The organism is Agrobacterium sp. NPDC058088 (assembly GCF_042885035.1).
Classification (GTDB): Bacteria; Pseudomonadota; Alphaproteobacteria; order Rhizobiales; family Rhizobiaceae; genus Agrobacterium.
Genome location: NZ_JBHVSU010000011.1, coordinates 57,672 through 169,489, shown reverse-complemented (window position 1 = coordinate 169,489; position 111,818 = coordinate 57,672). Strand labels below are relative to the sequence as shown.

Below are 111,818 nucleotides of genomic sequence, written 5' to 3'. Positions count from 1 at the left end.
GATCGAGGGTGACGTCGTGGAAATGACGCCTGCCGATAAGAACCTGAAGATTCCGCAGATCGGCTGGAATACGCTGGAAATCCGCCACGCCCACCCCCTGTTCGATGGTATCAAGACCGGCGCGGACGGATTGCACGCCTATTTCGTGCATTCCTATCATCTGGCGGCCAAGCACCCGATGGATGTCATCGCCACCACAAATTACGGTGGCGCAATGACGGCTTTCGTCGGCCGCGACAATATGGCGGGTGCGCAATTCCACCCGGAAAAAAGCCAGACGCTCGGCCTTGCCCTGATTTCCAATTTCCTGCGCTGGAAGCCCTGACATGATACTTTTTCCCGCAATCGACCTTAAAGACGGCCAGTGCGTTCGCCTGAAACTCGGCGATATGGACCAGGCCACCGTCTATAATACCGACCCCGGCGCACAGGCGAAGGCCTTCGAAGATCAAGGCTTTGAATGGCTGCATGTCGTTGATCTCAACGGTGCGTTCGCCGGCCAGACGGTCAATGGCGCGGCGGTTGACGCCATTTTGAAAGCGACGAAAAACCCGGTGCAGCTGGGCGGCGGCATCCGCACGCTCGATCATATCGAGGCGTGGCTGAGCCGTGGGCTTGCCCGGGTCATTCTCGGCACCGTTGCGGTGCGCGATCCGGTTCTGGTCATTGAAGCCTGCAAGCGTTTTCCCGGACAGGTCGCCGTCGGCATCGATGCCAAGGGCGGCAAGGTTGCCGTTGAAGGCTGGGCGGAAGCCTCCGAACTCGGCGTGATCGAGCTTGCCAAACGTTTCGAAGGCGCCGGCGTCGCGGCCATCATCTATACCGATATCGATCGTGACGGCATTCTGGCCGGCATCAACTGGGCCTCAACGCTGGAACTGGCCGACGCCGTCACCATACCGGTCATCGCCTCCGGCGGTCTCGCCTCCATCGACGACATCAAGCGCATGTTGCAGCCGGATGCCGCAAAGCTAGAGGGAGCGATTTCAGGCCGCGCCCTTTACGATGGTCGCATCGATCCCGCCGAGGCGCTTAACCTCATCAGGGCCGCGAAGGAGGCACGTGTATGACCCTCAAAGCCCGCGTTATTCCCTGCCTCGATGTAAAAGATGGCCGCGTCGTCAAGGGCGTCAACTTCGTAGACCTCATCGACGCCGGCGACCCGGTCGAGGCGGCGAAGGCCTATGATGCGGCGGGAGCGGACGAACTCTGCTTCCTGGACATTACCGCCTCTTCGGATAATCGCGACACGATCTTCGATGTCGTTTCACGCACCGCCGATCATTGTTTCATGCCTCTGACCGTCGGTGGCGGGGTTCGCGCCGTCGCCGACATCCGCAAGCTGCTTCTGTGCGGGGCCGACAAGGTCTCGATCAATTCCGCAGCGGTCAAGGATCCCGACTTCGTGGCGCAGGCGGCCGACAAGTTCGGTAACCAGTGCATCGTCGTTTCCATCGACGCCAAGCGGGTCTCGAAGGATGGAGAAGAAGGCCGCTGGGAAATCTTCACCCATGGCGGACGCCAGCCGACGGGTATCGACGCCGTCGAATTCGCCATCAGGATGGTCGAACGCGGCGCCGGCGAATTGCTCGTCACATCGATGGACCGCGACGGCACAAAGAGCGGTTACGATATCGGCCTGACGCGCAGCATTGCCGATCAGGTTCGAGTCCCCGTTATCGCTTCGGGGGGCGTCGGCACACTGGACGATCTGGTGGCAGGAGTTCGTGATGGCCATGCGACTGCGGTGCTTGCAGCCTCCATCTTCCACTTCGGCACTTATTCGATCGGTGAAGCCAAGAACTACATGGCCGAGCATGGCATCGCCATGCGTCTCGACTGATTGCAGGATTTCCCCATGAGCGCATTTTCCCTTTCCGATCTGGAGCGTATCGTCGCAACGCGCGCCGCTGCCTCTCCTGATGAATCCTGGACGGCCAAGCTGGTTGCTGCCGGTCAGGAGCGCGCCGCCAAAAAACTCGGCGAAGAGGCCGTGGAAGCCGTTATCGCCGCCATCGCGAAAGACCGTGATGGGCTGAAAAACGAGGCCGCCGACCTGCTTTACCATCTGCTGGTGGTGCTGAAGATTGCCGAGATTCCCTTGAGTGACGTTTTTGCCGAACTGGAGCACCGCACAGGTCAGACCGGCCTTGCGGAAAAGGCGGCGAGGCCGACATCATGAAGATCGAGGCAGGCAGCGGGGAGAGAGGCATGCCAGGCACACTCGATCATTTCAGGCCGGATGAATACTCGCCATACCACTTCTTCAGTTCGGAAGAATGGTCGAAGTTTCGCGCCGATACGCCACTGACACTTTCCGCCGACGAGGTCAAACGGCTGCGTTCGCTTGATGATCCGATCGATCTGGATGAAGTGCGGCGCATCTATCTCTCGCTGTCGCGCCTGCTGTCCTCCCATGTGGAAGCCTCACAATTGTTATTCGAACAGCGCAACCGCTTCCTCAACATGGGAGATGTCAACAAGACTCCTTTCGTCATCGGCATTGCCGGTTCAGTGGCGGTTGGAAAATCGACGACGGCGCGTATTCTGAAAGAGCTTCTGGCCCGCTGGCCCTCCAGCCCCAAGGTCGATCTCATCACGACAGACGGGTTTCTTTATCCGAACGAGGTCCTGCGGCGGGAAAACCTGATGGAGCGCAAGGGCTTTCCCGAAAGCTATGATATCGGCGCGCTCCTGCGGTTTCTGTCGGCGATCAAGGCGGGCCAACCAAATGTGAAGGCGCCGCGTTATTCGCATTTGACCTATGACGTGCTGCCGAACGAATTCACTGTCATCGACCAGCCGGATATCCTCATCTTCGAAGGCATCAACGTACTGCAATCGCGCGACCTGCCCGCGGGTGGACGGATCGTGCCAATTGTTTCCGACTTCTTCGATTTCTCGATCTATATCGATGCCGACGAGGACTTCATTCACAACTGGTATGTGAACCGGTTCATGAACCTGCGGCAGACCGCCTTCCGCGACCCGAGTTCCTTCTTTAACCGTTATGCGTCGATCAGCGAAGAGGCAGCGCTCAGCATTGCCGAGGGCCTCTGGCAGAACATCAACCTGAAGAACCTGCGCCAGAATATTGTTCCAACGCGCCCGCGGGCGGATCTCATTCTGCGCAAAGGCAAGAACCATCTGATCGACACGGTTGCGCTTCGTAAGCTTTGAAAATCAAGGACCTTCGGATTAGTCGCCGGAGGGCTTGCCGCGCATCTTCTTGATATCCGAACGGCCGGACTTTGCCTTCAGACGACGCTCGACCGAGCCTTTTGTCGGCTTGGTGGCCTTGCGAACCGGTGGGGGCGGGGCTGCCGCCTCAAGGATCAACTCTTTCAGCCGTTCCCGCGCATCTTCGCGATTGCGCTCCTGGCTGCGAAACCGGCTGGCCTCGATCATCAGTACGCCTTCTTTCGACACACGTCTGCCACCGAGACGCAGCGCATTGGCCTTCACCCGGTCCGAAAGGGATGGCGAATTGGCGATGTCGAAAAACAGTTGAACCGCGGTCGAGACCTTGTTGACGTTCTGGCCGCCCGGCCCTCCGGCCAGAACGAATTGCTCCGTCAGCTCCCAGCCGGCGATGGTGATACGGTTGCTGATGTAAAGCGGGTCGCTGGCCATGATCTTTCTCCGCGCCGGTGATGCCACAGAACGCAAAAAATGAAAACAGCGGGGAAACGAAAGACTCCGGCAAAAAGAAACCCGGCACTCAGGCCGGGTTCCCCTCCTCCTCATAAACGAGGCTTCATTCATTCAGCCGCGAGCAAAAGGCCCGGCGCTGCGTCGCGAACCTTGCTGTCGACGTGGTCTTCGAACTTGGTGAAGTTCGTGACGAACATCGACACCAGCTTCTTCGCTTGCGCGTCATAAGCTGCGCCATCGGCCCAGGTGGAACGCGGATCGAGGATCGCGCTGTCCACACCATCAAGCGACTGAGGGACGGCGAAGCCGAAATTCGCATCGGTGCGGAACTGCGCGTTCTTCAAATCGCCCGTGAGAGCGGCGGTCAGAAGCGCGCGGGTGGCCTTGATGGGCATACGCTTGCCGATGCCGTAAGCGCCTCCGGTCCAGCCGGTGTTGACCAGCCAGCAATCCACACCGTGCTTGCCGATCAACTCACGCAGCAGGTTACCGTATTCGGCCGGATGGCGCGGCATGAAGGGGGCGCCGAAGCAGGTGGAGAATGTCGCTTCCGGCTCGGTCACGCCCTTTTCCGTACCGGCGACCTTGGCCGTATATCCGGAGAGGAAGTGGTACATGGCCTGCTCCGGTGTCAGCCGGGCAATCGGCGGCAGCACGCCGAAGGCGTCGGCCGTCAGCATGATGATCGTCTTCGGATGGCCGGCAATGCCGGTCTCCGATGCATTCGGAATGAAGTGCAACGGATAGGCGCTACGGGTATTTTCCGTCAGCGAGTTGTCGTTGAAATCAGGGACGCGGTTTTCGTCCAGTACGACGTTCTCGAGAACCGTGCCGAAACGGCGGGTCGCGGCGTAGATTTCCGGCTCGGCTTCGGCCGAAAGCTTGATCGCCTTGGCATAGCAGCCGCCTTCGAAATTGAAGATACCGTGTTCGCCCCAGCCATGTTCGTCATCGCCGATCAGCGTGCGCGACGGATCAGCCGACAGCGTGGTCTTTCCGGTGCCGGAAAGGCCAAAGAAAACGGCGGAATCACCCTGCGGACCGACATTGGCCGAGCAATGCATGGGCATCACGCCCTTTGCCGGCAGCAGGTAGTTCAGCACCGTGAAGACCGACTTCTTGTTTTCACCGGCATAGGAGGTGCCGCCGATCAGAACGAGGCCGTTGGTCAGATCGCAGGCGATGACGGTTTCCGAACGGACACCGTGACGGGCCGGATCGGCCTTGAAGCTCGGCAGGTTGATGATGGTGAGCTTCTGCTTGAAGCCTGCCAGTTTTTCCTGCTTCGGACGGATCAGCAGATTGCGGATGAACAGCGAATGCCAGGCAAGCTCGGTGACGACGCGCGTCGGCAGAGCGTTTTCCTCATCGGCGCCGCCGATCAGGTCCTGAACATAGAGCGTCTTTCCGGCGGCATGGGCCAGCATGTCCTTGTGCAGCAGCTCGAAGTTTTCCGGCGAGAGCGGCTTGTTATTGTCCCACCAGATGGTGTTCTCGGTGGAAGCGTCGCGGACGACGAATTTGTCCTTCGGAGAACGACCCGTGTGCTGGCCGGTGACGGCACGCAGCGCGCCATCGATGGTTAGCTCTGCTTCACCATTGCGGATAGCCTCTTCGTATAATTCGCTCTCGTTGAGGTTATAAAAGACGCGGGAGGCCTCGCCCAGTCCGAGTTCCGCAACTCCGTTGGCAGGATTATGAACCCCAAGCTCGTTCATGACGCGTTCCTTGTTGATGACGATAAGGCCGTTGAAATTTCCTCGGAAAATACGTGGCAGCTTTTGGAAACGCAAGAGTGCGACTTTAAAAAACTTAGTGATTTCAATATATTAATCGATTTAAAAGATTTTATTTCTTTTTAAATCGGTTGAAGACGCATTAAAATTCAGCTGCGGCGTCTTTACGAAATCTCCTCGCCCTGCCCTTGCGATTTTGGGGCGAGTTTTCCTTTGCCACAATTTGTTCCACCTTTATACTCATGAGAGTGGCTCGCGGCGCACAACCTGGCTGGGTGAATGTCGGGAGTTACGAGAAAATGACCATGGAGACCAACTACATGCAGACGATCGCGCTTGTCGACGATGACCGGAATATTCTGACTTCGGTATCGATCGCGCTCGAAGCCGAAGGCTACCGGGTCGAAACGTATACGGACGGCGCTTCCGCGCTTGACGGGTTGATCGCCCGTCCCCCGCAGCTCGCCATTTTCGATATCAAGATGCCCCGCATGGACGGTATGGAGCTTTTGCGGCGCCTTCGCCAGAAGTCGGATCTGCCGGTTATCTTCCTCACCTCCAAGGATGAAGAGATCGACGAATTGTTCGGCCTGAAGATGGGTGCAGACGACTTCATCACCAAGCCGTTCTCGCAACGCCTTCTGGTGGAACGCGTCAAAGCCATCCTGCGCCGCGCCAGCAGCCGCGAAGCGTCTGCCGCAACCGGCAACGTTCTGAAGCCGACTGCAGACCAACAGGCACGCACACTGGAGCGCGGGCAGCTTGCCATGGATCAGGAACGGCATACCTGCACCTGGAAGGGCGAGCCGGTAACGCTGACGGTGACCGAATTCCTCATCCTGCATTCGCTGGCACAACGTCCAGGTGTCGTGAAAAGCCGCGACGCCCTGATGGATGCGGCCTATGACGAGCAGGTCTATGTGGACGACCGCACCATCGACAGCCACATCAAGCGTCTTCGCAAGAAGTTCAAACTGGTCGATGGCGACTTCGATATGATTGAAACGCTTTATGGCGTAGGATATCGCTTCCGCGAAGCGGCCTGAACGAGCCGCGCCGCGCAGAAGGGACCGCCCGATATGGGGTGGTAAGGACTCGAATACGTGTTGAAGAAAACGCCGGAAACCGTCTCGGACAGTGACGATGCCGAAGAACGCGGCAGCGAACGCCGCCATCGTATCCATCCGCTGACAATCATCCGGCGCATTTTCGGCAATGCGGTGTTTTCCAGCCTCACGCGCCGCATCCTGTTCTTCAACGTCGCGGCGACGGTGGTTCTGGTCGGCGGCATTCTCTATCTCAACCAGTTCCGCGAGGGGCTGATCGACGCCCGCGTGGAAAGCCTGCTGACGCAAGGCGAAATCATCGCCGGCGCGGTTTCCGCTTCCGCCTCTGTCGATACCAACTCAATCACCATTAATCCGGAAAAGCTGCTGGAATTGCAGGCGGGACAGAGCATCACCCCTGCCCCTAATGATGAGGACCTGAGTTTCCCCATCAATCCGGAACGGGTGGCGCCGGTGCTGCGGCGGCTGATTTCGCCGACGCGTACCCGCGCACGGCTTTTCGATGCCGATGCCAACCTGCTGCTCGATTCCCGCCACCTTTATTCGCGCGGTCAGGTTCTGCGCTTCGACCTGCCACCGGTAACGCCGGAGACGCAGACCTGGGGCGACTGGTTCACCAGCATGTTTAACCGCATGCTGCAGCCGAGCAGCCTGCCGCAATACAAGGAAGCGCCCGGCGGTGACGGCTCGATCTATCCCGAAGTGATGAATGCATTGACCGGCGTGCGCGGCGCGGTCGTGCGTGTCACGGAAAAGGGCGAGCTGATCGTTTCGGTCGCCGTGCCGGTGCAACGCTTCCGGGCCGTGCTCGGCGTTCTGCTGCTTTCGACGCAAGCGGGCGATATCGACAAGATCGTGCATGCCGAGCGTCTCGCCATCATGCGGGTCTTCGGCATCGCGACGCTGGTCAACATCGTCCTGTCGCTGCTCCTTTCCTCGACCATCGCCACGCCGCTTCGGCGGCTTTCCGCCGCCGCAATCCGCGTACGCCGCGGGGCGAGAACACGCGAGGAAATACCGGATTTCTCGGCGCGCCAGGATGAGATCGGCAACCTCTCGATTGCGCTGCGTGAAATGACGACCGCGCTTTACGATCGTATCGACGCGATTGAAAGCTTCGCCGCCGATGTGAGCCATGAACTCAAGAACCCGCTGACCTCGCTGCGCAGCGCCGTGGAAACCCTGCCGCGCGCCAAGACCGAAGAGTCCAAACAGCGTCTGACCGAGATCATCTTCCACGATGTGCGCCGCCTCGACCGCCTGATCAGCGACATTTCGGATGCGTCGCGGCTCGATGCCGAACTGGCGCGCGCCGACGCCTCGCCGCTCGATCTTGATGTGCTGATGAAGGGTCTGGTGGAAATATCCCGCCAGATAAGCACCAAGAAAAAAAGCGTGACGATCGACTATGTTGTCGACCGGAAAGCGGGCGCAAAGACCTCCTTCGTGGTGAATGGCCACGATCTGCGTATCGGCCAGATCGTGACCAACCTCATCGAGAATGCACGCTCCTTCGTTGCCGAAGAAAGCGGCCGCATTACCGTGCGCCTTTCGCGTCACAAGGATCGTTGCATCGTGCAGGTGGAGGACAACGGGCCCGGCATTCAGGCCGAAGATATCGACCGGATTTTTGAGCGTTTCTACACCGATAGGCCGGCAAGCGAAGGTTTTGGACAGAATTCCGGCCTTGGCCTTTCCATCAGCCGCCAGATCGCGGAAGCCCATGGCGGCAGTTTGCGCGCAGAGAACGTGGTCGACAAATATGGCGTGATCTCAGGCGCGCGCTTCACCCTGTCGCTGCCCGCGGCCGAAACCCATGAACGCTGAACGCTTCAACCTGCATGCAACCGCCATCGTTGTTCAAAACACCGGCATCCTTTTCACCGGGCCGTCGGGAAGCGGCAAAAGCGAACTTGCCTTCAGCTTCCTGACGGAGGCGGAACGGTGCGGGTTGCCCGCCGCATTGATCGCGGACGATCAGATTTTCGTGTATCGCGAGGGCGAAACCATCATCGCCGAGCGGCCGGAAGCCATCGCCGGCCTGCTGGAATTGCGCGGCAGCGGCATTGTTTCGCTTAAAAGCATTGCGCGCGCGCCACTACATTTCGCCGTCACAACAGTTGTTTCGCCCGAAAATCCGAGACTTCCCGAAGATGACGAGATGTTGTCGCTGCCTTGCGGCGGGCAGCTTCCACTTCTGCGCATTCCGCTTTCAAGCCTTACGCCCTATGGAAAATTTGCTGCACTTGCTCAGAATCTTTTTAAAACGAATGTGAAGTGACCATGATTCGGGCGATTTTAGGCTTGCGATTCGCATTTTCCTCATCAAGATGAAATCCCACCGATGGACAGGATTGCCGCGTTGCGATAGTCGGCAATGAGAGTGCGTGTGCAAGGGAGCATTTCATGATCGGACTAGTGCTTGTCACCCATGGCAAGCTGGCTGAGGAGTTTCGTCATGCGTTGGAGCATGTCGTCGGTCCCCAGAAATTGATCGAGACGGTCTGTATCGGTCCCGAAGACGACATGGATCAGCGCCGGCAGGATATCATCGACGCCGTTGCACGCGCCAATGATGGCAATGGCGTCATCATCCTGACGGATATGTTTGGCGGCACGCCGTCCAATCTAGCGATTTCCGTCATGAATAATGGCAATGTCGAAGTTATTGCCGGGGTCAATCTTCCCATGCTGATCAAGCTTGCAGGCGTTCGCAGCGAGGATAATATGGACAAGGCCCTTCAGGATGCATCCGATGCCGGCCGCAAATATATCAACGTCGCCAGCCGCGTTTTAAGCGGCAAGTGAGAAGTTAGCCCATGTCGCCATTCTCCCGGGAACTACCGATCATCAATAAACGCGGTCTCCACGCCCGGGCCTCGGCGAAATTTGTGCAGATGGTCGAGGGGTTCGACGCGACGATCACGGTTTCCAAGGATGGCATGACCGTTGGCGGCACCTCCATCATGGGCCTGATGATGCTGGCGGCCAGCCCCGGCTGCAGTGTCTATGTCGAGGCAAGCGGCAATCAGGCGAAAGAAGCGCTCGAGGCGCTTGAGGCGCTGGTCGCCGACCGGTTCGGCGAAGAAGCCTGAGCAGACACCATATAAAGACATAAAGACTTCTTTATATCATCATTGCCAGATCGTCCGTGGCCTGCTAAACCGCTGCTACGTTTAAAAGCCGGGCCGCAAGGCACGGCGTTTCTGATCTGGAGAACTTCATGAGCCTTGAGAAGGACTACATCGTCGCCGATATCAACCTTGCCGCCTTCGGCCGCAAGGAGCTGGACATTGCCGAAACCGAAATGCCGGGCCTGATGTCCTGCCGCAAGGAATTCGGTGAGAGCAAGCCCCTGAAGGGGGCACGCATCACCGGCTCTCTTCACATGACGATCCAGACCGGCGTTCTCATCGAAACGCTGAAGGAACTGGGCGCGGAGGTTCGCTGGGCCTCCTGCAACATCTTCTCGACGCAGGACCATGCCGCGGCCGCCATTGCTGCAGCCGGCATTCCGGTCTTCGCCGTAAAGGGCGAAACCCTGACGGAATATTGGGAATATACCGACAAGATCTTCCAGTGGACCGACGGCGGTCTCTCCAACATGATCCTCGACGATGGCGGCGACGCCACCATGTACATCCTGCTCGGCGCACGCGCCGAAGCCGGTGAGGATGTTCTGTCCAACCCCGGTTCGGAAGAAGAGGAAATCCTCTTCGCGCAGATCAACAAGCGCCTCAAGGCTTCGCCCGGCTGGTTCACCAAGCAGCGCGACGCGCTGAAGGGTGTCACCGAAGAAACGACGACCGGTGTTCACCGTCTATACGATCTCAGCAAGAAGGGCCTGCTGCCTTTCCCGGCGATCAACGTCAATGACAGCGTCACCAAGTCGAAGTTCGACAACAAGTATGGCTGCAAGGAATCGCTCGTCGACGGCATTCGCCGCGCGACCGATGTGATGATGGCCGGCAAGGTTGCCGTGGTCTGCGGTTACGGCGATGTTGGCAAGGGTTCGGCCGCTTCGCTGCAGGGCGCTGGCGCCCGTGTGAAGGTCACCGAAATCGACCCGATCTGCGCACTTCAGGCCGCCATGGACGGTTTTGAGGTCGTTCGCCTGGAAGACGTCGTTTCTTCCGCTGACATCTTCATCACCACGACCGGCAACAAGGACGTAATCCGCATCGAGCATATGCGCGAGATGAAGGACATGGCGATCGTCGGCAATATCGGCCACTTCGACAACGAAATTCAGGTCGCATCGCTGCGTAACCTGAAGTGGACGAACATCAAGCCACAGGTCGACATGATCGAGTTTCCGAAGGGCAACCGCATCATCCTGCTGTCGGAAGGCCGCCTGCTGAACCTCGGCAACGCCACCGGTCACCCCTCCTTCGTCATGTCTGCGTCCTTCACCAACCAGGTGCTGGGCCAGATCGAACTTTTCACCAAGCAGGGCGAATACAAGAACGAAGTTTACGTGCTGCCGAAGCACCTCGACGAGAAGGTAGCGCGCCTCCATCTCGAGAAGCTTGGCGTACGCCTGACCGAACTTTCCGATCTCCAGGCAGATTATATCGGCATCTCGAAGGAAGGTCCGTTCAAGGCTGAACACTACAGATATTAATTTCATAGTTAATATCCACCGAAATTACACAATATCTAGATGCCGCGCGCTTGACAAAGCGTGCGGCATCTTTTTTGCGCGCTCCCTTTTCGCAGATTTATGAAGGCGGTATTGTCATCGGACTTGATTCGGACACGCCAAAGGGCGGCGCGGACGAAATGGGATGTCTTGTCGAAGATGCGGCACATAGGACGGAGACAGACCGGGGATGACGGTTCACAATTCAGCTCTGCGCAAGCAGACAGTTCAGCGCGTTGAAAACACGCATGCGGGCGTGGCATTGAGCGCGCAGGTGTTGGAGCGTTCCCGGCTGGCAATCCGTGCGATCCGGACCGGCTTTTCGCGGGCGCATATCCTGCTTGCCGGAACGGTTCTCACCGGCTCGACCACTGTTGCAATGGCTCAGGACGGCCTTGTAGCCAAGACCAGTGCCCGGCTGTTCTCGTCTGGAGAAACCATCACCTATTCGCTTTTCGTCGGCATGCTTTCGGCAACGCTGTTTTCCGTCGTCTGGCTGGTGCGCCAGCGCGGCAATATCGAGGCAGAAAGCAGTGAATACCGTCAGGCGCTTGCGCAATCCCATCACAAGATCGCAAAATACGAGGCGCTGATTTCCGACAAGAGCCGCCGCATCGTGATCTGGGACGGTGCTGACAAGCGCCCCGAATTTCTGGGGCAGCTGCCGGCCGAGACCGGTGTGCCGCAGGCCGACCAGGATTTTCTGGCATTCGGCCGCTGGCTGAAACCGGCATCCGCGAGCCAGCTTGAAAAATCCATCGAAAAACTGCGCAGCCACGCCCAGAGCTTCGACCTGACCATCGAGACGCAGCGCGGCGAAGTCATCGAAGTTCAGGGACGCGTTTCCGGCGGCAATGCCTTTGCGCGCTTCATCGCGCTCAACAATCTGCGCGCCGAACTCGCCGAATTGCAGGTGGAGCGTGAGCGTCTGCTTGCCTCCGTATCGACATTTCAGGAACTTCTCGACTCCATCGAGCAGCCGGTCTGGCGTCGCAATGGCGAAGGTGAACTCACCTGGGTCAACCACGCCTATGCCCATGCGGTGGATGCGCGCAATGCCGAGCAGGCTGTACAGGAGAAGCGCGAACTTCTGAACACCGTCACGCGACAGAAGATACGCGCGGCCGCAACACCGGAATCGCCCTATCATGATCGCATTTCGACAGTGGTTTCCGGTAACCGCAGCTTCTTCGACGTTGTCGATATCAAGACGGCGGGCGGTTCTGCGGGGATCGCCATCGATGCCACCGAAGCCGAAACCATCCGTGAGGAACTTAAGCGGGTTCTGAAAAGCCACGCCGAAACGCTCGATCATCTGGCGACGCCCGTCGCCATTTTCGATGGCCGGCAGCGGCTGCAATTCTACAATCAGGCCTTTGCCAGCCTGTGGGGTTTCGATCTGGTCTTCCTCGAATCAGGCCCTGACAATTCCGAGCTTCTGGACAGGCTGCGCAGTGCCGGAAAATTGCCCGAGCAGCTGAACTGGAAGAACTGGAAGGAGACGGCCCTTTCCGTCTACCGTTCGCTGGATACCAAGACCGATCTGTGGCACCTGCCCAACGGCCAGACCCTGCGGGTCATCGCCACCGCCCATCCGCAGGGTGGCGCGACCTGGGTTTTCGAGAACCTGACCGAGCAGGTCGACCTGCAGATGCGCTACAACACCCTGGTGAAGGTGCAGGGCGAAACCATCGACCATCTGGCCGAAGGTGTCGCCGTGTTCGGCGCAGACGGGCGCATTCGCCTGTCCAACCCGGCATTCCGCGCGCTCTGGGGCGTGACCGCCGAACAGGCGGAAACCGGCACGCATATTCGCGCCATCGAAACCGCCTGCGCGCCATCCTATGACGGGCCGGACGGCTGGCGCGCCTTCAGCCAGTTCATCACCAGCTTCGACGATGAACGGCCATCGCGGCAGGGAACGCTGGAACTGCTTTCCGGTCTCGTGCTTGATTATGCGATCATTCCGCTACCCGACGCTCAGACCATGCTGACCTTCGTCAACATGACCGACAGCGTGCGGGCGGAGCGGGCGCTCAAGGAAAAGAACGACGCGCTTCTGAAGGCAGACGAGCTGAAGAACGATTTCGTGCAGCATGTCTCCTACGAGCTGCGCTCGCCGCTGACCAATATCATCGGTTTCACCGATCTTCTGAAAACGCCCGGCATCGGCCAATTGACGGAACGGCAGGCGGAATATCTCGACCATATTTCCACGTCGTCTTCGGTTCTCCTGACCATCGTCAACGACATTCTCGATCTCGCGACCGTGGATGCCGGCATCATGCAGCTCAATTACTCGGATAATGATCTGAACGAGTTGCTCGACGACGTCTCCGTGCAGATCGCCGATCGGCTTCAGGAGAGCGGCATTTCGCTCGAGATCGTCGCACCCGCCCATCTGGGCAATCTGGTGGCTGACCACCAGCGACTGAAGCAGATTCTCATCAAGCTCCTGACCAATGCGATCAATTTCGCGCCGGAAGGCTCCTCTGTGCAGCTTTCCTGCCAACGCAGCGAGGGCGATTTCGTCTTCTCCGTTGCGGATAAGGGACCGGGCATTCCAGAAGACATGCTGAAGACGGTGTTCGACCGCTTTGCGACGCGTGGCAATGGCGGGCGGCGGACCGGTGCAGGGCTTGGCCTTTCTATCGTGGAAAGCTTCGTCAGCCTCCATCATGGAACCGTCAGCATCGACAGCCGACCCGGCAACGGCACCATCGTGACGTGCCGCATTCCATCCGGCACGCGGCCGCACTCCATCGCCGCAGAATGAGCGAAGACATCTTGCCGATCACCATTTCGCTGGCGGGGGAAAAGGACACCATAAGGCTTGGTGAAGACCTTGCTTTGGCCCTCAAACCCGGCGATTGTCTGGCATTGATCGGCGATCTCGGTGCCGGCAAATCAACGCTTGCCCGCGCTTTCATCCGGGCGATGGCGGATGAGCCTGATCTAGAGGTTCCAAGCCCCACCTTCACCATCATCCAGACCTATGCGACCCGTATTCCGGTCGCCCATCTCGATCTCTATCGGCTTTCGGATGTTTCGGAACTGGATGAACTCGGCATTGACGAGATGCTGGAAGACGGCATCTGCCTGATCGAGTGGCCGGACATCGCCGCCGAGGTTCTGCCGCCAGAGCAGACGATTACCCTGCGGCTGACGCATTCGGGTGAAGGTCGGGTGGCTACGATTGAGGCTCCCGCACGACAGAAAGCGCGGCTTGACCGTGTTTTCGCCATTCGTGAGTTCCTGGCAAGAAACGGCAGAGGCGATGCGACACGCCGTTTCCTGAGCGGCGATGCTTCCACACGCGCCTATGAAGCGATTTCCACCGATGGTCCAGAGCTTATTCTGATGGACTGGCGGCGTCCCATGAAGGGGGCAATCGTTGCGGATGGCAAGACCTATGCGGAAATCGTCCATCTTGCCCAGGATGCTCGCTTCTTCGTCGCGATCGGCGAATATCTGCGAAACAGCGGTTTCTGCGCGCCGGAGATTCTAGCCGCGGATATTGATCAGGGCATTCTCCTGTTGGAGGACCTTGGCAAAGAAGGCATTCTCCGGCCGGATGGCACACCGATTGATGAACGTTACCTGCAGAGCGTCGCCACGCTCGCCGCACTTCACCAGACACCGCGCCCCGCATCGTTGCCGATGCCCGATGGCAGCACCTATGAACTCCCTGCTTTCGACCGGCAGGCGATGAAGATCGAAGTCTCGCTGCTGGTGGAATGGTATCTGCCCCATAAACGCGGCGGACCGCTCACCGATGGCGAGAAACGGGATTTTTTCGCCATCTGGGACGACCTGATCGATGAACTCGCCGGCTGCGAAATGGGCCTTTTGCTGCGAGATTTCCATTCGCCGAACATTCTCTGGCAGGCGCAAAACAGCGGTATCGGCCAAGTCGGCCTGATTGATTATCAGGACGCGATGATCGGCCCTACGGCCTATGACCTTGCTTCCATCGTGCAGGATGCTCGGGTCACCATCTCCCCCGACTTACAGGCACGCCTGCTTTCGCATTATCTCGACAGCAGAAAAGCGACGTCCTCTTTCGATGAGACTACATTCCTCAAGGCTTTCGCGATCATGTCGGCGCAGCGCAACTGCAAACTTGCCGGCATCTGGGTGAGGTTGTTGGAACGGGACAAGAAACCCGGTTATATGAAACATATGCCGAGGACCTTCCGTTATCTGGCCGCTGCACTTTCCCATCCGCAGCTGGCACCGCTCAGAGAATGGTGTGTCCGCATGGGCATGGAATTTAACGACGAACACGGTTGACCACGATGACGATCAAAAACGCGATGGTGCTGGCCGCCGGGCTTGGCACGCGGATGCGCCCGATCACGGATACGATCCCGAAACCGCTTGTGAACATCGCTGGCAAGCCGATGATAGATTACGCGCTCGATGCCCTTGTCGAAGCCGGCGCCGAGAAGATCGTCGTCAATGTGCATCACCATGCCGAACAGATGATCGCCCATCTTGAACATCGCACCGATGCGGAAATTCTGATCTCGGATGAACGCGCCCAGCTGATGAATTCTGGCGGCGGGCTTGCAAAGGGGCTGAAGCTTCTGGAGCCCGGCCCGGTCTTCGTCATGAATGCCGATCTCTTCTGGATCGGTGAACAGTTGAACGCGGTGAGCAATCTGCGCAGGCTTGCGCAATTCTTCGATCCGCCCCTGATGGACATGGCGCTGCTCTGCGTCGACATGGATCGCACCACCGGCCACAACGGCAAGAGGGATTTCAACCTCTCCCAGGGCGGAGAATTATCGCGCTATCGCGATGGCGATTCTGATCCGGTGGTTTACGCCGGCGCCATCGCAATGGACTCCCGCCTGCTCGACGATGCACCAGGGGATGCCTTCAACCTCAATATCTATTTCGACCGCGCCATTGAAAAACACCGTCTTTTCGGGCTTTCGCTGGATGGTCACTGGATCACCGTGGGAACACCGGACGCGATTGACGATGCGGAAAGCATCATCAGGCAATTCAGGGAAAAACGTTTCGCATGACGCTCACCCACCACGCAAAGCGCGTCCTGACGATCGCTGCGGGAACACCGTTCCTAAAGACGCTCGCGGAAACGCTGTGTGACGGGCAGCTGACAGCCGGCTATAGATACGATCCAACGGATCCCCTTTCGCTTGCGAGCGTCACCATCTACGTCCCGACGCGGCGCTCCGCGCGCGTGCTGCGCTCCGAATTCGTGGATCTTCTGGGTGGTCGGTCTGCCATTCTGCCGCTGATCCGACCGCTGGGCGAAACGGATGACGATAGCGGTTTCTTCGAGATCGAAAACCCCGAGATCATGGATCTGGCGCCACCAATTTCCGGCACCGGCCGGCTGATCGAACTGGCGCGCCTCATCCTCGCCTGGCGCAACAGCCTGCCTGACGCCATCCGGGCGATCCATTCGGACTCGCCGCTCGTCGCCCCTGCCAGCCCCGCCGACGCCATCTGGCTGGCGCGTGCGCTCGGCGAGGTGATCGACGCCATGGATACCGAAGAAAAGGATTGGGAGGCGCTGCAGCATCTCGACACCGGCGATCACGCCCAATGGTGGCAGCTGACGGCAGACTTCCTGAAGATCGCCAGCGTTTTCTGGCCTGCGCGGCTAGCCGAACTCAACCGTTCCTCCGCCGGCCGGCATCGCAACGCCATCCTTCGGGCGGAGGCGAACCGGCTTGCCAACTTGCCAGATACGGGGCCGATCATCGTGGCAGGTTCCACGGGCTCCATTCCCGCCGCCGCTGATCTCATCGCCGCCGTTGCCGCGCTGCCGCAAGGCACCGTCGTGCTTCCGGGGCTCGATCTTGCCATGCCTGAAGAGCAATGGCAGGCGATCGCCGAGGACCCCACCGAACCTTCGAGCCGAACACATTCACAATACGGGCTTTACATGCTGTTGCAGAAGCTCGGCATGTTCCGGGAAGACGTGGTTCAGATCGGCGCCCTTGATCTTGATCTGGAAAAACGCGCGGCCGTGTTTTCGGCTGCACTCGCGCCCGCCAAGTCCACCAGCGACTGGAACCGATGGCGCGAAGACAGGGATCCCGGCTTTTTCGACGAAGCCTTTGCGGCGGCCACATTGATCGAGGCCGCAAATGAGCGAGAAGAGGCGACCGCCATCGCCGTGGCTCTGCGGCTGGCGCTGGAGGCCCCGGGTCCCGGGCGGCCGTCCCAGGCGGCGCTGATAACACCCGACCGCGGACTGGCGCGTCGCGTGGCGACGGAGTTGCAACGTTTTGGCATCGAAGCCGACGATTCGGCCGGTACGCCGCTTTCCGCTACGCCGCAGGCCGGGCTGACGCAACTGGCGCTGGAAGCCATCCTCAGGCCCGGAGACCCGGTACCGATCATTTCGCTTCTGAAGCATCCCCTGGCCCGCTTCGGGCTTTCCGGCGATGCTTTTGCCAAAGCCTCGAAAGCGCTTGAGCTGATCGCGCTGCGCGGCGGCCGCGTCGAAACCGAAATAGGCAATCTCGAAGTGGTTCTGGACGCGCAGCTTCTGGCCCAGCGTGACGACCGACATCCCCCTGCCTGGCGGGTGGCGCTGCCGGAGGGAAGCGTTGAAGCGGCCCGCGATCTGGCGCGGCGGATTGCCATTGCCACGGAGCCGCTCGGCTCAGCCTTCATCCGTCGTGACCGCTCCGGCCGCGCCTTCACCGATAAATTGCCGCTTTCCGATTGGGCTGCGCGCACGGGCCGCGTGATCGAGGCCATCTGTGCCGACGACAGCAATGATCTCGCCGCATTATGGTCCGGCGAAGCGGGAGACAAACTCTCCGGCCTCTTTGCGGAACTGATGGAGAACGGCGATATCCTCGATGCCGACGGGTCGCAATGGATCGATATTTTTGCGGCGCTGGTGGCAGGCGAATCGATCAAGCCGCGATCCATGCGCCATCCGCGCATCTTCATCTTCGGCGCGCTGGAGGCTCGACTGCAAAGCGTCGACACCGTCGTCATCGGCGGTCTCAATGAAGGGCTCTGGCCTGGCCAGACGGCGAACAATCCTTTTCTGTCCCGCACCATGAAGACCGCCATCGGGCTGGAGCCGCCGGAACGGCGCATCGGCCAGCTGGCGCATGATTTCGAGATGGCAAACGGTACAAGGCAGATTTTCTACACCCGGGCGCTGAGGCAGGGCTCCACCCCAGCCGTCGCCTCGCGCTGGCTGCAACGACTGCTGGCGCTGGGCGGCGAGAATTTTGCCGATCAACTGAGGAAACGCGGCGAGACCTATCGCCATTGGGCAAGCCTGATGGATGAAAGCATCGATCAGGAGACTGCCAAGCGCCCTGCCCCGAAACCACCTGCCAACCTGCAGCCCAAGAGCTATTCCTTCAGCGAAGTGGGGAGGTTGCGACGCGATCCCTATGCGATCTATGCCCGGCGCATCCTCAAGCTCGACCCGCTTGAACCGTTCAACCGCGACCCGAGCGCCGCCGATCGTGGTACGCTCTATCACAGGATTATCGAGCGCTATTCCCGCGAGAGCCATATTCCTGGCACACCTGCCTCACTGGAAGCCATGCAACGCATTCTCGACGACTGTTTCGACGCGGAAAACCTGCCTGCGCATGTGGATGTCATCTGGCGTCCGCGTTTTGCGGCGGTGGCTCGCGCCTTTATAGATTGGGAGAAGGAGCGACATCCTTCCATTCGCCGCAGCTTCTTCGAAGCACGGGCGGGCCAAGAAATCGCCGAGGCGGGCATCAGACTGACCGGCGTCGCTGACCGGATCGACATCAAGACCAGTGGCCAGGCAGACATCATCGACTACAAGACCGGTCTCGCACCTTCCGTCAATCAGGCGCGAGCGTTGCTTGACCCCCAGCTAGCGCTGGAAGCGGCGGCCCTGATGCGCGGCGCCTTTCGCGAAACAGGGTCTCCCACGCCTGACAATCTCATCTATGTGCGCCTGCGGCCGGGGGAGCGTTTTTTTGCCGATCAGGTAAATAACGAACATTCCAGCCGAAGCGGCAAAAGGCCGCCGAAATCGGCTATTGAGCTGGCGACGGAATCGATCGACCAGCTCGCCAAATTCGTCCGCTCCCTGCGCGAAGGTGAAAACGGTTTCGCCTCACGGCTGGTGCCAGAGGAGCAGCAATCCTATGGCGGGGAATATGACCACCTCGCCCGCGTTTCGGAATGGTCGACGGCGGAACCGGGAGACGGCGATGACGATTGATCCCTTCGATGCCGGCCCCGCCGCCGATACGCCTGAAAGCTGGATCGACTGGACAAGCGCCCGGCAGCGGCTTGCTTCCGATCCCGCAAGTTCGGCCTGGGTGTCTGCCAATGCCGGTTCCGGCAAGACCCATGTTCTAACCCAGCGTGTCATCCGCCTGCTTCTGGCCGGATGCCGGCCATCGGCAATCCTTTGCCTTACCTATACCAAGGCCGCAGCGTCTGAAATGTCGAGCCGCGTTTTCGACAGGCTCGCGGAATGGGCAACTTTGCCGGATTCCGACCTCAAGGACCGCATCACTACCATCGAAGGCAAAGTGCCCGATCGTATCAAGCTCGCCGAAGCGCGGCGGCTGTTTGCCAAGGCACTGGAAACGCCGGGCGGACTGAAAATCCAGACCATCCACGCTTTCTGCGAAGCCCTGCTGCACCAGTTCCCGCTGGAGGCCAACGTTGCCGGCCATTTTTCGGTTCTCGACGATCGCGCCGCCACTACACTTCTGGCCGAGGCACGCCGTTCGCTTCTGACGGCAGTTTCCACCGAAGGCGATACGGATTTGGCGCAGGCGCTCGCCTATGTGCTTGATCTCGCAGACGAAAGCGGGCTGGAAGCGTTGCTTTCCGCCATCATCGCCAATCGCAGCGCGCTTCGCACCTTTCTGCACGAGGCAAAACAGTCGGGCGGCCTCGATAGCCGTTTGCGGCAGGAAATGCAGATTGCTGCCGGGGAGACCGAGGAAACCGCGGCTGAAGCCTTCTGGCCCCTGCCCGGTCTTTCCGGGCTTGCGCTTGACACGTATCTCACGCTTGCCGATGAGGTGGGCGGATCGCGCGTCATCGAGGTCGCTTATGCTCTCAGGGAAGCAAAACGGCAGGCGGACCCGCTGCGGCGGATGGAATTCATCGAAGCCGCGCTGCTGACGGCCAAAGGTGAGAAGAAATCGGATGCCTATGTGATCAACAAGGGTATGCAAAAATCCGCGCCTGATCTCGTTGACGCACTGACGCTGGCGCGGGACCATGTCGTAGCCTGCCGCAATCGTTATCGTCTGGTGCGAATGCTGGCGGCAACAAAAAGCGCCCTCGTGCTGGCTGAGCGGTTGATCGGCGATTTCGAGGATCTGAAAAAGCAGCGCAGCCAGCTCGATTTCGAAGACCTGATCGAGCGCGCCGCCAACCTGCTCAACCGCGATACGGCGGGCGCATGGGTGCATTACAAGCTGGATCAGGGCATCGACCATATTCTGGTGGACGAAGCGCAGGATACCAGCCCGGTGCAATGGTCGATCATCCAGTCGCTGGCTGCGGATTTCTTCACCGGTGAAAGCGCCCGCATGGGGCGGCGGACGCTGTTTGCCGTGGGTGACGAAAAACAGTCGATCTATTCCTTCCAGGGCGCACGGCCGGAACGCTTCTCGCAAGAGCGGGACGAGACCAAAAGGCGTGTCGATCAAGTTGAGCAGGCCTTTCATCGCATCCGCCTGCCGCTCTCGTTCCGTTCCACGGAAGATGTGCTGGCCGCCGTCGATCAGGTCTTCTCGATCCCGCAAAATGCGAGCGGCCTCAGCGCCGATAATGAGCCAGTCGAACATCGCTCCAACCGCGCCGGCCATCCCGGCACCGTGGAAGTGTGGGACATGGTGGCGCCGGAAACCACTGAGGATGAAGAAGACTGGACGGCGCCCTTCGACGCACTGCGGGAAAGCGCGCCCGCGACCATCGTCGCGCGCCGCATCGCCGCGCGCATCGCCGATATGATCGGAAACGAAACCATCATCGAAAAGGGCGTGGAACGTGCTGTCGAGGCCGGCGATATTCTCGTGCTTGTCAGAAAACGCGCCGCCTTCGTCAACGCACTGACCCGCGAGTTGAAGCGACGCAAGAACATTCCCGTCGCCGGTGCCGACCGCCTCCGCCTGACCGATCACATTGCCGTACAGGACCTTCTGGCGCTTGGCAGGTTCGCGGTGCTGCCGGAAGATGATCTTTCGCTGGCGGCGCTGCTGAAAAGCCCGCTCTTCAAACTGACGGAAGACGATGTCTTCGAGATTGCCGCCACGCGATCCGAGACGGAGAGCGTGTGGCAAAGGCTGCAAGTCCTTTCGCAGGAAGATATCGGCCGCCTTTCCCTGGTAGCCGACAAGCTTGGGCATTTCATTTCACTTTCGAAAACGGCCACGGTGCATGATTTCTTCGCGGCGGTTCTGACCCTGCATGACGGGCGCAAAAAATTCCTCGGCCGGCTTGGCAACGAGGCGAGCGACGTTCTCGACGAGTTCCTTTCCTTTGCGCTGGACCACGAAAGAACCGGCCTGCCCGGCCTGCAGGCGTTTCTCTCCGTCCTGGAGACCGATTCGCCTGAAGTGAAGCGCGAGCAGGACAAGGATCGCGGCGAAGTGCGCATCATGACCGTGCACGCCTCCAAGGGCCTGGAAGCGCCGGTGGTTTTTGTCGTCGACGGCGGCTCGAAGGCCTTCAACCATAGCCATGTGCCCAAACTGCGCTTCGTGGAAGCCGATGCCGATGCCTTTCCGGTCTGGTTGCCCGGCAGCGGTTTTTCCAATCACCTCATTCGCTTAGACGAGGAACGTCTGAAGACGGCGGCAGAAGACGAATATCGTCGGTTGCTTTATGTGGCGATGACGCGCGCCGCCGATCATCTTGTTGTCTGCGGTTATCGTGGTCAGAAGGAAAATCTTGAATGCTGGCATGCCATCGTCAGGGCGGCGCTCGCGGATAATCAGGATCATTGCCAGCCGCAGCTATTCAGTGCCGATGGCGAGGAATGGCAGGGTCTTGTCTGGTGCAAGTCTGCAGCGCGCCCGATACCTGCCCCGCACAAGCCGGCGGAACCGCAACAGGAAGCAGACCACGCGCTTCCGCCCGGCTTTCTTGAACCCCTGCCTGCCTTGCCTTCGTTACCAAGACCACTCAGCCCTTCGGGCGCCGGGACGATCATTGATGACGGTGCAGACGATCTGGCCGTGCGTTCACCACTGTTCGGGGAAAAGACCGATGCTTCCAGCCTTGCCCTGCAGCGGGGCAGGCTGGTGCACCGCATGCTGCAGGCCCTGCCGGATTTTGCCGAGAGTGAGCGGGAAGAAGCGGCGAGGCGTTATGCCGAGCGAGCAGCGCGTTTCTGGCCCGCAGCCGAACGGGACCATTTGATACGGGCGGTTTTGCGGGTGCTGTCCGAACCGGCGGTGCAGCCGGCCTTTTCCGCCAACAGCCGTGCGGAAGTCTCGATCATGGGCACGATGACCCTCGGCCGGCAGCAATATGCCGTCTCCGGCCGCATCGACCGGCTGGCGGTGGCCGGTGACCGGGTCATTCTGGTCGATTACAAGACGAACCGCGTGCCACCCCGCGAAGCCCGTGAAATACCCTTCTCCCACACGGCGCAGCTTGCCATTTATCGTGAAATTCTGACACCGCTTTATCCTGGCAAGGAATTTGTCTGTGCGCTCATTTATACGGAAAATGCTGCCTTTATAACGGTTGGCGACGATGCGATGAGAGAGGCCCTTGCCGCAATAAAGACAAAGTGAGATACCGGGGCATTGAAATTCCGACGCGCCCGCATCACATCGATAGTGGAAAAGATTTACTGAAAGGAGAGCCAGATATGGCTACCGTAAAAGTCGACGCCGCCAACTTCCAGTCCGAAGTCCTTGAATCCTCCGAACCCGTCGTGGTGGATTTCTGGGCCGAATGGTGCGGTCCGTGCAAGATGATCGCGCCGAGCCTTGAGGAAATTTCCTCCGAGCTGGCCGGCAAGGTCAAGGTTGCAAAGCTGAATATCGACGAAAACCCGGAACTGGCCGCTCAGTTCGGCGTTCGCTCCATCCCGACGCTCGCCATTTTCAAGAGCGGTGAAGTGGCTGATATCAAGGTCGGCGCTGCTCCCAAGACAGCGCTTTCTGCCTGGATTTCCGGTGCTGCATAAGCAATATCAGTGGAATGAAAAAAGCCCGGCATCGCTGCCGGGCTTTTTTTATTGGGGAACCGTGCCGTTGAGGGCCAGTGCATTGCCGGCAAGATAAAGTGAACCGCCGATCAGGATGCGCGGCGCCGGTCCTTCAGGGTCGAAGCGGCGCGACAGCTCTTCCAGAGCATGTGTCAGAGACGATGTTGGCGCTGCAACGAGGCCCGCATCGAAGGCGGCATGGGCAAGTACCACAGGGTCGATCGCCGCATCGGTGCCACCGATCGGCACGGTGAAGACATATTCGGCGATATCGGCGAAGGCCTTGAAATAGCCCACCGGATCCTTGGTATTGATCATGCCTGCAATGATGAACAGGGGGCGTGCCGTCTTTTCCTCAAAGCCAGCCATGGCCTCGGCTATGACCTCGCCGGCACCGGGGTTGTGACCGCCATCTATCCAGATTTCCGCACCCCCCGGTGCGATTTCCGCTATTTTGCCGGTCAGGATACGCTGAAGACGGCCGGGCCATTCCACTGAGGTCATGGCCTTTTCAATCATCCGTTCCGTCACCTCGAAACCGGCTGCTTTCACAGCGCGGATCGCTGCGGCAGCATTGGCGAGCTGATGGCGGCCGGGAAGCCTTGGCAACGGCGCATCCGTCAGGCCGAATTCATCCTGATAGACCATGCGGCCGAATTCTTCGTGGGCGGAAAAATCCTGCCCGTAAACGGAGACCGGGCAACCAATACGTTCGGCCGTGGCGACGAGCGTGTCTAGCGCCGCGTCGTATTCCTGGTGGCCAATGACGACAGGCGAACCCTTTTTCATGATGCCAGCCTTTTCAGCGGCAATCAGTTCCACGCGGTCGCCGAGATAAGCCTGGTGATCAAGCGAGATTGGCATGATGACGGAAACCGCCGGGTTATTGATGACATTGGTCGCATCGAAACGGCCGCCCAAGCCAACCTCAACGACCGCAGCATCGGCGGGCTGTTCCGCAAAAAGCACGAACATAGCCGCAGTCAGGATTTCGAAAACCGTGATTGTCTGACCAGCATTGGCAGCTTCAATGCGGCGCAGCGCATCCGCAAATATCTCGTCTTTGACGTAACGGCCTTTATCGCCCGCTACGCCTATACGGTATCGTTCGTGCCAATTTACCAGATGCGGCGAGGTATGAACGTGGACGGAGAGTCCTGCAGCCTCGAGCAGGGCACGGCAAAAGGCAGTAACCGAACCCTTGCCATTGGTGCCCGCCACATGGATCACCGGCGGCATTCTATTTTGTGGATTGCCGAGTTTTTCGAGAAGACGAGAAATTCTGTCGAGTGAAAGATCAAACCCCTTGGGGTGGAGCTGCATCAGCTCTTCAATGATCTTTTCGGCCTCACCGATCGCGGGCTTCGTCATGTCTTCCGTTCGCCTTTCAGGCGTTTTGCTTGCCATTTGTCCGCCGCCCCAAAAATGAAATCAGGCAACGTATAGCATCATCCCGAAGGCAATTTATGCCTCCGGGCGACATATTTTTTTCCTCAGGCCGAAGCGGCCAGCGGGACGACAGCGTTTGCATTGTCGGCGGGCGCTTTGGTCATGATCTTGAGCAGATTGGCCAGCGTGTCCGGGATTTCGCGACGATCAATGACCATATCCACCATGCCGTGCTCCAGCAGGTATTCCGAGGTCTGGAAGCCTTCCGGCAGCTTTTCGCGAATGGTCTGCTCGATGACGCGCTTGCCGGCGAAGCAGATTTCCGCGCCCGGTTCGGCAATATGAACATCGCCCAGCATGGCGTAGGAGGCCGTGACACCGCCCGTGGTCGGGTTGGTCAGAACCACGATGTAAGGCATGCCAGCTTCCTTCAGCATGTTCACCGCAACGGTGGTGCGGGGCAGCTGCATCAGCGACAGAATGCCTTCCTGCATTCGAGCGCCACCGGAGGCCGGGAACATCACAAGCGGGCAGCGCTCGGAAATGGCGCGCTCGAAGGCCTTGACGATGGCTTCGCCGGCGGCGATGCCGAGCGAGCCGCCCATGAACTGGAATTCATGCACGACGGCGACGATCTTCAAGCCCTTCAGCAGGCCAACGCCGGCGAGGATGGTATCTTCCTGCTCGGTCTTTGCGCGGCTGTCGCGCAGGCGATCGGTATATTTCTTGGAATCGCGGAATTTCAGTGGGTCCTGCGCGACCTTCGGCTGCGGCAGAGCCTCATAGACGCCGCCATCGAAAAGATCGGCAAGACGAGCTTTTGCCGGCATCTTCATGTGATAACCGGACGCAGGGATGACCCACTTATTGTCCTCGAGATCCTTATGGAAGACCATTTCACCCGTTTCCGGGCACTTGATCCAAAGGTTTTCCGGAACCTCCGGGCGGCGGCCGAGCATGGAATTGATCCGCGGCCGAACGTAATTGGTGATCCAGTTCAACTGTCTACTCCTGACTGGGCCGCGCGCTTATTCCGCAGCGGCAAGGCGCGATGCACGCACGCCCGTTGAAAGTCCTTTTACCAGCGTCGTAACGGCCGGCACGGTATCTGCGGTTGCCTGTCCATCCTTGGTCAGGCTGCCGGCAATCTGGTTGACGATGGCCGAGCCCACCACCACACCATCTGCCACGGCACCGATCGCCTTCGCATGATCGGCCGTCTTGACACCGAAACCGACGCAGACCGGCAGTTCCGTATGCGCCTTGATACGACCGACAGCGCCAGAGATCAACGAGGGATCAGGAAGCGCTGAACCGGTGATACCGTTCATAGAGACGTAATACACGAAACCTGAGGTATTTTTAAGGACGGTCGGCAGGCGTTTGCCATCCGTGGTCGGCGTTGCAAGACGGATGAAATTGACGCCGCGCGCAAGCGCCGGAATGCAGAGCTCATCGTCCATTTCCGGCGGCAGGTCGACGACGATCAGACCATCGATACCGGCCGCGAGCGCTTCGTCCAGAAATGTTTCGACGCCATAGATATAGATCGGGTTATAATAACCCATCAGCACGATCGGCGTTGCATCGTCTTGCTTGCGGAATTCGCGGGCGAGATCGAGCGTGGTTTTCAGCGTCTGCCCGCCCTTCAGCGCGCGCTGGCCGGCCAGCTGGATGGCCGGGCCATCTGCCATCGGGTCGGAAAACGGCATGCCGAGTTCGATAACATCGGCGCCGGCTTCCGGCAGCGCCTTCATGATGCCGAGGGAGGTTTGGAAATCCGGGTCGCCGCCCATGAAATAGGTAATCAGGGCCGGGCGATTTTCCGCGCGCAGATCGGCGAAGCGCTTGTCCATACGTGCAGTCATGATCTTATACATCCATTCCAAGGAACTTGCTGACGGTGTGGACATCCTTGTCGCCGCGGCCGGAGAGATTCATCAGGATGATCTCATCCTTGCCCATCTTCGGCGCGCGCTTGATGACCTCGGCCAAAGCATGGCTCGGCTCAAGCGCAGGAATGATGCCTTCGAGGCGGGTCAGCATCTGGAAAGCATCCAGCGCCTCATGATCCATGATCGGCACATATTCCACGCGGCCGATATCGTTCAGCCAAGAATGTTCAGGACCGATACCGGGATAATCAAGGCCCGCGGAAATGGAATGGCCCTCCTTGATCTGGCCATCCGCATCCTGAAGCAAATAGGTGCGGTTGCCATGCAGAACGCCCGGCGAACCGGCAGTGATGGAAGCGCAATGCTCCTCCCCCGAAAGGCCCCTGCCGCCAGCCTCGACACCGACGATGCGAACGCTCTTGTCATCAAGGAAAGGATGGAAGATGCCGATGGCATTCGAGCCGCCGCCAACAGCCGCAATGACCATATCCGGCAGACGGCCTTCAGCCTCCAGCATCTGCGCCTTGGCTTCGTCACCGATGACAGCCTGAAAGTCGCGGACCATTTCCGGATAGGGATGCGGGCCAGCGGCCGTGCCGATCAGGTAATACGTGTCGTCAACATTGGTGACCCAGTCGCGCAGGGCCTCGTTCATGGCATCTTTCAGCGTGCCATGGCCGGCCGTGACCGGCTTTACCTCGGCGCCCAGAAGCTTCATGCGGAATACGTTCGGGGCCTGACGCGCGACGTCCGTCGCGCCCATGTAAACGACACATGGGAGGCCAAAGCGCGCCGCAACGGTTGCCGAGGCAACGCCGTGTTGGCCGGCACCGGTCTCTGCTATGATGCGGGTCTTGCCCATGCGCTTGGCAAGCAGGATCTGACCGAGGCAATTATTGATCTTGTGCGAGCCGGTGTGGTTCAGCTCTTCGCGCTTGAAATAGATCTTCGCGCCACCAAGTTCCGCCGTCAGGCGCTCAGCGAAATAAAGCGGGCTCGGGCGGCCGGTATAGTGTGCGCCGAGATGCTTGAGTTCCGCCTGAAAGGCGGGATCGGTCTTGGCCTTGTCCCATTCCGCCTGCAAATCCAGAATGAGCGGCATCAGCGTTTCGGCAACGAAGCGACCTCCGTAAATGCCAAAACGTCCGTCCTCATCAGGACCAGCGCGAAAAGAATTGGGTGTTGGCGCGTCGTTCACTTCAAGCTCCCTTTGGGCCTTTCGACCAATCATTCACCACATCAAAAAACGCATCTATCATGGACAAATCCTTGACGCCCGGCGCGCTTTCAACACCGGACGACAAATCTAGTCCGCTCGCCCGGGTCTCTGCCAGAGCCTCGGCGACATTGTCCTTGTTCAGCCCACCGGAAAGCATGTAATCTACACTTTCGTCAAGTGAGCGCAGGATCGTCCAGTCGAAAGAAACGCCGTTGCCGCCTGGAAGTTCGGAACCGGCAGGCGCTTTTGCATCCAGCAGAAAACGATCGGCTATTCCAATATAAGGATCGATTTTGGCAAGATCAGCGGCATCGCGAATGGAAATCGCCTTCATTACGGGCAGACCGTAAAGCGCCTTGATGTTCAGCAACCGGTCCGGGCTTTCGCTGCCATGCAGCTGCAAGATGTCAGGTTTCAGGAGATCAACGATTTCATCGAGATCATCATTATCGGCATCGACTGTAACGGCGACCACCTTGGCTGCGCCACGGGCGGCTTCGGCCAGCCTGCCGGCAAGATCCGGCTCGATATAGCGCGGGCTTTTTTCAAAGAAAATAAAACCGACATGGGACGCACCGCGCCTGATGGCACGCTCCAGCGTTTCCGGTGTCTTCAATCCGCAAATCTTGATATCCGGTTTCATACCCGCGACCTGACATGAAATGCGATAAGAGTCGAGCCAAATCGCATCCCTTTTTGATGGAATGTTTCACGTGAATCCAGATGGCGAGGCACGCCGCCAGTTTCAATCGAAATCGATGGCGTGAAGTTTGGAGCCATGGCGTTTCAGCCAGTCCTTGGCTTCATTGGTGTGCGGGCAGAGCTTTTCGCACAGCGCCCAGAACTTAGGGCCATGGTTCATTTCGCTCAGATGCGCGACCTCATGGGCTGCGAGATAATCGATGACGCTTTCCGGCGCCATGACGATGCGCCAGGAGAAACTCAAGTTTCCATCGTGGGAACAGGAGCCCCAGCGGCTGCGTGTATCCTTCATGCTGATGGACCGTACCGGCCGGCCAGCGGCGCGGGCGTGAATGGCGACCAGCCGTTCCAGATCAGCCTTTGCTTCCTTTTTCAGGAAAGTCGCGATCCGCCGTCTCAGATGCTCGGGCGCGCCGCTCACTTTCAGAACCGCCGCACCATCAGCGTCTTTCGCGACGTGGGTCAGGCCCCTCAGGCTGCCGGTGTGTTCGATGCGATGGGAGAGGCCTCTGATATCGATGGTGGCACCGGAACGCAAACCGTCGTCAGGGCTGAACTTCTGAAGCTTGCCTTCCAGCCAGCCCTGATGTCTTTCGAGAAAATCGTCTACCTGACGGTGATGCAGGCCCATCGGGATCGTCAGTTTCAGCGCCCGGCCGCCTGGCTCGATTCGCAAGGTAATGCGCGTGGCCCGCGGGTTTTCCCTGACCGTGATCGGCACTTGCCGGCCTGCAACCGCAACGGTGCGCTGGCTCGGCACGACCTTCTTCGGCGCCGGCGACTTCAGGGATTTTCTAAGGAGCGAAAACATGAAGCCTTCATAACCGATTCGTCCACCCCTTGGCCACGCAAATGCGCGGCGTCGCCTGCCATTAGGTCGTCTGGTGTTTGGCAATGAAATCCAGCATACGCGGCACGATTTCCTTGCGGAAGCGCGAACCGTTGAAGACACCGTAGTGCCCCACATCCGGCTGCATATAGTGCGCGCGTTTGTCTTCAGGGATGTTACGGCAGAGATCATGCGCCGCCTTTGTCTGGCCGACACCGGAAATGTCGTCATTCTCCCCTTCGACAGTGAACAATGCGACCTTGCGGATGGCAGCGGGGTCGACCGCCCTGCCCCGATGCATCATGTTTCCCTTCGGAAGCGCATGGTCGATGAAGACGGTTTCGACTGTCTGCAGATAAAATTCCGCCGTCAGGTCCATGACGGCCAGATATTCATCGTAAAATTCGCGGTGTTTTTCGGCGGAATCGCCGTCATTCTTGACCAGGTTGAGGTAAAAATCCTTGTGCGCTGTCATGTGCTTATCGAGGTTCATAGACATGAAGCCCGACAGCTGCAGAAAACCCGGATAGACGTTACGCCCAAAGGCTGGCTGCGGCCACGGCACCTGCATGACGACATTGTCACGGAACCATTCGATCGGCTTCGCCTTGGCGAGACCGTTGACGGCGGTGGGGTTGATGCGCGTGTCGATTGGTCCGCCCATCAGCGTCATGGAAGCGGGTGCAAACGCATCGCCATCGGCCTCCATGAGGGAAACGGCAGCCAGAACAGGCACGGATGGCTGGCAGACGGCGACCACATGGGTGCCGGGGCCGATCTGCCGCAGCATCTCAATGACATAGTCGATATAATCGTCGAGATCGAAGGTTCCCTCCGCTGCCGGCACCATTCGGGCATCGGCCCAATCGGTGATGTAAATATCGGCCGATGGCAATAGTGCCTCCACGGTCCCGCGTAGCAGGGTAGCATAGTGGCCGGACATCGGAGCCACCAGCAGCACCTTCGGGTCGGACTGGGGGGCCGGATCGAGTTCTTTTTTGAAATGAAGCAGATTGCAGAACGGGCGCGACCAGACGGTCTCCTCCGTGACAGCCACGGTCTGGCCATCAATGACCGTGGAGACGAGGCCGAATTCAGGTTTGACGTAGCGGCGCGTCAGACGTTCGAAAACCTCGAAACCGGCATCGAGGCTTCTGCCAAAGGCGGTACTGGACAGCGGATTAAGAGGATTGTTGCAGGCCTGGCGCATCATATCGGCACCCGCACGCAGGGGCGCCATAGCCGCATGGTTCATTTCATAAAGGTGGTAGAACACTGATGACGCCTCCCTCGCGATCACGCTCTTTTTTTGGACCATAGCAGCTTTTCGCAGGTGCACAAAATTTAAGGCGCCAGCGGTCTCCCGCCGGCGCCTCACTTTTCGTTGAATGCCTGCCAGCGATCAGATGTCGGCGACGAAAGTCTGCTTCTGGGAACCGAGGCCCTCGATGCCGAGTTCCACGACGTCACCAGCCTTCAGGTAACGCGGCGGCTTCAGGCCCATGCCCACGCCAGGAGGGGTGCCGGTGGAAATGACATCGCCGGGATGCAGCGACATGAACTGGCTGAGGTAGGAGACAACGTGGGCGACGCCGTAAACCATGGTTTTGCTGGAGCCATCCTGCATGGTCTGGCCGTTCACCTTCAGCCACATGCCGAGGTTCTGCGGATCGGTGATTTCGTCCTTCGTCACCAGCCATGGGCCTATGGGGCCGAAAGTGTCGCAAGACTTGCCCTTGGTCCACTGACCGGCGCGCTCTGTCTGGAAGGCGCGCTCGGAAACATCGTGCGAAACGCAATAACCGGCGACATAATCGAGAGCATCCGCTTCGGAGACATATTTGGCGGTCTTGCCGATGACGACGCCAAGTTCGACTTCCCAGTCGGTCTTTTCCGAACCGCGCGGAATGGTGACGTTGTCGTTCGGACCAACAATGGCCGAAGTCGCCTTCATGAAAATGACTGGTTCCGGCGGTACGGTGGCACCCGTTTCGGCGGCATGGTCGGAGAAGTTAAGGCCGATGCAGATGAATTTTCCGGTACCCGCAACGCAAGCGCCGATGCGCTCTTCGTTCAACACCGGCAGAGTGGCGAGGTCGATCGCGGCGATCTTCTTGAGACCCTCGGGAGAAATGGCGTCGCCGCCGATATCTTTCACGTGGGCAGACAGATCGCGGACTTTCCCTTCCGCATCAAGAATGGCTGGTTTTTCCTGGCCGGGCTGGCCAACACGCATCAATTTCATGGAACTCTCTCCCGGTTGTCAGACAAGATGATGCATATATGAACGATGCATTCATACTTGTCACCCCTTGACTGCGCCAAGTTTCGAAAAATACCTTTTCCCTCCCTTCAATCAAAAGGACATAGCCCGTGACGAACAGCAATAACAGGCAATCCGAATATCCCGTTGATCCCCTCTTCCTTGATCGCTGGTCTCCGCGCGCCTTCGATGGCAACGCCATGCCGCCACAGCATCTGATGACCATTCTGGATGCGGCACACTGGGCACCTTCCGCTTCCAACTATCAGCCATGGCGGTTTGTCTATGCGCACAGGGATAGCGACGACTGGCCGCTCTTCGTGGAACTGCTGATGGAGGGAAACCAGCGCTGGGCAAAAAATGCCTCCGTGCTGCTCTTCGTCATTTCCCGCGATCACAACATCTCGCGCGAAGGGGAGAAAAAGCCATCCGCTACCCATTCTTTTGATGCGGGTGCCGCCTGGTTTTCGCTCGCCATGCAGGCGCATCTGCTCGGTTACCACGCGCACGGCATGGGTGGCATATTCAAGGACAAGATCGTTGAAAAATTGAACGTCCCGGAAGGTTACAAGGTGGAGGCCGGAGTCGCCATCGGCACGCTGACCGATAAATCCGTTCTTCCCGATGATCTTGCGGAACGGGAGGTACCGAGCAAGCGCCTGACCCTTTCAGAGGTGGCCTTTCAAGGTCGTTTCACCGGCAAGGCCGACTAATTTGCATTACCCTCATAAACAAAAGGCCCGGCGGAAATTGATCGCCGGGCCTTTTGTTAAAGTTTCGTTTCACGTGAATCGTTTTGCGAAAAGCTCCACAGGATTAGATGTCGAGGTTTGCAACGCTCAGTGCATTTTCCTGGATGAAGTCGCGACGCGGCTCCACTTCGTCGCCCATGAGGCGGGCAAACAGGCCGTCGGCATCGGTGGCGTCGTTGACCTTGACCTGAAGAAGCGAGCGAACATTGGCGTCAAGCGTCGTTTCCCAAAGCTGCTCGGCATTCATCTCGCCGAGACCCTTATAGCGCTGCATGGAAAGACCCTTGCGGCCAGCGGCAAAAATTGCATCCAGAAGCGCGCGCGGACCGGCCAGTTCCATCGTACCGTCCTTGCGTTGCAGGACCGGCGGCGTGGCGTAGACATCGCGCATACGAGCTGCAAGCTGATCGATATGGCGGGCATCGGCCGAACCGAGCAGACCCATATCCAACGTCGAGACTTCCTTGACGCCGCGCACCATGCGCTCAAAGCGCAAACCGCCATCCTCCAGCACAGTGCCGGACCAGCCGCGTTCGGTTTCTTCCGCGATCATGTCGAGACGTCGCGCCACTTCGGCAACGGTTTCTTCTGCCCGGGCGGCGTCTGCCGAAAGCTCGGGGTTCAGCGCGCCGGCAATCGCCGCCTGTTCCACGATCGAGCGGCTGTAACGGGAATGCAGCCCGTCGATCAGCGAGCGCATGCGCACCGCATCGAGAATGACTTCGCGAAGATCGGCGCCAACGCGCACTTCACCAGAGCCGAGGGTGAGCGACGCTTCCTCGATACCCATGGAGATCAGGTATTCTTCAAGCGCCTTTTCATCCTTCAGGTACTGCACGGATTTGCCACGCGTGACCTTATAAAGCGGCGGCTGGGCGATATAGAGATGGCCGCGCTCGATCAGTTCCGGCATCTGGCGGAAGAAGAAGGTCAGGAGCAGGGTACGGATGTGAGCGCCATCGACGTCAGCATCCGTCATGATGATGATCTTGTGGTACCGCAGCTTGTCGGCGTTGAACTCATCCTTGCCGATCGAGGTGCCGAGCGCCGTAATCAGCGTGCCGATTTCCTGGCTGGACAACATCTTGTCGAAACGGGCACGCTCGACGTTCAGGATCTTGCCGCGTAGCGGCAGGATCGCCTGCGTCTCGCGCGAGCGGCCCTGCTTGGCCGAACCGCCAGCGGAGTCACCCTCAACGAGGAAAAGTTCGGACTTCGCCGGATCGCGCTCGGAGCAGTCAGCCAGTTTGCCTGGCAGAGAGGCGATATCGAGCGCACCCTTGCGGCGCGTCAGTTCGCGGGCCTTACGGGCGGCTTCGCGGGCGACGGCGGCTTCCACCACCTTGCCGACGAGGATTCGTGCGTCGGAAGGATGTTCTTCCAGCCAGGTGGAGAGCGCTTCATTGACAAGGCTTTCCACGACCGGACGCACTTCGGACGAAACGAGCTTGTCTTTCGTCTGCGATGAGAACTTGGGGTCGGGAACCTTGACGGAAAGAATGGCAGTCAGGCCTTCACGGCAATCTTCACCCTGAAGGCTCACCTTTTCCTTTTTCAGGATACCCGAGGTTTCGGCATAGGAGGTCACCTGACGGGTCAACGCGGCGCGGAAACCGGCCATATGGGTGCCGCCATCGCGCTGAGGAATGTTGTTGGTAAAGCAGAGCACATTCTCGTGGTAGCTATCGTTCCACCAGAGCGCGACCTCAACCGTAATGCCGTCCTTTTCACCTTTGATGGCAACAGGCTTGTCAACCAGCGGCTTCTTGGCACGGTCGAGATAACGGACGAAGGCTTCGAGGCCGCCATCATACAGCAGCTCTTCCTGCTTGACGTCGGAATGGCGCTTGTCTGTCAGCAGAATACGCACGCCGGAATTCAGGAATGCGAGTTCACGCAGGCGATGCTCCAGCGTTCCGTAATCATAGTCCGTCATGGTGAAGGTTTCAGGGCTTGCAAGGAAGGTTACTTCCGTGCCGGAGCGGCCTTCATATTCGCCAATGACAGAAAGCGGCGCATCGGCAACGCCATGCGTAAAGCCGATTTCGTGCAGCTTGCCGTTGCGGCGGATTCTGAGCTTAAGCCAGACGGAGAGCGCATTGACCACCGACACGCCCACGCCATGCAGGCCGCCCGAGACCTTATAGGAATTCTGGTCGAACTTACCGCCCGCATGCAGCTGCGTCATGATGACTTCGGCGGCGGAAACCCCTTCGGAAGAATGGATGTCGGTCGGAATGCCGCGCCCGTTATCCGTCACCGTCACGGAGCCATCGGCGTTCAGCGTCACCGTCACCAGATCGGCATGACCGGCAAGCGCTTCATCGATGGCGTTGTCAACGACTTCGTAGACCATGTGATGCAAGCCGGAACCGTCATCGGTGTCGCCGATATACATGCCGGGCCGTTTGCGCACGGCATCAAGGCCCTTGAGAACCTTGATCGAATCGGCTCCATATTCCGCGGTCGCGCCGACTTCGCTTGACGATGTTTCGGTCATAAGTACTCTTTCCAAAGTTTTCCTGGTCAGGTTTCCAGTGAGAGGGCCTGAAGCCAGCGAATCACTCAAATCCGACATGCGACTATAGAAATTCTACACCCAATCCCAAAGGCCGCATGCTTCAGGATGCTGAATAAAGCAGGGGATAGAGGGGTTTCAATCGCAAGAACGGCTTTTTTGCAGCACGGCTGACAGTTCCTCTATCACACTCGGCGGCAGCTTGCGAATATCCCGTGCGAGACGGTTGGCGAAAGCCGTATATTGCGGCGGCAGACCCACCGTATCGATCACCACTTTCGGGTCGGAGGAGCCGGCCAGAAAGAACAATTCCTCCGCCTCGTCCCAGATAATGTTGAAATATCCGGCGATGCGCTGCAGCAGATCGAAGCTCGGCTTGCCACGCTTGCCATGCTCCAATGCCGAGAGATAGGCCGGCGACACGCCGATCGCGGTGGCCATTTGCTTCTGCGTTACACCCTTGCGTTCACGAAGTTGCCGCACAGCCTCCGCAAAGGGCGTCATGACTTGTCACCGCGCCGACGCGAAAGCCGCACATAAAGCGCGCCATCGCCGCCATGATTGGCGGATGCATCCTCATAGGATGAGATCAGGTGGCGATATTCCGGTTTTGAGAACCACATCGGCACCGCCCTTTTTAATGCGCCATCGCTACCGATGGAACGTCCTTTGCCAGTGATGACGAGCACGTGTCTCAGACCACGTTCGTGCGCCCGCAGCAGAAAATCAAGCAGCACCGCATGGGCTTCGCTCTGGAACATGCCGTGCAGATCGATCCGCCCTTCCAGCGGCAGCCGGCCACGGGTGAGCTTGCGCTTGACCGGTTTTTCCATCGGGTGATGGGTTTTCGGTTTTTTATCCGGTGTCGCAGGCGGCGCTTCCGTCGCCTCCACAAGCATGCGCGGAAATGCGCTTTTGCCGGTTCGCGGAACATTGGATTCCAGCGGGGGTTCTTCAATGTCGTCGAAGGCCAGCAGATCTTCCAGTCTGCCGGAAATCGGCCGCGTTGTTTTTGCGACCCTTCCCCACAGAATGCGTTCGTCCTTGCCGAGCTTGCGACTGCCTTTCATCGCCGATACCTCTCCGCAGCAACCCGCGGCAGCAGTATATAAAAATCGGCCTCATTGCGCACCGTGCCCGCCAGCTCTCCCGCTTCGAAACCGGAGCCGGTGAAGATATCACCCCTCGCCGGGCCGACGATGGCCGAGCCCGTATCCAGCGCCAGCATCAGCCGGGCGAAGGGCTTTCCGTCGTCCAGATGGGTTAGCGTCGGCGCGTGGATGAAGAACGGCAGGCCGAAGGTGTGGACGAGCCTGTCCACGGCCAGCGCACGGCCCGCAATTAACGGCACCTTGGCGGCGGCGATCGGCCCCATATCCAGAGCGGCGACATCCGCCTCCCGAAAAAAAATATAGGAACGATTGTGCCACAGCACCCCGTCCACCTCATCCGGATGATCGGCGAGCCATTTGCGGATCGTCTGCATCGAGATTGTTTTCGGATCGAGTTCGCCACGATCGAGCAGTAACCGGCCGATCGGGGAAAACGGGTGACCGGCCTTGGCCGCATAGGTGATGCGTTTTATCGAGCCATCTGGAAAGACGAGCCGTGCTGCACCCTGCACGTGGACAAAGAACAGGTCGACCCTCGATTTCGCCCAGGCGATCTCGAGGCCCCTGCCCTGAAGACACCCTTCATCGATTGCGCGGCGATCGGGAAAGTAGGAAATGCCGTCCTCATCCTCCCTCCCAAACGCGTAGGACTGATCGAAACCATCAGGCCGGTTGGCGTCGTCAATATCCACCAGCTCCGGCGGCCGGCGGTAGATCGGATAACGCCAGACATCATCGGGTGTGGCGGAAACTTCCAGTTCGGGCTCGTAAAATGCGGTCACGAAACCGCTTTTTCCCTGGGCAGGAGAGATTCTGAAAGGGACACAATTGGTCTCGAAAAACTGGCGCGCCTGTTCCGGGCTGTTAACATGACTTCCTTCGGCGAGCTGCAGCAGCGAAACCAGTTCCGCTGCCGTTATGCCGAGCGCGCCGGTCCTGTAGGGTTTCGCATTGCGAAGATGCAACAGGATCGTTGCCATGGCCGGAAAAAGCTTGCGGGGATCGTCTTCCGGCCATCCGGGCAGATCGCGGAACGAGACTTCGTCGATCGAAAAGGATGTGTTCATTGCTCGGATTCGGTGGCGATCAGCTTCCAGTTCGGATCGCGCGAACGTATGTCACGTGAGAAGGTCCAGATGTCATCCACCTCCGCAACCGCGTCCGGGTCACCATCCACCAGCTTACCGTCCTTGTCGTAGGTTGCCGAAATCAGCTGGCTGACAATTCTCAGCGTGACCTGCACTTCGGAATCGCGAACGCTTGCCTGGGTGATGTCGGCTTTCTCGATGCCAACGAACGTGGATTTTACCACTTCACCACGGCTTTCACGCTCGGAAATCGCCGCCTCGAAACCGTCGAACACCTCTTTCGACAGAAGGTTCTTCAGCGTCTTGCGGTCGCCATCGGCAAAACCCATGACGATCATTTCATAAGCCATGCGGGCGCCGTTCAGGAATTCCTTGGGCCTGAAGGACGGATCCTTGGTCATCACATCGCGCAGCGACGCATTGAGCGGGGTATCGGCAGGCGCCAGCGCATCGGCCTCTGCAAAACGGTTCTCGTCTTCCGCCTCACTGCGCTTCGGCAAAGTCACGACCTTGTTATCGTCGGCGACGGGCCCCTTCGCCACGTCACGGGGGCTATAAGGGTCGAATGGCGGCTTTTCATTGCCTGTGCGACGGCCAAGGACACTGCGCAGCTGGAAGAAGATCAGCACCGCTGCAACGAGAAAAAACAATGTGATAAAGTCGCTAAAGCCCATCTTTTACCAAAACCGCCATTTAAAATCGAAAACCACACCCTCATATAGTCTGCATATTATGATCATTCAAATGTGCAGATTCAATCATCGGTGTCCCGGGAACCGACAATCTGCCAGAGATGCACACGCAAGGCTAGAAGATGCGTTTTTCCTTTCTTCCCATCGTCATCCTGATGATGCCCATCCTCGAAATTGCGGGCTTCATCATCGTCGGCAAGGCGATAGGCCTGTGGCTGACATTGGCGCTCGTCCTGTTCACGTCATTCCTCGGATTGCTCATCCTGCGCCTTGGCGGCATCGGCATGGTGAGAAATCTTCAGGATGCGGGCCGCACCGGCGCGCAACCGGCTGACGAACTCGTCAATGGCGCCATGCGTGTCGTGGCAGGCATCCTGTTGATCGTTCCCGGTTTCATCACCGACATTCTCGGCCTCCTGCTTCTGTCGCCTGCCATTCGTCGGTTTTTCTGGAAAGCCTTCGGCCCACGCGTCGTCGTTTCTGGCTCATTCAGGCAGTCCGGTCCCCAGACGGGTGACTATTCCGGTTTTCGTAATGGCCCCGGAGCTGCGGGCAAATCGAAGGTGGTGGATCTGGATGAAGAAGAGTTTCACCGCGAGGGATCAAAAGGCTCCCCCTGGTCAAACAGGCCTGATAATCGCGACCTGCCCAAACCCTAGCGGTTGCTTGAAATGGATGGCGATGACCCGATCACGAAGGGTTGTAAGCCCCGGGTCGAAATGATAGACCGCCTTCCAAGAATTCACGCCGCGAGGAACCGTAATGACCGCTGAAAATGGCGCACAGGGCGCAGTTAGCCCTTCTCTCAACATTCTTGCCCAGTACATCAAGGATCTTTCCTTCGAAAATCCGGGTGCTCCCCGTTCGCTGCAGGGCCGTGAGAATGCGCCGTCGATCAACATCAACGTCAATGTCAACGCAAACCCGATCTCCGGTTCGGATTTCGATGTTGTACTGACGCTGAATGCCGAGGCCAAGGATGGCGACAAGGTGCTGTTCGCGGCCGAGCTGGTTTACGGCGGCGTGTTCCGCATTGCCGGCTTCCCGCAGGAACACATGCTGCCAGTGCTGTTCATCGAATGCCCGCGCCTGCTTTTCCCCTTCGCCCGCCAGATCATCGCCGATGTAACCCGCAATGGCGGTTTCCCGCCGCTGATGATCGATCCGATCGATTTCGCGCAGATGTTTGCGCAGCGCGTTGCCGAAGAACAGGCCAAGGCCCAGGTTCAGGCTGTACCGAACTAAACGATACCCATCGTTTTTCATTGCAGACAAAAAAAACCCGGGTTTTTCGCCCGGGTTTTTCTTTGGCCGGATTTGCCAATTCAGCGTCTGAGAACTTTTCAGTTCTGGTAGCGGTTCCAGATCGCCTTATCGCCCATGCCGAGAACGAGTTTGCCATGGGCCGCAACCGTTTCCGCATCCAGCCTCGAGGGCAAGCTGCGCGGTCGCTGCAGCGGCTCCAGCGGAACGTCTTCTTCAATCACAATGGTTTGCTGCCTGGCGGCAGAGCCGAAACCGAGTGCAGTCTGACGCCCGCCGATCATTTCGATATAGACTTCGGCCAGAAGCTCGGAGTCAAGAAGCGCGCCATGCTTGGTGCGATGGGAATTGTCGATGCCGTAACGCCGGCAAAGCGCATCGAGCGAATTCGGCCCCATCGGATGTTTGCGGCGCGCCAGCGAAAGCGTGTCCGTCACCAGCTCGGCGGAGACCGGCTCGATACCAAGGCGAGCGAATTCCGCATTGATGAAACCCATATCGAAGGTCGCATTATGAGCCACCCAGCGCGCGCCATCGAAAAAGTCACGGATCTGATCGACGACTTCGCCGAATTTCGGCTTGTCCTTCAGAAACTCATCGGTAATGCCGTGAACGGCAAGCGCATCCGGGTGGACCTTCCGATCCTCGGGATTGATATAAAGATGCAGCGTGCGGCCGGTAGGAAAATGGTTGATCAGCTCGATGCCGCCGATTTCAATCACGCGGTCCAGCTTCGATTCGAGGCCGGTGGTTTCCGTATCGAAAATGATCTCACGCATTCATCTCTCCGCGGCGCGACTCAAGCGCCCAGTTTCTGCAGAATTTCTTTTACCTGATCGCGTGCTGCTTCGACACCATTTCCGGAGTCGACAACAAAATCGGCGCGCCGACGCTTTTCCGCATCGGGCAGCTGCCGGGCAAGGATCATAGCGAACTTCTCTTCCGTCATACCGGGCCGGGATAAGACCCGCTCGCGCTGTATGTCCGGCGCGCAACTCACCACCACGACCTTATCGACGCGGCCTTCCGCCCCCGTTTCGAACAGCAAGGGTATATCAAGCAAAGCAAAAGGCCGATCGTCATTCGCCGCTTGCGCGAGAAAGGCCTCCTGTTTTTTGCGAACCAGCGGATGGACGATTTCTTCCAGCTTAGTGAAATTAGCCGGATTCTGCCGCAGGATATCACCGAGTTTCTGCCGGTCGACCGTACCGGAGACGGTGGTGCCAGGAAAAGCGGTCTCAATCAGCGGAACGGCTTCCACGCGATAAAGCTCGTGCACGACCTCATCGGAATCGAGAACCGGAACACCCTCTTGCGCGAAGAGCCTCGCCGTCGTGGTTTTTCCCATTCCAATCGAGCCGGTGAGACCGATGACGATCATCAATGTTTCTCCATGTCCGAGATGATGAGCGAACGAAGGCTTTCATCCACCTCCGGCATCTTGCCGAACCACCGTTCGAAACCCGGTTTTGCCTGATGGAGCAACATGCCAAGCCCATCGACGGTTGCCATGCCCTGCTCTTCCGCCATGTGGAGGATCGGCGTTTTCAACGGCACATAGACAATATCGGTCACGACCGCCCCGGCAGCGAGCTGCGAGAAATCGAGATGCGGCGCCTCGGTTCCATCCATCCCGAGCGACGTCGTATTTACGAAAAGCCCAGCGCCCTGCATGACCTCCTGAAGCGCTTTCTGGGGATGGGAAAAGACCCGTGGGCCAAAACGGTCGGCCAGCTCGCGGGCACGCTCGACCGTGCGGTTCAGGACATGAATTTCCGCAATTCCCCGGTCACGCAGCGATTGAATGACGGCACGGCTTGCCCCGCCGGCGCCAAAAACAACCGCCCGGTCGATCTTGTGCCAACCCGGATGCCGCTCATCCAGGTTCGAGACAAAACCGTAACCATCGGTATTGGTAGCATGGAGTTTACCCTCCTTCATCCAGATGGTATTGGCGGCGCCGAGTTCTTCCGCCAGAGCATCGGGATAATCCGCCAACTGGTACGCCGCTTCCTTGTGCGGAATGGTGACATTGCCGCCCACCGCTGTGCCCGGCTGGCCTTCCTTCAGCGTTGCAATGAAATTTGCGAAATCGTCCGGAGAGACCTCAACGGCTTTGTAAGAACCGTCGATACCGAATTTTTTAAGCCAGTAGGAATGGATGATTGGCGACCGGGAATGCTTGATCGGGAAACCGACAACGAAGGCGTTTATGGTTAATGTTTCACGTGAATCAGCCATCGATGACATCCAGGTCGCGCAGTTTCGATAAAAGAGGCAGAAGCGGCAGGCCGAGGATCGTGAAATAGTCCCCATCGATGGAAGTGAATAGCTGGATTCCTTCGCCCTCAAGCTGATAGGCACCGACGCTGCTCAGGGCCTTTTCTCCCACCCGCTGCAGGTGGCGGGAGACAAACTCAGGGCTCAAGCTCCGAACGGCAAGCTCGGCACTGGAAACGGTCTGCCACACCACCTCACCCTTGCGAACGAGAACGGCAGCACTGTTCAGACGATGGACTTTGCCGGATAATGACGATAGATGCGCTTCGGCTTCCGCCATAGATTTTGGCTTATGATAGACGCGGGCGCCGAGCGCCATCGTCTGGTCGCAGCCGAGAACCAGTGCATCCGGCTGGAGCGCGCTCACCGCAAGCGCCTTGGCCCGGGCGAGCTCCAGCGCAACTTCTTCGGGGCTGGCGCCGTCTCGTTCCAACTGCTCGTCAAGCGCGCGCTCATCAATATCCGCGGGTATTGCCGAAAATGTCAGCCCCGCATTGCGCATCAGCATCTGCCGGGATGCGCTGGACGATGCGAGGATCAACTCTTGTTTCATCGACTGTCTGCTCCTGATGGTGCGGTCCGAATTATCGCGTCCTCGGGCGAAGGGCAAGGATCGCCGCCGCCGTTTCCTCAATGGAACGACGTGTGACATCGATCAGAGGCCAGTTGTTGCGGGCACAGAGCGCGCGCGCATATTTCAGCTCCTCCATGATGGTGGCGCGATCCGTGTAGCGGCCACTGTCAAATCCTCCGGTTGCGCCCAGCTCCCGGTTTTCACGAACCTGCGATATCCGGTCCGAGGTCGCGACGAGACCGACGATCAGAGGCCGGGTGGCGGCATAGAGGCTGTCGGGCAAAGGCACGTTGGGAACCACCGGAATGTTGGCGGTCTTTATGCCCCGGTTGGCGAGATAGATGCTGGTTGGTGTTTTTGACGTGCGACTGATGCCGATGATGACGACATCCGCTTCATCATAGGTTTCCGGCATCTGTCCGTCGTCATGATCCATAGCGAAATTGAGCGCTTCGATCCGCGCAAAATAATCGGCATTCAGGGCGTGTTGTGCCCCCACCCGTCGTCTCGAAGGCGCACCGAGATAAGTCTGGAAGATGCCGATGATGGGTTCAAGCACGTTGACGCAGGGCACGCCGATCGCGTGGCAGCGCAGGTCCAGGAATTCGGCGAGCTGCTGGTCAACAATCGTATAAAGAACGATGCCCGGTTCCTTGTCTATGAGATCGACGACCTGCGCGAGCTGTTTCTGGTTGCGGATCATCGGATAGACATGTTCGACCGGCATAGACGCGTGAAACTGCGCTGAGACGGCGCGGCCGGCCGACATGAGAGTCTCTCCCGTCGAGTCCGAAATCAGGTGCAGATGGAAGAAGCTTTTTTTGTTCTCCACGCTGTTTTTCTCTCCCTGTTGATAAACCGGGACAAGTCTTCGAATTGTCCGGCGGGCCGAACCGCGAGGTGAATAAAGTGGTGTTTTTCCACAATCCGCAAGTGGCATGTCTCGCCTTCGCGGCGCCTGTGAATTATTGGAATATCGCGGAACTGTTCAAAATTTTCCCCGGATTATCCACAGATAAGTCAATCTGCGGCGTAAAAACAAGGCATTGAAATTATTTGTTTAATTACTGTTATCTTGGTTATCCTCAAACATCCGTTTGATAAATATCCGCAGGCACGGTGGATATATGCCCGCTGCGGCATTTCGACTGGACTGATTTTAATCCTTGCTACCCACAGACTCTAAGAAATAGAAAATCTTTTAAATCTCTTTGATTTTATTTTTTAGAAGCTGGGTGCCATGAGCGAACGCAAGGTTATGACTGTTTTGAACGGGAAGACGGTCACACCGCCGCCCATATGGCTGATGCGTCAGGCTGGGCGTTATCTTCCGGAGTATCGGGAAACGCGGAAGAGTGCCGGAAGTTTCCTGGATCTCTGTTATAATCCCGAGCTGGCGAGTGAAGTGACCCTTCAGCCCATTCGCCGGTTCGGGCTGGATGCAGCCATTCTCTTTTCCGATATTCTTGTCATCCCAGACGCGCTTCATCGCAATGTTTCCTTCAGCGAAGGCAAAGGTCCGGCCATGGACCCGATTGATGTAAGCGGTATCGAAAAGCTCGATGCGTCTGATGTCATGGCGCATCTTTCGCCGGTATTCGAAACGGTGTCGCGTCTGCGCAGCACGTTGCCCGATGAAACGACGCTTCTCGGCTTTTGTGGCGCGCCCTGGACGGTTGCGACCTATATGATCGCCGGCCACGGAACGCCTGATCAGGCGCCGGCGCGATTGTTCGGTTATCAGGAGCCGGCAGCCATGGAAAAGCTGCTGGCTTTCCTCGCTGATGTCTCTGCCGATTATCTCGTGCAGCAGATCGATGCGGGCGCCGACGCGGTTCAGATATTCGATTCCTGGGCCGGCGTGCTCGGCGAAAAGGAATTCGCGGAATATGCGATCAGGCCGGTCGCCCGCATCATCGCGTCGGTCCGCGCGCGCCGTCCTTCGGCAAAGATCATCGCTTTCGCCAAGGGAGCCGGTTATCTGCTCAAGGATTATCGCCGCAAGACGGGTGCTGATGCCATTGGCCTCGATTGGTCTGTGCCGCTGAGTTTCGCCAGGGATCTGCAGAAGGAAGGCCCGGTGCAGGGTAATCTCGACCCGATGTTAATGGTGGCCGGCGGTGTAGCATTACAGGATGGCATTGATGCCGTGCTGCAGGCGCTTGGGCAGGGTCCGCTGATCTTTAATCTCGGCCATGGCATCACCCCGCAGGCAGACCCGGAAAACGTCACCCGGCTGGTGCAGCGGGTCCGCACGGTTGGAGGTGCCGGATGAACGAGGAAAAACAAACCTCGGCGCGTTCCGGAAACAAAGCAGTTTTGCGGGCGGGTATCGCACTTGGCGTCTTTGCCGCTTTCATTGCGTTGCTGTTTTATGCCGATCCGGCCGATCTCTATCTTTGGATCAAGGCGCTGCATATCATCGCGGTGATTTCGTGGATGGCCGCGATTTTTTATCTGCCGCGGCTTTTTATCTATCACACGGATGCGCCTGTAGGCTCCCAGCAGTCAGAAACCTTCAAGGTGATGGAGCAGCGACTGATCAAGGTGATCATGAACCCGGCGATGATGATCTCCTGGACGTTGGGGCTTTATCTCGCATGGTCGGTTTATGGTTTTTCCGGCGGCTGGCTGCATGCGAAAATTGGGCTGGTCGTGCTTATGACCGCCGCGCATGTTTACTTCAGCCGCAGCGCGAGACGTTTTGCGCGGGATGAAAATACCAGGCCGGCCCGTCACTGGCGGTTGATGAACGAAGTTCCGACCGTCCTGATGATCCTGATTGTCATACTTGTGGTTGTGAAACCCTTTGGTTAAGACGGTGCGACGATAAATTTCGCGGAATTCGTGCTTTCCTCTTGCAGCCGCCGTGTTCAATCGCTATTTTCAGGCCACTCATCTTCGTGGCATGTGAATTATTCAGTCATCTGCGGTTTCTCCCACAGCATCTGATTCGCGAACACGCCCTCCCCCGACATTACATTATCAAACGGTCTTCCCTTCATGGCTGAAATGAAGCTTCAGGAACTTAAGAGCAAATCGCCTACCGACTTGCTGACTTTTGCCGAATCCCTGGAAGTTGAAAATGCGAGCACCATGCGCAAGCAGGAGCTCATGTTCGCAATCCTCAAGGTTCTCGCGAGCCAGGACATCGAAATCATCGGCGAAGGCGTCGTTGAAGTCCTGCAGGACGGGTTCGGGTTCCTGCGTTCTGCAAACGCAAACTATCTGCCCGGCCCGGATGATATCTATATCTCGCCCTCGCAGATCCGCCGCTTCTCGTTGAAGACCGGTGACACTGTTGAAGGGCCGATCCGCGGTCCGAAGGAAGGCGAACGCTATTTCGCGCTTCTTAAGGTCAATACGATCAATTTCGACGACCCGGAAAAGATTCGCCACAAGGTACATTTCGACAATCTGACGCCGCTCTACCCCAATGAGCGCTTCAAGATGGAACTGGATGTTCCGACATCGAAGGACCTGTCCTCACGCGTCATCGATCTCGTGGCGCCGCTCGGCAAGGGCCAGCGTGGATTGATCGTTGCGCCGCCGCGTACCGGTAAAACGGTTCTGCTGCAGAATATTGCCCATTCCATCACGGCGAACCATCCGGAATGCTACCTGATCGTTCTCCTGATTGACGAGCGTCCCGAAGAAGTGACAGACATGCAGCGTTCGGTGAAGGGTGAGGTTGTGTCCTCCACCTTTGACGAACCGGCTGTACGCCACGTCCAGGTCGCCGAAATGGTGATCGAAAAGGCGAAGCGTCTGGTCGAGCATGGCCGTGACGTTGTCATTCTGCTCGATTCCATCACGCGTCTTGGCCGCGCCTATAACACGGTCGTTCCCTCCTCCGGTAAGGTTCTGACCGGTGGTGTGGATGCCAACGCCCTGCAGCGCCCGAAGCGCTTCTTTGGTGCAGCGCGTAACATCGAAGAAGGTGGCTCGCTGACGATCATTGCGACGGCGCTTATCGATACGGGCAGCCGTATGGATGAAGTTATCTTCGAAGAGTTCAAGGGTACCGGTAACTCGGAAATCGTGCTTGACCGCAAGGTTGCCGACAAGCGTATCTTCCCAGCGCTGGATATTCTGAAATCCGGTACACGTAAGGAAGACCTGCTGGTGCCACGTCAGGACCTGCAGAAGATCTTCGTTCTTCGCCGCATTCTCGCACCGATGGGAACGATGGACGCCATCGAATTCCTGATCGACAAGCTGAAGCAGACCAAGAACAATTCGGATTTCTTCGAATCGATGAATACCTGATCCGAACTTTATCCGGATTCATCATAAGAGCTTTAAAGCCGTATCCGTTCATTCGGGTGCGGCTTGACTGTTTTAAACCGAGGTAACGGATGTCAGCTTCCGCAGATACGATCTATGCGTTGTCCAGTGGTGCGGTACCTGCGGGTGTCGCAGTTCTTCGAGTGAGCGGCGCGAACGCTTTCGATGTTTTGAATAAGCTGACGGGCAAGGATCTTCCCTCACCGAGAAGAGCGAGCCTTTGTTCGATTCGGAATCGAAACAATGAGATCATCGACCAGGCGCTGGTGTTGGTCTTTCCAGCACCCAATTCCTTTACGGGCGAAAATTGCGTCGAAATTCACTGCCACGGCAGCCGCGCAGTTGTGGCTTCCATTTTTGCGGAGCTTGAAAATCTGGAAGGACTGCGGCCTGCGGAGGCCGGTGAATTTTCCCGCAGAGCCTTTGAGAATGGCAAGATGGACCTGCTTGAGGTTGAAGGCCTGGCTGATCTGTTGCAGGCGGAAACGGAGATGCAACGGCGGTTGGCGGTCGAACAAAGCAGTGGCCAGCTCTCGGCTCTCTATGATGGCTGGGCTAATCGCCTGACGCGTGCTCGGGCCTTAATCGAGGCTGAGCTGGATTTTGCCGACGAGGAGGACGTCCCGGATTCCGTTTCTACTCGCGTCTGGGAAGCGATGGTGGAACTGAGAGGTGAGATCACCAGTCATCTTCAAGGTGGTGGCAGCGGTGAAATCATTCGCGATGGTTTCAAAGTGGCGCTTGTGGGTGAACCGAATGCGGGCAAATCGACGCTGCTTAACGCGTTGAGCGGTAGGGATGTGGCGATCGTTACCGACATTGCGGGCACGACCAGGGATGTCTTGAGCGTCGACATCAATCTGGATGGGTATCTGGTCCGACTATTCGATACCGCAGGAATCCGGGAGACACAGGATGTGGTGGAGCAGGAAGGTGTGCGGCGTGCGGTTCTGACTGCGGAGACCGCAGACCTTATTCTCTTGTTGCAAGATAATGATTCGACTCCGAAACAATCTGTCGGCACCTTCGATAATCAGAGCTTCTTGCGAGTGAGGACAAAAACCGCAATTCATTCACGCGCGTCGGGGGATGAGTTTGATCTGTCGGTTTCTGCAAAAGAGGGTATTGGCCTCGTCGAATTGCGCTCAGTCCTCAAGCGAGAGATAGAAAAACGCGTTGGTGCCGGTCAAACACTGGTTCCGGCCCGTGCTCGCCATAAAAAACGACTTGAAGAGACGTTGAACTATGTTAGTGATGCGCTCGATTCCGAGACCCTAGACCTTGCGATAAGGTCGGAATATTTAAGGCTCGCCGCTACATCGCTTGGGCGGATCACTGGTCGAGTTGACGTTGAAGATTTGCTCGGCGTGATCTTCTCGGAATTCTGCATAGGAAAATGATTCACGTGAAACATCGGCACACTCTGTGGTGAGGTCGATGCATTAGAACAGGGCGCAGAAATATGCACCAGTCATTCGATGTCGTCGTTATTGGTGGTGGTCATGCCGGCAGTGAAGCTGCCGCCGCGGCCGCAAGACATGGTGCAAAAACCGCTCTTGTTACCCATAAGCGCGAGACGATCGGGGTCATGTCCTGTAATCCCGCTATTGGTGGCCTGGGAAAGGGTCATCTCGTTCGCGAGATCGACGCTCTCGACGGATTGATGGGCAGAGTTGCCGACGCCGCCGGTATTCAGTTCCGCATGCTCAATCGGAAAAAGGGCCCAGCGGTTCGAGGGCCGCGCACGCAGGCTGACCGCCGGCTCTATCGTGAGGCGATGCAGCGGGAAATCGATGCGATTGATAATCTGACAATTATCGAGGGCGATGCTTTCGATATCGAAATGGACAATGATCGGGTTGCTGCGGTCATCATGAAAAACGGTAGCCGGATTCACTGCGGCTCCGTGGTGCTTACGAGCGGAACTTTTCTCCGAGGCCTTATCCATATCGGTTCCGAAAAGATTCCAGCCGGTCGTGTTGGCGAAAATCCCTCTCTCGGCCTGTCGGACACGCTATCGCGGCTTGGACTGGTGATGGGTCGGCTTAAAACCGGGACTCCTGCCCGGTTAGATGGGCGTAGCATCGACTGGAGCGCTGTGGATCGACAGTCTGCCGATGAGGATCCAGTCCCATTTTCATTTATGACGGACCATATCCTTAATCCGCAAGTTGAATGCGGCGTGACCCGCACGACCCCGGCCGGTCACAAGATTATCACGGATAATATTCATCTATCCGCCATGTATTCCGGACAGATCGAAGGGGTTGGTCCGCGTTATTGCCCATCAATTGAGGACAAGATTACCCGCTTTGGTGAAAGGGACGGCCATCAGATATTTCTGGAGCCGGAAGGCCTCGATGATCATACCATTTATCCCAATGGTATCTCGACTTCCCTGCCCGCTTCTGTTCAGGAGCAATTTATCCGCACGATACCAGGCCTTGAGCAGGTCATGATTCTTCAGCCAGGTTATGCGATAGAATACGATTATGTCGATCCCCGCGAATTGAAACCCTCTCTAGAATGCCGCAAGATCCCAGGGCTGTTTCTCGCTGGCCAGATCAATGGCACAACGGGTTATGAAGAGGCGGGCGCTCAGGGTCTTGTCGCGGGCTTGAATGCCTCGCTCTATGCGGGCAATGCAGATCCGCTTTATTTCAGCAGAACCGAATCCTATATCGGCGTAATGATCGATGATCTGACATCCAAAGGCGTCAGCGAGCCCTATCGCATGTTTACGTCACGGGCAGAATATCGTCTTTCCCTTCGCGTGGATAACGCCGATCTCCGACTTACGCCCATTGCCCAAAAGGCTGGTATCCTCGGTCTTGCGCGCCAGCAGCGCTTTGCAAGTTTTCTCTCCGATCTCGATCATGGTCGCGCGCTAATGAAGGAACTCTCCATCAGCCCGTCACAGGCCGCCAAGCAAGGCCTGAAACTTAATCAGGATGGTCAGCGTCGATCCGTCTATGAGCTGCTTGCATATCCTGACACGACCTTCCAAGCGCTGGCAGAACATTGGCCTGAACTTAACATTCTCAACGCTAAGGTCGCCGAAGTGCTGCAGATTGAAGCGAGTTACGCTGTCTATATGCAGCGGCAAAGCGCTGATATTGTCGATATCAAACGGGATGAAGACAGAAAAATTCCTGATGATTTCGATTTTCAGAGCCTATCAGGTCTTTCCAATGAGCTTAAACAAAAGCTAGAAAAAGCCCGGCCCGAGAATATTGCACAGGCCGCCCGTGTTGACGGCATGACGCCCGCTGCTATATCGCTGCTGCTCGCACTTCTGCGGAAAAGTACTGCAACGCGAAGTGAACAATTGCACATGCACCAATAGCGAGTCGGATTATGAAGATAAACGGCCAGAGTGTTTCACGTGAAACACAGGAGAGGCTCGAACATTTTGTCGAGCTTTTCAAGAAGTGGAATAAGACCACAAATCTGGTAGCGCCCTCTACGCTGACGGAGCTTTGGAGCCGCCACGTTGCCGATAGCGCGCAGATCTTCCAGCTCTCGCCCCAACCCAAAAAATGGATTGATCTTGGCAGCGGTGGTGGCTTTCCCGGGGTTATCACCGCGATCTTTCTGACCGAACTTGGTGATGGCTGGGTCGATCTGGTCGAAAGCAACAATAAAAAGGCTGCGTTTTTACGAATCGCACTGAAGGAAACCGGTGCCAGAGGCGCAGTTCATCCGGTCAGGATCGAGACGGCATCTGAAATTATAAGGACTTGCGATGCTGTTTCGGCGCGTGCCCTTGCTGAGCTGGATCTACTTTTTGAGTATATTCATCCCTGGGCGCAGAATAATCCCAATCTCAAGGCGTATTTTAATAAAGGCCGGGATTATGAGTCCGAGGTGCAGAAAGCGCATGGTCGCTGGCAGTTTGATCTGGTAAAACATCGGAGTGCCATTGAGGCAGATTCTGTTGTTCTTGAAATCAGCAACCTCGTTTTGAGGCGCTGACAAGCTGGCCAGGTGCGGCATGACCTTTGAAAAAAACCGAATTATCGCAGTTGCAAACCAGAAAGGCGGCGTTGGCAAGACAACAACCGCTATCAATCTGGCGACCGCGCTAGCGGCTATCGGTGAGCGCGTGCTGATCGTGGATCTCGACCCGCAGGGTAATGCGAGTACTGGCCTTGGGATTGACCGCAAAGAGCGTAAGCTTTCGTCTTATGATCTTCTGGTAGGAGAACATGGTGTTGCGGAAGTTGCTGTTCCCACAGCGGTTCCCAATCTTGATATCATCCCTTCCACGATGGATTTGCTCGGCTTCGAGATGCAGGTCGCAACTGTTGCCAACCGCGTTTTCCTGTTGCGTGCAGCGATGGAAACGCAAGAGGCCAGGAGCTATTCTTATATTCTCGTCGATTGCCCACCCTCTTTTAACCTTTTGACGATGAATGCGATGACGGCTGCGCATTCCGTGCTGGTGCCGCTGCAATGTGAGTTCTTTGCCCTGGAAGGTTTGAGCCAGCTGCTGGATACGGTCAGCCAGATACGTGGTTCAGTCAACCCGCAGCTCGATATTCAGGGCATCGTTTTGACGATGTTCGATGCGCGTAACAATCTTGCGCAGCAAGTCGTTTCGGACGTGCGTACGCATCTTGGGGAAAAGGTTTATCACACCCTTATTCCGCGCAATGTCCGTGTTTCGGAAGCGCCGTCCTATGGTAAACCGGCCATTCTCTATGATCTGAAATGTGCCGGCAGCCAGGCCTATTTACAGTTGGCATCCGAAGTAATCCAGAGAGAGCGTCTGCGCAAAGCTGCCTGACACTTGCGGACTGTATGGAGTAATATCTTATGAGTGATGATCTTTCTAAGCGTCGACTGGGGCGCGGTCTTGCTGCATTGATCGGAGAAATGGATCAGCCGGTGCCCGTCGGTGAGCCGCAGCGCGCCGTCAATGCTGATCGCACCATTCCGATTGAATTCATCGCCCGCAGCCAAAGAAACCCGCGACGTCATTTCGATGAAAACGAGCTGCAGGATCTTGCAGCATCGATCCGTCAGCACGGAATAGTTCAGCCGGTAGTGGTAAGAACGGTCGGAGTCAACCGATACGAGATCATCGCCGGTGAGCGCCGCTGGCGCGCGGCACAGCTCGCCGGCTTTACCGATGTGCCCGTCATTGTTCGTGACGTGGATGACCGGACGGCGCTGGAACTCGCCATCGTTGAAAACGTGCAGCGTTCCGATCTCAATCCGCTTGAAGAGGCGATGGGTTACGAGCAGCTGATCGCCGAGCACGGTTACACGCAGAATGATCTCGGCGAAATCATCGGCAAGAGCCGGAGCCATGTTGCCAATAGTCTGCGGCTTCTGAAGCTTCCCGATCCGGTGCGGGATATGCTGGCGGATGGTTCGCTTTCCGCGGGTCACGCACGTGCGCTGGTTTCTACTTCAGATCCGGCGACCTTGGCACGTACGATCGTATCCAAGGGGCTTTCGGTACGCGATGCCGAGCGTCTGGCACAAAACGACATCAAATCCCAGGGCGAGACCGTTGAAAAACGTCCGGCTGGGGAAAAGGACTCGGATACCATCGCTCTCGAACGCAGCCTTTCCGATGCACTCGGCCTTGATGTAAAAATCAGCCATAAGGGTGGGTCGGGGCAGATTCGTATTGGTTACCGCACGCTTGAACAGCTTGAGGCCGTCTGCCGGCTGCTGGAGCAGAAATAATTAAATATCTGTTTTTACTGATAAATACCCGCCTTTGGCGGGTATTTTCGTGTATGGGCGCTCAAAAATCGATAGCCCTGCCCTTTATTTCGTAATCACCGAAACGAACCGGTTCCGCACCGCCGCGACCACCGGTCTCAGGCGGTAATTGAAGTTCTGCCTGCTGCTGGCGTCGTTCTTCCGCTTCCTTCAGCGCCCGCTGCGCTGCGGGTGAAAGTCGTTTCACCCGTTCCGCGCCCTCTTCGGCGCCGTTGTCATTATCCGCATTTTGCATGGAATCCTCCCTATGACGGGATATTGAAATATGATTGCTGCTTCCCAGATTATATAATCGAACGGGTTTTATAAACCCCACAATATTTCTGGCGAGTGAGAAGGAGAGTTCAACGGATGAACATGATGCGCACGGCAATGCTTCTGGCCTTCATGACCGCATTGTTCATGGGTGTCGGTTTTCTGATTGGCGGAAAGGGCGGCATGATGATTGCGCTGCTCATCGCCGCCGGTATGAACCTCTTTTCCTACTGGAATTCCGACAAGATGGTCCTGTCAGCCTATCGCGCCCGGGAGATCGATGAGGCGAATGCACCCGAGTTTTTTCACATGATCCGGGACTTATCCCAGAATGCCGGCTTGCCCATGCCGAAGGTCTATATATACGACAGTCCGCAGCCAAACGCCTTCGCGACGGGTCGAAATCCTGAGAACGCGGCTGTTGCGGCATCGACAGGGCTGCTGGAGCGTTTGACGCCCCAGGAGGTGGCTGGTGTCATGGCGCATGAGCTCGCCCATGTGCAGAACCGCGATACACTGACAATGACAATTACCGCAACGCTCGCGGGTGCGATTTCCATGCTCGGCAATTTTGCCTTCTTTTTTGGCGGCAACAGGGAAAATAATAATAACCCGCTGGGCTTCATCGGCGTGCTGGTCGCGATGATCGTGGCGCCGCTTGCGGCAATGCTGGTGCAGATGGCAATCAGCCGCACCCGGGAATATTCTGCCGACCGCCGCGGTGCCGAAATCTGTGGCAATCCCCTCTGGCTTGCCTCTGCCCTGCAGAAGATTTCAGGCATGGCGCAGCAAATTCACAATGACGATGCCGAACGCAACCCGGCTACGGCGCATATGTTCATCATCAATCCGCTCTCCGGCGAGCGTATGGACAATCTCTTTTCCACGCATCCCAACACGGAAAACCGTGTGGCGGCGCTGCACGCCATGGCACAGGAGTTTTCCCCGCGAGGATCGACGCCGCCGCCATCGAGTGATAGACCCTTGCGCAAATCAAGTTCCGTTCCCAGGACAGGTTGGGGGCGAGGCAATGAAAACGAGCGCAAGGGGCCGTGGTCTTGACATCCGATATTCAGAATAAGCCGGCGCGGTCCAAAAAACTGAAGCCGGCACATGGAAGGGGCCGTGAAGACGGCCCTTCGTCTTTCGAGGACAAGCCGGGTCTTGCTGCGCGCATTGCCGCCACCCGCATTCTCGCGGCGGTTCTGGAAAAGAAGACCTCCATGGATGGGATGCTCGACAGCGAAAACGGCAATCCCGTTTATCGTGCTTTGTCGCTCGCAGACCGGGCGCTGGTGAGGGCCATCGTCAATAGCGCGCTTCGTCACCTTCCCCGCGTCGAGACGGCGTTGTCGATGTTATTGGATGGGCCATTGCCGCAAGGCGCGCGATCGCTGCATCACGTCCTTGTCGTTGGTGCTGCGCAGATGCTTTACCTCGATGTGCCGGACCATTCTGCTGTCGATCTTGCCGTGGAGCAGGCGCATCGCGATCCACGCAACCGACGCTTCGTAAAGCTGGTCAATGCCGTGCTCCGAAGGCTCGGTCGTGAAAAAGCGGAGATCGAAAAGGCCATCGCTGACGTCCCGGTCTTGCCGGACTGGTTCTATGCGCGGCTTGTTTCGGCTTATGGCGACGAGGTGGCCCAAAGGATTTCGGAGGCACAGCTGACGCCGTCGTCTATTGATCTGACGGTGAAGGCTGATCCTGCTCTCTGGGCGGAGAAACTGGGCGGTACGCTTATGCCGAATGGCAGTGTGCGTTTGGGCGAGTTCGAAGGCCAGATCCCTTCGCTGGACGGTTTCACTGAGGGGGCGTGGTGGGTGCAGGATCTCGCGGCCAGCATGCCTGTGAAGCTGCTGGGTGATATTTCCGGCAAGCGCGTCGCCGATCTTTGTGCTGCTCCCGGCGGCAAGACCGCCCAGCTTGCACTGGCAGGCGCCAGGGTCACGGCGCTGGATCAATCCGGTAACCGTCTTCGCCGCCTGCGGGAAAATCTCGACCGCCTTGGCCTCCATGCCGAAACGGTGGAAACCAATATGCTGAAATATCAGCCGGAACAGCTTTTCGACGCGGTACTGCTCGATGCGCCCTGTTCGTCTACCGGAACTTTGCGCAAGCATCCCGATGTCTGCTGGACGAAGGATGAGAACGACATTGCCAAACTTGCAGCACTTCAGGGCCAGATGCTGCGACATGCGCTCACCCTTGTCGGGCCGGGTGGTCTTGTTGTCTTTTCGAATTGCTCGCTTGATCCTTCCGAAGGGGAAGAGATGATTGCCAAGATTCTGGCGGAAAATCCGAACGTGGAGCGCGTTGCCGTTCAAAGGGAAAACTGGCCCGGAATGGAAGCGGCCATCAGCGCTGCGGGTGATCTTCGCACGACGCCTGATATGTTCGGTGGCGTCGATGGGTTCTTTAGCAGTGTCTTGCGGAAGAAGTAGAAAAAAGCCAAGCTCTCGCGAATCATTAGACATTTATCGAAAACGTTCCGATCATCGCGGTTCACTGATAAAAACAAAACATGTGAAACGGGAAACACAGCTTGTTAGGGTCCTTCGCAGGCAGCATGAATGCCGCCGGTCTTCTTTCGCGCATGGCGTACCGTCATCTGTGTGTCGGCCTTACGCCGTTGCGTCTGCATCTGTCGCGATTTGCCAACCGTGTGCCCGACGGTCTGGTGGCCGCTCCCACCGATCTGCGGGCGATCGATCCGTATTTTGCCGAGGAATTGTTGCGCGGGCGCATTGCGCTTGCCGGACGGGTCGTTGAGACCGGCGGTGCTTCGCCTTTCCAGGTCGATTATCCTTCAGCAGTTTTTGAAGAACGGCTACATGCATTCAGTTGGCTGCGGCACATTCGCTCCGATAAATCGAGCGAGGCTTGCAAGCGCGCGCGCCGCATCGTCGTCGAGTGGATGGTATTGCATGGCAAACGCGTTACGGGCACTGCATGGTCACCTGAAATCGCGGCGCAGAGGCTGATCGCCTGGCTCTCGCACTCTCCCGTAGTTTTATACGAGGCTGATGCGGGCTTTTATCGGCGTTTTCTAAAAAACCTCGCTTTTCACGTGCGTTATCTCGAACGGATCGTCAAACATGCACCGGATGGTGAAGCGCGGCTGCGGATCAGGATAGCGCTTGCGATGGCTTCCATCGCCATGCCGACGCGGCTGTCGCGGATCAACCGGAACGGAATGAAGCTGGCTCAAGAAATGGAACGCCAGATTCTGCCCGATGGTGGGCATGTTTCCCGCAATCCTCGGGTCATGCTGGATTTGCTGCTTGATCTCCTCCCGTTGAGGCAAAGCTACATCAACCTCGGCCATGACCTGCCGTCCGGACTGGTGCCGGCGATAGACCGTATGTTTCCGGCGATCCGGTTTTTCCGGCACCAGGGCGGCGATCTTGCACTGTTCAACGGTGCCACCGCGACGCTCGCCAACGAGCTTGTTTCTGTGCTGCGTTATGATGAAACCGCCGGCCGGCCCTCCAAAGTCCTGCCGGATGTGAATTACCACCGGCTTGCGACCGATGAGACTGTCATCATCGTGGATACCGGTTATCCCGGTTCGGCGGAACTGTCGCGCAGCGCCCATTCGGGCTGCCTCTCTTTCGAAATGTCCTGCGGCAAGAACCGGTTTATCGTCAACTCCGGGTTCCCGCGTAATGCTGCGCCTGAATATCAGCGTGCCAGCCGTTCCACGGCGGCCCATTCCACGGTTACGCTCGCCGATACGTCGTCCTGCAGATTGTCACGCTCAAGACTGCTAGGCCCGATCATGGTTTCGGGCGTCAGCCAGGTCGATAGCCGACGCGGATCGGATGCAAATGGCAATGACGTCCTTTGGGCGTCCCATGACGGCTACTTGCAGAATTTCGGCTGTTACCACGAGCGGGAAATAGAATTGAATGCGGCGGGCACCAAGATAAAGGGCCGCGACCTGCTTCGCACCGAAGAGGCGGCGGAGAAGGGGCAATTGCAGTCAGTGTCGGCGGTTTCCCGTTTCCATATTCACCCCCATATCCAGCTCCACCAGCGGGATGAGGAGTCGGTTTCTCTCGAGGCGGCGGATGGCACCACCTGGCTGTTCTCGGCGCCGGGACTGGAGCTCTTCGTGACCGAGGATGTCTTTATGGCCGACGCATCCGGCATGCGTCCGTCGCAGCAGATCGAATTGCCCTTTAATCTTGTCAATACGCGGGAAATCCGCTGGCTCATCGAACGCACGGGCTGAGGCCTTTCGGGCCGCGCAAGGCAAAAACCGCCATAGTTTTTGTCGTTCGGCATCCTCGCTGTTTATTAATGCGGTAAGCTGTGTTAACGCGGCGGCAATTGCTGGATCATTCCCATTCCAGCCTGTCCTCCCTGTTAAACGGAGTATGCCTGATGGCCGTCGTGTCCAAGAAAATTCCCGCCCCCGATAAGGTCAAGATTCGCACGGCGCTTCTTTCCGTGTCCGACAAGACTGATATTATCGAGCTGGCGACGGTGCTCTCCAAGCTCGGCGTCAAGCTTCTGTCGACCGGCGGGACGGCGAAAGCCATTGCAGAAGCGGGCTTGGCGGTCACGGATGTCTCCGACGTCACCAATTTTCCCGAGATCATGGACGGCCGCGTCAAGACCCTGCATCCAAATGTGCACGGCGGGCTTTTGGCTATCAGGGATGATGCGGACCATGTGGAGGCGATGAAGGCCCACGGCATTGAGGCGATCGATCTCTCCGTGATCAATCTTTATCCTTTCGAGGAAGTACGCGCCAAGGGTGGGGATTATCCGACGACCGTCGAAAACATCGATATTGGCGGTCCGGCAATGATCCGTGCCTCCGCCAAAAACCATGCCTATGTCACTGTCGTTACCGATCCTTCCGATTACCCTGCGTTGGTCGAAGCCCTGCAGGCCGATGAGGGACAGACCTCCTATGCGCTGCGCCAGCGTTTCGCCGCCAAGGCCTATGCCCGCACAGCTGCCTACGATGCCGTGATTTCCAACTGGTTTACCGAAGCACTGGCAATTGAGACCCCCGATTACCGCGCCATCGGCGGCGTGCTGAAGGAAAAGATGCGTTATGGCGAAAACCCGCATCAGAGCGCCGGTTTCTACCTGACCGGTGAAAAGCGCCCAGGCGTTGCAACCGCGACGCTTCTTCAGGGCAAGCAGCTCTCCTACAACAACATCAATGATACGGATGCGGCTTACGAGCTGGTGGCAGAGTTCCTGCCGGAAAATACGCCGGCCGTTGCCATCATCAAACATGCCAATCCCTGTGGCGTTGCGACCGGCCCAACCCTTGCCGAAGCCTATCGGCGTGCACTGGCGTGCGATTCCGTTTCCGCCTTTGGTGGTGTCATTGCCCTGAACCGCACGCTCGATGCGGAAACGGCCGAAGAGATCGTCAAGCTTTTCACCGAAGTCATCATCGCGCCTGACGTAACCGAAGAAGCCAAGTCCATCATCGCCCGCAAGCCCAACCTGCGCCTTCTGGCAGCTGGTGGCCTACCAGACCCGCGCGCGGCTGGCCTCACCGCGAAGACCGTTTCCGGCGGTCTGCTGGTACAGAGCCGTGATAACGGCATGGTCGAAGATCTCGAACTCAAGGTCGTTACCAAGCGTGCGCCGACGGTGCAGGAACTTGAAGATATGAAGTTCGCCTTCAAGATCGCCAAGCATGTGAAATCCAATGCCGTGATCTATGCCAAGGATGGCCAGACGGCGGGCATCGGCGCTGGCCAGATGAGCCGCGTGGACTCTGCTCGCATTGCCGCCCAGAAGGCGGAAGATGCTGCCAAGGCTCTTGGGCTGGCTGAACCGCTGACGCGCGGCTCTGCTGTCGCTTCCGAAGCGTTTTATCCCTTTGCCGATGGCTTGCTTGCTGCAATCGCTGCGGGCGCTACGGCGGTCATCCAGCCGGGCGGATCCATGCGCGATCAGGACGTGATCGATGCCGCAAACGAACATAATGTGGCGATGGTCTTTACCGGCATGCGCCACTTCCGCCACTAAGCGCGAAAAATAAAGGCATAACAAAGGGCCCGGAAAGCGATTTCCGGGCCCTTTGTTTCACGTGGGACAGTCTGTCACCACCAGTTCAGGTCACCGCGCCGACCTGCCACGGCACGAATTCGTTGTCACCGTAGTCATAGATTTCGCTGACCGTTTTGTCGCCGGACGCGACCGCCAGGATATGCTCGAAAATTCGTTTGCCGGATTCTTCGATGGTTTCCGCTCCCGTGACGATCTCGCCGCAATTGATATCCATGTCTTCCTTCATGTGTTCATACATTTCGGAATTGGTGGCTATCTTGATGCACGGGGTTGGCTTGAAACCTGAAACCGAGCCGCGGCCGGTGGTGAAACAGATGACGTTGCAGCCGCCGGCGACCTGGCCGGTGACGGCAACGGGATCGTAGCCGGGTGTATCCATGAAAACGAAACCCTGCTCCGTCACCGTTTCGGCAAATTCATAAACGGCCTTCAGCGGCATCGAGCCACCCTTGGCAACCGCGCCGAGCGATTTTTCCAGAATGGTCGTCAGGCCTCCGAGCTTGTTGCCATGGGAAGGATTGTTGTTGAGTTCGTCGCCATTGCGGGCGGTATAGTCCCGCCACCAGTCGATGCGTTGTAGCAGCTTTTCGGCGACCGCAGGTGTGACGGCGCGTTTGGTCAGCAGGTGCTCGGCGCCGTAGATTTCTGGTGTTTCGGAGAGCACGGTCGTGCCGCCATTGCGCACGATAAGGTCAGAGGCATAACCCAGAGCCGGATTGGCGGATATGCCGGAATATCCATCCGAGCCGCCGCATTCCAGTGCGACTTTCAGCTTGGAAAGCGGCTGTTCGGTGCGGCGGGCGGCGTTGACCATCGGCAGCATCGCCTTGATTTCGGCAATTGCCGCATCGATCGTCTTGCGGGTGCCGCCGTGCTGCTGGATGGTCATGGTACGCAGCCGCTCGCCCTCTTCCATCTTGTAATGTTCGAGGATGGGCGCGATCTGGTTGGTTTCGCAGCCGAGGCCGATCAGCAGGATGCCGCCGAAATTCGGATGGCGGGCGTAGCCTTGAATGGTACGGATGAGAAGGCGGTAACCTTCCGACTTGGTGTTCAGCGCACAGCCGCCGCCATGGGTGAGTGCCACGACGCCATCGACATTGCCGAAGCCGTCAAGGCCGCCCTCTTTGTTGAAATAATCGGCGATGTAGCGCGACACCGTGGCGGAACAGTTCACGGACGCGATGACGCCGATGTAGTTGCGCGTTCCGACGCCACCAAGACCACGGTCGTAACCCATGAAGGTTCGACGCTCGGCTTCGGGCAACATGCCTTTTTCTTCGATATCGACACTGAACTGGTGCGCGTGTTCGGAAGGCACCATGGCGAGATTGTGCAGGTGCACGTGTCGGCCAGGCTCGATGTCCTGCGTGGCGATGCCGATGACCTGGCCGTATTTCAGCACTTCTTCGCCTGATTTGATCAGCTTGAGGGCCACCTTGTGCCCGCGCCCGATCAGCTCGAGTGCCGCCAGATCGCCCCTGCCCGTCGCACCGCCGGCCGGGATAGACCGGCGCGCCACTGCGACATTGTCGTTGGCGTTCAGCAAAATGGTTGCCTCGGAATTCTCACTCACGGGTTTTCCTCCTCCCGATACATTGTCTGCTATGTTCGTCATTCAGCTCTCTACCCAGCGGCGTTTCGAGCCTTCCAGATGGGTATGCATGGCGGCCTGCGCCAGCAGCGGCTCCCTGAGTTCCAGAGCAGCCAGAATGGCTTCGTGCTCCTGCAAAGCGCGGGTCCAGGTGTCACGATCCTCAAATTTCACGCGAAGCTGGGCCGAAATGGGGCTGTGACGCTCATCAAAGAGGTTTGCCACCAGTCTCGCCAAAACGCTGTTGCCGGATTGTTCGGCAATGGTGACATGGAACAGGCGATCCTGATCGAGTGGTTTGCGACCGGCCTCGATTTCCCTTTGCATGGTGTTAAGGATCTGGCGGAGGTTTGCGATAGTCTCATCGGTCATCCGGCTTGTCGCCAGCACGATGGTCGCCCCCTCCAGCGCAGCGCGCGCCTGCATTAGTTCAGAGGGGCTGTCACCCAGCGACTTGGTGTGATGGGTCGTCTGAAGTGCTTCGGTCGACACATAAACGCCGGAACCCATACGAATTTCAACGGTGTTATCGATTTCAAGCGCAATCAGCGCCTCGCGCAACGAGGGTCTCGACACGCCCAGTTTCTGCGCCAATTCCCGTTCGGCGGGAAGTCGCGTTCCGGGCAGGAATTCGCCCATGTCGATGAGTTCGCGTATCTGATCCGCAATCTGCTGATAAAGCCGGCGCGGTTCCGCAATTTTGGCCTGACCACTCATGTGTTTTTTGCTGATGCCTTTGTGATGCTTATATTTGGCCTTACCGTAACGCCAAGCGTATCAATACGCAAGGATTTACTTAAATTATTGAAATGTATCTATTATTTTAAAGAACCGTGAAGTGGTCATCTATCCGTTGAAATCTGTCTTTTCAATTTTCGACCTAATTGGCTTGACCATCACAGAAAACCGGCCTAACCATTTGTCCTGTTCATAACCCCGGTGGAGCGGGGAAAAGGGTGGAGGTTTACAGATGTCGCAGGGCGCATCGACAATTCGGGGCGGCTTTTCGCCTGAGGAGATGGCGCGTGCGGAGCGTTCGGTCCTTCTGCGTCTCGAAAATATCAGCAAGGAATTTCCCGGCGTAAAGGCGCTGTCGAACGTGCATTTCGATCTGCGCGGCGGTGAAGTGCATGCCGTCTGCGGCGAGAATGGCGCGGGAAAATCGACACTGATGAAAATCATCAGCGGCGTCTACCAGCCGAGCGAAGGGACGATCCTGCACAAGGGCGCGAAGGTGCAATATGCATCGCCCTTGGAATCCGAAGCCGCTGGCATCGCCATCATCCATCAGGAACTCAACCTGGTTCCGCATCTTTCCGTTGCCGAGAATATCTATCTTGCGCGTGAGCCACGCCGTGGTTTCCTCGTGGATCGCAAGAAACTGCGGCTTGATGCCAAACGCTGCCTCGACAGGCTGGGTGTCGATATCAACCCAGACCAGATGGTTCGCGGTCTTTCCGTCGCGCAATGTCAGATGGTGGAAATCGCCAAGGCGCTTTCTCTTGACGCGGAAGTCCTCATCATGGATGAGCCGACCTCTTCGCTGACCGAGCAGGAAACCCGGCTTCTGTTCAAAGTCATCCGTGATCTCAAGGCTTCCGGGGTCGGCATCGTCTATATTTCCCATCGCCTCGATGAAATGGCCGAGATCGTCGATCGTGTGACGGTGCTGCGCGACGGACGTTATATTTCGACCGATGAATTCGCCTCGATCACCGTTGATGACATTGTCACGCGCATGGTGGGGCGTTCGCTGGAAGATAAATTCCCTGAGCGTACCTCGCGCCCGGCGGACGATATTCTATTTTCCGTCGAAGGGCTGACCCGTCATGGCGTGTTCAGCGACGTCAGTTTTTCGCTACGGCGCGGCGAAATCCTCGGTTTTGCCGGACTTATGGGCGCGGGACGAACGGAAGTCGCGCGGGCAATCTTCGGGGCCGATCCGCGCGAAGCGGGCAAGATCGTTTTCAACGGGCGGGAACTTTCGATCGGCTCGCCGCAGGACGCCATCGAGGAAGGCATTGCCTATCTCTCCGAAGATCGCAAAAGCGATGGCCTCGCCATCAAGATGTCGGTGGCGGCCAATACCACGCTCGCCAATCTGGGTGAAGTTTCCAACCGTTTAGGGCTGATCGACTTCAAGAAGCATGACGATGTGGCGAAGCGTTACGTTGATCTCTTGAATATCCGCACCCCTACGATCGATCAGACGGTGCGTCTGCTTTCGGGTGGCAACCAGCAGAAGATCATCATCGGCAAATGGCTGTTCCGGCAGTCGCGCATACTGTTCTTCGATGAGCCGACGCGCGGAATCGATGTCGGCGCGAAGTTCGCGATCTACAAGATCATGGACGAACTGGCCGCACAGGGCATCGGTGTCATTCTCATCAGCTCGGAACTGCCGGAAATTCTGGGACTGACAGATCGTATCGCGGTGTTCCATCAGGGCCGTATCACGGGCGTGCTTGAGACCGCCAAGACCAATCAAGAAGAAATCATGCGGTATGCGTCCGGTTACGGCCGGGCCGCGCAGTGAGGAACGACATGGCCAATATTGCAGAACCCAAGAAGAGCTTCGCAGTCAGCGACCGCCAGAAAGACATTATCCAGAAGTTCGCCGCACTCGGCAGCCTTTTTGCGCTCGTCGCGGTCTTTTCCGCAACCAGCAACGCCTTCTTCACCGTCAATAATGGAATGACCATCGCGCTGCAGGTGACGTCTATTGCGCTGCTCGGCATTGGTGCCACCTGCGTCATCATCACCGGCGGCATTGATCTTTCCGTCGGTTCGGTCCTGGCGCTCGCCGGCGTCGTCGCTGCGCTGGCGGTGAAGGAACTCGGCATGCCGGTGCCGATCGGCATGTTGCTCGGCATTCTGACAGGGTCGGTTTGTGGTTTTATCAACGGTCTTCTGGTGACCCGCTTCAAGCTGCCGCCCTTCATCGCCACGCTCGGCATGATGCTGATCGCCCGCGGTGTGGCCCTGCAGATCACCGGTGCGCGTGCTGTTTCCGGCCTTGGCGAGTCCTTCGGCGAACTCGGCAATGGTGCCCTCTTCCGCATCGTTAATATCGGTGACGACGGTTTTCCGAATGTCGTGTTTCCCGGCATTCCCTATCCGGTCATCCTGATGGTGGTGATTGCGCTTGCGGTGTCCTTCATGCTGAACCGCTCGATTCTCGGACGTCACATTTATGCCGTGGGCTCCAATGCGGACGCGGCGCGCCTTTCCGGCGTCAATGTCGCCCGCGTTACCAACTTCACCTACATTCTGTCGGGCACGCTTGCCGGTCTAACGGGCTGCGTGCTGATGTCGCGTCTCGTCACCGCACAGCCGAACGAAGGTGTGATGTATGAGCTGGATGCCATTGCCAGTGCGGTCATCGGCGGCACATCGCTGATCGGCGGCGTGGGTACGATTTCCGGTACCGCCATCGGTGCCTTCGTCATCGGCATTCTGCGTAACGGTCTCAATATGAACGGCGTTTCCGCCTTCACACAACAGATCATCATCGGCCTTGTCATTCTGGTCACCGTCTGGATCGACCAGCTGCGCAACCGCCGCTGATCAAAGGGCTGCGGACCCTTTCCGCAAAAAAGATCGGCAGGGGAGGCCCGGATGCCGACACCACGGAGGAAGAAAATGAAGAAAATTGCGACTGCCCTTCTGACATCCGCAATCGCGTTGTGGAGCGTTTCCACCGTGCAGGCCGGTGAAATCGCCGTCATCGTCAAGACCGTCAACTCCACCTTCTGGCAGAACGTCCAGAAGGGCGCTGACGCGGCGATGAAGAACTCTTCCGGCAATACCATGACCTTCCAGGGTCCGGCTGCCGAGTCCGCCATTGCCGATCAGGTCAACATGGTCGAAAACGCCATCAACCGTAAGGTTGCCGGCATTGTGCTTGCACCTTCCGATCCGGACGCACTGGTGCCGGCCGTCAAGAAGGCCTGGGAAGCCCGTATCCCGGTGGTTCTGATCGACTCGCAGCTCGCCAAGGGTTCGGAGCAATATTATCAGTCCTTCCTGGCGACCGATAACAAGAAAGCCGGCGAACTGGCCGCGCAGGCGCTGATCGACAAGGTCGGCACGGAAGGAAAGATTGCCGTCATGTCCTATGTCGCCGGTGCCGGTTCCGAAATCGGCCGCGTTGGCGGTTTCACTGATTACATTCAGATGCATTCGAAGCTTCAGATCGTCGGCCCCTTCTATTCGCAGTCGCAGATGGCGACGGCGCTGAACCAGACCACCGACGTTCTGGCTGCCAATTCCGACCTGAAGGGCATTTTCGGCGCCAATGAGCCGACTGCCATCGGTGTTGGCCGCGCGCTTGCCCAGTCCGGAAAGGCCGGCAAGGTTGTTGCCATCGGCTTCGACGGTAACCAGGACCTGCAGAGCTTCGTCAAGGACGGCACGCTTGCCGGCATCGTCGTTCAGGGTTCCTACCAGATGGGTGAAAAGGGCGTTGAAACCGTGACCAAGCTCATCAACAAGGAAAAGGTAGAGAAGTTCGTCGATACCGGCGTCGTAGTTGTCACCAAGGACAATATCGAGAAGCCTGAAGCCAAGAACGTACTTTACTGATGCCGACGGCGCGCTGCCCGCGGCGGCGCGCCTCACCCTTTGAGACGCGGTTTTTACCCTCCCGCTCCATGCCCAAGAATTCAGGAAGTCCCTGTGATGAAAGTCTCCGATACACGTAAATTGCCTCGCCGCGCTGTCGACGTCACCGTCATGGGCCTCGGTTGCGCCCAGATGGGCAATCTCTACCGCGTCACGCCCTACGAAGAGTCCAAAGGTGCGTTCGACGAGGCATGGGAAAGCGGCATGCGTTATTTCGATACCGCGCCGTTTTACGGTTATACGCGGTCGGAGCGTCGTCTGGGCACCATGGTAACCGAGCACGATCGAGGCGACTATACGCTTAGCACCAAGGTCGGCCGTGTCATGGTCCCGGATGAGACAGTGGGTCCGGAGGAGGATGCCTATATTGCGCCCCTGCCGTTCCGCCCGGTCTATGATTATTCTTATGACGGTATTCTGCGCTCCTTCGAGGCTAGCCAGCAGCGGCTGGGTATCCTGAAACCGGATATTCTTTATGTGCACGATATCGGTTCCCACACCCATGGCGAAAAGCATCAGCACTACTGGGAGCAGCTGACCAACGGCGGCGGTTTCCGCGCTCTTGGTAAGCTGCGCGAGGAAGGGTCGACCGCGGCTGTCGGCCTCGGCGTCAACGAGTGGGAAATTATCAACGACGCCATGGATGTCTTCGATATCGATGTCGCCATGCTGGCGGGCCGTTATACGCTGCTCGAACAGCAAAGCCTTGCTTTCATGAACCGCTGCGCCGAAAGCGGCGTCGCCATCGTTGTCGCTGGCGCTTTCAATTCGGGCATTCTGGCTGGTAACCGCAAATTCAATTATGCCGATGCGCCTGCCGATATCCTGAAGAGCGTGGACGCGCTGCACAACGTCTGTGAGGAACTGGGTGTCTCACTTCAGGCCGCCGCACTTCAGTTTCCGCTCGCCCATCCGGCGTCGGTCACGGTCGTTTCAGGTGCGCGCAATGCGCAGCAACTTGCCTCGAATATCGAATGGTTCGAGCAGTCTATCCCGGATGAATTCTGGTCCGAGCTGCACAAGCGTGGCCTGATTGCTGAAGGTGCGCCTGTGCCCGGCGGAAAGGCCTGAGGCAATGCTCATCGACGCCCACCAGCATTTCTGGCTGATGAAGGATCGCGCCGGGCAATGGCCGCCGCCATCGCTGGCCGCTATCTACCGGGATTTTCTTCCCACCGATCTGTCGCCATTGCTGACGTCCGCCGGGGTCTCGGGCACGGTGGTGGTGCAGACGATGGAGACGGCGCCTGACACGGATTTCATGCTGAAGCTGGCTGAAAACACCGATTTCATCAAAGGTGTGGTCGGCTGGGTGGATATGAAGTCTCCAGATGCGGCGTCGGAAATCGCACGCCGAGCGAAACATTCTGCCTTCAAGGGCGTGCGCCCCATGCTGCAGGGCATGGAAGATGTCGCCTGGATAGACGATCCCGCGCTGGATGCTGCCGTTGAAGCGCTTGTGAAGCACGGTCTGGTGTTTGACGCGCTGGTTCTGCCGCCCAATCTGCCGCATCTCCTCTCCTTCGCGCGCAGACATCCCGAGTTGCCAATCGTGATCGATCATGGCGCGAAGCCTCTGATCGCCACTGGCCACTATAGTGACTGGCGGCGCGATGTGGCCGCTCTCTCTGCCCTTCCCAATGTCCATTGCAAGCTCTCCGGCCTGCTGACCGAGCGCGGTGAGCAGCGCCCGGAAGCGGTGCGGCCCTATGCCGAGACCATTCTGGACCTATTCGGTGGCGATCGCGTGATCTTCGGTAGTGACTGGCCGGTGCTGCGCCTTGCGGGTGACTATCAGGGCTGGCTGGATTTCTGCCGCGACATCGTGCCGGCCAAGGACCATGCGGCAGTTTTCGGCGGCAACGCCATTCGTTTTTACTCCCTTACTGACAGGTGATGCATGCTGGCGATTTTCTGTGACACTCCCGGTCAACTAACCGCCAAGGATCTGCCGAAACCCGTGCGCGGCGAAGGTGAAGTGCTGGTGCGTATTCGCCGGATCGGCGTTTGCGGTACGGATCTGCATATCTTCACCGGCAACCAGCCATATCTCTCCTATCCGCGTATCATGGGCCATGAACTTTCCGGCACGGTGGATGAGGCGCCTGAAGGCAGCCATCTTTCCCCCGGCGATGTCGTGACCATCATTCCCTATATCTCCTGCGGAAAATGTAATGCCTGCCTGAAGGGCAAGAGCAATTGCTGCCGCAATATCGGTGTGCTCGGCGTCCATCGCGATGGTGGCATGGTGGAATATCTGAGTGTGCCGCAGCAATTCGTGCTGAAGGCGGAGGGGTTAAGCCTCGACCAGGCGGCCATGACGGAATTTCTGGCGATCGGCGCGCATGCGGTGCGGCGCGGTGCCGTCGAAAAAGGGCAGAAGGTCCTGATCGTCGGTGCCGGCCCGATTGGGATGGCGGTTGCTGTCTTCGCCGTTCTCGATGGCGGTGAAGTGACGATGATCGACGGTCGCACCGACCGGCTGGATTTCTGCAAGAAACATCTCGGTGTTGCTCATACGGTTATCCTTGGCGAAGGCGACAAGGATCGTCTGTCGGATATCACCGACGGCGATTTCTTCGATGCGGTCTTTGATGCGACCGGCAATCCGAAAGCCATGGAGCGCGGGTTTTCCTTCGTCGGTCATGGTGGCTCCTATGTCCTGGTGTCCATCGTTGCCAGCGATATCAGCTTCAACGACCCGGAGTTTCACAAGCGTGAGACGACGTTGCTCGGCAGCCGCAACGCGACGCCGGAAGATTTCGAGCGCGTGCTTCGTGCCTTGCGCGAAGGGAAAGTGCCTGAGGCGCTGATCACCCACCGCATGACACTCGCTGATGTCCCCGCGAAGTTCGCCGGCCTGACCGATCCGAAAGCCGGAGTCATCAAGGGCATGGTGGAGGTTGCATGACGCCCGATACGCCCATCCTTCAATTCGGCACCAGCCGGTTTCTTCTTGCCCATGCGGATCTGTTCGTTTCGCAGGCGCTGGATAGTGGCGAGGCCCTCGGCCACATTGCAATTGTCCAGACGACCGGCAATGCGGAGAGCCTGAAGCGGGTTGCGGCGCTGAACAGCGGCGCGCCTTACCCCGTGCGCATTCGCGGCATCCGCGATGGGCAGGAAGTGGACGAGGAAGTTCAGGGCAAGGCCGTTGCACGGGCATTGACGGCTGCGACCGATTGGGCGGAAGTGCGCCGCCTTGCCTGTGAGGCGCAGGTCATTCTGTCCAATACGGGCGACCGGGGTTATGAGCTGGATTCGGCCGACAATGCTGCGCTGGCTGACGATTTCACGATCGTGCCGAAAAGCTTTCCGGCCAAGCTCTGCATGCTGTTGCTGGAGCGTTTTCAGCGGAATCCTGAAGCTCCTTTATCGATCTTCCCCTGCGAGCTGGTGCCGCGAAACGGTGAAAAGCTGAAGCAGGTCATTCGCCGGCTTACCGACGATTGGGAGCTGCCAGCCGGTTTTGCTTTCTATCTGAACGAGAAATGCCGCTTCGCCAACAGTCTGGTGGATCGCATCGTGTCCGAACCCATCGATCCCGTCGGCGCAGTCGCGGAACCCTATGCCCTCTGGGCGATCGAGAAACAGGAAGGGCTCGTTCTTCCCTGCACTCACCCCGCCGTGGTGCTGACCGACGATCTCGACCGCTATGAAAAGCTGAAGCTGTTCCTCCTCAATCTCGGCCACTCCTATCTGGCGGAACGCTGGACACGGGATGGGCGTGGGAAAGATGAAACGGTGCGTCAGGCAATGGCGGATGATGCCCTCGTTGCGGATCTGGAAGCACTCTGGCGAGACGAGGTTCTGCCGGTCTTTGCGGCAGAAGGCATGGGAGATGAGGCAAAGGCCTATATCGGTCAGTTGAGGGAGCGCTTGCGCAATCCCTTTCTCGCTCACCGGCTGGCCGATATCGCCAGCAATCACGACGAAAAGAAGCGTCGCCGTTTCGCCCCGGTTATCGCTGCGGCAGAACGGCTCGGATTGAGCCTGCCGCAGACAAAGCTGCCCGCGGCGCTCGCCACCATCAAGCAATAACGGAGTTTTTCATGCAACGCATGGGCATGGTCATAGGGCTCAAACCTGAGATGATCACGGAATATAAGAGGCTGCACGCCGCCGTCTGGCCTGAAATTCTGGCCCTCATCAGCGATTGCAACATCCGCAATTACACGATCTTCCTGCGCGAGCCGGAAAACCTGCTTTTTGGTTATTGGGAATATCACGGCAGTGATTTCAGCGCCGACATGGCGAAAATGGCGGCGAGTCCCAAGAACCAGGAATGGTGGTCTTTTACCATCCCATGCCAACAACCGCTTGAGAGCCGGAAGGAAGGCGAGTGGTGGGCCATGATGGAAGAAACTTTTCATCACGACTGAACAATTTCCTTTGACACTGACCGCGAGTGAACGGCCATGACCAAAATTACAGATCTGCGTGTTTTCGACCTTCGTTTTCCAACATCCCAGAGCCTTGACGGCTCGGATGCAATGAACCCCGACCCGGATTATTCGGCGGCTTACGTCATTCTCGATACGGACGAGCCTGGTCTGAAGGGCCATGGCCTGACCTTCACCATCGGCCGTGGCAACGACATCTGCTGCATGGCCATTGAAGCGATGCGCCATCTGGTGGTCGGCACTGATCTCGACATCGTCACGGAAAACCCCGGAAAATATTGGCGGCATCTGACTGGTGACAGCCAGCTGCGCTGGATCGGCCCGGACAAGGGCGCGATGCATCTCGCCACCGGCGCTGTGGTGAATGCGGTGTGGGATTTGTTGGCCAAGAAGGCCAGCAAGCCGGTGTGGCAGCTCGTTGCCGACATGAGCCCGGAAGAAATCGCCGATATTGTCGATTATCGTTATCTGACCGATGTGCTGACCCGCGATGATGCGCTGGCAATCCTCAGAAAGGCCGAGGCGGGCAAGAAGGAACGTATCGAGACGCTGAAGAACGAAGGTTATGCCTGCTATACGACGTCGGCCGGCTGGCTGGGTTACGACGACGCCAAGCTGCGCCGTCTTTGCCAGGAGGCTATCGATGCCGGATTCAACCATGTGAAAATGAAGGTTGGCCGCGATCTCGAGGACGATATTCGCCGCCTCACCATTGCCCGTGAGGTGATCGGTCCCGACCGTTACCTGATGATCGATGCCAACCAGGTATGGGAAGTGGATCAGGCGATCGAATGGGTCAACAAGCTCGCCTTTTCCAAGCCCTTCTTCATCGAAGAGCCTACCAGCCCGGATGATGTCGCCGGCCATCGCAAGATCCGCGCCGCTATCGGCTCGGTGAAGGTGGCAACCGGTGAAATGTGCCAGAACCGCATCATGTTCAAGCAGTTCATCGCCGAGGGAGCGATTGATGTCGTGCAGATCGACAGCTGCCGCATGGGCGGTCTGAACGAGGTGCTGGCGGTTCTGCTGATTGCCGCCAAATACAATCTGCCGGTCTGGCCACATGCCGGTGGCGTCGGTCTCTGCGAATATGTGCAGCACCTGTCGATGATCGACTATCTCGTGGTGTCAGGCACAAAGGAAGGCCGCGTGATCGAATATGTCGATCATCTGCATGAGCACTTCATCGAACCCTGCGATATCCGCAACGCCGCCTATATGCCGCCGAAGCTGCCGGGCTTCTCCATCGAAATGAAGCCGGAGTCGATCGAGACCTACACTTTCGAGGAATGATCGAAAGATTGCAGCGCCTCTTCGAGGCGCTGCCAATTCGCTTCGCTACCGGGAAGGCCGAAACGCATGTCATCAGGTCTTTCGTCGAAGATTCGGACCAGAATGCCGCGACGGCCAAGATGGTCGAACAGTGCCTTGGCATGCTCATCCCGCACCAGCGTGAAGAGGGATGTGCCACCTGCGATTTTCAGACCCGCCTTTTTCAGCAACTCGTTCAGGCGTCTTGCCTCCTGCGCAAGCCGCAGACGCATGGATGATTGCCACGCCTTGTCCGCCAGCGCTTCGGTTGCAATATGCAGCGCCGGGCCAGAAACCGCCCATGGGCCCAGCCTTGCCTCGAGTTCGGCTGCGATGTCGGGATGCGCAATGGCAAAACCCAGGCGCACGCCCGCCATGCCGTAAAATTTGCCGAAGGATCGCAGGACTACCAGCGCGTCGTCACTGGTCGCATCCGCGAGACTGTCGGCAACGCCCGTTTCTATGAAGGCTTCGTCCACAACGAGCAGGCCGCCTTCGCGATGTCTCGCCCGGGCGAGCGTGAGTAAAGCTTCGCGATCGGTGACGCGACCGTCGGGGTTGTTGGGATTGACCACCACGACATAGCCGTAGGTCGACAGCTCGCTAATGTTTTCCACTTCCGTGACGGTAAGCCCCACCATGCGGGCGGTGCGCGCATGTTCCGCATAGGCGGGTGACAGTACGGCACCGTTTTGGGCTCCACGGTCGATGGCGATCTGCGCGAGCAGAGGCATCAGCATCTGGGTGCCGGGAGAGAGCGTCACGTGCCGTGCGGAAGGCGCGCCGAAATGGGCTGCGGCCAAGTGTTTCAGTTCTTCAGCGGCGCCGGGCTCCGGCAGGCGGGCGAATGCGCTGGCGGGAATGGGCGAATGCGGATAGGAGTGCGGGTTGATCCCGGTTGAAAGGTCGATCCACGGTTCATGCGCTTCCGGAAACATCAGGCGCGCCTTGCCGAGATTGCCGCCATGGCGGATCGCTCCTTGAGCCTTTTCTGGTACTGTCTCGCCCATGTTCTTTGCTCTCGCTTTCCTGTCGCTCGTGATTGAACGCCTGACCGGCTATCCGGACTGGCTGTTCAAACGCATCGGTCATCCTGTCACCTGGATCGGTTCGCTTATCGCGCTCATGGACAAAAAATGGAACCGGGAGAGCGCGTCATTTTCTCAACGCAAGGCCGCGGGTGTTTTGGCGCTGGTTGTTTTTGTCGGGCTGACGGTGATCCTTGCATGGTTTGCGCAATCTGTTCTGCTTTTTCTGCCCTTCGGTCTGCTGGCTGTGGCGATACTCGGCGCCTCGCTTCCGGCGCAGAAGAGTCTGGAACAGCATGTGGAGGCCGTCGCCACGGCTCTGGAACGAGAGGGTGTTGAAGGTGGCCGCAGGGCGGTATCGATGATCGTCGGGCGCGATCCGCAAAAGCTGGATGAGGCCGCGATATGCCGGGCGGCGATCGAAAGTCTCGCCGAGAATTTCTCCGATGGCATCGTGGCTCCCGCTGTCTGGCTCGGGTTACTGGGCCTGCCCGGCGGTGCCGCCTATAAGGCGATCAATACGGCCGACAGCATGATCGGCCATCGTTCGCCGCGCCATGAGGCCTTCGGCTGGGCTTCGGCGCGGCTGGATGATCTCGTTAATCTGCCGGCTTCAAGACTGAGCGGCAGCCTGTTTGTGGTTGCCGCATTTTTTGTCGAGGGCGCGTCGCCAAAAGCGGCCATTGCCGCGATCCGCCGCGATGCGCGCCACCACCGCTCCCCCAATGCAGGCTGGCCGGAGGCGGCGCTGGCTGGTGCGCTCGGTTTTGCGCTTGCCGGACCGCGTTCTTACGGCGGACGGATGATCGAAGCGCGTTTCATGGGGGAAGGCGGAAGGTCGGCGCTGGTCGCCGGTGATATTCGCACGGCACTACGGCTGGCACGAATTGCGGACCTGTTGCTGATCGGCCTGTTCGGACTTCTGGCGATCCTTATCGCGCTATAGCCAGCAGCCTGTCGAGATCGAGGTGCTGCTCCATATGCGCAGCTAGCCGGTCGAGAACCGCATCCACCTGCTCATCATAGTTCAGGGCCGTGCCCTGCCCGCCGAGACGCTGCAGCCACGCGCTGCGCTGGCTGTTATCCGCAAAGAGGCCGTGAATATAGGTGCCGAAGACACGGCCGTCGGGTGAGATGCTTCCATCGTAATGCCCGTCGATCATCGAAAACGCCAGATTGCCTGCTGCTGCCGTGGTTTCCCCGACATGCATTTCGTAGCCGGATAAACAAACACCATCAAAGCTCACGCCTTGAACGGAAACGAGTCGCTTGTCACCCGTTAAAACCGTGTCGACATCAAGCAGACCTAGCCCGTCGACAGTCGCCGGCGATCCCTCGATGCCGTCAGGATCGGCAACGGTTTTTCCAAGCATCTGGTAACCGCCGCAAAGGCCGAGAACGTAGCCGCCGCGGCGCACATGCGCCTTTATGTCGATGTCCAAGCCGGCATCTTTCAGCACGGCGAGATCGGCAATGGTGGATTTCGAACCACATAGCAAAACCAGCCGGCAATCGGAGGGGATCGTCCCACCCGGCCGTACACGGATGAGTTCTACATCCGGTTCCATGTCGAGGGGATCGAGGTCGTCGAAATTGGAAATATGCGGCAGGATCGGCACGGCGATGCGGATCTTTGCGTCGGGCTTCTGTTGGGCCGGGCCGGAAAGCCCCAGCGCATCTTCCGCCGGCAGTTTTGCGGCATCTGAGAAATGTGGCAGAAGCCCTATGGAGGCCCAGCCGGTCTTTTCCGCAATCATCCGCATGCCCTCGGAAAACAGCGCCGGATCGCCACGAAAGCGGTTGACGATGAAGCCTTCGATCATTGCCGCGTCATCGACGTCGAGCACCGCCTTGGTTCCGACGAGGCCGGCAATGACGCCACCCCGATCGATATCGCCGATCAGGATCACCGGCACATCGGCGGCCCGTGCGAAACCCATATTGGCGATGTCGTTGGCGCGCAGGTTGATTTCCGATGCGCTGCCAGCCCCTTCCACCAGCACCAGATCGGCCTGTTGTTTCAGGCGCTCGAAACTATCAAGCACGCGTGGCATCAGCCCGGCCTTCATGTGCTGATAGTCGGCTGCCTTGGCATTACCGACGATCTTTCCCTGTACCACCACCTGTGCGCCGGTTTCGCTCTGCGGCTTCAGCAGCACTGGATTCATGTGCACGGAAAGCGGCACGCCCGCTGCCCGTGCCTGCAGGGCCTGCGCGCGACCGATCTCGCCGCCATCGGCGGTGACAGCGGCATTGTTCGACATGTTCTGCGGTTTGAACGGCAGGACGGAGAGGCCACGCCGGGTGAATGCGCGGGCAAGGCCGGCCACCATCAGCGATTTGCCGACATCGGAGCCGGTTCCCTGAAACATCAGTACCCGGGCAGTCATATCAGAATTCTATCCCGGCTTGAGCTTTCACGCCTGCCTTGAAGTGATGTTTCACCAGCGTCATCTCCGTCACCATGTCGGCGACGTCGATCAGCGGTTGCTTGGCGTTGCGACCGGTGACGATGACATGCAGATCGGGCCGGCGACTGGACAACGTTTCGACAACCTCTTCCAACGGCAGGTATTCGTAACGCAAGGCGATGTTCAGTTCGTCAAGAACCAGAAGGCCGATAGTTTGATCGGCCATCAGAGCCTTGGCCTCCTCCCACGCCTTTGTCGCTGCTGCGACGTCACGCTTGAGATCCTGCGTGTCCCAGGTGAAACCTTCGCCCATGGTGCGCCACACGATCTTTTCGCCGAACAGGGTCAGAGCCTGCTGTTCGCCTGTCGACCAGGCACCCTTGATGAACTGAACGATGCCGACCCTTCGCCCGGTGCCGAGCATACGCAGAGCAAGACCGAAGGCCGCTGTGGACTTGCCCTTGCCGGGGCCTGTGTTGATCATCAGCAGGCCTTTTTCGATGGTCTTTTCGGCGACTTCGGCGTCCTGCACCGTCTTGCGGTTGACCATTTTCTGCCGGTGGCGTTCGGCTTCGCTGTCGCTGATGTCGCGGGTCATCGCCTTTTCCTTCTCATCCATCGGCCTGGAACCTTATGCCCCCGCCATTCGGAGCGGCGACTATACTCAATTTGCCGCACCCGGCAATGTGCCGGTCACGGGTGCGCGGCATTGACCCTCACACCCGTTCAGCCTAATGGTAAGGGACTGACGGTCTTTTCCCGGCAACGGGAAAAGCTAAGAGGGAACACGGTTCCGCCCCGACAAAGGGTCATTCCGTGGCTGCCCCCGCAACTGTAAGCGGTAAGCCCGCGCCGTAAAGCCACTGGACCTCTCACGGGGTTCGGGAAGGCGGTGTCCGGGTGTTGATAGAGCCGCAAGCCAGGAGACCTGCCGTTTCAGGAAAAAACGTCTGCCGGGCGGGGTGCTCCGGTCAGTCGGTCAGATCGAACTGCCGGTTTGCGCCCGTCCGCATACCGTTTTCGATATCCGCACCCCGAAGAATTTTAATTTGGCGTGGGAACGGGACGGTTTGGATATTTCAGCGACATCTTCATGTGCAAACGCGAGCGCACTGAGCAAAACGGCGCCCGGCGTCACCGTCTTCGTATGCCGGAGCTGTCGCGATGATGTCGATCCGAATGCCGAACCGCGCCCCGGTTCGCGTCTTGCCGATGCCGTTATCGAAAAGGCGCAGGAGAGCGGTATTGCCGTTCGTTCCGTCAATTGTCTTGCCAATTGCAAGCGTGGTCTCAGCGCCGTTCTGCGCAGCGCCGATGGCTGGTCTTATGTGTTTGGCGGGCTGACGCCGGATGATGCGGAAGACCTGCTGACTGGCGCGCGGCTGCTTTCTGCCGCGCCCGATGGCCTGATGCCCTGGCGCGGCCGCCCCGAACCCTTAAAGCGCGGCATGGTGGCGCGCATTCCCCCATTCGATTTTACCGAGGAGAGATCATGAGCACCCTTGTGGACCGCGTTCCCTGCACCATCGTCACCGGCTTTCTGGGGGCCGGAAAAACCACGCTGCTGCGTGGCCTTCTCGAAAAGCTTGACGGCAAGCGTCTCGCCATCATCGTCAATGAATTCGGCGATATCGGCATCGACGGCGAAATTCTGAAAGGTTGCGGCATTGAAAGCTGCCCGGAGGAAAACATTGTCGAGCTGGCCAATGGCTGCATCTGCTGCACGGTGGCGGATGATTTCCAGCCAGCCATCGAACAAATCCTCAGCCGCCAGCCGAAAGTGGAGCATATCCTCATCGAGACTTCCGGCCTTGCCCTGCCGAAGCCCCTCGTACAGGCCTTCCAATGGCCTGCGATCAAGAGCCGCGTGACTGTCGATGCCGTGGTCGCCGTGGTGGACGGTGCGGCGCTGGCCGAGGGTCAGGTTGCTCATGACATGGAAGCGCTCGCAGCCCAGCGCGCCAATGACGAGGTGCTCGACCATGATGACCCGGTCGAAGAGGTCTTCGAGGATCAGGTTGCCTGCGCCGATCTCATCGTGCTCACCAAGGCCGATCTTCTCGATGATGCCGGTCTCGACAAGGCAAAGGCGCATGTCCTCGAACATCTGCCGAAGGCGGCAAAGATCGTTGTGGCTTCGAATGGCGCCATCGATCCTGCCGTGCTGATCGGTCTCGGCCTTGCGGTGGAAGAGGATATCGAAAACCGCCGCACCCATCATGATGGCGAACTTGACCATGAACATGATGATTTCGACAGCTTCGTCGTCGATCTGCCGGCTGTTACCGATCCGGAAGCTCTGGCGGCCCGTATCGCCGAGACGGCCGCTGCCGAAAATGTGCTGCGTATCAAGGGCTTCATCGAAGTCGCGGCCAAGCCCATGCGTTTGCAGGTGCAGGCGGTCGGCAGCCGCGTCAACCATTATTACGACCGTCCGTGGGCGGCGGGTGAGGAGCGCCGCAGCCGCCTCGTCATCATCGGCGAAAAGGGTATCAACCGCGAAAAGATCGAACAGATGCTGGCCGCGTGACATGAGCTGCGACGCACTTTTACTGGAAAAGCTTTGAATGCATATTCTCGCCACCACGTCCTCGTCTCTGGACGACCTGATCGAGCCGGTTGATCTCAACCAGCCCCGTTCGGATGTGGTGGTGCTGTCTTTTTCGGCAAGCGATCTTGCCGGGCTTGAGCGGGCGTGGCGGCAGGCGGGAGATAAGCTTCCATCCCTTTCTGCCGCGAACCTGTCCGAACTTCGGCATCCGATGTCGGTCGATCTCTGGATCGAAAAAACAGCGGAACATGCCCGCGTTATCCTTATCCGGATTCTCGGTGGTGCGGAGCGCTGGCGCTACGGGGTCGATCAGCTGGCCATTCTGGCGCGCGGGCGCGGCATCAAGCTTCTGCTTTTGCCGGGGGAATGCAGCGAGAGGGATGAAAAGCTCGAGGCTGCCTCCACGGTTGATAAGCCGACGCTGGCCTCCGTTCTCTCCTTCTTCCGGGAAGGTGGGGCGGAGAATATGGCCCGCCTTGCCGCTGGCCTTCCTGTTCTGGCGGATGGCGGAGAATGGCCGGATATAAAGGCGGTGCCCCTCCCGAAAGCTGGCTTTTATCGCCCGGATCTGGGTGTTGTGGGGCAGGAAGAGGCTTGTGCGGGGTTTCCTGCCGGTGCGCCAGTTCTGCCCATTCTCTTTTACCGTTCCATGCTTTTGGCGGAAGATGCAGTACCCGTTGATACGTTGTTTCAGGCGCTCTCTTCCCGCGGTTTTGCGCCCCTGCCGATTTTTGTCAGCGGGTTGAAGGATGGGGAAGCGATCCGTTTTCTCGAAACGGTGCTGCCCGCTCTTCGGCCTGCAGCCATCCTCGCGGCTACGGCTTTCGCCAGCCAGACGGATGACAAGGGCGAAACGCTGTTCGATCGCCTCGGCGTTCCCGTTTTCCAGGTGGTGATGGCAACCACCCGGCGTGACGGCTGGGTGGAAAATGCGCGCGGTCTCAATCCCTCCGATCTTGCCATGCATGTCGTACTGCCCGAGTTGGACGGGCGGATTCTCGCGGGTGCGATCTCGTTCAAAAAGGCGCGGACAGATGGCGGGGTCAGCCTTCTGAATCTGCCGGAGGCGGATCGTGTCGAACAGGTGGCGAACCGCATCGCGGCCTTTCTGCGACTGAAATTCGCGCCACCGCAGGATCGCCGCATCGTCATCCTGATGCCTGATTATCCCGGTGCCGCGCCGGGGCGCACCGGTTATGCCGTTGGTCTCGATGTGCCGCAAAGCGTGCTCGAAATGCTGCGCGATCTTGCCGATGCCGGTTATGCGGTGAAGGATATTCCCGAAACGGCACGGGCGCTGCTCGATCGTATCGAGAGCCAGGAAGCGGCAGTCGATCTTTCCACCTATCGGAATTTTCTTGCAGATTTGCCGGAGGCTGCTGGCAAAGCCGTGCATGCGACGTGGGGAGTTGCGGAAGAGGACGGTGCTTTCGTTGATGGCAAATTCCATTTTCGTGTTGCCCGCTTCGGACAGGTCTTCGTGGCGCTCGCGCCGGATCGGGGACGAAACGAGGATCGGCGGGTGGATTATCACGACCCTGCCCTGCCGCCGCGCCACGCGCTCGTCGCCTTCGGCGCATGGGTGCAGCGCGCTGCTGCGGCGCATGCCATCGTGCATGTGGGGGCGCATGGCACGCTGGAATGGTTGCCGGGCAAGACGGTTGCGCTTTCCCGCGATTGTTTTCCGGAAATCGTCACCGGCTCGCTGCCGGTGGTCTATCCGTTCATCGTCTCCAATCCCGGTGAAGCGGCGGTTGCCAAGCGGCGTATCGCCGCCGTGACCATCGGCCATGTTCCCCCGGTTTTGGTGAATGCCGGGCTTTCACCGGAACAGTTGGCGCTGGAACAGCTGGTGGATGAATATGCGCAGGCCGATGGTCTTGATCGCCGCCGCCGCGACCGGCTGGCGAAGCTGATTGTCGAAAAGGCGTTGGAAACCGGGCTGGCGGCAGAGGCGGGCGTGGGTGCGAAGGACGATGCCGATACGGCCCTCTCCCGCATCGATGCCTTTCTCTGCGATCTCAAGGATTTTGCCATCAAGGACGGTCAGCATGTTTTCGGCCGCTTCCCAGAAGGCGAGACAGATCCTCTCCGGCTTGAGAGTGGGAAGGCCGAGAAAGCCGCGCTGCTGGCGGCACTCGATGGCCGGCACATTGCCCCTGGCCCCTCCGGCGCGCCGGCGCGGGGGCGTCTCGACGTATTGCCCACCGGCCGCAATCTTTACGCGGCCGATCCCCGCACCATGCCGACGCCGACAGCGTTCGAGCTGGGCCGTATGGCGGGCGAAGAAGTGCTTCGGCATCATCTGCAGTCCCATGGCGACTGGCCGAAACATCTGGTGTTCGATCTCTGGGGCAGCGCCAGTCTTCGCAATGGCGGTGAGGATGTGGCGCAGGCGCTGCATCTGATGGGGGCGAGGCCGATCCATGATCCTGCAACCGGCCGGGTCACCGGCATCGAAGTTCTGCCACCGGCGAGCCTAGGACGACCGCGGGTCGATGTGACTTTTCGAATTTCCGGCCTGTTCCGCGATATGTTCCCAGCGCTGATTGCGCTTCTCGATGCCGCCGCCAGGGCGGTTGCACGGCGGGACGAAGCGCCGGGCGACAATCCTTTGGCGGAGGAAGCGGCAGCGCTTGGGCATATCCCCCCGCGCATCTTCGGTTCTGCGCCCGGCACATACGGTGCCGGTATCGAAGAAAAGCTTGCCAGCGGCACATGGGATGAACGCGAGGAGCTGGGGCAGGCCTATCTCGATGCCGCAAACCATGCCTTTGGCGGCGCCGATGGGCTCGAGATCTTCGAGGACGCCGGCTTTACGGAGTTGGTGCGCCGGGCCGATCTTCTGGTTCATACCGGCGATGATCCCGGGCGCGATCTTCTCGACGGTTCTTCCGATGTCGCCTTCATTGGTGGTTTTTCCGCTGCGAAGGCGGCACTCGGCGGTATCGCCGATATCGTCGCACTGGATACGACCGATCCGGCACGCCCGCGGGCGCGATCCATGACGCAGGCGCTGACGCGAGTGGTGCGCGCGCGCGCCGTCAATCCGCGCTTTATTGCCGGTCAGATGCGGCACGGGCCACGCGGAGCGGCGGAATTTGCGGAAACGGTGGACCGGCTGGTCGGCTTTGCCGAAACAACACATGCGGTGTCCTCCTCGCTGATTGAGGCGCTTTACGATGCCTATTTCGGCAATGAGGACGTGCGCGATTTCATCCTGCGGGAAAATCCAAAGGCTGCTGAGGTGATGGCCGCGCGCTTTTTATCCGCCCGCCGCCGTGGCCTGTGGCACAGCCGCCGCAACGCGGTGGATGCAGAGCTTGAAATGCTGATCCCGCCCCGATCCGAAAGGGTGGGTGCTTGATGGCCGCCGCTGCCGATCCCGTTCAGCCTTTTGGTCGCCGTGGTCTGTGCCCGGCCCTGTCCGCCCCCATGCAAACCGGCGACGGTTTTCTGTCGCGGGTTGCGTTCGAGGCGGATATTTCACCACGTGCGATGGTTATGCTCTGCGGTCTCGCCGAACGCCACGGCAATGGATTGATCGACATCACCGCGCGCGGCAGCCTGCAATTTCGCGGCCTGACGCGGGAAAGCGCCTGTTCGCTCGAAAAGGATGTTCTGGCGCTTGATCTGCCACTACGCGAAGGGCTTGCGGTGGAGACTTCGCCCCTTGCCGGCCGGGATGACGTGGAAATTGCGGATGGCCGTTTTGTCGCCGAGGAGATCAGAAAAGGGGCTGACGCCCTTGCGTTGCAGGACAAACTCGCGGCCAAAACCTCTATTGTCATTGATGGCGGCGGACGCCTCTCCATGGGTGATTTTCTGGCCGATATTCGTTTGAAAGCGATCCGGCTGGAGGGTCGGACATTCTGGCAATTGCTTCTCGGGGGGTCGGAAAGCAAGGCATTGAATGCGGGATTGGTCGAGCCGGTTGCGGCGGCCAGCGTCGTTCTGTCGCTGCTTGTTTTTCTCGCTGAAAAGGGACCGCTTGCCCGTGGCCGCGATCTGGATCAACGGACCGTGAAGGCGGTTTGTGGTGACCGCCTGCTGGATCGCCAAGCTGGGAGCGAAGCCCAGCCTCCCTTTCTGCCCCTAGGCGTGATGATGACGGGAGAGAGCCGCTTCGCCGTTGGTATCGCGCTTGCTTTCGGACAGGTTCGCGGTGCTGACTTGGCGCATCTCTGTGAGCGGGCTGACACGCTCGGTATCAAGGCCCTGCGGCCATCACCGAACCATAGCCTGCTATTCTTTGGGTCGTTGTCGGCCTGCAATGCGTTGCTTGAGACAGCGGTGGCATTCGGCTTCGTCACGACGGCTGGTGATGCGCGGTCCTCCATCGCCGTCTGTCCCGGCGCTCCGGGCTGTGCCTCAGCTTTTCTTCCCACGCACAAACTTGCGGCTTTCGCTGCCGAAGACTGTGCTGCCTTGCTGGATGGTTCGTTCACGCTGCATATTTCCGGCTGCGGCAAGGGCTGTGCACATCCCACGCCCTCGCTTTTGACCCTCTCAGGCAGTTCGGATGGCCTGGCATTCTCGATTTCCGGCCGCGCCGGTGACCCACCAGATGGGATTTTGCCCTTCGAGCAACAGAAGACCTCGCTTTCGCGGCTTGCCCGTCTTTACGAAAAAGAACATAAGCCCGGTGAAAACGCTGCCATCTTTTTTGCCCGTCTGGGCCGGGAGGAAATCGGTGCGGCGCTTCGACAGGATAACCAATGACCGACTATGACTATATTCGCGATGGCAATGCGATCTATGAGCGCTCCTTCGCCATTATTCGCGAGGAAGCGGATTTATCCGCCTTTACCGCAGAGCAGGCGGATATCGCCATTCGCATGATCCATGCCTGCGGGCAGGTGGAGGCAGCAGGCCATTTCCGCTTCTCGCCGGATTTCGTTTCGGCCGCGCGCGGCGCGTTGCTTGCCGGCAAGCCCGTTCTGTGTGATGCGGAAATGGTTGCCCATGGCGTGACGCGCGCAAGGCTTCCGGCTGATAACGTTGTCATCTGCACGCTTCGCGATCCACGCACACCCGAGCTTGCGAAAAATATCGGCAACACCCGATCCGCTGCCGCGCTCGATCTCTGGGCGGAGCACCTTGAAGGTGCTCTCGTCGCTATCGGCAACGCGCCGACGGCGCTGTTTTATCTTCTGGAAATGCTTGAAAAAGGCGCCCCTCGCCCGGCTGCCATTATCGGCATGCCGGTCGGTTTTGTTGGCGCGGCGGAATCGAAGGATGCATTGGAGGCAAGTGCGCTTGGCATTCCCTATGCCATCGTCAAGGGACGGTTGGGTGGATCGGCCATGACGGCCGCCGCCATCAATGCGGTTGCGAGGGCGGGCCTGTGAGTGCTGCTCTTTTTGAACATGCCAAGGGTAAACTCGTCGGGGTCGGCACTGGTCCGGGTGATCCCGAGCTGCTGACGCTGAAAGCCGTGCGCGCCATCGAAAATGCCGACGTTCTCGCCTTTTTCTGCAAGAAGGGCAGCGCCGGCAATGGTCGCGGCATCGTCGAAGCCTTTATTCGTCCCGGCACGCTGGAAATGCCGCTGGTCTATCCCGTTACCGTCGAGAGCGACAAGAACGGCGAGGATTATCGCGGTGCGATTGCCGCGTTCTTTGATCAATCGGCAAAGGATATTGCTGTGCATCTCGATGCCGGGCGCACTGTGGCAGTGCTGTCGGAAGGCGATCCGCTGTTTTATGGCTCCTATATGCACCTCCATTTGAGGCTTGCACCGTCCTATGAAGCGGAAGTGGTGGCGGGCATCACTGCCATGTCCGGCTGCTGGTCCATGGCAGGTCTGCCGCTCGTGCAGGGCGACGATATTCTGAGCGTCCTTCCCGGCACGCTGGCCGAAGATGTGCTCGCGGAGCGGCTATCCGGCACTGATGGCGCCGTGATCATGAAGGTCGGTCGCAATCTGCCGAAAATCCGCCGTGCGCTGGAAGCCGCGGGCAAGCTGGAAGAGGCGCTTTATGTCGAGCGTGGCACCATGGCAAACAGCCATGCGGTGCGGCTGATCGAGCGTGATGCCTCGCCAGCGCCCTATTTTTCGCTGGTTCTGGTGCCGGGCTGGAAAACGAGGCCTTCCGGGGGCGAAATGTCATGACCGGCAAACTCGTCGTTGTCGGTCTCGGCCCTGGCAATGCGGATCAGGTGACGCCTGAGGCGCTGGCTACCGTGCAGTCTTCGGAAGACTTTTTCGGCTATATTCCCTATCTCGACCGCCTGTCGCTTGGCCCTCACCAGCGCCGTCATGCTTCCGACAATCGCGAGGAAATCTCCCGCGCCGAACAGGCGCTCAGGCTTGCGGCCGAGGGTGGCAAGGTCTGCGTGGTTTCCGGCGGCGACCCTGGCGTTTTTGCCATGGCTGCTGCCATTTGCGAGGCGATTGAAAGCGGCCCTTCCGAATGGCGTGAGATCGATTTTTCCGTTGTACCCGGCGTGACCGCCATGCTGGCCGTGGCTGCCAAAGCAGGTGCGCCGCTTGGCCATGATTTTTGCGCCATTTCGCTCTCGGATAATCTCAAGCCCTGGGGCATCATCGAAAAACGGCTGATTGCGGCGGCCGAAGCCGGGTTCGTGATGGCTTTCTACAATCCCGTCAGCAAGGCGCGGCCGCACCAGCTTGGTACCGCCTTCGACCTGTTGCGCAAACATTTGCCCGGCTCGGTGCCGGTGATTTTTGGTCGTGCCGCTGGTCGCGCGGATGAACGCATTCGGGTCGTGCCGCTTTCGGAAGCGTCGAGCGATATGGCGGATATGGCCACCTGCATCATCGTCGGCTCGGTGGAAACCCGCCTGATCTCGCGTTCCGGCAAGGAGCCGATCGTTTATTCGCCACGGTTTTCGAAAAGGGAAAGCTGATGGCGTATGGCGGTGAGCGCATTGGCGATATCCGGCACGGTCAGATTATTCGCGGGCGTATCGTTCAAGCGTTGCGGTCGCTCGATCATGATGACCGGCAGGCCAAGCCGCCTCGCCGCTTCGATCTTGCCGTAACTGGCGCCGCCGCCGGAGTTTTTCGATATCACCACCTCGATGCGGTTTTTCTCCAGCATGCGGATTTCATCTTCCAGTACGAAAGGACCCCGCGCGGTGATGTAGCGCGCATCCGGCGCCTTCAGCGGCGGTTCCACCGGGTCGACGCTGCGGATGAGATAGCTGTGCTGAGGGGCGGCTTCGAAAGGAAGAAGCTCCTGACGGCCGAGCGCCAGAAACACGCGTCTGCTGGCGGTGCCCAGCGCGGTAACGGCCTGTCCAACGGTATGGACGCTTTGCCATTTGTCACCCGCCTGACGCGGCCAGACCGGACGCGAAAGGACAATCAATGGAACGTCGGCAAGCCTTGCCGCCTCGATGGCATTGGCGGAAATTCTGGCCGCATAGGGATGGGTGGCATCCACCAGAATATCGAAACCCTCTGTGCGAATGAAATCCGCCAGACCTGCCGCGCCACCAAACCCGCCGGTGCGCATCGGCACGGGCTGTTCCACCGGCGAGAGCGTGCGCCCGGCCATGGAAAGCAAAATTCGGTAGCCGGAGTCTTCCGCCAGCCGGCCGGCCAAAATGCGGGCATCCGCCGTGCCGCCAAGGATGAGAATGGAGCGTGTCATGACCTCTGAATATTCCGGAACGGCCAAGGCTTCCACTGAAAAGAAAGAAAGGCCGTGGCTTTCCATAGTCGGTATCGGCGAGGACGGGCTCAAGGCGCTGGGTGAAAACGCGCGCCAGGCGATAGAGGCGGCGGAGGTGATTTTCGGTGGCAAGCGCCATCTGGAACTGGCGTCTGCAGCGATTCGCGGCGAAGCGCGTGCCTGGCCGGTGCCGTTCGATGTGGAGATGACCGATGTTTTCGCATTGCGCGGCCGTGCGGTCTGCGTGCTCGCCTCCGGCGACCCGTTCTTTTATGGTGTCGGCGTTACGCTTTTGCGGCTGATTCCAGCGGAGGAAACGGTCTGTTATCCCGCGCCTTCCACCTTTTCGCTGGCCGCCTCGCGTCTCGGTTGGGCGCTACAATCGGCGGATTGCGTTTCGCTGCACGGGCGCCCCATCGATCTGCTGCGGCCACATCTGCATCATGGTGCGAGGATCATCGCGCTGACATCGGATGAGCGCGACCCGGCCTTGATTGCGCGGCTGCTGTCGGAGGCCGGCTTCGGCCGTTCGGAATTCATCCTGCTTGAAGCACTGGGAGGAGAACGGGAAAAGCGGCGGCAAATCCGGGCCGCTGATTTTGGCTTTGAAGATATTGATCCGCTGAACGTCGTGGCGATCGACGTCGTGGCGGATGAGGATGCGCGTGTCCTGCCTTTTGCACATGGCCTTGATGACAGCCTGTTCGAACATGACGGGCAGATCACCAAGCGCGAGATCCGCGCGGTGACGCTCTCCTCACTCGCCCCCCGCCGGGGGGAACTTCTCTGGGACATCGGCGCGGGCTCCGGCTCGATCGGCATCGAATGGATGCTGTCGCATCCCTCGCTGCGCGCCATTGCCATTGAGCAGCATCCGGAACGGGCGGAGCGGATTGCCCGCAATGCTGATGCTTTTGGTGTTCCCGGGCTCGAGGTCATGATAGGCACGGCCCCGGCGGCTTTTGAAGGCTTATCCCAGCCAGATGCGATTTTTATCGGCGGTGGCGGCAGCGAGACGGGCGTGCTCGAGGCTGCCATGGATGCCCTGAAACCGGGCGGGCGGCTTGTGGCCAATGCGGTGACGCTGGAAATGGAAGCGGTGTTGCTGGCGGCCCATGCGACATTCGGCGGTTCAATGATCCGGCTGGAAGTCTCGCGGGCTGCTGCCGTCGGTTCCATGTTCGGTTGGCGTCCGGCCATGCCGGTGACCCAATGGAGCTGGGTCAAGCCATGGTAACCGTGGCTGGCATAGGCTGTCGCAAAGGTGTCACCTCGGAGGCGATCATCGCGGCCGTGCGGGCTGCTGAACGTGCTTTTGGCACGACGGTCGAGTATCTGGCGACCGCGCCGCTGAAGGCTGACGAGGCCGGCCTCGTGGCGGCGGCCAGGGATCTGGCTCTGTCGCTTGAAATCGTAGCGCAGGAACGGCTCGATGCGGTTGCCGCTGAAACAATGACATTTTCACAGGCCAGCCTTGATCACGCTGGCTCGCCAAGCGTCAGTGAAGCAGCGGCGCTCGCGGCGGCTGGGGCAAGTGCAAGGCTGCTTGCGCCACGTCTCGTGGTCGGGGATGTAACTGTGGCTATCGCAACGACGAGCGACGCGCCGCATGGTAACCGCACCGCCATCGAATACGGAGAACAAGAATGACGGTTCATTTCATCGGCGCCGGTCCGGGCGCTGCCGATCTCATTACGGTGCGCGGGCGCGATCTTATCGCGGCCTGCCCGGTTTGCCTTTATGCCGGTTCGCTGGTTCCCAAGGCCCTCATTGATTATTGCCCGCCAGGTGCCCGCATCGTTGATACGGCAGCGCTTTCGCTTGATGAGATCGAGGCGGAGTTCGTGGCGGCCGCAAAGGACGGCAAGGATGTGGCGCGGCTGCATTCCGGCGATCTTTCGGTCTGGAGCGCCATGGGCGAGCAGATCCGCAGACTTGAGCGCCTGGGTCTCGATTATACCGTTACACCCGGTGTGCCCTCCTTCGCTGCCGCCGCTGCCACGTTGCAGCGGGAACTGACGGTGCCGGAAGTGGCGCAGAGCCTGGTGCTGACCCGTATTTCCGGCCGTGCCTCGAAGATGCCTGATGGTGAGACGCTGAAGGCTTTCGGCGCGACAGGCGCGACGCTCGCAATCCATCTCGCCATCCATGCCATCGGCACGGTGGTGGAGGAACTGACGCCGCTTTATGGCTCAGATTGCCCGGTCGCCATTGTCGTCCGTGCCTCCTGGCCGGATGAACGGGTTATCAGAGGCACGCTTTTCGATATTGAGGGCAAGCTTGCTGCCGAACCGGTGGAGCGCACCGCGCTGATCTTCGTCGGGCGTGGTCTGGCATCGACGGATTTTCGCGAGAGCGCGCTTTATAGTACCGACTATGTTCGCCGGTTCCGGTCTCCAAAGGGGGATGCTGCGGGCTGATGCGACGGTGTGGAGGCGGTGCGCCCCTTGAGTGCCCCCTGACGGTCAAACACCAGAATATCGAGCGCGATGGCCGGCGTCTTCAACGCTGCCGCGGCGGTCACCCAGGCTTTTTCCGCAACGATCGCGCCGAGGTCGATGGACCTTTCATCGGCCAGCTGAAAAGCATGGGCCACGGTATTGGCGCTGCGAATGGCGGTAGCGAGTTCCTCAGCGCCTCCCGCTTCCGTGGCCAGCGCGGCCAGGGCATCGAGATCAGCAAGGCCCTTTTTCGAATGCACGTCGAGCATGCCTTGGGCGAGTTTGGTCATCTTGGCGACGCCGCCGGCGATCGTTACTCGCTCGACCGGGTGGCTACGCAGATATTTCAGCATGCCCCCGATGAAATCACCCATGTCGATCAGCGCGGTTTCCGGAAGGTCATAAAGCGCCTGTCCCGCCTTTTCGGATGTATCGCCTGTGGCGCCCAGAACATGGGTGCAGCCGGTCGCACGGGCCACATCGATGCCGCGCCAGATGGAATGAATCCAAGCCGAACAGGAAAAGGGAATGACGATGCCGGTGGTGCCGAGGATGGAAATGCCGCCAATGATTCCGAGCCTGCCATTCAGGGTTTTTTCCGCCAGCTTCTCGCCGTCGCGAACGGAAATCTCGACTTCGAAATCGGCCTCCGCTCCCGCCACTTCGTAAATGGCGGTCTCAATCATCTTGCGCGGAACGGGGTTGATGGCGGGTTCTCCCGTCGGCAGCGGCAGGCCCGGCCTTGTGACGGTGCCGACGCCCTTGCCAGCCTTGAAAGTGATGCCGCTTCCGGGTTTACCCCGTCTGACCGTGCTTTCGATCAACGCGCCATGGGTAACATCGGGATCGTCGCCCGCATCCTTTACGACGCCAGCGCGGGCAAAATTATCGCCTTTTTCCTCGGTGGCGAGAGAAAATGCCGGCCTTGCGCCGCTTGGAAGTTCCACTTCAACAGGGTAAGGAAATTCGCCGGTCAGAAGGGCGGCGCAGGCCGCCTTCGTGGCGGCTGCCGCGCAGGTGCCCGTAGTCCAGCCGCGGCGAAGGGTCTTTCCATCCGTTTCCATATCAATTCCTATAGCCGGGACGGCTTTTTCCGTCATCGTTAAAAAGCAGCCAGGAACAATGTCGATACCGCAGATTTTGAATAGCATCACCCCAAAGGGTCCCGTCTTCGAAGCTGGCCACGTCTGGCTCGCGGGCGCGGGGCCGGGTGATGTGCGTTATCTGACGCTCGAAGTGGCGCTCGCGCTGTCGCAGGCCGATATCATCGTGCGCGATGCGCTGGTGAGCGACGATGTCGTGGCGCTTGGTCCTCAAGCGGAAATCGTCTTTGCCGGCAAGCGTGGTGGCAAACCTTCGGCTACGCAGGATGACATCACCGCTTCGCTGATCGATTTTGCGTTGCAGGGCAAAAAGGTGCTGCGCCTGAAGGGTGGCGATCCCTTTATTTTCGGTCGCGGAGGCGAAGAGGCGGAAGCGCTTGTCCATGCCGGCATTCCGTTTCGCATATTGCCGGGCATGACCTCGTCGTTCACCGCACTCGCGTCGGCACGCATTCCTGCCACCATGCGCGGCATCAGCCGCGCCGTCACACTCGCCACAGGCCATGCGGCGGGTACCGACGAAGATCTCGACTGGCTGGCCCTGGCGAAAACGCGGGAACCCATCGTCGTTTATATGGGGCTGAAGAATATTGGCACGATTGCGGGTCTTCTGATGCAGGGTGGGCGTTCTGGAAAAACGCCTGTCGCTGTCATCATGTCGGCCACCACGGGGCAGGAGCGGATTTTCATCGGTACACTGGAAAATATAGCTGACGATGCAAAGCGGGAAAATTTCGAAGCACCGGCTTTGATCGTTATCGGCGAGATTGTTTCGATGCGGGACCGTCTTGGAGTGTCCGGTTCATGACGGCACGGGCAATCATCATCGGCGCGCCGCGCTCGGGTTCCGGTAAGACCAGCGTGACAATCGGCCTGCTACGGGCCTTCGCGCGTCGCGGGGTCAAGGTGCGCGGCATCAAGACGGGGCCGGATTATATCGATCCCGGTTTCCATGCCTTCGCCACGGGCACGCCAGGTCTCAATCTGGACAGCTGGGCCATGCAGCCGGACCTGTTGCGGCATCATTTCTCGCAGCACACCGAGGATGCAGAACTCGTTCTCATCGAAAGCGCTATGGGCCTGTTCGACGGAATTCCCGTGGCGGAAAACCGCACCGGCTCGGCGGCGGATCTGGCGCGGTTGTTCGGTATTCCTGTTCTGCTGGTGTTGGATGTCTCCGGTCAGTCGCAGACGGCGGCTGCCATTGCGCATGGTTTTGCCCATTACGACCCTGAGGTCACCATGGGGGCGGTGGTGCTGAACCGGGCCGGTAGTGAAAGGCACCGGACGCTGTGCACCGAGGCCATCGAAAAAACCGGCCTGCCCGTTGTCGGTTGCGTTCTGCGCGATCCTTCCCTCATCCTGCCAGAGCGACATCTGGGGCTGGTGCAGGCGAGCGAACATCCGGAAATCGACGCCCATATAGACCGGCTGGCGGATGCGATGGAAAAATCCATTGACCTCAACGCCTTGTTCGCGCTCGCCGCACCGGTGAATATGCCTGATGGTTCTGACAAGGCGGCCATTGCGCCGCCGGGTCAGCGTATCGCACTGGCCGAAGACGCGGCTTTCACCTTCCTTTATCCGCATCTGAGGAAGCATTGGCACGCGGCCGGAGCAGAGCTCGTGCCGTTTTCGCCGCTCGCCGATGAGGCGCCCGATGAGAGTTGCGATATTTGTTGGCTGCCGGGTGGGTATCCCGAGCTTTTTGCCGGAAAACTCGCCGGTGCCGTCGGCTTCAAGGCGGGTATTGCCCGTTTTGCGCAGACAAAACCTGTTCATGGCGAGTGCGGCGGGTACATGGTGCTCGGTGAGTGGCTGGAGGATGCAGAGGGCGTGACCCATGCCATGACCGGTCTTCTGTCGCACGCCACGAGCTTTGCGACACGGAAGATGAATCTCGGCTACAGGCAGGCCACAATCGCGGCAGATAGCCCGCTCGGCATGGCGGGAGATGTTCTGCGCGGTCATGAGTTTCATTATGCTCGGGTCACCGATCTCGGCCGTGATGAGCCCTTCGCTCATATTGCTGACGGGCAGGGTCGCCCACTCGGGCCATCGGGCGGTAGGAGAGGTTTTGTCTCGGGCGCTTTCTTCCACGCCATCGCCAGAGGCGGTTGATCGTTTACGGTTCTAGCTGGGGACGTGTGACAAAGTGGAGCAGGATGCGAAAGTTTCTAGGCTCCGATCACGGAAAAGTGCTATAGGTCTTTTATGGGACATGGAAAAGCGGGCCTGGCTCCGGCGATCCATGTCCGGTGAAATGCGACGGGCCTGAAAACCGCCTCATATTTCCCGGCCCGAACCTGTTATCGCGCATTTTATTTCGAGCGTGCCTACCGATGACGAAACCCGGATTTTTCCTCTCTGCCGCTCTTGCCGCAGCCATTCTGCTGGCTCCTTTGGGAACCGTGTTCGATGGCATCACTGCCCATGGCGGTGAAGACTATGCGACGCTGGAAAAGCTTGGTGCGATCCTCTTCGATGATCCCAATCTTTCGATGAACCGCACCATGGCCTGTTCCACCTGTCATATGCAGGCGGCCGGTTTTTCCGATGCGCGGGAGAACGAAAAGGTCGGGCGGGACGTATCGCTCGGCGATGACGGGATTTCCCTTGGCGATCGCAATGCGCCGACCGCTGCCTATGCGAGGTTCACGCCACCTTTCGGCAAGAACGCGGCGGGAGAGTATGTCGGCGGGCAATTCTGGGATGGGCGCGCCTCTTTGCTTGAGGATCAGGCGGGCGGGCCACCGCTCAACTCTGTCGAAATGGGAATGCCGGACAAGGCGGCTGTCGTTAAGAGGTTGAAAGAAAACCCCGATTACGTCGCGGCCTTCGGCACGCAGTTCGGCAAGGATGTGTTCCAGAGCGATGAAACCGCCTATGCCGCGATGACCAAGGCGCTGGCGAGCTTCGAGCGTTCGGATGAGTTTTCCACCTTCGATTCCAAATATGACCGCTTCCTGCGCGGCGAAGAAAAGCTGACCGATCAGGAGGAACTGGGCCGCGTTCTGATTTCGTCTACGCAGTTCACCAATTGTAATACCTGCCATGAAATTCGTGGTGCCAAGGGTCTGGAAGACGGCCTTTTCACCAACCATAAATATTTCAACATCGGTGTGCCCGCCAATACATCTGTCCGGGCCGCGAATGGTTCAAAGCCTGGCGCAGTCGATCTCGGTCTGGCGCAGAATCCTGAAGTCGCGGGTGATCCTGCCCAGCGGGGCAAGTTCAAGGTGCCGACGCTGCGAAACGTCGCCGTCACCGGTCCTTATATGCACAATGGTGTGTTTAAGGATTTACGCACGGTCGTGCTGTTCTACGTGAAATATAAGAGCAAGAAGCCCAGCCGTCAGATCAATCCGGAAACCGGCAAGACCTGGGATGCGCCGGAGGTGCCTGAGAACATCGCCATGACGGAACTGACATCTGCCCCGGCGCTGGATGACAAGCGGGTGGATGCCATCGTGGCATTCCTGAAGACGCTGACCGACCGGCGCTACGAGCATCTTCTGCCAAAGGAGGATGGGCAGACGGCGGTGCCGACTGCCCAGCCTGTCTCAAATCTTATGCCGAAAGCGCCTTGAATTCGGCGAGAACCGCGTCGCCCATTTCGGCGGTGCTGACCTGGCGGGAACCATCGGCCATGATGTCGGCCGTTCGGATACCCTTGTCGAGCACATTTGCAATCGCCGTCTCCAGTCTGGTGGCTTCGTCTACCATGTTGAACGAGTAGCGAAGGCACATGGCGAAGGAGGCGATCATGGCGATCGGGTTGGCAATGCCCTTGCCGGCAATATCCGGTGCTGAACCGTGCACAGGCTCGTACATGGCCTTGCGCTTGCCGGTCTTGGCGTCGGGCGCACCGAGCGAGGCGGACGGCAGCATGCCGAGCGAGCCTGTCAGCATGGCGGCAACGTCGGAGAGCATGTCGCCGAACAGGTTGTCGGTGACGATCACGTCGAACTGCTTGGGTTTGCGAACCAGCTGCATGCCGCCGGCATCCGCCAGCATATGCTCCAGCTGCACGTCCTTGTACTTGGCGGCATGGGTTTCGGTGACCACCTGGTTCCACAACACGCCCGATTTCATGACATTGCGCTTTTCCATCGAGCAGACGCGGTTATCGCGGGTGCGGGCGAGTTCGAAAGCGACGCTCGCGATGCGCTCGATCTCGAAAGTGTCGTAGATCTGCGTATCGATGCCGCGCTTCTGGCCGTTGCCCAGGTCGATGATCTGCTTCGGTTCGCCGAAATAAACGCCGCCCGTCAGCTCGCGAACGATGAGGATATCGAGGCCTTCAACCAGTTCCGGCTTCAGCGAGGAAGCGGCGGCGAGTGCCGGATAGCAGATGGCAGGGCGAAGGTTCGCGAAAAGTTCGAGATCCTTGCGCAGACGCAGCAGACCCGCTTCCGGGCGATGCTCGTAGGGCACGCCATCCCACTTCGGACCGCCGACGGCGCCGAACAGGATTGCATCGGCGGCAAGCGCCTTTTCCATATCCGCGTCGGAAATCGCCACACCATGGGCGTCGTAAGCCGAACCGCCGACGAGGCCTTCCGAAACGGTGAAACCGGCATCGTGCGCGCTGTTCATATATTCGATCAGCTTGCGGACCTCAGCCATGGCTTCAGGGCCGATACCGTCACCGGGCAGCAGGAAAAGCGAACGGACTGTCATGAGAACCCTCCTTGGGCGTCGCGCCGGAAAACATCATGAAGGGTTTTCGATGGCGGCGAGCGCGGCGTCAAACTCGTTCCGTCCGATGCATGCCAAGTCGTATCTCAGCTGGACGGGATCGAGCGCTTCTTATCTCCGCCTCAAGGGCTTTTCAAGCAAAGCAAAAGCCTATCCGGTACGGTTTGGTACGGGATCGGCTTTTTTGAAGGGCGGAAATGTGGTCAGGCCCAGGGGCGGACCGAGGCGTTCGCTTTTTCAAACGTGTCAATGGCACCGGCATGTTCCAGTGTCAGGCCGATATCGTCGAGGCCGTTCAACATGCAGTGACGCTTGAACTCATCGATTTCGAAACTGATCGTGCCGCCATCGGGGCCGCTGATCTCCTGGCGCTCCAGATCGATGGAGAGAACCGCGTTCGAGCCGCGCGAGGCGTCGTCCAGCAGCTTTTCAAGGTTCTCCGGGCTGACGACAACGGGCAAGATGCCGTTCTTGAAACAGTTATTGTAGAAGATGTCAGCAAAGCTGGTGGAAATCACGCAGCGGATGCCGAAATCGAGAAGCGCCCATGGCGCATGTTCACGCGAGGAGCCGCAACCGAAATTGTCTCCCGCGACAAGAATCTGGGCGTTCTGGTAGGCGGGCTTGTTCAGCACGAAATCGGGATTGGGCGAACCGTCTTCGAGATACCGGGACTCAGCGAAAAGGCCCTTGCCGAGACCCGTGCGCTTGATGGTCTTCAGATAATCTTTCGGAATGATCATATCGGTGTCGATATTAACGACCGGCATGGGCGCGGCGACGCCCGTCAGCTTGGTGAATTTTTCCATCTGTCGCTTTCCGTGTTTCCCTTGAACAATCTGGCACTGGTAAAAGCCTGCCGGATGTTCTCCACGGGGAAATACCGCAAAACTCGGCGGTTTAGAAGCGCAAACCCGCGTCCTTCGGTACGCCTCATGCGGCGTTATCGTCATCTGACCGGATTAAGCGATCTTAGAGATCGATAATCGTGCCCTTGCCGTCATTCCAGACGCGCATGTCGCGCTGGTTACGGGGCTTGACCGGAATGGGGGCCGGCTTCAGACGCGCGGAAAGCAGGCGGGCAGCACTTATAACCGCAAGCACGCCGATGAAAGCCACCGTAAGCGATGCGGTGAAAAGAGCGACGATCGCCAGAATTGCAATGCCAGATGCGGCGATGAAAAACGAACGTATGCCTTGCATGATCCAAACCTTTCTATCCAGACGAATGTGGGCCTTCTTCTTCCGGCTTGCAAGAGGATTCAGTGGATTGTCGGCTTGCAGATGTCACAAAAGCTTGACACAAGTGCGGCATCGTCAATTTTTCCGAAAATATTTCCGTGAGACCACGTCGTTCCTTGCTGTCAGTTCCGGCCATCAATGTCCGGGCACTCGAAAAAATCCGGGAGCTCGACTGTGATGGCGTGATCCTCGACCTGGAGGATTCGGTTGCACCCGACATGAAGGGCAAGGCGCGGGAAAATCTTGAAAAGCTGTTTTCGGGTCCGGTTTTAGACGGGCGGGAAACCGTTATCCGCATCAACCCGCTGTCGACGCCGGATGGAAAGGCGGATTTGCGGCTTGCGCTTTCCTGCCATCCAGACGCAATTTTATTGCCGAAGGTGGAGCAGCCTTCCGATATTCATGAGGTGGCCGATCTTCTCGCCGAGGCGGATGCGCCCGAACATCTGAAAATCTGGGCGATGATCGAAACCCCGCTTGGTGTCCTGAACGCCGCCTCGATTGCCGACGCAGCCCATACGCCGAATGCCCGTCTTGCTGCTTTCGTCATCGGTCTCAACGATCTTCGTAAGGAAACGCGTGTCCCGCGCCTTCCCGGCCGCACCTATCTCGTTCCGTGGATGATGCAGGTGGTTCTTGCCGCCCGGGCGTACCGGCTCGATGTCATCGACAGCGTCTCGAATGATTTTCGCGATATCGAGGCTTTCGAAGCTGAATGTGAACAGGGCCGCGCCATGGGCTTCGATGGTAAGATGCTGATCCATCCTGCCCAGATCGAGGCAGCCAACGGGCACTTCGGCCCGGATGAGGCGGCGGTTGCGGAAGCGCGTGAGATTATTGCCGCTTTCGCAAAACCGGAATCTGTGGAATTGAACGTCATCAACATGAATGGTCGCATGATTGAACGGCTGCATGTGGGGCAGGCTGAAAGGCTGGTCGCCATGGCCGACATCATTGCACAAAGAAAGGCAAAAACGACGTGAAGGTCTATCGTTTCATAACCGGTCCCGACGATGCGAAATTCTGTCACCGGGTCACCGAAGCGCTGAACAAGGGATGGGAACTTGCGGGTTCACCCAGCTATGCCTTCAACGCCGCAAGCGGCGTCATGCATTGCGGCCAGGCAGTGACCAAGGTGGTCGAAGGCAAGGAATATCACCCGGATATGAAGCTCGGCGAGCAATAAGACGCAGCGCCGGCGGGGCTATCGCTCCGCCGCGGCTTCGTCGGCGCTTTCTTCGATCCGCTCCATGTCGTCATCCGACAGGCCGAAATGGTGGCCGATTTCGTGAATGAGGACGTGGGTGATGATGTCACCAAGCGTTTCCTCGTTCTCGGCCCAATAATCGAGAATGGGGCGGCGATAGAGCGTGATGCGGTTCACCATCTCGCCCGTTTCCATGGTGAAACGTTCGGAGATGCCGCGACCCTCGAATAGCCCGAGAAGATCGAAGGGCGTTTCGAGGGCCATGTCCTCAAATACATCGTCGGTCGGAAAATCCGCGATCTCGATGATGAGGTCCTTCGTTAAGGCGCGGAATTCTTCTGGCAGGTGGCCATATGCCTCGATCGCAAGCGACTCAAAGGCGGAAATCGTCGGCGCGTGGCGGTCCCGCCAATCGTCGGTCTGGTCTATGCGGGCCATTTCTGCTCCTTGTTGGTAGGCCCATATAAACACTTGCTGCGCAAATTTCGAGACCTGACTGCTTCACCCGCCGAAAAAGCATGAAATTCTTGGCGTTACAGTTATTTTTCAAGCCGTCGTCATCTTGACATAAACCGGCGTCTCGCGTAATCGGCACCCAAATTGATGGCGTAGTGCGCCTTCTGTTTATGCCGCCTTTCAAATGGCGGTTTCACCGGCAGACATTCAAAGGGCATTCGGCCCTGACGGATTTCCGCTACTCCGACTGATAAAAAGACGGCCAGCTTGCTTTGGCGAGCAGAGCCGGAACGAACATGAAAGGACAAAAAATGTTCGCAGTCATCAAGACCGGCGGTAAGCAGTACCGCGTAGCGGCCGACGCCGTGCTGACCATCGAAAAGCTGGAAGCAGAGGCAGGCGCAACTGTAGAATTCACCGAAGTTCTCGTTGTTGGCGAAGGTGCCGACGCCACGTTCGGTGCTCCCTTCGTCAAGGGTGCCATCGTCAAGGCTGAAGTTGTCGAGCACAACCGCGGCAAGAAGGTCATCGCCTTCAAGAAGCGTCGTCGTCAGAACTCCAAGCGTTCGCGCGGCCATCGTCAGCATCACACTGTCGTCCGCATCACGGACATCGTTGCTGCCTAATCGGCGCGACACGGGAAACAAGGTTTAAAGGAGAACTCCAATGGCACACAAAAAAGCTGGCGGTTCCTCGCGTAACGGTCGCGATTCCGAATCCAAGCGCCTTGGCGTAAAGAAGTTCGGCGGCGAAGCTGTCATTCCAGGCAACATTATTCTGCGTCAGCGCGGCACGCAGTGGCATCCGGGCGCCAATGTTGGCATCGGCAAGGACCATACGATTTTCGCACTGACCGCAGGTAACGTGAACTTCCGTACGAAGGCCAATGGCCGCGTATTCGTATCCGTGGCACCGAAAGCGGAAGCCGCAGAATAAGCCGGTAAGCGTCATATGCAGCCGGTGTCCCATCGACCCGGCTGAGACGTATCAGGTCCAGTCAAGAAAACAGGGGAGATGGGGCACCACCCAACTCCCCTTTTTCTTTAACCTCATGGAGGGACTGAACCATGCAAGCTGAATTGTTAAGGGTCGACCAATCACGGTCACCCGAAGAGCGGCCGAGGCCCGATCGGTCGAGGAGCGATTGCCCCGTTTTACTGTCGCAGAGGCTGGTTTTACGCAAGCCTCACGAAGAAGACATCGACGCCCTTGCCCATCTTGCCAACAATGCCAATATCGCGACCATGGTGTCGCGTATGCCGCACCCCTACACGGCCAAAGACGCCGCGGATTTTGTGCGACGCTCCAAAGCTGGCGAGATTGGCAAGTGCGTCTATGCGATTACCCGCATGGACAATGGCGAGTTTCTTGGCTGCTGCGCGCTCGAACCCCAGGAAGACGAAAAGACGCTGGAGATCGGTTACTGGCTGGGAGAACTCTACTGGAACCGAGGATACATGACGGAAGCTGCGCATGCGCTGATCGACATGGCCTTCCGCACGCGTGAGATCGACCAGATCGATGCCCGTTGCCGGGTCACCAACATCCCGTCGCGTCGCGTCATCCAGAAGTGCGGTTTCCAGTTTCAGGGGTCCGGCATGGTCGGTTCGCTGGCGCTCGGGGGCATGGTACCGGTTGAATGGTACAGGCTGGACCGCAAGACCTGGGTTTCGCTGAAGAGCTGGGGGGATATGGGATGAGCACGCTCGAACTGACCCGATGGCGGACGGCCGCCAGTGTGGCGCCGCCCGGCCCCTGCCCCGTCATCGAGACATCGCGTCTGGTCTTGCGCCCGCAACGCCTTTCGGATGCCGGCAGCATTGCGGAATCGCTTGGCGATTTCGCCGTGACGAAGATGCTGGCCCGCGTTCCCGCGCCCTACCACAAGCAGGATGCGCTGGAATGGCTGGTGCTGCGTACCTCCGGCACGCTGCCCGACTGGGATTTCGCCATCGCCAGCGGTGACGACACCCTGATTGGCGTCGTCTCGGTGGAATTGCGGCACGGCGAGTGGCATCTCGGATACTGGCTGAACCGCTTTTACTGGGGCAAGGGTTACATGACCGAGGCTGTGGCCGCCGTGGTCGAGCGGTTTTTCCGCCGCATGCCCGGAGTGGTTCTGCATTCCGGCGTGTTTGCGGATAACCCCGCTTCGCTGCGTGTGCAGGAGAAACTTGGCTTCCGGGTGACCGGCTGCCACCAGATTTACGCCACGGCGCGTGCCGCCATGGTGGCGCATATCGATACGATGATCACGGCTGGGGATTTCATTCCGCCGCATCGCTAGCAACCAAAACAAGGCCGGTTTGTCCCAAACCGGCCTTGTCTCACGCAGGGGCTTCCCGCACGATAGTCTTTGACCTCGTGAAGAAGCGCTTGTATTCGAAACGACGATATTTTTGTTTGGCGCGGCACAATTGGATGGTGCGCCCGCAAACCGATAGAACGGCAGTCCGATGAAATTTCTCGATGAAGCAAAAGTTTATATCAAGTCCGGTGATGGCGGCGCTGGTGCCGTTTCCTTCCGGCGTGAAAAATTCATCGAGTTCGGCGGCCCTGACGGCGGTGATGGCGGACGCGGCGGCGATGTCTGGGTCGAGGTTGTCAACGGTCTCAATACGCTGATCGACTTCCGTTTCCAGCAGCATTTCAAGGCCTCGATCGGACAGCACGGCATGGGCAAGACCCGCACCGGCGCCAAGGGTTCGGACGTGGTGCTGAAGGTGCCTGTTGGTACCCAGATTTTCGAGGAAGATAACGAGACGCTGATCGTTGACCTTACCAAGGAAGGCCAGCGTTTTCGCCTTGCCGCCGGCGGCAACGGCGGCTTTGGCAATGCCTATTTCAAGTCGTCGACCAATCAGGCGCCGACGCACGCCAATCCCGGCCTTGCGGGCGAGGAAAAGACTGTCTGGCTGCGGCTGAAGCTGATTGCTGACGCGGGTCTCGTTGGCCTTCCGAATGCAGGTAAGTCCACTTTCCTTGCGACAGTTACCCGCGCGCGACCGAAGATTGCCAACTATCCTTTCACCACGCTGCATCCGAACCTCGGCGTTGCGACCATCGATGGCCGTGAATTCGTGCTTGCCGATATTCCGGGCCTGATCGAAGGCGCGCATGAAGGCGTCGGCATCGGTGACCGCTTCCTGGGCCACGTGGAGCGCACACGCGTTCTTCTGCATCTCGTCTCGGCGCAGGAAGAAAAGGTCGGAAAAGCCTATAAGACTGTTAAAGCAGAGCTGGATGCCTATGGCGGCGGGCTGACCGACAAGGCGGAAATCGTGGCTTTGTCGCAGATCGACGTGCTCGATGAAAAAGAGCTGAAAAAGAAGGCCAAGGAACTGGAGAAGGCCTGTGGCCGTCCGCCGCTTCTTCTGTCCGCTGCCGCGCATATCGGCATGACGGAAGCGCTGCGCGCCCTTCGTGATATCATTGTTTCGGCAAGCAATGGCGGCGATACCGCCCTTCCCGACCGGTCGATGCCGCATGAGAGCGAGGTCGAGGAAGAGGACGATCGCCTATGAGCGTCACGCGCAAGCCGCTTGCGAGCCACCATCGGATCGTCATCAAGATCGGATCGGCGCTGCTGGTGGACCGGAAGACTGGTCTTAAGAAAGACTGGCTGGATGCCATCTGCGAGGATATCGCGGCGCTGAAGAAAAACGGCGCGGATGTACAGGTCGTGTCTTCGGGTGCCATCGCGCTCGGCCGTACCGTGCTCGGCCTGCCCTCCGGCGCATTGAAGCTGGAGGAAAGCCAGGCGGCGGCGGCTGTCGGCCAGATTGCTCTGGCGCGGGCATGGTCGGAAAGCCTGTCGCGGCATGAGATTGTCGCGGGCCAGATTCTGCTGACGCTTTCCGATACCGAGGAGCGCCGCCGTTATCTCAATGCGCGCGCCACGATCAACCAGCTTCTGAAGATCGGCGCCATCCCGATCATCAATGAAAACGACACGGTTGCGACCACAGAAATCCGTTATGGTGATAATGACCGCCTTGCCGCGCGTGTGGCGACCATGACGGGCGCCGATCTGCTGGTGCTGCTTTCGGATATCGACGGGCTTTATACGGCTCCCCCGCATCTTGATCCGGAAGCCAAGTTCCTTGAAACAATTGCCGATATAACCCCCGAAATCGAAGCCATGGCAGGCGGCGCAGCTTCCGAGCTTTCGCGCGGCGGCATGCGCACCAAGATCGATGCGGGCAAGATCGCAACCGCTGCGGGCTGCGGCATGATCATCGCGTCCGGCAAGACGCTCAACCCGCTGAAGGCCATTGAAAACGGCGCGCGTTCCTCTTGGTTTGCGCCTTCGGGTACGCCGGTGACGGCGCGCAAGACCTGGATCGCCGGGCAATTGCAGCCCGCCGGTGAAATCCATGTGGATGCGGGGGCTGAGAAAGCGCTTTATGCTGGAAAAAGCCTGCTTCCCGCCGGCGTGCGGCAGGTGAAGGGTAATTTCGGGCGCGGCGATGCTGTCGCGATTATCGGTTCGGAGGGCCGTGAGGTCGCGCGCGGTCTTGCCGGTTACGATGCCGAAGAAGCGCGTCTCATCATTGGCCACAAGTCCAATGAGATTGAGGCAATCCTCGGTTATGTCGGACGCGCAGCGATGATCCATCGCGACGACCTCGTCATGACCGGGGCGGCCGTGAAAGTTAAGAGTGCAAAGAAGGATGAGGTCCATGCCTGAACAGGCCGTGAAGCAGAGCCAAGACATTGAAGCGCTGATGTTGACCATCGGCGCTCAGGCGAAAGCTGCTTCACGACCGTTGTCCATCGCCGGTGCGGGCCAGAAGAACCGCGCGCTGCTGGCCATGGCTTCTGCCATCGAGGCCTCGAAGGAAGCGATCCTCTCCGCCAACAGGAAAGATCTGGCTGCAGCGGATCAGGCAGGTCTTGCGCCCTCCTTCATCGACAGGCTGACACTCAACGATGCTCGGATTGCCGGTATCGCTGAAGGCATCCGTTCGGTCGCGGCGCTGCCCGATCCCGTCGGCGAAGTGATCGCTGCCTGGGATCGCCCGAACGGGCTGAAGATCGAGCGTGTACGCACGCCGCTTGGCGTTATCGGCGTGATCTACGAAAGCCGCCCGAACGTAACGGCGGATGCGGGAGCCTTGTGCCTGAAGGCGGGCAACGCCGTGATCCTGCGCGGCGGTTCGGATTCTCAACATTCATCGCGTGCTATCCATGCCTGCCTTGTGGAAGGCCTGAAGATTGCCGGCCTTCCCGATCATGCCATTCAGCTGGTGCCGGTGACCGACCGTGCAGCAGTCGGCGCACTTCTCGGTGGCCTGAATGGCACGGTTGATGTCATCGTGCCACGCGGCGGTAAGAGCCTGGTGGCCCGGGTGCAATCCGAAGCCCGCGTGCCGGTCTTCGCGCATCTGGAAGGCATCTGCCATATCTATGTCGACAAATCCGCCGATCTCGACATGGCGAAACGTATCGTCGTTAACGCCAAGATGCGCCGCACCGGAATTTGCGGCGCGGCTGAGACATTGCTGGTGGATGCTGCCGCCGTTTCCACGCATCTTACGCCGCTGGTCAAAGCCTTGATTGAAGCCGGTTGCGAAGTGCGCGGTTCGCAAGCCGTCCGCGATGTGGTGGCAGGTCTGGTGCCAGCGACGGAAGAGGACTGGCGCACCGAATATCTGGATGCGATTATTTCGGTTGCCGTGGTGGATGGCATTTCCGGGGCGATCGATCATATCGGCACCTATTCGTCCAACCACACGGAGGCGGTGATCGCTGAGGATCCATCCGTCGTTGAGCGGTTCTTCAATGAGCTCGATTCGGCCATTCTCTTGCACAATGCCTCGACGCAATTTGCCGATGGCGGCGAATTCGGCATGGGCGCGGAAATCGGCATCGCCACCGGAAAGATGCATGCGCGGGGCCCCGTTGGCGTCGAGCAGCTCACTTCGTTCAAATACCGTGTGCATGGCACCGGCCAGACACGGACCTGATATTTGCCGGCCGATAAGCGCCTCGACAGACGTTATCTCACCATGCCGCATGTGGAGCGCGGCATGGTCGTCGGTCTTTTCGGCGGCTCCTTCAATCCGCCGCATGCGGGTCATGCCCTTGTCGCTGAAATCGCGCTGCGCCGGTTGGGTCTCGATCAGCTCTGGTGGATGGTGACACCGGGCAATCCGCTGAAAAGCCGCTCGGAACTGGCATCTCTGGAGGATCGCATCGCTGCCTGCGAAAAGCTTGTTCACGACCCCCGCATCAAGGTCACGGCTTTCGAAAAATCGCTGGGCATGAGCTATACCGCCAACACGCTCGCCAAAGTGAAGGCGAAAAATCCGCACGTGCGCTTCATCTGGGTCATGGGTGCCGATAATCTCAAGAGTTTCCACCACTGGCAGAAATGGCGCACTATTGCCGAGACTTTCCCGATTGCGGTGATCGACAGGCCGGGCTCGACGCTCTCTTATCTCTCCTCCACCATGGCGCAGGCCTTCAGCCAGGCGCGGATCGATGAGGACGATGCCGGGGTTCTGTGGAAAAAGCGCGCACCTGCCTGGGTTTTCATTCATGGACCGCGTTCGACCCTCAGCTCTACCGCGCTGCGTAACGGCCGAAGATGATACGCTCGATCACAAATGATGTATGGGCCAGCCGTCTAGGGCTCCATATCTTGAAAAGTTAATACTTTGGTGCCACCTTTACTGTGTGACGCAGAGAATCGCGTCGCGCAGTATCTGTTTTGTCATTCTCTGAAAGGAAAACCTCTGACAACAGTACACGCCAAGGGAAGAGCATTTGTTGCTATCCCGAAGGGTCAGGACAGTGGCGCCGATGCCGCCGGCCGTGCCCTCGAAACCGTCCTCGCGAGCCTCGAGGACTCCAAGGCTGAAGATATCGTCTCTCTCGACATTGCCGGAAAATCGGCGCTTGCGGACTACATGGTTGTGGTCTCCGGGCGGTCGAACAGGCATGTCTCGGCGATTTGCGAACATCTTCTCAAAGACATGAAGGATGAAGGGTTCGGAAACGCCCGCATCGAAGGCCTTGAGGCCGGAGATTGGGTGGTTATCGATGCCGGCGATATCATCGTTCATGTATTCCGTCCGGAAATCCGCGTCTTCTACAACATTGAAAAAATGTGGGCGACGCCAGAAATGCCGGAAGAAACGCTGCACTGATAAGGTGAGCCTTTGAGCGAGTGCATCATGTTTGCCGAAGATCACGACTGACTTCGGAAACGGAGCCTCTGGCCGGAAATCAGACCGGCTGCATAGGAATCCGCAGGCTATGCTGCTAAAGCCGGGCTCTGTTGGGTCACGACGAACGCAGGTTTGCGATGCGGATTTCAATTTTTGCGGTGGGACGGCTGAAATCCGGCCCTGAGAAGGATCTTGCGGCCCGTTATATCGAGCGTCTGGCCAAGACCGGCCCGGCCATCGGGCTGGAGTTTTCGCGGGTGATCGAGGTTGCGGAAAGCCGGGCTTCCAATGCGGAGACCCGCAAGCGCGAAGAAGCGGCGATGCTGGAGAAGCATCTGGTTGACGGCGCAGCCCTCGTCTTGCTCGATGAGCGCGGAAAAGCCCTGGACAGTCCCGCCTTTGCTTCGTTTTTTGGTGATCTGCGCGATAGCGGGAAGCGTGACCTCATGATCGCCATAGGCGGGGCGGACGGGCTCGATCCCGCGCTCTACGACAAGGCCACGGCCGTTTTCAATCTTGGCAAGCTGACATGGCCGCATCAGATCGTCCGTATCCTGATTGCTGAACAGCTTTATCGGACCGTTACGATCCTCTCCGGCCATCCCTATCATCGCGTTTGAGCGGGTCTCTATCCGGGGAATTGTCTCAATTTCAACATGAAGCTCCGCGACACCGCTGATCGCGAACGACTTGGCGGCAGCCTTTCTCAGGCCCCTTGGAAGATCGCGGCAAAATCCCTAATATGGGCGCTCCTGCTTCGGCATCAAAGAAAGCTCACATGGACACCACGCCTCAACGAAAACGGCACGCTGCCCTTGTGGGCGCGGCTATTGCTGTTTTTGTCATGGGAAGTGGTCCGGCCTATTCGCGCGACGATGCGGGTGCTGCTCCCGCGGCAAGCGATGATTCATCGCCGGAGGCGCTGCAGACGCTGGAGAAGCGCCGTGACCAAAACCGGCAGGATTTGGAGGAACTGGTCGACAGCATCGGTCTTTCGGAAGACAAGACAAGAAAGCTCGAAGAAAGCATCGCCTCCCTCAATCAGGATAGCGCGCGTATCCGTGACGAGTTGATCGCATCGGCTGCCCGGCGCAAGGCGCTGGAAGCCAAGATCAGTGACGGTGAGGATCGTCTGGCCAAGCTTTCGGTGCGCGAGGATGGCGTCAAGGCGTCGTTGCGGGAAAGACGCGGCGTGCTGGCGGAGGTTCTGGCCGCGTTGCAGCGCATGGGTAGAAACCCTCCCCCTGCCCTTCTTGTTTCGCCGGAAGATGCGCTTGCTTCGGTGCGCAGCGCCATTCTTCTCGGCGCAGTCGTGCCCGGCATTCGCGGGGAAACCGACAAGCTGGTCGCTGCTCTCAAAGAATTGACCGATGTCAGGCAGGCAATCGCTCGCGAAAAGGACGATCTTACGGGTATGATGACGGCAAGTCTGGAAGAGGAAAAACGCCTCGACCTGCTGATTGCCGAAAACGACCGCAGGAATACGCAGACGGCGGCGGAACTGGAGGCAGAACGCAAGCGATCTGAAGAACTTGCGGGCAAGGCGACGAGCCTTGAAGGGCTGGTCAGCTCGCTCGAAGGCGAGATTACCTCAGTGCGTGAGGCGATGGAAAAGGCGCGGGCGGAAGAGCAGCGCCTCGCCCGTCTTTCCGAAGCGGAACGGGAGAAGGAGCGTGCCGCGGCCGAGGCCGGAATGCCCGATAAAAACCGCATTGCGCCCGCATATCCCTTCGCGAGTTTGAAGGGAAAGCTGGAGCTGCCGGTTACGGGCGAAGTGCTGCGGCGTTTCGGTGATGCCGATGGTACGGGCCACTTTTCCAAGGGAATTGTTGTGGCGAGCGGACCGGAAGCCATCGTGACAGCGCCTGCGGATGGCTTCGTGGTATTTGCCGGAGATTTTCGCAGTTACGGCCGGATGATCATTCTCAATACGGGTAATGGATATCATGTGGTGATGACGGGCATGGACAATGTGAGGACACGACAGGGCATGTTCGTGTTCTCCGGAGAGCCCATCGCCTCCATGGGTGCAAAAAGAGTAGCGAGTGCAGCAGCATTGGCGCTGGAAACCGACCGGCCAACGCTCTACATTGAGTTTAGGAAAGATGGTGTGCCGGTTGATTCCCAACCGTGGTGGACCGCAAAAAATACCGGAAGGGCGCACAATGATTCGTAAGGTTTCGCTTCTCCTTATCGGTGGGCTTATGGGCGCCACGGCGATGAGTGTGATTTATTCGGCGAGCATGCCGGCACAGGCAGCCGGGCCTTCGACCTACAAGGAACTGTCGATTTTTGGCGACGTGTTCGAACGCGTGCGCGCACAATATGTGACGCCGCCCGACGACGAGAAGCTGGTTGAAAATGCCATCAACGGCATGCTCAGCTCGCTCGATCCGCATTCGAGCTTCATGAACGCCAAGGATGCCAACGACATGCGCACCCAGACCAAGGGTGAGTTTGGCGGTCTCGGCATCGAAGTGACCATGGAAAATGAGCTGGTCAAGGTCATCTCGCCGATGGACGACACCCCGGCTTCGCGTGCAGGCATTCTCGCCGGTGACTATATTTCGGAAATCGACGGTACGCCGGTTCGTGGTCTGAAGTTGGAGCAGGCCGTCGAAAAGATGCGCGGCGCCGTCAAGACGCCGATCAAGCTGACGGTTATCCGCAAGGGTGCCGACAAGCCGCTTGAGATCACGGTTGTTCGCGACGTGATTGCCGTGCGGGCCGTGAAGTCCCGCGTCGAGGGTGACAATGTCGGTTATCTGCGTGTCATCTCCTTCACCGAAAAGACCTATGACGATCTCGAAAAGGCGATCAAGAAGATCAAGGCGGACGTGCCGGCCGACAAGCTGAAGGGCTATGTTCTCGACTTGCGTCTCAACCCGGGTGGTCTGCTCGATCAGGCGATCAATGTCTCCGACGCTTTCCTTGAGCGCGGCGAAGTTGTTTCGACACGTGGCCGCAATCCCGACGAGACCCGTCGCTTCAATGCGACGGCCGGTGATCTGACCGATGGCAAACCCGTCATCGTGCTGGTCAACGGTGGTTCGGCCTCGGCTTCGGAAATCGTCGCGGGCGCGTTGCAGGATCTGCGTCGTGCGACAGTTGTCGGCACGCGCTCCTTCGGTAAGGGTTCGGTCCAGACGATCATTCCGCTCGGTGAAGCGGGCGCGCTGCGCCTGACCACGGCGCTTTATTACACGCCGTCTGGCAAGTCGATTCAGGGTACTGGCATCGAGCCGGATATCAAGGTCGAGCAGCCGTTGCCGCCGGAATTGCAGGGCCGTGTGACTTCGGAAGGTGAATCCAGCCTGTCCGGTCACATCAAGGGCCAGAGCGAGACTGACGAAGGCTCAGGTTCTTCCGCTTACGTCCCGCCGGAAGCAAAGGACGACATCCAGCTCAATTATGCGCTGGACCTGCTGCGCGGCGTAAAGACGGATCCGTCTTTCCCGCCGAACCCGGACAAGGCTGTGGTCAACAAGCAGTAAGATGATGCGCCGGTCCGCCGGCGCGTCGTCTCCATTGCCCAACCATTTGGACGGATCGTTTATTGTCCTCGGACCTGCGAAAACCGCTTCTGGGTCGTCAGAAAAAAAGCGTCGGTATCAACCGGCGCTTTTCCGTCATTATGCTTCTGTCGGTGCTTGCCGTTCTCTCGATCGGTGGCCTGTCTGTCTATACAGCGCTGTCGCCTGGTAATCTTAAGAAGACGGCGGGGCCAGATGCACAGCCGCAGCTTGCCGAGAAGACGCCTGAAAAGGCTTCAACCGAAGCGCCCGCTTTGAATGACACCGCCGGGTTGCAGCCGCAAAGCGGCCGTTCCGGGGCGAATATCAATCGGGCGACCATGCCTGATGGTAATGTCGTATCGGTTTATTCTCCCCGGCCCCGTGACAGTGACGGCCCGGTGCTGATGAGCGGCCAGACTTACGGTCAGGATCCGCGCATGGCGACGCGACCCAATGAGGAGCTGCTTGAGGAAACTGCCTTCGGCCAGTTGCCCATCGTCGGCACGGATGGCCTGCGGCCGATGGAGCAGTACGCCCGTCCATGGTCCGGTGCACGCGGTATACGGGTGTCGATCGTGGTCGGCGGTCTCGGCCTCAGCCAGACGGGTTCGCAAAAGGCGATCCGGGAGCTGCCGCCAGAGGTGACGCTCGGTTTTGCTGCCAGCGGCAACAGCCTGCAGCGCTGGATGCAGGACGCGCGCCGTGAGGGGCATGAGATCCTTTTGCAGATACCGCTGGAACCCTTCGGTTATCCAGGCACCAATCCCGGTCCTGACACGCTGCTGGCGGGCGACCCTGCCAAGGTCAATATCGACCGGCTGCATCGTTCCATGGCGAAAATCACCAATTATACCGGCATCATGAATTATCTCGGCGGGCGCTTTCTCTCCGAGCAGTCCGCGCTGGAGCCGGTCATGCGCGATATCGGCAAACGTGGACTGCTGTTTCTGGATGATGGCTCATCGGCGCAGTCGCTGAGCGGCGGGATCGCAAAAGCCATTTCCGCGCCGCAGGGTTTTGCGGATATTCTGCTCGACGGAGAAGTCACAGAAGCTTCCATTCTGCGCAAGCTGGACGAGCTGGAGCGGATTGCGCGCCGTAACGGCCAGGCGATCGGCGTAGCGTCGGCATTCGATGAAAGCATTGCGGCTATCTCGAAATGGTCACGCGAGGCTGGTGGGCGCGGCATTGAAATTGTCGGTGTTTCCGCGCTTGTCTCCGGGCAGGCGGGGCAGTAAACCTTGCCTGCGACCATTTCCGGCGCTCAGACAGTGCGGGTTTCCCATGACAATCAAAGCAGAAGATTTGCCTTACCGTCCCTGTGCGGGAATAATGGTTCTGAACGCTCAGGGCCTCGTCTGGGCCGGCCGGCGTATCAAGGAGGGCAACTCCGAATATGATGGCTCACCGCAATTGTGGCAGATGCCGCAGGGCGGCATCGATGATGGCGAAAGGCCTTTGACGGCTGCCATTCGTGAACTCTACGAAGAGACGGGCATGAAAACGGTGACCCTGCTTGCGGAAGCAAGCGACTGGATTCACTATGACCTGCCGCCCGAACTGATCGGTATCGGCCTTAAGGGAAAATATCGCGGTCAGGCGCAGCGCTGGTTCGCGTTCCGCTTCGAGGGTGATGAAAGCGAAATTCAGATCGATCCGCCGCCCACCGGGCATTCGGCCGAATTCGATGCCTGGGACTGGAAGCCGATGCAAAGCCTTCCGGAACTGATCGTGCCCTTCAAGCGTGCGGTCTATGAAAAGGTCGTGGCGGAGTTCCAGCACCTTTCCGGTAAATAAAAAAGGCGGCCAAGGCCGCCTTTTCCGTTCTGTTGCCAGTGCTTATTCCGCTTCGTTGGCGGAATCGGCGTTAAGCTGGCCGTATTTTTCTTCGCCAATCTTGGCGAGCAGCTCAAGCTGAGTCTCGAGAAAGTCGATATGGCCTTCTTCATCGATCAGCAGGGCTTCGAACAGTTTCATGGAGACGTAGTCTCCGGCTTCATGACAGATGTCACGGGACTGCTTGTAAGACGCGCGAGCATCGTATTCGCCTGCCAGATCAGCTTCCAGAACTTCCTTGACGTTCTGGCCGATCCGGAGCGGCGCAACGGTCTGAAGGTTCGGATGGCCTTCGAGGAAGATAATGCGGTCGATCAGCTTATCGGCGTGCTGCATCTCTTCGATGGACTCAGCGCGTTCCTTCTTTGCGAGTTTGGTGTAACCCCAGTCGTTCAGAAGACGATAGTGAAGCCAATATTGATTTACTGCACCGAGTTCGAGGAACAGTGCCTCGTTAAGCCGCTCGATGACTCTTTTGTCGCCTTTCAATGTCCGCTCTCCTATTCTCTTCATGGAATCGCTTTAGGCGGGACATAAAATCAAAAACATCGGCCTCCGTCGAGTGGCGACGGGCGTGATATTCTTCTGTGGTTTTGATGATCAAGTCGACGACGGAGGGAAAACAGCCACAGCAGCGACCACGTTTTTCCATGGCATGATACACTTTTGCGGGAACGATAAGCTGCCAACAGTCCTCATCGAGGAGCTCGTTGATGACGTCCTTGATCTCATGATCAGTGATGTAATTGCAGCTGCAAACCAGCATGATAAACTGCCTGTATGACGCAACACGTTGTTTTCGTTCTTAAACCAAAACAGGACACTGGCTGTCAAGAAAAACATCTGAAGCTACCAGCAGTGAGTCTTTTAGACCCCTTCTAAACTTTACCAAAAATATCGTATTTTCAATTGTTTAGCTATTCGAAATGATATGAAATCGATGCTTCGTATATAAGAAAATAATTAAATAAACCCGTTATTATCACGGGATTGTGATCGATGTAGGTCGATCGCTGTAAGCGAGCGGTGGCTCTTCAGGCGAAATACTGTCCACCATTGGCCGTCATGGTGGAGCCGGTTATGAACCCCGCCTCGTCCGACACCAGAAACAGAACGCAGCGCGCTATTTCTTCAGGCTCGCCCAGCCGCCCGACGGGAATTTGCGGCACGATCCGTTCTGCCAGAACCTTTTCCGGTATCGCCCGCACCATCTCCGTGCCGATATAGCCTGGGCAGATGGCGTTGACGGTGATGTTGCGGCTGGCGCCTTCCTGGGCAAGCGCCTTGGTGAAGCCGATATCGCCCGCTTTCGAGGCGGAATAATTGACCTGTCCCGCCTGACCCTTTTGGCCGTTGATGGAAGAGATGTTGACGATGCGTCCGAAGCCGCGCTCCCGCATGCCTGGCCAGACGGGGTGCGTCATGTTGAAGACGCCGGTGAGGTTGGTGTCGATCACCTCTCGCCATTGCTGAGGCGACATCTTGTGAAACATGGCGTCGCGGGTGATGCCGGCGTTGTTGACGAGGACTTCGACAGGACCGAAAGTCTCCTCCACCTTCGCTATGCCGTTGACGCAGGCGTCGTAATCGCGGACATCCCATTGAAATGCCGGGATGCCGGTTTCCTTCTGAAAGGCTTCCGCCCTGTCGGTCGTAAAGGCATAGTTGACGGCCACGCGGTAGCCGGCTGCCTGCAGGGCGCGGGCGATTGCGGCGCCTATGCCGCTCGTCCCGCCGGAAATCAAAGCAACCCGGCTCATATCGGCCTCCATGACCTGTCAACGAAGCGCCTCGATCTACTAGCGCTTCCAACTATTGCAGAACTCTTTCGTCGTGCTCAACGGCCATAGAAATACGGCCAATGGGAGGCCGCTTCTACCCTAATGTCTACCGAACCGGAATTGCTTTTTGGTAAGCTCTGAGAGGGTTTTCAGAGTGCCTCGATGCACATGGCGACACCCATGCCACCACCGATGCAGAGCGTTGCGAGGCCCTTTGATACGTTGCGGCGACGCATCTCGAAAATCAGCGTGTTCAGAACGCGTGCACCGGAGGCACCGATGGGATGCCCGATGGCAATCGCCCCGCCGTTCACGTTGACGATATCGGGATTAAGCCCCAGTTCGCGCACAACGGCACAGGATTGGGCGGCAAAGGCCTCGTTGGCCTCGACAAGGCCGATATCGTTTATCGACCAGCCGGCCTTGGCCAGTGCCTTGCGGGAGGCGGGGATGGGGCCGGTGCCCATGATCTGCGGATCAACACCAGCCGTTGCCCAGGAGGCGATACGCGCCAGCGGCTTGATACCGCGTTTTGCCGCTTCATGCTCAGACATCAAAAGTGTGGCCGCGGCGCCATCATTCAGGCCAGAGGCGTTACCGGCCGTGACCGTTCCTTCCTTGTCGAAGGCGGGGCGCAGCTTGGCCATGGTTTCGAGTGATGCGCCATGACGAATATGTTCGTCCGCGTCGATGACGATATCGGCCTTGCGGCCTTTGACCGTGAAGGCGACGATTTCGTCAGTGAAACGGCCGGCGCTCTGGGCGGCTTCCGCCTTGTTTTGCGATGCGACTGCGAACTGGTCCTGCTCATCGCGGGAAAGCTGCCACTGGCGGGCGATGTTTTCGGCGGTGATGCCCATGTGATAACCGTAAAAGGCGTCGGTCAGGCCATCTTTCAGCATGGTGTCGATCATCTTGAAGTCGCCCATTTTCACGCCGCCGCGCAAGTGCGCGCAATGGGGCGCCATGGACATGGATTCCTGGCCGCCGGCGATCACGATGTCCGCATCGCCCGTCACGATCTGCTGCATGCCAAGGGCAACCGCGCGCAGGCCCGAACCGCAGAGCTGGTTGAGGCCAAAGGCGGTCGCTTCCTGAGGAATGCCGGCTTTCATCGCTGCCTGGCGCGCGGGATTCTGCCCCTCGCCTGCCGTCAGGACCTGACCGAGAATGACCTCATCCACTTCATTGGCCGCAATGCCGGCGCGTTCCAACACCGCACTAATGACGGTGGCGCCGAGTTCATGGGCCGGCGTATTGGCGAAGTGGCCGTTAAAAGAGCCGACGGCGGTGCGCGCGGCGCTGGCAATCACGATTGAAGGCAGGGTCATCTCTATTCTCCTCACATGCGGGCGGAGACTGGCAAAGCTTTCAATACAAGTCAAATGCCGAAAGTTGCTTTAAAAGATGTTGCTAAAGCAAGCTGAAATCTTGCCAAAAATTGCTGCGCAAAAAACAAACTGTTGCGATGCACAAAACATTTGTCAGACAGCGTATTTTGCGCATACACTTTGTATCGGGAAGAGCAAGAAAAGCAAAAAACAAGAAAATACCATCATCGCGAGGAGGCGGGCATGGCGAAACACGACGGCGAGACAATCATTAAAAAATACGCGAACCGGCGGCTCTATAATACCGGCACGAGCACCTATGTGACGCTCGATGATCTGGCGCAGATGGTCAAGCGCGGCGAAGACTTCAAGGTTCAGGACGCCAAGTCGTCCGAGGACATCACCCACGCGGTCCTGACGCAGATCATCGTCGAACAGGAAGCCAAAACCGGCAATACGCTGCTGCCGACGGCGTTTCTGCGGCAATTGATCTCCTATTACGGCGACCAGATGCAGATGGTCGTTCCGACATTTCTAGAACATTCAATGAAGACCTTCTCCGACCAGCAGAGCCAGATGCAGGAGCATATGGCCAAGGCTTTTGGCGATGGTTCGCTTGCCCGCAACTTCCAGGCACCGCTTCAGATGATGGAAGAGCAGATACGCCGCAACACGGAACTGTTCCGGCAGGCGATGCAGGGTTTCACACCTTTCGCAATGCCGCAGGCGCCGAAGGAAACCCGCAAACCGAATGCATCCGAAATCGATGAGTTGAAAGCGCAGTTGCGCGCATTGCAGCAAAAGCTCGACCAGCTCTGAGTCTGCGCTGTTCCGGCCGATGCTGGAATTGACCACCGCATCGGCTGCTGCTTATGGCTTTTAGCCTGCCGCTCTTTCGGGAACGCGCAACAGCAGCAGGAAACCCGCCCCCAGGAATACGATGAGCGTGGCCATGCCGATATGGGCGGAGCCGCTTATAGTGGTGGCTATGGAAAATGACAGCGTCGCCATGAAACTCGTGGCGCGCCCCGACAGCGCATAGATGCCGAAATATCGGCCTGCTTCCGCCACCGTGATGTTGCGGGCGAGATAAGAACGCGATGACGCCTGAACCGGGCCGAAGGCAAGGCCGATCAAGACGCCATAGAGCAGGTAGGCTTTTTCCGCTCCCGTCGCGAAGATGCCGCCATTGTCCGCCGTCGATAATTGTATCCAGCCAAACAGGGTCGAACCCTTTTGCGTGGAGACGATACCGAGCGTGGCCAGCAGCAGAAGCAT

109 protein-coding genes and 1 riboswitch (2 of these 110 cut by a window edge) are annotated in these 111,818 nt (G+C 58.6%); of the genes, 72 read left to right on the top strand and 37 right to left on the bottom strand.

What is annotated here, in order from left to right:
* The 5 genes in view from hisH to coaA are tightly spaced (at most 15 nt apart) and all read left to right on the top strand, a layout consistent with a single transcriptional unit that may run on beyond the window.
* Positions 1–325, top strand: partial view of an imidazole glycerol phosphate synthase subunit HisH gene (gene hisH, locus ACFVTJ_RS22480; RefSeq protein WP_386910785.1) — the end only. 326 nt of this gene lie to the left of the window's left edge; the window shows 325 of its 651 coding nt (coding positions 327–651); its start codon lies beyond the left edge, outside the window; it ends in the stop codon at positions 323–325.
* Position 326: 1 nt separating this feature from the next.
* Entirely contained in the window at positions 327–1,070 is a 744-nt protein-coding gene (gene hisA / locus ACFVTJ_RS22475; RefSeq protein ID WP_386910784.1) for a 1-(5-phosphoribosyl)-5-[(5-phosphoribosylamino)methylideneamino]imidazole-4-carboxamide isomerase, read from the top strand.
* Positions 1,067–1,843 (top strand): imidazole glycerol phosphate synthase subunit HisF, encoded by a 777-nt coding sequence (gene hisF / locus ACFVTJ_RS22470; protein ID WP_282455084.1) that lies wholly within the window; start codon positions 1,067–1,069, stop codon positions 1,841–1,843. The genes hisA and hisF overlap by 4 nt, the downstream gene beginning before the upstream one ends.
* 15 nt (positions 1,844–1,858) lie before the next feature.
* Positions 1,859–2,182, top strand: coding sequence for a phosphoribosyl-ATP diphosphatase (locus tag ACFVTJ_RS22465; protein WP_386910783.1), 324 nt, complete (start codon positions 1,859–1,861; stop codon positions 2,180–2,182).
* Positions 2,179–3,180, top strand: coding sequence for a type I pantothenate kinase (coaA, locus tag ACFVTJ_RS22460; RefSeq protein WP_386910782.1), 1,002 nt, complete (start codon positions 2,179–2,181; stop codon positions 3,178–3,180). Before ACFVTJ_RS22465 ends, coaA begins: the two co-directional genes overlap by 4 nt.
* Positions 3,181–3,198: 18 nt before the next feature.
* On the opposite strand, the gene arfB is transcribed toward coaA, so the two are convergent.
* Together arfB and ACFVTJ_RS22450 are read right to left on the bottom strand one after the other, a co-directional pair.
* Positions 3,199–3,633: an alternative ribosome rescue aminoacyl-tRNA hydrolase ArfB gene (arfB, locus tag ACFVTJ_RS22455; protein WP_006311108.1), complete on the bottom strand. Its 435-nt coding sequence runs from the start codon at positions 3,631–3,633 to the stop codon at positions 3,199–3,201.
* A 128-nt stretch (positions 3,634–3,761) separates the two neighbouring features.
* A complete protein-coding gene (locus tag ACFVTJ_RS22450; protein ID WP_386910781.1) occupies positions 3,762–5,372 on the bottom strand; it encodes a phosphoenolpyruvate carboxykinase in 1,611 nt (536 codons plus the stop codon).
* Positions 5,373–5,710: 338 nt separating this feature from the next.
* Here ACFVTJ_RS22450 and chvI point away from each other — a divergent pair, with 338 nt between their 5' ends.
* From chvI to trxA, 12 genes are all read left to right on the top strand, one after another.
* Complete coding sequence (gene chvI / locus ACFVTJ_RS22445) at positions 5,711–6,436, top strand: two-component system response regulator ChvI (protein WP_006700117.1); 726 nt, start codon at positions 5,711–5,713, stop codon at positions 6,434–6,436.
* 57 nt (positions 6,437–6,493) lie between these two features.
* Entirely contained in the window at positions 6,494–8,284 is a 1,791-nt protein-coding gene (gene chvG, locus ACFVTJ_RS22440; RefSeq protein WP_386910780.1) for a two-component system sensor histidine kinase ChvG, read from the top strand.
* Complete coding sequence (locus ACFVTJ_RS22435) at positions 8,274–8,738, top strand: HPr kinase/phosphorylase (protein ID WP_386910779.1); 465 nt, start codon at positions 8,274–8,276, stop codon at positions 8,736–8,738. The genes chvG and ACFVTJ_RS22435 overlap by 11 nt, the downstream gene beginning before the upstream one ends.
* A 125-nt stretch (positions 8,739–8,863) precedes the next feature.
* Positions 8,864–9,265, top strand: a complete 402-nt coding sequence (locus ACFVTJ_RS22430; RefSeq protein WP_003505374.1) for a PTS sugar transporter subunit IIA — start codon at positions 8,864–8,866, stop codon at positions 9,263–9,265.
* 11 nt (positions 9,266–9,276) lie between these two features.
* Positions 9,277–9,552 (top strand): HPr family phosphocarrier protein, encoded by a 276-nt coding sequence (locus ACFVTJ_RS22425; protein ID WP_003521181.1) that lies wholly within the window; start codon positions 9,277–9,279, stop codon positions 9,550–9,552.
* A 128-nt stretch (positions 9,553–9,680) separates the two neighbouring features.
* The gene (gene ahcY / locus ACFVTJ_RS22420; protein ID WP_125146767.1) at positions 9,681–11,081 is read left to right on the top strand and encodes an adenosylhomocysteinase; all 1,401 of its coding nucleotides are present in this window, start codon (positions 9,681–9,683) and stop codon (positions 11,079–11,081) included.
* Between the two features lie 208 nt (positions 11,082–11,289).
* Positions 11,290–13,875: an ATP-binding protein gene (locus ACFVTJ_RS22415; RefSeq protein WP_386910778.1), complete on the top strand. Its 2,586-nt coding sequence runs from the start codon at positions 11,290–11,292 to the stop codon at positions 13,873–13,875.
* Complete coding sequence (tsaE, locus tag ACFVTJ_RS22410; RefSeq protein WP_386910777.1) at positions 13,872–15,392, top strand: tRNA (adenosine(37)-N6)-threonylcarbamoyltransferase complex ATPase subunit type 1 TsaE; 1,521 nt, start codon at positions 13,872–13,874, stop codon at positions 15,390–15,392. The genes ACFVTJ_RS22415 and tsaE overlap by 4 nt, the downstream gene beginning before the upstream one ends.
* Positions 15,393–15,397: 5 nt before the next feature.
* A complete protein-coding gene (locus ACFVTJ_RS22405) occupies positions 15,398–16,135 on the top strand; it encodes a nucleotidyltransferase family protein (RefSeq protein WP_386910776.1) in 738 nt (245 codons plus the stop codon).
* Positions 16,132–19,317 carry a double-strand break repair protein AddB gene (gene addB, locus ACFVTJ_RS22400; RefSeq protein ID WP_386910775.1) on the top strand — a complete coding sequence of 1,062 codons (3,186 nt, stop codon included), beginning with the start codon at positions 16,132–16,134 and terminating at the stop codon, positions 19,315–19,317. The genes ACFVTJ_RS22405 and addB overlap by 4 nt, the downstream gene beginning before the upstream one ends.
* Positions 19,307–22,864, top strand: coding sequence for a double-strand break repair helicase AddA (addA, locus tag ACFVTJ_RS22395; protein ID WP_386910774.1), 3,558 nt, complete (start codon positions 19,307–19,309; stop codon positions 22,862–22,864). The genes addB and addA overlap by 11 nt, the downstream gene beginning before the upstream one ends.
* Positions 22,865–22,941: 77 nt before the next feature.
* A complete protein-coding gene (gene trxA / locus ACFVTJ_RS22390; RefSeq protein ID WP_003516334.1) occupies positions 22,942–23,262 on the top strand; it encodes a thioredoxin in 321 nt (106 codons plus the stop codon).
* 48 nt (positions 23,263–23,310) lie between these two features.
* On the opposite strand, the gene ACFVTJ_RS22385 is transcribed toward trxA, so the two are convergent.
* The 8 genes from ACFVTJ_RS22385 to ACFVTJ_RS22350 form a co-directional block, all read right to left on the bottom strand.
* Positions 23,311–24,690: a bifunctional folylpolyglutamate synthase/dihydrofolate synthase gene (locus ACFVTJ_RS22385; protein WP_386910773.1), complete on the bottom strand. Its 1,380-nt coding sequence runs from the start codon at positions 24,688–24,690 to the stop codon at positions 23,311–23,313.
* Positions 24,691–24,776: 86 nt separating this feature from the next.
* Positions 24,777–25,673 carry an acetyl-CoA carboxylase, carboxyltransferase subunit beta gene (gene accD / locus ACFVTJ_RS22380; protein WP_004444285.1) on the bottom strand — a complete coding sequence of 299 codons (897 nt, stop codon included), beginning with the start codon at positions 25,671–25,673 and terminating at the stop codon, positions 24,777–24,779.
* A 27-nt stretch (positions 25,674–25,700) separates the two neighbouring features.
* Positions 25,701–26,540, bottom strand: a complete 840-nt coding sequence (gene trpA / locus ACFVTJ_RS22375; protein ID WP_386910772.1) for a tryptophan synthase subunit alpha — start codon at positions 26,538–26,540, stop codon at positions 25,701–25,703.
* Positions 26,541–26,544: 4 nt separating this feature from the next.
* Positions 26,545–27,765 carry a tryptophan synthase subunit beta gene (gene trpB, locus ACFVTJ_RS22370; protein WP_386910771.1) on the bottom strand — a complete coding sequence of 407 codons (1,221 nt, stop codon included), beginning with the start codon at positions 27,763–27,765 and terminating at the stop codon, positions 26,545–26,547.
* Between the two features lies 1 nt (position 27,766).
* A complete protein-coding gene (locus tag ACFVTJ_RS22365) occupies positions 27,767–28,429 on the bottom strand; it encodes a phosphoribosylanthranilate isomerase (RefSeq protein ID WP_386910770.1) in 663 nt (220 codons plus the stop codon).
* A 102-nt stretch (positions 28,430–28,531) separates the two neighbouring features.
* Entirely contained in the window at positions 28,532–29,299 is a 768-nt protein-coding gene (locus ACFVTJ_RS22360; RefSeq protein WP_386910769.1) for a M48 family metallopeptidase, read from the bottom strand.
* A 61-nt stretch (positions 29,300–29,360) separates the two neighbouring features.
* Positions 29,361–30,593: a polyhydroxyalkanoate depolymerase gene (locus ACFVTJ_RS22355; RefSeq protein WP_386910767.1), complete on the bottom strand. Its 1,233-nt coding sequence runs from the start codon at positions 30,591–30,593 to the stop codon at positions 29,361–29,363.
* A gap of 126 nt (positions 30,594–30,719) precedes the next feature.
* Positions 30,720–31,562, bottom strand: a complete 843-nt coding sequence (locus ACFVTJ_RS22350; RefSeq protein ID WP_125146777.1) for a fumarylacetoacetate hydrolase family protein — start codon at positions 31,560–31,562, stop codon at positions 30,720–30,722.
* 128 nt (positions 31,563–31,690) lie between these two features.
* On the opposite strand from ACFVTJ_RS22350, the gene ACFVTJ_RS22345 reads away from it, so the two are divergent.
* Entirely contained in the window at positions 31,691–32,293 is a 603-nt protein-coding gene (locus tag ACFVTJ_RS22345) for a nitroreductase family protein (protein WP_386910766.1), read from the top strand.
* Positions 32,294–32,396: 103 nt separating this feature from the next.
* On the opposite strand, the gene gyrB is transcribed toward ACFVTJ_RS22345, so the two are convergent.
* The 5 genes from gyrB to ACFVTJ_RS22320 form a co-directional block, all read right to left on the bottom strand.
* Complete coding sequence (gyrB, locus tag ACFVTJ_RS22340) at positions 32,397–34,832, bottom strand: DNA topoisomerase (ATP-hydrolyzing) subunit B (RefSeq protein WP_386910765.1); 2,436 nt, start codon at positions 34,830–34,832, stop codon at positions 32,397–32,399.
* A gap of 156 nt (positions 34,833–34,988) precedes the next feature.
* Entirely contained in the window at positions 34,989–35,354 is a 366-nt protein-coding gene (locus ACFVTJ_RS22335) for a helix-turn-helix domain-containing protein (RefSeq protein WP_386910764.1), read from the bottom strand.
* On the bottom strand, positions 35,351–35,920 hold the full coding sequence (locus ACFVTJ_RS22330; RefSeq protein ID WP_386910763.1) for a Smr/MutS family protein: 570 nt from the start codon (positions 35,918–35,920) through the stop codon (positions 35,351–35,353). The genes ACFVTJ_RS22335 and ACFVTJ_RS22330 overlap by 4 nt, the downstream gene beginning before the upstream one ends.
* Complete coding sequence (locus ACFVTJ_RS22325; protein WP_386910762.1) at positions 35,917–37,029, bottom strand: murein transglycosylase A; 1,113 nt, start codon at positions 37,027–37,029, stop codon at positions 35,917–35,919. The genes ACFVTJ_RS22330 and ACFVTJ_RS22325 overlap by 4 nt, the downstream gene beginning before the upstream one ends.
* Positions 37,026–37,724, bottom strand: a complete 699-nt coding sequence (locus tag ACFVTJ_RS22320; RefSeq protein ID WP_386910761.1) for a Tim44/TimA family putative adaptor protein — start codon at positions 37,722–37,724, stop codon at positions 37,026–37,028. Before ACFVTJ_RS22320 ends, ACFVTJ_RS22325 begins: the two co-directional genes overlap by 4 nt.
* Positions 37,725–37,864: 140 nt before the next feature.
* Here ACFVTJ_RS22320 and ACFVTJ_RS22315 point away from each other — a divergent pair, with 140 nt between their 5' ends.
* Both ACFVTJ_RS22315 and secB read left to right on the top strand, forming a co-directional pair.
* Positions 37,865–38,401 carry an FxsA family protein gene (locus ACFVTJ_RS22315; RefSeq protein ID WP_386910760.1) on the top strand — a complete coding sequence of 179 codons (537 nt, stop codon included), beginning with the start codon at positions 37,865–37,867 and terminating at the stop codon, positions 38,399–38,401.
* 103 nt (positions 38,402–38,504) lie between these two features.
* Positions 38,505–38,987, top strand: a complete 483-nt coding sequence (gene secB, locus ACFVTJ_RS22310; protein ID WP_386910759.1) for a protein-export chaperone SecB — start codon at positions 38,505–38,507, stop codon at positions 38,985–38,987.
* Positions 38,988–39,085: 98 nt separating this feature from the next.
* Here secB and dnaQ read toward each other — a convergent pair whose 3' ends face one another.
* From dnaQ to ACFVTJ_RS22285, 5 genes are read right to left on the bottom strand one after another with little or no spacing between them, the layout of a single operon-like run.
* A complete protein-coding gene (dnaQ, locus tag ACFVTJ_RS22305) occupies positions 39,086–39,784 on the bottom strand; it encodes a DNA polymerase III subunit epsilon (RefSeq protein WP_386910758.1) in 699 nt (232 codons plus the stop codon).
* A 20-nt stretch (positions 39,785–39,804) separates the two neighbouring features.
* Positions 39,805–40,386 (bottom strand): dephospho-CoA kinase, encoded by a 582-nt coding sequence (gene coaE / locus ACFVTJ_RS22300; protein WP_386910757.1) that lies wholly within the window; start codon positions 40,384–40,386, stop codon positions 39,805–39,807.
* Positions 40,386–41,246 carry a shikimate dehydrogenase gene (locus ACFVTJ_RS22295; protein WP_386910756.1) on the bottom strand — a complete coding sequence of 287 codons (861 nt, stop codon included), beginning with the start codon at positions 41,244–41,246 and terminating at the stop codon, positions 40,386–40,388. Before ACFVTJ_RS22295 ends, coaE begins: the two co-directional genes overlap by 1 nt.
* On the bottom strand, positions 41,239–41,838 hold the full coding sequence (locus ACFVTJ_RS22290; protein ID WP_386910755.1) for a Maf-like protein: 600 nt from the start codon (positions 41,836–41,838) through the stop codon (positions 41,239–41,241). Before ACFVTJ_RS22290 ends, ACFVTJ_RS22295 begins: the two co-directional genes overlap by 8 nt.
* Positions 41,839–41,869: 31 nt before the next feature.
* On the bottom strand, positions 41,870–42,691 hold the full coding sequence (locus ACFVTJ_RS22285; protein WP_080826996.1) for a pyruvate, water dikinase regulatory protein: 822 nt from the start codon (positions 42,689–42,691) through the stop codon (positions 41,870–41,872).
* Between the two features lie 408 nt (positions 42,692–43,099).
* On the opposite strand from ACFVTJ_RS22285, the gene hemE reads away from it, so the two are divergent.
* The 8 genes from hemE (at position 43,100) to ACFVTJ_RS22245 (ending at position 51,846) form a co-directional block, all read left to right on the top strand.
* Positions 43,100–44,134, top strand: coding sequence for a uroporphyrinogen decarboxylase (gene hemE / locus ACFVTJ_RS22280; RefSeq protein WP_386910754.1), 1,035 nt, complete (start codon positions 43,100–43,102; stop codon positions 44,132–44,134).
* Positions 44,131–44,676, top strand: a complete 546-nt coding sequence (gene hemJ, locus ACFVTJ_RS22275; RefSeq protein ID WP_386910753.1) for a protoporphyrinogen oxidase HemJ — start codon at positions 44,131–44,133, stop codon at positions 44,674–44,676. Before hemE ends, hemJ begins: the two co-directional genes overlap by 4 nt.
* Before the next feature lie 186 nt (positions 44,677–44,862).
* Positions 44,863–46,128 (top strand): transcription termination factor Rho, encoded by a 1,266-nt coding sequence (rho, locus tag ACFVTJ_RS22270; protein ID WP_004444236.1) that lies wholly within the window; start codon positions 44,863–44,865, stop codon positions 46,126–46,128.
* Between the two features lie 89 nt (positions 46,129–46,217).
* The gene (mnmE, locus tag ACFVTJ_RS22265) at positions 46,218–47,546 is read left to right on the top strand and encodes a tRNA uridine-5-carboxymethylaminomethyl(34) synthesis GTPase MnmE (protein ID WP_386910752.1); all 1,329 of its coding nucleotides are present in this window, start codon (positions 46,218–46,220) and stop codon (positions 47,544–47,546) included.
* Between the two features lie 62 nt (positions 47,547–47,608).
* Positions 47,609–49,492 (top strand): tRNA uridine-5-carboxymethylaminomethyl(34) synthesis enzyme MnmG, encoded by a 1,884-nt coding sequence (gene mnmG, locus ACFVTJ_RS22260; protein WP_386910751.1) that lies wholly within the window; start codon positions 47,609–47,611, stop codon positions 49,490–49,492.
* Between the two features lie 11 nt (positions 49,493–49,503).
* On the top strand, positions 49,504–50,121 hold the full coding sequence (gene rsmG / locus ACFVTJ_RS22255; protein ID WP_386910750.1) for a 16S rRNA (guanine(527)-N(7))-methyltransferase RsmG: 618 nt from the start codon (positions 49,504–49,506) through the stop codon (positions 50,119–50,121).
* A 19-nt stretch (positions 50,122–50,140) separates the two neighbouring features.
* A complete protein-coding gene (locus ACFVTJ_RS22250) occupies positions 50,141–50,935 on the top strand; it encodes a ParA family protein (RefSeq protein ID WP_386910749.1) in 795 nt (264 codons plus the stop codon).
* Between the two features lie 29 nt (positions 50,936–50,964).
* On the top strand, positions 50,965–51,846 hold the full coding sequence (locus ACFVTJ_RS22245) for a ParB/RepB/Spo0J family partition protein (RefSeq protein ID WP_386910748.1): 882 nt from the start codon (positions 50,965–50,967) through the stop codon (positions 51,844–51,846).
* 61 nt (positions 51,847–51,907) lie between these two features.
* Here the strand turns inward: ACFVTJ_RS22245 and ACFVTJ_RS22240 are convergent, their stop codons facing one another.
* Positions 51,908–52,120 (bottom strand): DUF1674 domain-containing protein, encoded by a 213-nt coding sequence (locus tag ACFVTJ_RS22240; protein WP_386910747.1) that lies wholly within the window; start codon positions 52,118–52,120, stop codon positions 51,908–51,910.
* A gap of 116 nt (positions 52,121–52,236) precedes the next feature.
* Between ACFVTJ_RS22240 and htpX the strand changes: the two genes are divergently transcribed.
* The 4 genes from htpX to purH all read left to right on the top strand — a co-directional run bounded on the left by htpX (position 52,237) and on the right by purH (position 58,146).
* A complete protein-coding gene (htpX, locus tag ACFVTJ_RS22235) occupies positions 52,237–53,202 on the top strand; it encodes a zinc metalloprotease HtpX (RefSeq protein WP_386910746.1) in 966 nt (321 codons plus the stop codon).
* Positions 53,199–54,584 (top strand): RsmB/NOP family class I SAM-dependent RNA methyltransferase, encoded by a 1,386-nt coding sequence (locus ACFVTJ_RS22230; RefSeq protein ID WP_386910745.1) that lies wholly within the window; start codon positions 53,199–53,201, stop codon positions 54,582–54,584. Before htpX ends, ACFVTJ_RS22230 begins: the two co-directional genes overlap by 4 nt.
* A gap of 125 nt (positions 54,585–54,709) precedes the next feature.
* Positions 54,710–56,377, top strand: a complete 1,668-nt coding sequence (locus ACFVTJ_RS22225) for a heparinase II/III family protein (protein WP_386910799.1) — start codon at positions 54,710–54,712, stop codon at positions 56,375–56,377.
* Positions 56,378–56,529: 152 nt separating this feature from the next.
* A complete protein-coding gene (gene purH / locus ACFVTJ_RS22220; RefSeq protein ID WP_386910744.1) occupies positions 56,530–58,146 on the top strand; it encodes a bifunctional phosphoribosylaminoimidazolecarboxamide formyltransferase/IMP cyclohydrolase in 1,617 nt (538 codons plus the stop codon).
* Between the two features lie 85 nt (positions 58,147–58,231).
* On the opposite strand, the gene ACFVTJ_RS22215 is transcribed toward purH, so the two are convergent.
* Positions 58,232–59,764, bottom strand: a complete 1,533-nt coding sequence (locus ACFVTJ_RS22215) for a UxaA family hydrolase (protein ID WP_386910743.1) — start codon at positions 59,762–59,764, stop codon at positions 58,232–58,234.
* A gap of 42 nt (positions 59,765–59,806) precedes the next feature.
* Positions 59,807–60,499 carry a FadR/GntR family transcriptional regulator gene (locus ACFVTJ_RS22210; RefSeq protein ID WP_386910742.1) on the bottom strand — a complete coding sequence of 231 codons (693 nt, stop codon included), beginning with the start codon at positions 60,497–60,499 and terminating at the stop codon, positions 59,807–59,809.
* Positions 60,500–60,752: 253 nt separating this feature from the next.
* Here ACFVTJ_RS22210 and ACFVTJ_RS22205 point away from each other — a divergent pair, with 253 nt between their 5' ends.
* The 9 genes from ACFVTJ_RS22205 (at position 60,753) to ACFVTJ_RS22165 (ending at position 70,101) form a co-directional block, all read left to right on the top strand.
* Positions 60,753–62,318, top strand: a complete 1,566-nt coding sequence (locus tag ACFVTJ_RS22205) for a sugar ABC transporter ATP-binding protein (RefSeq protein WP_386910741.1) — start codon at positions 60,753–60,755, stop codon at positions 62,316–62,318.
* Positions 62,319–62,326: 8 nt separating this feature from the next.
* A complete protein-coding gene (locus ACFVTJ_RS22200) occupies positions 62,327–63,349 on the top strand; it encodes an ABC transporter permease (protein ID WP_386910740.1) in 1,023 nt (340 codons plus the stop codon).
* A 75-nt stretch (positions 63,350–63,424) separates the two neighbouring features.
* On the top strand, positions 63,425–64,366 hold the full coding sequence (locus ACFVTJ_RS22195; RefSeq protein WP_080792163.1) for an ABC transporter substrate-binding protein: 942 nt from the start codon (positions 63,425–63,427) through the stop codon (positions 64,364–64,366).
* 96 nt (positions 64,367–64,462) lie between these two features.
* A complete protein-coding gene (locus ACFVTJ_RS22190) occupies positions 64,463–65,476 on the top strand; it encodes an aldo/keto reductase (protein WP_386910739.1) in 1,014 nt (337 codons plus the stop codon).
* A gap of 4 nt (positions 65,477–65,480) precedes the next feature.
* On the top strand, positions 65,481–66,302 hold the full coding sequence (locus ACFVTJ_RS22185; protein ID WP_386910738.1) for an amidohydrolase family protein: 822 nt from the start codon (positions 65,481–65,483) through the stop codon (positions 66,300–66,302).
* Between the two features lie 3 nt (positions 66,303–66,305).
* Complete coding sequence (locus tag ACFVTJ_RS22180) at positions 66,306–67,316, top strand: zinc-binding alcohol dehydrogenase family protein (protein ID WP_386910737.1); 1,011 nt, start codon at positions 66,306–66,308, stop codon at positions 67,314–67,316.
* Positions 67,313–68,446, top strand: coding sequence for a mannitol dehydrogenase family protein (locus tag ACFVTJ_RS22175; RefSeq protein WP_386910736.1), 1,134 nt, complete (start codon positions 67,313–67,315; stop codon positions 68,444–68,446). Before ACFVTJ_RS22180 ends, ACFVTJ_RS22175 begins: the two co-directional genes overlap by 4 nt.
* An 11-nt stretch (positions 68,447–68,457) precedes the next feature.
* Positions 68,458–68,787: an L-rhamnose mutarotase gene (locus tag ACFVTJ_RS22170; RefSeq protein WP_386910735.1), complete on the top strand. Its 330-nt coding sequence runs from the start codon at positions 68,458–68,460 to the stop codon at positions 68,785–68,787.
* 36 nt (positions 68,788–68,823) lie between these two features.
* Positions 68,824–70,101: an L-fuconate dehydratase gene (locus ACFVTJ_RS22165; protein WP_386910734.1), complete on the top strand. Its 1,278-nt coding sequence runs from the start codon at positions 68,824–68,826 to the stop codon at positions 70,099–70,101.
* On the opposite strand, the gene cobD is transcribed toward ACFVTJ_RS22165, so the two are convergent.
* The gene (cobD, locus tag ACFVTJ_RS22160) at positions 70,083–71,129 is read right to left on the bottom strand and encodes a threonine-phosphate decarboxylase CobD (RefSeq protein WP_386910733.1); all 1,047 of its coding nucleotides are present in this window, start codon (positions 71,127–71,129) and stop codon (positions 70,083–70,085) included. The genes ACFVTJ_RS22165 and cobD overlap by 19 nt on opposite strands.
* On the opposite strand from cobD, the gene cbiB reads away from it, so the two are divergent.
* Entirely contained in the window at positions 71,128–72,093 is a 966-nt protein-coding gene (cbiB, locus tag ACFVTJ_RS22155; protein ID WP_386910732.1) for an adenosylcobinamide-phosphate synthase CbiB, read from the top strand. The genes cobD and cbiB overlap by 2 nt on opposite strands.
* Here cbiB and ACFVTJ_RS22150 read toward each other — a convergent pair.
* A complete protein-coding gene (locus tag ACFVTJ_RS22150; protein ID WP_386910731.1) occupies positions 72,080–73,537 on the bottom strand; it encodes a cobyric acid synthase in 1,458 nt (485 codons plus the stop codon). The two genes, cbiB and ACFVTJ_RS22150, sit on opposite strands and share 14 nt — an antisense overlap.
* 1 nt (position 73,538) lies before the next feature.
* Positions 73,539–74,156, bottom strand: a complete 618-nt coding sequence (cobO, locus tag ACFVTJ_RS22145) for a cob(I)yrinic acid a,c-diamide adenosyltransferase (RefSeq protein ID WP_386910730.1) — start codon at positions 74,154–74,156, stop codon at positions 73,539–73,541.
* Between the two features lie 134 nt (positions 74,157–74,290).
* Positions 74,291–74,509, top strand: a riboswitch (cobalamin riboswitch).
* 119 nt (positions 74,510–74,628) lie between these two features.
* On the opposite strand from cobO, the gene ACFVTJ_RS22140 reads away from it, so the two are divergent.
* From ACFVTJ_RS22140 to ACFVTJ_RS22110, 7 genes are read left to right on the top strand one after another with little or no spacing between them, the layout of a single operon-like run.
* On the top strand, positions 74,629–75,054 hold the full coding sequence (locus ACFVTJ_RS22140; RefSeq protein ID WP_386910729.1) for a DUF1636 family protein: 426 nt from the start codon (positions 74,629–74,631) through the stop codon (positions 75,052–75,054).
* Positions 75,051–76,088 (top strand): cobalamin biosynthesis protein CobW, encoded by a 1,038-nt coding sequence (cobW, locus tag ACFVTJ_RS22135; protein WP_386910728.1) that lies wholly within the window; start codon positions 75,051–75,053, stop codon positions 76,086–76,088. The genes ACFVTJ_RS22140 and cobW overlap by 4 nt, the downstream gene beginning before the upstream one ends.
* 37 nt (positions 76,089–76,125) lie before the next feature.
* Positions 76,126–79,476: a cobaltochelatase subunit CobN gene (gene cobN / locus ACFVTJ_RS22130; RefSeq protein WP_386910727.1), complete on the top strand. Its 3,351-nt coding sequence runs from the start codon at positions 76,126–76,128 to the stop codon at positions 79,474–79,476.
* Positions 79,476–80,831: a precorrin-3B synthase gene (gene cobG / locus ACFVTJ_RS22125; RefSeq protein WP_386910726.1), complete on the top strand. Its 1,356-nt coding sequence runs from the start codon at positions 79,476–79,478 to the stop codon at positions 80,829–80,831. The genes cobN and cobG overlap by 1 nt, the downstream gene beginning before the upstream one ends.
* A complete protein-coding gene (locus ACFVTJ_RS22120) occupies positions 80,828–81,460 on the top strand; it encodes a precorrin-8X methylmutase (RefSeq protein WP_386910725.1) in 633 nt (210 codons plus the stop codon). Before cobG ends, ACFVTJ_RS22120 begins: the two co-directional genes overlap by 4 nt.
* Positions 81,457–82,224: a precorrin-2 C(20)-methyltransferase gene (locus ACFVTJ_RS22115; RefSeq protein WP_386910724.1), complete on the top strand. Its 768-nt coding sequence runs from the start codon at positions 81,457–81,459 to the stop codon at positions 82,222–82,224. Before ACFVTJ_RS22120 ends, ACFVTJ_RS22115 begins: the two co-directional genes overlap by 4 nt.
* Positions 82,221–82,982, top strand: a complete 762-nt coding sequence (locus ACFVTJ_RS22110; protein ID WP_386910723.1) for a precorrin-3B C(17)-methyltransferase — start codon at positions 82,221–82,223, stop codon at positions 82,980–82,982. Before ACFVTJ_RS22115 ends, ACFVTJ_RS22110 begins: the two co-directional genes overlap by 4 nt.
* Here the strand turns inward: ACFVTJ_RS22110 and ACFVTJ_RS22105 are convergent.
* A complete protein-coding gene (locus ACFVTJ_RS22105; RefSeq protein ID WP_386910722.1) occupies positions 82,949–83,731 on the bottom strand; it encodes a cobalt-precorrin-6A reductase in 783 nt (260 codons plus the stop codon). The two genes, ACFVTJ_RS22110 and ACFVTJ_RS22105, sit on opposite strands and share 34 nt — an antisense overlap.
* On the opposite strand from ACFVTJ_RS22105, the gene cbiE reads away from it, so the two are divergent.
* Genes cbiE through cobM form a run of 3 tightly spaced genes read left to right on the top strand, consistent with a single transcriptional unit; the run spans position 83,730 to position 86,172 of the window.
* Positions 83,730–84,989: a precorrin-6y C5,15-methyltransferase (decarboxylating) subunit CbiE gene (gene cbiE, locus ACFVTJ_RS22100; protein ID WP_386910721.1), complete on the top strand. Its 1,260-nt coding sequence runs from the start codon at positions 83,730–83,732 to the stop codon at positions 84,987–84,989. The genes ACFVTJ_RS22105 and cbiE overlap by 2 nt on opposite strands.
* Entirely contained in the window at positions 84,983–85,402 is a 420-nt protein-coding gene (locus ACFVTJ_RS22095; RefSeq protein ID WP_386910720.1) for a cobalamin biosynthesis protein, read from the top strand. The genes cbiE and ACFVTJ_RS22095 overlap by 7 nt, the downstream gene beginning before the upstream one ends.
* Entirely contained in the window at positions 85,399–86,172 is a 774-nt protein-coding gene (gene cobM, locus ACFVTJ_RS22090; protein WP_386910719.1) for a precorrin-4 C(11)-methyltransferase, read from the top strand. The genes ACFVTJ_RS22095 and cobM overlap by 4 nt, the downstream gene beginning before the upstream one ends.
* On the opposite strand, the gene ACFVTJ_RS22085 is transcribed toward cobM, so the two are convergent.
* Positions 86,127–87,257, bottom strand: coding sequence for a cobalt-precorrin-5B (C(1))-methyltransferase (locus tag ACFVTJ_RS22085; RefSeq protein ID WP_386910718.1), 1,131 nt, complete (start codon positions 87,255–87,257; stop codon positions 86,127–86,129). The two genes, cobM and ACFVTJ_RS22085, sit on opposite strands and share 46 nt — an antisense overlap.
* 58 nt (positions 87,258–87,315) lie before the next feature.
* Between ACFVTJ_RS22085 and cobA the strand changes: the two genes are divergently transcribed.
* The 3 genes from cobA (at position 87,316) to ACFVTJ_RS22070 (ending at position 90,886) form a co-directional block, all read left to right on the top strand.
* The gene (gene cobA / locus ACFVTJ_RS22080; protein ID WP_386910717.1) at positions 87,316–88,104 is read left to right on the top strand and encodes a uroporphyrinogen-III C-methyltransferase; all 789 of its coding nucleotides are present in this window, start codon (positions 87,316–87,318) and stop codon (positions 88,102–88,104) included.
* The gene (locus tag ACFVTJ_RS22075; RefSeq protein WP_386910716.1) at positions 88,101–89,417 is read left to right on the top strand and encodes a cobyrinate a,c-diamide synthase; all 1,317 of its coding nucleotides are present in this window, start codon (positions 88,101–88,103) and stop codon (positions 89,415–89,417) included. Before cobA ends, ACFVTJ_RS22075 begins: the two co-directional genes overlap by 4 nt.
* A 221-nt stretch (positions 89,418–89,638) precedes the next feature.
* On the top strand, positions 89,639–90,886 hold the full coding sequence (locus ACFVTJ_RS22070; RefSeq protein ID WP_386910715.1) for a cytochrome-c peroxidase: 1,248 nt from the start codon (positions 89,639–89,641) through the stop codon (positions 90,884–90,886).
* On the opposite strand, the gene leuB is transcribed toward ACFVTJ_RS22070, so the two are convergent.
* The 3 genes from leuB to ACFVTJ_RS22055 form a co-directional block, all read right to left on the bottom strand.
* On the bottom strand, positions 90,867–91,979 hold the full coding sequence (gene leuB / locus ACFVTJ_RS22065; protein WP_386910714.1) for a 3-isopropylmalate dehydrogenase: 1,113 nt from the start codon (positions 91,977–91,979) through the stop codon (positions 90,867–90,869). The genes ACFVTJ_RS22070 and leuB overlap by 20 nt on opposite strands.
* A 221-nt stretch (positions 91,980–92,200) precedes the next feature.
* A complete protein-coding gene (gene leuD, locus ACFVTJ_RS22060) occupies positions 92,201–92,806 on the bottom strand; it encodes a 3-isopropylmalate dehydratase small subunit (RefSeq protein WP_077983639.1) in 606 nt (201 codons plus the stop codon).
* A gap of 163 nt (positions 92,807–92,969) precedes the next feature.
* Positions 92,970–93,200 (bottom strand): hypothetical protein, encoded by a 231-nt coding sequence (locus ACFVTJ_RS22055; RefSeq protein WP_386910713.1) that lies wholly within the window; start codon positions 93,198–93,200, stop codon positions 92,970–92,972.
* A 110-nt stretch (positions 93,201–93,310) separates the two neighbouring features.
* On the opposite strand from ACFVTJ_RS22055, the gene ACFVTJ_RS22050 reads away from it, so the two are divergent.
* Positions 93,311–94,222 carry an HpcH/HpaI aldolase/citrate lyase family protein gene (locus tag ACFVTJ_RS22050; protein WP_386910798.1) on the top strand — a complete coding sequence of 304 codons (912 nt, stop codon included), beginning with the start codon at positions 93,311–93,313 and terminating at the stop codon, positions 94,220–94,222.
* On the top strand, positions 94,219–94,425 hold the full coding sequence (locus ACFVTJ_RS22045; RefSeq protein WP_003505258.1) for a DUF1737 domain-containing protein: 207 nt from the start codon (positions 94,219–94,221) through the stop codon (positions 94,423–94,425). The genes ACFVTJ_RS22050 and ACFVTJ_RS22045 overlap by 4 nt, the downstream gene beginning before the upstream one ends.
* A gap of 18 nt (positions 94,426–94,443) precedes the next feature.
* Here the strand turns inward: ACFVTJ_RS22045 and ACFVTJ_RS22040 are convergent, their stop codons facing one another.
* Positions 94,444–94,884: a metallopeptidase family protein gene (locus tag ACFVTJ_RS22040; protein ID WP_080866490.1), complete on the bottom strand. Its 441-nt coding sequence runs from the start codon at positions 94,882–94,884 to the stop codon at positions 94,444–94,446.
* A 329-nt stretch (positions 94,885–95,213) separates the two neighbouring features.
* Here ACFVTJ_RS22040 and rplU point away from each other — a divergent pair, with 329 nt between their 5' ends.
* The 14 genes from rplU to ACFVTJ_RS21970 all read left to right on the top strand — a co-directional run bounded on the left by rplU (position 95,214) and on the right by ACFVTJ_RS21970 (position 107,389).
* Positions 95,214–95,528: a 50S ribosomal protein L21 gene (rplU, locus tag ACFVTJ_RS22035; RefSeq protein WP_386910712.1), complete on the top strand. Its 315-nt coding sequence runs from the start codon at positions 95,214–95,216 to the stop codon at positions 95,526–95,528.
* Between the two features lie 40 nt (positions 95,529–95,568).
* On the top strand, positions 95,569–95,838 hold the full coding sequence (rpmA, locus tag ACFVTJ_RS22030; protein WP_003492686.1) for a 50S ribosomal protein L27: 270 nt from the start codon (positions 95,569–95,571) through the stop codon (positions 95,836–95,838).
* A gap of 131 nt (positions 95,839–95,969) precedes the next feature.
* Positions 95,970–96,602: a GNAT family N-acetyltransferase gene (locus tag ACFVTJ_RS22025; protein WP_386910711.1), complete on the top strand. Its 633-nt coding sequence runs from the start codon at positions 95,970–95,972 to the stop codon at positions 96,600–96,602.
* Positions 96,599–97,189 carry a GNAT family N-acetyltransferase gene (locus tag ACFVTJ_RS22020; RefSeq protein WP_386910710.1) on the top strand — a complete coding sequence of 197 codons (591 nt, stop codon included), beginning with the start codon at positions 96,599–96,601 and terminating at the stop codon, positions 97,187–97,189. The genes ACFVTJ_RS22025 and ACFVTJ_RS22020 overlap by 4 nt, the downstream gene beginning before the upstream one ends.
* Before the next feature lie 169 nt (positions 97,190–97,358).
* Complete coding sequence (gene obgE, locus ACFVTJ_RS22015) at positions 97,359–98,426, top strand: GTPase ObgE (protein WP_386910709.1); 1,068 nt, start codon at positions 97,359–97,361, stop codon at positions 98,424–98,426.
* Positions 98,423–99,592 (top strand): glutamate 5-kinase, encoded by a 1,170-nt coding sequence (gene proB, locus ACFVTJ_RS22010; protein ID WP_386910708.1) that lies wholly within the window; start codon positions 98,423–98,425, stop codon positions 99,590–99,592. Before obgE ends, proB begins: the two co-directional genes overlap by 4 nt.
* A complete protein-coding gene (locus ACFVTJ_RS22005; protein WP_386910707.1) occupies positions 99,585–100,871 on the top strand; it encodes a glutamate-5-semialdehyde dehydrogenase in 1,287 nt (428 codons plus the stop codon). Before proB ends, ACFVTJ_RS22005 begins: the two co-directional genes overlap by 8 nt.
* Before the next feature lie 42 nt (positions 100,872–100,913).
* A complete protein-coding gene (locus ACFVTJ_RS22000; RefSeq protein ID WP_386910797.1) occupies positions 100,914–101,498 on the top strand; it encodes a nicotinate-nucleotide adenylyltransferase in 585 nt (194 codons plus the stop codon).
* A 114-nt stretch (positions 101,499–101,612) separates the two neighbouring features.
* Positions 101,613–102,056 (top strand): ribosome silencing factor, encoded by a 444-nt coding sequence (gene rsfS, locus ACFVTJ_RS21995; protein ID WP_386910796.1) that lies wholly within the window; start codon positions 101,613–101,615, stop codon positions 102,054–102,056.
* Between the two features lie 158 nt (positions 102,057–102,214).
* Entirely contained in the window at positions 102,215–102,697 is a 483-nt protein-coding gene (rlmH, locus tag ACFVTJ_RS21990) for a 23S rRNA (pseudouridine(1915)-N(3))-methyltransferase RlmH (protein WP_386910706.1), read from the top strand.
* 158 nt (positions 102,698–102,855) lie between these two features.
* Positions 102,856–104,253, top strand: coding sequence for a murein hydrolase activator EnvC family protein (locus tag ACFVTJ_RS21985; RefSeq protein ID WP_386910705.1), 1,398 nt, complete (start codon positions 102,856–102,858; stop codon positions 104,251–104,253).
* The gene (locus tag ACFVTJ_RS21980; protein WP_386910704.1) at positions 104,243–105,571 is read left to right on the top strand and encodes a S41 family peptidase; all 1,329 of its coding nucleotides are present in this window, start codon (positions 104,243–104,245) and stop codon (positions 105,569–105,571) included. The genes ACFVTJ_RS21985 and ACFVTJ_RS21980 overlap by 11 nt, the downstream gene beginning before the upstream one ends.
* Before the next feature lie 62 nt (positions 105,572–105,633).
* Complete coding sequence (locus ACFVTJ_RS21975) at positions 105,634–106,830, top strand: divergent polysaccharide deacetylase family protein (protein ID WP_386910703.1); 1,197 nt, start codon at positions 105,634–105,636, stop codon at positions 106,828–106,830.
* A gap of 46 nt (positions 106,831–106,876) precedes the next feature.
* Complete coding sequence (locus ACFVTJ_RS21970; protein ID WP_386910702.1) at positions 106,877–107,389, top strand: RNA pyrophosphohydrolase; 513 nt, start codon at positions 106,877–106,879, stop codon at positions 107,387–107,389.
* 42 nt (positions 107,390–107,431) lie between these two features.
* Here the strand turns inward: ACFVTJ_RS21970 and bfr are convergent, their stop codons facing one another.
* The 4 genes from bfr to ACFVTJ_RS21950 form a co-directional block, all read right to left on the bottom strand.
* The gene (gene bfr, locus ACFVTJ_RS21965; protein WP_063951504.1) at positions 107,432–107,917 is read right to left on the bottom strand and encodes a bacterioferritin; all 486 of its coding nucleotides are present in this window, start codon (positions 107,915–107,917) and stop codon (positions 107,432–107,434) included.
* Positions 107,883–108,194 (bottom strand): (2Fe-2S)-binding protein, encoded by a 312-nt coding sequence (locus ACFVTJ_RS21960; RefSeq protein ID WP_077225190.1) that lies wholly within the window; start codon positions 108,192–108,194, stop codon positions 107,883–107,885. Before ACFVTJ_RS21960 ends, bfr begins: the two co-directional genes overlap by 35 nt.
* A gap of 268 nt (positions 108,195–108,462) precedes the next feature.
* The gene (phbB, locus tag ACFVTJ_RS21955) at positions 108,463–109,188 is read right to left on the bottom strand and encodes an acetoacetyl-CoA reductase (RefSeq protein ID WP_386910701.1); all 726 of its coding nucleotides are present in this window, start codon (positions 109,186–109,188) and stop codon (positions 108,463–108,465) included.
* Positions 109,189–109,358: 170 nt separating this feature from the next.
* Positions 109,359–110,540, bottom strand: coding sequence for an acetyl-CoA C-acetyltransferase (locus tag ACFVTJ_RS21950; RefSeq protein WP_386910700.1), 1,182 nt, complete (start codon positions 110,538–110,540; stop codon positions 109,359–109,361).
* Between the two features lie 243 nt (positions 110,541–110,783).
* On the opposite strand from ACFVTJ_RS21950, the gene phaR reads away from it, so the two are divergent.
* Entirely contained in the window at positions 110,784–111,359 is a 576-nt protein-coding gene (gene phaR, locus ACFVTJ_RS21945) for a polyhydroxyalkanoate synthesis repressor PhaR (RefSeq protein ID WP_003520279.1), read from the top strand.
* Between the two features lie 60 nt (positions 111,360–111,419).
* Here phaR and ACFVTJ_RS21940 read toward each other — a convergent pair whose 3' ends face one another.
* Positions 111,420–111,818 carry the 3' end of an MFS transporter gene (locus ACFVTJ_RS21940; protein WP_386910699.1) on the bottom strand. Its footprint extends 978 nt past the window's final position, so 399 of the gene's 1,377 nt are visible here — the last part of the coding sequence; the start codon falls outside the window, past its right edge — the gene reads right to left on this strand; its stop codon occupies positions 111,420–111,422.

What these genes read in the sequence shown, in the direction of transcription:
- ACFVTJ_RS22165 (WP_386910734.1), top strand. Translation starts at nt 68,824, where the DNA reads ATGACCAAAATTACAGATCTGCGTGTTTTCGACCTTCGTTTTCCAACA.
- ACFVTJ_RS22415 (WP_386910778.1), top strand. Translation starts at nt 11,290, where the DNA reads ATGACGGTTCACAATTCAGCTCTGCGCAAGCAGACAGTTCAGCGCGTT.
- coaA (WP_386910782.1), top strand. Translation starts at nt 2,179, where the DNA reads ATGAAGATCGAGGCAGGCAGCGGGGAGAGAGGCATGCCAGGCACACTC.
- hisA (WP_386910784.1), top strand. Translation starts at nt 327, where the DNA reads ATGATACTTTTTCCCGCAATCGACCTTAAAGACGGCCAGTGCGTTCGC.
- leuD (WP_077983639.1), bottom strand. Translation starts at nt 92,806, where the DNA reads ATGGAAAAATTCACCAAGCTGACGGGCGTCGCCGCGCCCATGCCGGTC.
- ACFVTJ_RS22000 (WP_386910797.1), top strand. Translation starts at nt 100,914, where the DNA reads ATGCCGCATGTGGAGCGCGGCATGGTCGTCGGTCTTTTCGGCGGCTCC.
- phbB (WP_386910701.1), bottom strand. Translation starts at nt 109,188, where the DNA reads ATGAGCCGGGTTGCTTTGATTTCCGGCGGGACGAGCGGCATAGGCGCC.
- obgE (WP_386910709.1), top strand. Translation starts at nt 97,359, where the DNA reads ATGAAATTTCTCGATGAAGCAAAAGTTTATATCAAGTCCGGTGATGGC.
- ACFVTJ_RS21960 (WP_077225190.1), bottom strand. Translation starts at nt 108,194, where the DNA reads ATGCTGGTTTGCAGCTGCAATTACATCACTGATCATGAGATCAAGGAC.
- ACFVTJ_RS22005 (WP_386910707.1), top strand. Translation starts at nt 99,585, where the DNA reads ATGCCTGAACAGGCCGTGAAGCAGAGCCAAGACATTGAAGCGCTGATG.
- cbiB (WP_386910732.1), top strand. Translation starts at nt 71,128, where the DNA reads ATGTTCTTTGCTCTCGCTTTCCTGTCGCTCGTGATTGAACGCCTGACC.
- ACFVTJ_RS22185 (WP_386910738.1), top strand. Translation starts at nt 65,481, where the DNA reads ATGCTCATCGACGCCCACCAGCATTTCTGGCTGATGAAGGATCGCGCC.
- hisF (WP_282455084.1), top strand. Translation starts at nt 1,067, where the DNA reads ATGACCCTCAAAGCCCGCGTTATTCCCTGCCTCGATGTAAAAGATGGC.
- coaE (WP_386910757.1), bottom strand. Translation starts at nt 40,386, where the DNA reads ATGATCGTCATCGGTCTCACCGGCTCGATTGGAATGGGAAAAACCACG.
- trpA (WP_386910772.1), bottom strand. Translation starts at nt 26,540, where the DNA reads ATGACTGCACGTATGGACAAGCGCTTCGCCGATCTGCGCGCGGAAAAT.
- ACFVTJ_RS22245 (WP_386910748.1), top strand. Translation starts at nt 50,965, where the DNA reads ATGAGTGATGATCTTTCTAAGCGTCGACTGGGGCGCGGTCTTGCTGCA.
- proB (WP_386910708.1), top strand. Translation starts at nt 98,423, where the DNA reads ATGAGCGTCACGCGCAAGCCGCTTGCGAGCCACCATCGGATCGTCATC.
- ACFVTJ_RS22075 (WP_386910716.1), top strand. Translation starts at nt 88,101, where the DNA reads ATGACGGCACGGGCAATCATCATCGGCGCGCCGCGCTCGGGTTCCGGT.
- addA (WP_386910774.1), top strand. Translation starts at nt 19,307, where the DNA reads ATGACGATTGATCCCTTCGATGCCGGCCCCGCCGCCGATACGCCTGAA.
- addB (WP_386910775.1), top strand. Translation starts at nt 16,132, where the DNA reads ATGACGCTCACCCACCACGCAAAGCGCGTCCTGACGATCGCTGCGGGA.
- ACFVTJ_RS22435 (WP_386910779.1), top strand. Translation starts at nt 8,274, where the DNA reads ATGAACGCTGAACGCTTCAACCTGCATGCAACCGCCATCGTTGTTCAA.
- trxA (WP_003516334.1), top strand. Translation starts at nt 22,942, where the DNA reads ATGGCTACCGTAAAAGTCGACGCCGCCAACTTCCAGTCCGAAGTCCTT.
- ACFVTJ_RS22070 (WP_386910715.1), top strand. Translation starts at nt 89,639, where the DNA reads ATGACGAAACCCGGATTTTTCCTCTCTGCCGCTCTTGCCGCAGCCATT.
- ACFVTJ_RS22175 (WP_386910736.1), top strand. Translation starts at nt 67,313, where the DNA reads ATGACGCCCGATACGCCCATCCTTCAATTCGGCACCAGCCGGTTTCTT.
- ACFVTJ_RS22200 (WP_386910740.1), top strand. Translation starts at nt 62,327, where the DNA reads ATGGCCAATATTGCAGAACCCAAGAAGAGCTTCGCAGTCAGCGACCGC.
- cbiE (WP_386910721.1), top strand. Translation starts at nt 83,730, where the DNA reads ATGACCTCTGAATATTCCGGAACGGCCAAGGCTTCCACTGAAAAGAAA.
- ACFVTJ_RS22085 (WP_386910718.1), bottom strand. Translation starts at nt 87,257, where the DNA reads ATGGAAACGGATGGAAAGACCCTTCGCCGCGGCTGGACTACGGGCACC.
- ACFVTJ_RS21985 (WP_386910705.1), top strand. Translation starts at nt 102,856, where the DNA reads ATGGACACCACGCCTCAACGAAAACGGCACGCTGCCCTTGTGGGCGCG.
- ACFVTJ_RS22150 (WP_386910731.1), bottom strand. Translation starts at nt 73,537, where the DNA reads ATGACTGCCCGGGTACTGATGTTTCAGGGAACCGGCTCCGATGTCGGC.
- ACFVTJ_RS22330 (WP_386910763.1), bottom strand. Translation starts at nt 35,920, where the DNA reads ATGAAAGGCAGTCGCAAGCTCGGCAAGGACGAACGCATTCTGTGGGGA.
- ACFVTJ_RS22225 (WP_386910799.1), top strand. Translation starts at nt 54,710, where the DNA reads ATGAATGCCGCCGGTCTTCTTTCGCGCATGGCGTACCGTCATCTGTGT.
- rsmG (WP_386910750.1), top strand. Translation starts at nt 49,504, where the DNA reads ATGAAGATAAACGGCCAGAGTGTTTCACGTGAAACACAGGAGAGGCTC.
- ACFVTJ_RS22120 (WP_386910725.1), top strand. Translation starts at nt 80,828, where the DNA reads ATGACCGACTATGACTATATTCGCGATGGCAATGCGATCTATGAGCGC.
- chvI (WP_006700117.1), top strand. Translation starts at nt 5,711, where the DNA reads ATGCAGACGATCGCGCTTGTCGACGATGACCGGAATATTCTGACTTCG.
- cobD (WP_386910733.1), bottom strand. Translation starts at nt 71,129, where the DNA reads ATGGGCGAGACAGTACCAGAAAAGGCTCAAGGAGCGATCCGCCATGGC.
- cobW (WP_386910728.1), top strand. Translation starts at nt 75,051, where the DNA reads ATGAGCACCCTTGTGGACCGCGTTCCCTGCACCATCGTCACCGGCTTT.
- rlmH (WP_386910706.1), top strand. Translation starts at nt 102,215, where the DNA reads ATGCGGATTTCAATTTTTGCGGTGGGACGGCTGAAATCCGGCCCTGAG.
- cobO (WP_386910730.1), bottom strand. Translation starts at nt 74,156, where the DNA reads ATGACCCGCGACATCAGCGACAGCGAAGCCGAACGCCACCGGCAGAAA.
- ACFVTJ_RS22210 (WP_386910742.1), bottom strand. Translation starts at nt 60,499, where the DNA reads ATGAGTGGTCAGGCCAAAATTGCGGAACCGCGCCGGCTTTATCAGCAG.
- gyrB (WP_386910765.1), bottom strand. Translation starts at nt 34,832, where the DNA reads ATGACCGAAACATCGTCAAGCGAAGTCGGCGCGACCGCGGAATATGGA.
- ACFVTJ_RS22360 (WP_386910769.1), bottom strand. Translation starts at nt 29,299, where the DNA reads ATGTTTTCGCTCCTTAGAAAATCCCTGAAGTCGCCGGCGCCGAAGAAG.
- secB (WP_386910759.1), top strand. Translation starts at nt 38,505, where the DNA reads ATGACCGCTGAAAATGGCGCACAGGGCGCAGTTAGCCCTTCTCTCAAC.
- ACFVTJ_RS22350 (WP_125146777.1), bottom strand. Translation starts at nt 31,562, where the DNA reads ATGAAATTGATGCGTGTTGGCCAGCCCGGCCAGGAAAAACCAGCCATT.
- ACFVTJ_RS22195 (WP_080792163.1), top strand. Translation starts at nt 63,425, where the DNA reads ATGAAGAAAATTGCGACTGCCCTTCTGACATCCGCAATCGCGTTGTGG.
- ACFVTJ_RS22250 (WP_386910749.1), top strand. Translation starts at nt 50,141, where the DNA reads ATGACCTTTGAAAAAAACCGAATTATCGCAGTTGCAAACCAGAAAGGC.
- ACFVTJ_RS22315 (WP_386910760.1), top strand. Translation starts at nt 37,865, where the DNA reads ATGCGTTTTTCCTTTCTTCCCATCGTCATCCTGATGATGCCCATCCTC.
- ACFVTJ_RS22180 (WP_386910737.1), top strand. Translation starts at nt 66,306, where the DNA reads ATGCTGGCGATTTTCTGTGACACTCCCGGTCAACTAACCGCCAAGGAT.
- ACFVTJ_RS22385 (WP_386910773.1), bottom strand. Translation starts at nt 24,690, where the DNA reads ATGGCAAGCAAAACGCCTGAAAGGCGAACGGAAGACATGACGAAGCCC.
- ACFVTJ_RS22170 (WP_386910735.1), top strand. Translation starts at nt 68,458, where the DNA reads ATGCAACGCATGGGCATGGTCATAGGGCTCAAACCTGAGATGATCACG.
- cobA (WP_386910717.1), top strand. Translation starts at nt 87,316, where the DNA reads ATGTCGATACCGCAGATTTTGAATAGCATCACCCCAAAGGGTCCCGTC.
- rho (WP_004444236.1), top strand. Translation starts at nt 44,863, where the DNA reads ATGGCTGAAATGAAGCTTCAGGAACTTAAGAGCAAATCGCCTACCGAC.
- cobN (WP_386910727.1), top strand. Translation starts at nt 76,126, where the DNA reads ATGCATATTCTCGCCACCACGTCCTCGTCTCTGGACGACCTGATCGAG.
- ACFVTJ_RS22240 (WP_386910747.1), bottom strand. Translation starts at nt 52,120, where the DNA reads ATGCAAAATGCGGATAATGACAACGGCGCCGAAGAGGGCGCGGAACGG.
- ahcY (WP_125146767.1), top strand. Translation starts at nt 9,681, where the DNA reads ATGAGCCTTGAGAAGGACTACATCGTCGCCGATATCAACCTTGCCGCC.
- purH (WP_386910744.1), top strand. Translation starts at nt 56,530, where the DNA reads ATGGCCGTCGTGTCCAAGAAAATTCCCGCCCCCGATAAGGTCAAGATT.
- htpX (WP_386910746.1), top strand. Translation starts at nt 52,237, where the DNA reads ATGAACATGATGCGCACGGCAATGCTTCTGGCCTTCATGACCGCATTG.
- ACFVTJ_RS22325 (WP_386910762.1), bottom strand. Translation starts at nt 37,029, where the DNA reads ATGAACACATCCTTTTCGATCGACGAAGTCTCGTTCCGCGATCTGCCC.
- cobG (WP_386910726.1), top strand. Translation starts at nt 79,476, where the DNA reads ATGGCCGCCGCTGCCGATCCCGTTCAGCCTTTTGGTCGCCGTGGTCTG.
- mnmE (WP_386910752.1), top strand. Translation starts at nt 46,218, where the DNA reads ATGTCAGCTTCCGCAGATACGATCTATGCGTTGTCCAGTGGTGCGGTA.
- dnaQ (WP_386910758.1), bottom strand. Translation starts at nt 39,784, where the DNA reads ATGCGTGAGATCATTTTCGATACGGAAACCACCGGCCTCGAATCGAAG.
- hemE (WP_386910754.1), top strand. Translation starts at nt 43,100, where the DNA reads ATGAGCGAACGCAAGGTTATGACTGTTTTGAACGGGAAGACGGTCACA.
- ACFVTJ_RS22465 (WP_386910783.1), top strand. Translation starts at nt 1,859, where the DNA reads ATGAGCGCATTTTCCCTTTCCGATCTGGAGCGTATCGTCGCAACGCGC.
- ACFVTJ_RS22110 (WP_386910723.1), top strand. Translation starts at nt 82,221, where the DNA reads ATGACCGGCAAACTCGTCGTTGTCGGTCTCGGCCCTGGCAATGCGGAT.
- ACFVTJ_RS22450 (WP_386910781.1), bottom strand. Translation starts at nt 5,372, where the DNA reads ATGAACGAGCTTGGGGTTCATAATCCTGCCAACGGAGTTGCGGAACTC.
- hemJ (WP_386910753.1), top strand. Translation starts at nt 44,131, where the DNA reads ATGAACGAGGAAAAACAAACCTCGGCGCGTTCCGGAAACAAAGCAGTT.
- arfB (WP_006311108.1), bottom strand. Translation starts at nt 3,633, where the DNA reads ATGGCCAGCGACCCGCTTTACATCAGCAACCGTATCACCATCGCCGGC.
- ACFVTJ_RS22040 (WP_080866490.1), bottom strand. Translation starts at nt 94,884, where the DNA reads ATGGCCCGCATAGACCAGACCGACGATTGGCGGGACCGCCACGCGCCG.
- ACFVTJ_RS22055 (WP_386910713.1), bottom strand. Translation starts at nt 93,200, where the DNA reads ATGCAAGGCATACGTTCGTTTTTCATCGCCGCATCTGGCATTGCAATT.
- ACFVTJ_RS21980 (WP_386910704.1), top strand. Translation starts at nt 104,243, where the DNA reads ATGATTCGTAAGGTTTCGCTTCTCCTTATCGGTGGGCTTATGGGCGCC.
- ACFVTJ_RS22425 (WP_003521181.1), top strand. Translation starts at nt 9,277, where the DNA reads ATGTCGCCATTCTCCCGGGAACTACCGATCATCAATAAACGCGGTCTC.
- ACFVTJ_RS22320 (WP_386910761.1), bottom strand. Translation starts at nt 37,724, where the DNA reads ATGGGCTTTAGCGACTTTATCACATTGTTTTTTCTCGTTGCAGCGGTG.
- mnmG (WP_386910751.1), top strand. Translation starts at nt 47,609, where the DNA reads ATGCACCAGTCATTCGATGTCGTCGTTATTGGTGGTGGTCATGCCGGC.
- ACFVTJ_RS22430 (WP_003505374.1), top strand. Translation starts at nt 8,864, where the DNA reads ATGATCGGACTAGTGCTTGTCACCCATGGCAAGCTGGCTGAGGAGTTT.
- ACFVTJ_RS22020 (WP_386910710.1), top strand. Translation starts at nt 96,599, where the DNA reads ATGAGCACGCTCGAACTGACCCGATGGCGGACGGCCGCCAGTGTGGCG.
- tsaE (WP_386910777.1), top strand. Translation starts at nt 13,872, where the DNA reads ATGAGCGAAGACATCTTGCCGATCACCATTTCGCTGGCGGGGGAAAAG.
- ACFVTJ_RS22295 (WP_386910756.1), bottom strand. Translation starts at nt 41,246, where the DNA reads ATGGCTGATTCACGTGAAACATTAACCATAAACGCCTTCGTTGTCGGT.
- ACFVTJ_RS22205 (WP_386910741.1), top strand. Translation starts at nt 60,753, where the DNA reads ATGTCGCAGGGCGCATCGACAATTCGGGGCGGCTTTTCGCCTGAGGAG.
- phaR (WP_003520279.1), top strand. Translation starts at nt 110,784, where the DNA reads ATGGCGAAACACGACGGCGAGACAATCATTAAAAAATACGCGAACCGG.
- ACFVTJ_RS21950 (WP_386910700.1), bottom strand. Translation starts at nt 110,540, where the DNA reads ATGACCCTGCCTTCAATCGTGATTGCCAGCGCCGCGCGCACCGCCGTC.
- ACFVTJ_RS22365 (WP_386910770.1), bottom strand. Translation starts at nt 28,429, where the DNA reads ATGAAACCGGATATCAAGATTTGCGGATTGAAGACACCGGAAACGCTG.
- ACFVTJ_RS22190 (WP_386910739.1), top strand. Translation starts at nt 64,463, where the DNA reads ATGAAAGTCTCCGATACACGTAAATTGCCTCGCCGCGCTGTCGACGTC.
- cobM (WP_386910719.1), top strand. Translation starts at nt 85,399, where the DNA reads ATGACGGTTCATTTCATCGGCGCCGGTCCGGGCGCTGCCGATCTCATT.
- rpmA (WP_003492686.1), top strand. Translation starts at nt 95,569, where the DNA reads ATGGCACACAAAAAAGCTGGCGGTTCCTCGCGTAACGGTCGCGATTCC.
- ACFVTJ_RS22335 (WP_386910764.1), bottom strand. Translation starts at nt 35,354, where the DNA reads ATGACGCCCTTTGCGGAGGCTGTGCGGCAACTTCGTGAACGCAAGGGT.
- ACFVTJ_RS21970 (WP_386910702.1), top strand. Translation starts at nt 106,877, where the DNA reads ATGACAATCAAAGCAGAAGATTTGCCTTACCGTCCCTGTGCGGGAATA.
- ACFVTJ_RS22290 (WP_386910755.1), bottom strand. Translation starts at nt 41,838, where the DNA reads ATGAAACAAGAGTTGATCCTCGCATCGTCCAGCGCATCCCGGCAGATG.
- ACFVTJ_RS22405 (WP_386910776.1), top strand. Translation starts at nt 15,398, where the DNA reads ATGACGATCAAAAACGCGATGGTGCTGGCCGCCGGGCTTGGCACGCGG.
- ACFVTJ_RS22105 (WP_386910722.1), bottom strand. Translation starts at nt 83,731, where the DNA reads ATGACACGCTCCATTCTCATCCTTGGCGGCACGGCGGATGCCCGCATT.
- ACFVTJ_RS22025 (WP_386910711.1), top strand. Translation starts at nt 95,970, where the DNA reads ATGCAAGCTGAATTGTTAAGGGTCGACCAATCACGGTCACCCGAAGAG.
- ACFVTJ_RS22095 (WP_386910720.1), top strand. Translation starts at nt 84,983, where the DNA reads ATGGTAACCGTGGCTGGCATAGGCTGTCGCAAAGGTGTCACCTCGGAG.
- rplU (WP_386910712.1), top strand. Translation starts at nt 95,214, where the DNA reads ATGTTCGCAGTCATCAAGACCGGCGGTAAGCAGTACCGCGTAGCGGCC.
- leuB (WP_386910714.1), bottom strand. Translation starts at nt 91,979, where the DNA reads ATGACAGTCCGTTCGCTTTTCCTGCTGCCCGGTGACGGTATCGGCCCT.